84 protein-coding genes, 1 tRNA gene, 1 pseudogene and 1 riboswitch (1 of these 87 cut by a window edge) are annotated in these 98,585 nt (G+C 62.1%); of the genes and pseudogenes, 38 read left to right on the plus strand and 48 right to left on the minus strand.

Annotation, left to right across the window (positions count from 1 at the left end):
- The 6 genes from pseB to ACW5W7_RS14945 form a co-directional block, all read right to left on the minus strand.
- A protein-coding gene (gene pseB, locus ACW5W7_RS14920) for a UDP-N-acetylglucosamine 4,6-dehydratase (inverting) (RefSeq protein WP_434667182.1) crosses the window boundary here: on the minus strand, window positions 1-518 show its 5' portion. It extends 487 nt beyond the left edge of the window; 518 of the gene's 1,005 nt are visible here — the first part of the coding sequence; the start codon lies at window positions 516-518; its stop codon lies beyond the left edge, outside the window.
- A 162-nt stretch (window positions 519-680) separates the two neighbouring features.
- Window positions 681-1,499, minus strand: a complete 819-nt coding sequence (locus ACW5W7_RS14925; RefSeq protein ID WP_456502263.1) for a cobalamin-binding protein — start codon at window positions 1,497-1,499, stop codon at window positions 681-683.
- A gap of 19 nt (window positions 1,500-1,518) precedes the next feature.
- Window positions 1,519-2,496 carry a cobalamin biosynthesis protein CobD/CbiB gene (locus tag ACW5W7_RS14930; RefSeq protein ID WP_456502220.1) on the minus strand — a complete coding sequence of 326 codons (978 nt, stop codon included), beginning with the start codon at window positions 2,494-2,496 and terminating at the stop codon, window positions 1,519-1,521.
- Complete coding sequence (gene mtnN / locus ACW5W7_RS14935; RefSeq protein ID WP_349921796.1) at window positions 2,493-3,185, minus strand: 5'-methylthioadenosine/S-adenosylhomocysteine nucleosidase; 693 nt, start codon at window positions 3,183-3,185, stop codon at window positions 2,493-2,495. Before mtnN ends, ACW5W7_RS14930 begins: the two co-directional genes overlap by 4 nt.
- Before the next feature lie 133 nt (window positions 3,186-3,318).
- Window positions 3,319-4,074 (minus strand): substrate-binding periplasmic protein, encoded by a 756-nt coding sequence (locus ACW5W7_RS14940; RefSeq protein WP_349921797.1) that lies wholly within the window; start codon window positions 4,072-4,074, stop codon window positions 3,319-3,321.
- A 77-nt stretch (window positions 4,075-4,151) separates the two neighbouring features.
- Window positions 4,152-5,081 carry a ZIP family metal transporter gene (locus ACW5W7_RS14945; RefSeq protein ID WP_349921798.1) on the minus strand — a complete coding sequence of 310 codons (930 nt, stop codon included), beginning with the start codon at window positions 5,079-5,081 and terminating at the stop codon, window positions 4,152-4,154.
- Between the two features lie 343 nt (window positions 5,082-5,424).
- On the opposite strand from ACW5W7_RS14945, the gene ACW5W7_RS14950 reads away from it, so the two are divergent.
- Window positions 5,425-7,056, plus strand: coding sequence for a methyl-accepting chemotaxis protein (locus ACW5W7_RS14950; protein ID WP_456502221.1), 1,632 nt, complete (start codon window positions 5,425-5,427; stop codon window positions 7,054-7,056).
- 115 nt (window positions 7,057-7,171) lie between these two features.
- On the opposite strand, the gene gloA is transcribed toward ACW5W7_RS14950, so the two are convergent.
- The 8 genes from gloA to rsxA all read right to left on the minus strand — a co-directional run bounded on the left by gloA (window position 7,172) and on the right by rsxA (window position 14,523).
- Window positions 7,172-7,585 (minus strand): lactoylglutathione lyase, encoded by a 414-nt coding sequence (gene gloA / locus ACW5W7_RS14955; RefSeq protein ID WP_456502222.1) that lies wholly within the window; start codon window positions 7,583-7,585, stop codon window positions 7,172-7,174.
- A gap of 96 nt (window positions 7,586-7,681) precedes the next feature.
- Window positions 7,682-8,323 (minus strand): endonuclease III, encoded by a 642-nt coding sequence (gene nth, locus ACW5W7_RS14960; RefSeq protein ID WP_349921801.1) that lies wholly within the window; start codon window positions 8,321-8,323, stop codon window positions 7,682-7,684.
- Between the two features lie 17 nt (window positions 8,324-8,340).
- Window positions 8,341-9,096 (minus strand): electron transport complex subunit RsxE, encoded by a 756-nt coding sequence (locus ACW5W7_RS14965; RefSeq protein ID WP_434668409.1) that lies wholly within the window; start codon window positions 9,094-9,096, stop codon window positions 8,341-8,343.
- 38 nt (window positions 9,097-9,134) lie between these two features.
- Window positions 9,135-9,767, minus strand: coding sequence for an electron transport complex subunit RsxG (rsxG, locus tag ACW5W7_RS14970; RefSeq protein ID WP_456502223.1), 633 nt, complete (start codon window positions 9,765-9,767; stop codon window positions 9,135-9,137).
- Window positions 9,768-9,810: 43 nt separating this feature from the next.
- A complete protein-coding gene (rsxD, locus tag ACW5W7_RS14975) occupies window positions 9,811-10,863 on the minus strand; it encodes an electron transport complex subunit RsxD (protein ID WP_434667195.1) in 1,053 nt (350 codons plus the stop codon).
- 3 nt (window positions 10,864-10,866) lie between these two features.
- The gene (gene rsxC, locus ACW5W7_RS14980; protein WP_456502224.1) at window positions 10,867-13,368 is read right to left on the minus strand and encodes an electron transport complex subunit RsxC; all 2,502 of its coding nucleotides are present in this window, start codon (window positions 13,366-13,368) and stop codon (window positions 10,867-10,869) included.
- A gap of 2 nt (window positions 13,369-13,370) precedes the next feature.
- The gene (rsxB, locus tag ACW5W7_RS14985) at window positions 13,371-13,937 is read right to left on the minus strand and encodes an electron transport complex subunit RsxB (RefSeq protein ID WP_434667201.1); all 567 of its coding nucleotides are present in this window, start codon (window positions 13,935-13,937) and stop codon (window positions 13,371-13,373) included.
- Window positions 13,938-13,941: 4 nt separating this feature from the next.
- On the minus strand, window positions 13,942-14,523 hold the full coding sequence (rsxA, locus tag ACW5W7_RS14990) for an electron transport complex subunit RsxA (protein WP_349921806.1): 582 nt from the start codon (window positions 14,521-14,523) through the stop codon (window positions 13,942-13,944).
- A 112-nt stretch (window positions 14,524-14,635) separates the two neighbouring features.
- Between rsxA and ACW5W7_RS14995 the strand changes: the two genes are divergently transcribed.
- Both ACW5W7_RS14995 and ACW5W7_RS15000 read left to right on the plus strand, forming a co-directional pair.
- Window positions 14,636-15,532: a DMT family transporter gene (locus ACW5W7_RS14995; protein ID WP_456502225.1), complete on the plus strand. Its 897-nt coding sequence runs from the start codon at window positions 14,636-14,638 to the stop codon at window positions 15,530-15,532.
- A gap of 53 nt (window positions 15,533-15,585) precedes the next feature.
- The gene (locus tag ACW5W7_RS15000) at window positions 15,586-15,783 is read left to right on the plus strand and encodes a hypothetical protein (RefSeq protein WP_349921808.1); all 198 of its coding nucleotides are present in this window, start codon (window positions 15,586-15,588) and stop codon (window positions 15,781-15,783) included.
- A 68-nt stretch (window positions 15,784-15,851) separates the two neighbouring features.
- Here the strand turns inward: ACW5W7_RS15000 and ACW5W7_RS15005 are convergent, their stop codons facing one another.
- Entirely contained in the window at window positions 15,852-17,150 is a 1,299-nt protein-coding gene (locus ACW5W7_RS15005) for a methyl-accepting chemotaxis protein (protein WP_456502226.1), read from the minus strand.
- A gap of 265 nt (window positions 17,151-17,415) precedes the next feature.
- A complete protein-coding gene (locus tag ACW5W7_RS15010; RefSeq protein ID WP_456502227.1) occupies window positions 17,416-18,468 on the minus strand; it encodes a helix-turn-helix domain-containing protein in 1,053 nt (350 codons plus the stop codon).
- Window positions 18,469-18,777: 309 nt separating this feature from the next.
- Here ACW5W7_RS15010 and ACW5W7_RS15015 point away from each other — a divergent pair, with 309 nt between their 5' ends.
- Window positions 18,778-21,198 (plus strand): beta-glucosidase, encoded by a 2,421-nt coding sequence (locus ACW5W7_RS15015; protein ID WP_456502228.1) that lies wholly within the window; start codon window positions 18,778-18,780, stop codon window positions 21,196-21,198.
- Window positions 21,199-21,275: 77 nt separating this feature from the next.
- Here the strand turns inward: ACW5W7_RS15015 and ACW5W7_RS15020 are convergent, their stop codons facing one another.
- On the minus strand, window positions 21,276-21,728 hold the full coding sequence (locus tag ACW5W7_RS15020; RefSeq protein WP_456502229.1) for a DUF4124 domain-containing protein: 453 nt from the start codon (window positions 21,726-21,728) through the stop codon (window positions 21,276-21,278).
- Between the two features lie 353 nt (window positions 21,729-22,081).
- Here ACW5W7_RS15020 and fabV point away from each other — a divergent pair, with 353 nt between their 5' ends.
- Both fabV and ACW5W7_RS15030 read left to right on the plus strand, forming a co-directional pair.
- Window positions 22,082-23,275: an enoyl-ACP reductase FabV gene (gene fabV, locus ACW5W7_RS15025; RefSeq protein WP_456502230.1), complete on the plus strand. Its 1,194-nt coding sequence runs from the start codon at window positions 22,082-22,084 to the stop codon at window positions 23,273-23,275.
- A 158-nt stretch (window positions 23,276-23,433) separates the two neighbouring features.
- Entirely contained in the window at window positions 23,434-24,909 is a 1,476-nt protein-coding gene (locus ACW5W7_RS15030) for a YfcC family protein (RefSeq protein ID WP_456502231.1), read from the plus strand.
- Window positions 24,910-24,970: 61 nt separating this feature from the next.
- Here ACW5W7_RS15030 and ACW5W7_RS15035 read toward each other — a convergent pair whose 3' ends face one another.
- Complete coding sequence (locus tag ACW5W7_RS15035) at window positions 24,971-26,185, minus strand: pyridoxal phosphate-dependent aminotransferase (RefSeq protein ID WP_456502232.1); 1,215 nt, start codon at window positions 26,183-26,185, stop codon at window positions 24,971-24,973.
- 344 nt (window positions 26,186-26,529) lie between these two features.
- Between ACW5W7_RS15035 and ACW5W7_RS15040 the strand changes: the two genes are divergently transcribed.
- Window positions 26,530-26,739 (plus strand): DUF1653 domain-containing protein, encoded by a 210-nt coding sequence (locus tag ACW5W7_RS15040; RefSeq protein WP_349921816.1) that lies wholly within the window; start codon window positions 26,530-26,532, stop codon window positions 26,737-26,739.
- A 62-nt stretch (window positions 26,740-26,801) separates the two neighbouring features.
- Here the strand turns inward: ACW5W7_RS15040 and ACW5W7_RS15045 are convergent, their stop codons facing one another.
- The 5 genes from ACW5W7_RS15045 to ACW5W7_RS15065 all read right to left on the minus strand — a co-directional run bounded on the left by ACW5W7_RS15045 (window position 26,802) and on the right by ACW5W7_RS15065 (window position 32,006).
- Complete coding sequence (locus ACW5W7_RS15045) at window positions 26,802-27,059, minus strand: GrxA family glutaredoxin (RefSeq protein ID WP_349921817.1); 258 nt, start codon at window positions 27,057-27,059, stop codon at window positions 26,802-26,804.
- Window positions 27,060-27,203: 144 nt separating this feature from the next.
- Window positions 27,204-28,649 carry a D-alanyl-D-alanine carboxypeptidase/D-alanyl-D-alanine endopeptidase gene (gene dacB / locus ACW5W7_RS15050; protein ID WP_456502233.1) on the minus strand — a complete coding sequence of 482 codons (1,446 nt, stop codon included), beginning with the start codon at window positions 28,647-28,649 and terminating at the stop codon, window positions 27,204-27,206.
- Window positions 28,650-28,732: 83 nt separating this feature from the next.
- The gene (locus tag ACW5W7_RS15055) at window positions 28,733-30,493 is read right to left on the minus strand and encodes a DEAD/DEAH box helicase (RefSeq protein WP_456502234.1); all 1,761 of its coding nucleotides are present in this window, start codon (window positions 30,491-30,493) and stop codon (window positions 28,733-28,735) included.
- A 132-nt stretch (window positions 30,494-30,625) separates the two neighbouring features.
- The gene (locus ACW5W7_RS15060) at window positions 30,626-31,663 is read right to left on the minus strand and encodes an HlyD family secretion protein (RefSeq protein ID WP_349921820.1); all 1,038 of its coding nucleotides are present in this window, start codon (window positions 31,661-31,663) and stop codon (window positions 30,626-30,628) included.
- Between the two features lie 10 nt (window positions 31,664-31,673).
- Entirely contained in the window at window positions 31,674-32,006 is a 333-nt protein-coding gene (locus ACW5W7_RS15065) for a DUF3302 domain-containing protein (RefSeq protein ID WP_349921821.1), read from the minus strand.
- A 270-nt stretch (window positions 32,007-32,276) separates the two neighbouring features.
- Between ACW5W7_RS15065 and ACW5W7_RS15070 the strand changes: the two genes are divergently transcribed.
- Window positions 32,277-33,899: a mechanosensitive ion channel family protein gene (locus tag ACW5W7_RS15070; RefSeq protein WP_456502264.1), complete on the plus strand. Its 1,623-nt coding sequence runs from the start codon at window positions 32,277-32,279 to the stop codon at window positions 33,897-33,899.
- 62 nt (window positions 33,900-33,961) lie between these two features.
- Here ACW5W7_RS15070 and ACW5W7_RS15075 read toward each other — a convergent pair whose 3' ends face one another.
- The 5 genes from ACW5W7_RS15075 to adhE form a co-directional block, all read right to left on the minus strand.
- Window positions 33,962-35,386: a carbon starvation CstA family protein gene (locus tag ACW5W7_RS15075; RefSeq protein ID WP_349921823.1), complete on the minus strand. Its 1,425-nt coding sequence runs from the start codon at window positions 35,384-35,386 to the stop codon at window positions 33,962-33,964.
- A gap of 143 nt (window positions 35,387-35,529) precedes the next feature.
- A complete protein-coding gene (btsR, locus tag ACW5W7_RS15080) occupies window positions 35,530-36,234 on the minus strand; it encodes a two-component system response regulator BtsR (RefSeq protein ID WP_349921824.1) in 705 nt (234 codons plus the stop codon).
- Window positions 36,231-37,922 carry a LytS/YhcK type 5TM receptor domain-containing protein gene (locus ACW5W7_RS15085; RefSeq protein ID WP_456502235.1) on the minus strand — a complete coding sequence of 564 codons (1,692 nt, stop codon included), beginning with the start codon at window positions 37,920-37,922 and terminating at the stop codon, window positions 36,231-36,233. Before ACW5W7_RS15085 ends, btsR begins: the two co-directional genes overlap by 4 nt.
- Window positions 37,923-38,274: 352 nt before the next feature.
- A complete protein-coding gene (locus ACW5W7_RS15090; RefSeq protein WP_456502236.1) occupies window positions 38,275-39,507 on the minus strand; it encodes an HD-GYP domain-containing protein in 1,233 nt (410 codons plus the stop codon).
- A 110-nt stretch (window positions 39,508-39,617) separates the two neighbouring features.
- The gene (adhE, locus tag ACW5W7_RS15095) at window positions 39,618-42,293 is read right to left on the minus strand and encodes a bifunctional acetaldehyde-CoA/alcohol dehydrogenase (protein WP_456502237.1); all 2,676 of its coding nucleotides are present in this window, start codon (window positions 42,291-42,293) and stop codon (window positions 39,618-39,620) included.
- Window positions 42,294-43,302: 1,009 nt separating this feature from the next.
- Between adhE and ACW5W7_RS15100 the strand changes: the two genes are divergently transcribed.
- From ACW5W7_RS15100 to ACW5W7_RS15130, 7 genes are all read left to right on the plus strand, one after another.
- Complete coding sequence (locus ACW5W7_RS15100) at window positions 43,303-43,938, plus strand: YchE family NAAT transporter (protein ID WP_349921828.1); 636 nt, start codon at window positions 43,303-43,305, stop codon at window positions 43,936-43,938.
- Window positions 43,939-44,218: 280 nt separating this feature from the next.
- Complete coding sequence (locus tag ACW5W7_RS15105; protein ID WP_434667249.1) at window positions 44,219-45,838, plus strand: ABC transporter substrate-binding protein; 1,620 nt, start codon at window positions 44,219-44,221, stop codon at window positions 45,836-45,838.
- Between the two features lie 97 nt (window positions 45,839-45,935).
- A complete protein-coding gene (gene oppB, locus ACW5W7_RS15110; RefSeq protein WP_434667252.1) occupies window positions 45,936-46,856 on the plus strand; it encodes an oligopeptide ABC transporter permease OppB in 921 nt (306 codons plus the stop codon).
- A gap of 14 nt (window positions 46,857-46,870) precedes the next feature.
- The gene (gene oppC, locus ACW5W7_RS15115) at window positions 46,871-47,782 is read left to right on the plus strand and encodes an oligopeptide ABC transporter permease OppC (protein ID WP_434667255.1); all 912 of its coding nucleotides are present in this window, start codon (window positions 46,871-46,873) and stop codon (window positions 47,780-47,782) included.
- Between the two features lie 54 nt (window positions 47,783-47,836).
- Window positions 47,837-48,817: an oligopeptide ABC transporter ATP-binding protein OppD gene (gene oppD / locus ACW5W7_RS15120; RefSeq protein ID WP_456502238.1), complete on the plus strand. Its 981-nt coding sequence runs from the start codon at window positions 47,837-47,839 to the stop codon at window positions 48,815-48,817.
- On the plus strand, window positions 48,818-49,813 hold the full coding sequence (gene oppF, locus ACW5W7_RS15125; RefSeq protein ID WP_434667261.1) for a murein tripeptide/oligopeptide ABC transporter ATP binding protein OppF: 996 nt from the start codon (window positions 48,818-48,820) through the stop codon (window positions 49,811-49,813). It begins immediately after the preceding gene.
- Window positions 49,814-50,103: 290 nt separating this feature from the next.
- Window positions 50,104-51,060 carry a TerC family protein gene (locus tag ACW5W7_RS15130; protein ID WP_349921834.1) on the plus strand — a complete coding sequence of 319 codons (957 nt, stop codon included), beginning with the start codon at window positions 50,104-50,106 and terminating at the stop codon, window positions 51,058-51,060.
- A gap of 55 nt (window positions 51,061-51,115) precedes the next feature.
- On the opposite strand, the gene alr is transcribed toward ACW5W7_RS15130, so the two are convergent.
- On the minus strand, window positions 51,116-52,342 hold the full coding sequence (gene alr, locus ACW5W7_RS15135) for an alanine racemase (RefSeq protein WP_349921835.1): 1,227 nt from the start codon (window positions 52,340-52,342) through the stop codon (window positions 51,116-51,118).
- 173 nt (window positions 52,343-52,515) lie between these two features.
- On the opposite strand from alr, the gene ACW5W7_RS15140 reads away from it, so the two are divergent.
- On the plus strand, window positions 52,516-52,962 hold the full coding sequence (locus ACW5W7_RS15140) for a methyltransferase family protein (RefSeq protein ID WP_456502239.1): 447 nt from the start codon (window positions 52,516-52,518) through the stop codon (window positions 52,960-52,962).
- Between the two features lie 56 nt (window positions 52,963-53,018).
- On the opposite strand, the gene ACW5W7_RS15145 is transcribed toward ACW5W7_RS15140, so the two are convergent.
- The 4 genes from ACW5W7_RS15145 to ACW5W7_RS15160 all read right to left on the minus strand — a co-directional run bounded on the left by ACW5W7_RS15145 (window position 53,019) and on the right by ACW5W7_RS15160 (window position 56,861).
- Window positions 53,019-54,284, minus strand: coding sequence for a cation:dicarboxylate symporter family transporter (locus ACW5W7_RS15145; protein WP_434667268.1), 1,266 nt, complete (start codon window positions 54,282-54,284; stop codon window positions 53,019-53,021).
- A 203-nt stretch (window positions 54,285-54,487) separates the two neighbouring features.
- On the minus strand, window positions 54,488-54,964 hold the full coding sequence (locus ACW5W7_RS15150; protein WP_456502240.1) for a CC0125/CC1285 family lipoprotein: 477 nt from the start codon (window positions 54,962-54,964) through the stop codon (window positions 54,488-54,490).
- Window positions 54,965-55,089: 125 nt separating this feature from the next.
- Window positions 55,090-55,166 (minus strand) — tRNA-Pro (locus tag ACW5W7_RS15155).
- 351 nt (window positions 55,167-55,517) lie between these two features.
- Window positions 55,518-56,861, minus strand: a complete 1,344-nt coding sequence (locus ACW5W7_RS15160; protein ID WP_434667274.1) for a dihydroorotase — start codon at window positions 56,859-56,861, stop codon at window positions 55,518-55,520.
- Between the two features lie 79 nt (window positions 56,862-56,940).
- On the opposite strand from ACW5W7_RS15160, the gene ACW5W7_RS15165 reads away from it, so the two are divergent.
- Window positions 56,941-57,816, plus strand: coding sequence for a 6-carboxytetrahydropterin synthase (locus ACW5W7_RS15165; protein ID WP_349921840.1), 876 nt, complete (start codon window positions 56,941-56,943; stop codon window positions 57,814-57,816).
- A gap of 74 nt (window positions 57,817-57,890) precedes the next feature.
- Here ACW5W7_RS15165 and ACW5W7_RS15170 read toward each other — a convergent pair whose 3' ends face one another.
- The gene (locus ACW5W7_RS15170) at window positions 57,891-58,523 is read right to left on the minus strand and encodes a LysE family translocator (protein ID WP_456502241.1); all 633 of its coding nucleotides are present in this window, start codon (window positions 58,521-58,523) and stop codon (window positions 57,891-57,893) included.
- A 158-nt stretch (window positions 58,524-58,681) separates the two neighbouring features.
- Entirely contained in the window at window positions 58,682-60,694 is a 2,013-nt protein-coding gene (locus ACW5W7_RS15175) for a methyl-accepting chemotaxis protein (RefSeq protein WP_349921842.1), read from the minus strand.
- A 254-nt stretch (window positions 60,695-60,948) separates the two neighbouring features.
- Here ACW5W7_RS15175 and hinT point away from each other — a divergent pair, with 254 nt between their 5' ends.
- The 9 genes from hinT (at window position 60,949) to secF (ending at window position 69,119) form a co-directional block, all read left to right on the plus strand.
- Window positions 60,949-61,299 carry a purine nucleoside phosphoramidase gene (gene hinT / locus ACW5W7_RS15180; protein ID WP_042883127.1) on the plus strand — a complete coding sequence of 117 codons (351 nt, stop codon included), beginning with the start codon at window positions 60,949-60,951 and terminating at the stop codon, window positions 61,297-61,299.
- Between the two features lie 44 nt (window positions 61,300-61,343).
- Window positions 61,344-62,720, plus strand: a complete 1,377-nt coding sequence (locus ACW5W7_RS15185; RefSeq protein WP_456502265.1) for a COG3014 family protein — start codon at window positions 61,344-61,346, stop codon at window positions 62,718-62,720.
- A 70-nt stretch (window positions 62,721-62,790) separates the two neighbouring features.
- Window positions 62,791-63,192: a YcfL family protein gene (locus tag ACW5W7_RS15190; RefSeq protein ID WP_349921843.1), complete on the plus strand. Its 402-nt coding sequence runs from the start codon at window positions 62,791-62,793 to the stop codon at window positions 63,190-63,192.
- Window positions 63,192-63,788 carry a penicillin-binding protein activator LpoB gene (lpoB, locus tag ACW5W7_RS15195; RefSeq protein ID WP_349921844.1) on the plus strand — a complete coding sequence of 199 codons (597 nt, stop codon included), beginning with the start codon at window positions 63,192-63,194 and terminating at the stop codon, window positions 63,786-63,788. The genes ACW5W7_RS15190 and lpoB overlap by 1 nt, the downstream gene beginning before the upstream one ends.
- A 52-nt stretch (window positions 63,789-63,840) precedes the next feature.
- Window positions 63,841-64,677 carry a phosphotransferase gene (locus ACW5W7_RS15200; RefSeq protein WP_456502266.1) on the plus strand — a complete coding sequence of 279 codons (837 nt, stop codon included), beginning with the start codon at window positions 63,841-63,843 and terminating at the stop codon, window positions 64,675-64,677.
- A gap of 80 nt (window positions 64,678-64,757) precedes the next feature.
- On the plus strand, window positions 64,758-65,618 hold the full coding sequence (locus ACW5W7_RS15205) for a DUF6279 family lipoprotein (protein WP_456502242.1): 861 nt from the start codon (window positions 64,758-64,760) through the stop codon (window positions 65,616-65,618).
- A 69-nt stretch (window positions 65,619-65,687) separates the two neighbouring features.
- A complete protein-coding gene (locus tag ACW5W7_RS15210) occupies window positions 65,688-66,155 on the plus strand; it encodes a hypothetical protein (RefSeq protein ID WP_456502243.1) in 468 nt (155 codons plus the stop codon).
- Between the two features lie 146 nt (window positions 66,156-66,301).
- The gene (gene secD / locus ACW5W7_RS15215) at window positions 66,302-68,104 is read left to right on the plus strand and encodes a protein translocase subunit SecD (protein ID WP_434667295.1); all 1,803 of its coding nucleotides are present in this window, start codon (window positions 66,302-66,304) and stop codon (window positions 68,102-68,104) included.
- Window positions 68,105-68,201: 97 nt separating this feature from the next.
- A complete protein-coding gene (gene secF, locus ACW5W7_RS15220) occupies window positions 68,202-69,119 on the plus strand; it encodes a protein translocase subunit SecF (protein WP_456502244.1) in 918 nt (305 codons plus the stop codon).
- Window positions 69,120-69,177: 58 nt separating this feature from the next.
- On the opposite strand, the gene ACW5W7_RS15225 is transcribed toward secF, so the two are convergent.
- Complete coding sequence (locus tag ACW5W7_RS15225) at window positions 69,178-69,780, minus strand: DUF924 family protein (protein WP_456502245.1); 603 nt, start codon at window positions 69,778-69,780, stop codon at window positions 69,178-69,180.
- Between the two features lie 210 nt (window positions 69,781-69,990).
- Between ACW5W7_RS15225 and ACW5W7_RS15230 the strand changes: the two genes are divergently transcribed.
- From ACW5W7_RS15230 to ACW5W7_RS15255, 6 genes are all read left to right on the plus strand, one after another.
- Window positions 69,991-70,902, plus strand: a complete 912-nt coding sequence (locus ACW5W7_RS15230) for a DUF808 domain-containing protein (RefSeq protein ID WP_349921850.1) — start codon at window positions 69,991-69,993, stop codon at window positions 70,900-70,902.
- Window positions 70,903-71,038: 136 nt separating this feature from the next.
- Entirely contained in the window at window positions 71,039-72,817 is a 1,779-nt protein-coding gene (locus tag ACW5W7_RS15235) for a M3 family oligoendopeptidase (RefSeq protein ID WP_456502246.1), read from the plus strand.
- Between the two features lie 151 nt (window positions 72,818-72,968).
- Window positions 72,969-74,777 (plus strand): M3 family oligoendopeptidase, encoded by a 1,809-nt coding sequence (locus tag ACW5W7_RS15240; RefSeq protein ID WP_456502247.1) that lies wholly within the window; start codon window positions 72,969-72,971, stop codon window positions 74,775-74,777.
- 216 nt (window positions 74,778-74,993) lie between these two features.
- Window positions 74,994-75,533: an alpha/beta hydrolase YcfP gene (ycfP, locus tag ACW5W7_RS15245; protein ID WP_349921853.1), complete on the plus strand. Its 540-nt coding sequence runs from the start codon at window positions 74,994-74,996 to the stop codon at window positions 75,531-75,533.
- 81 nt (window positions 75,534-75,614) lie between these two features.
- Window positions 75,615-76,907, plus strand: a complete 1,293-nt coding sequence (locus ACW5W7_RS15250) for an NAD(P)/FAD-dependent oxidoreductase (protein WP_456502248.1) — start codon at window positions 75,615-75,617, stop codon at window positions 76,905-76,907.
- A 64-nt stretch (window positions 76,908-76,971) separates the two neighbouring features.
- The gene (locus ACW5W7_RS15255) at window positions 76,972-77,646 is read left to right on the plus strand and encodes a hypothetical protein (RefSeq protein ID WP_456502249.1); all 675 of its coding nucleotides are present in this window, start codon (window positions 76,972-76,974) and stop codon (window positions 77,644-77,646) included.
- 40 nt (window positions 77,647-77,686) lie between these two features.
- On the opposite strand, the gene ACW5W7_RS15260 is transcribed toward ACW5W7_RS15255, so the two are convergent.
- Window positions 77,687-78,895 carry an OmpP1/FadL family transporter gene (locus tag ACW5W7_RS15260; protein ID WP_456502250.1) on the minus strand — a complete coding sequence of 403 codons (1,209 nt, stop codon included), beginning with the start codon at window positions 78,893-78,895 and terminating at the stop codon, window positions 77,687-77,689.
- Between the two features lie 183 nt (window positions 78,896-79,078).
- On the opposite strand from ACW5W7_RS15260, the gene ACW5W7_RS15265 reads away from it, so the two are divergent.
- Window positions 79,079-79,396, plus strand: a complete 318-nt coding sequence (locus tag ACW5W7_RS15265; RefSeq protein WP_349921857.1) for a heavy metal-binding domain-containing protein — start codon at window positions 79,079-79,081, stop codon at window positions 79,394-79,396.
- 335 nt (window positions 79,397-79,731) lie between these two features.
- Window positions 79,732-80,742, plus strand: a complete 1,011-nt coding sequence (locus ACW5W7_RS15270) for a S66 family peptidase (protein ID WP_456502251.1) — start codon at window positions 79,732-79,734, stop codon at window positions 80,740-80,742.
- An 82-nt stretch (window positions 80,743-80,824) separates the two neighbouring features.
- Here ACW5W7_RS15270 and ACW5W7_RS15275 read toward each other — a convergent pair whose 3' ends face one another.
- Window positions 80,825-83,089 carry an LTA synthase family protein gene (locus ACW5W7_RS15275; protein WP_456502252.1) on the minus strand — a complete coding sequence of 755 codons (2,265 nt, stop codon included), beginning with the start codon at window positions 83,087-83,089 and terminating at the stop codon, window positions 80,825-80,827.
- A 251-nt stretch (window positions 83,090-83,340) separates the two neighbouring features.
- Here ACW5W7_RS15275 and ACW5W7_RS15280 point away from each other — a divergent pair.
- Window positions 83,341-84,408 (plus strand): annotated as a pseudogene (locus tag ACW5W7_RS15280) (hypothetical protein); the annotation flags it as partial.
- 118 nt (window positions 84,409-84,526) lie between these two features.
- Here ACW5W7_RS15280 and lysC read toward each other — a convergent pair.
- Together lysC and argA are read right to left on the minus strand one after the other, a co-directional pair.
- Entirely contained in the window at window positions 84,527-85,879 is a 1,353-nt protein-coding gene (lysC, locus tag ACW5W7_RS15285) for a lysine-sensitive aspartokinase 3 (RefSeq protein WP_434667327.1), read from the minus strand.
- A gap of 86 nt (window positions 85,880-85,965) precedes the next feature.
- Window positions 85,966-86,187, minus strand: a riboswitch (Lysine riboswitch).
- Window positions 86,188-86,318: 131 nt separating this feature from the next.
- Window positions 86,319-87,647 (minus strand): amino-acid N-acetyltransferase, encoded by a 1,329-nt coding sequence (argA, locus tag ACW5W7_RS15290; protein ID WP_349921861.1) that lies wholly within the window; start codon window positions 87,645-87,647, stop codon window positions 86,319-86,321.
- Window positions 87,648-87,895: 248 nt separating this feature from the next.
- Between argA and msrA the strand changes: the two genes are divergently transcribed.
- On the plus strand, window positions 87,896-88,528 hold the full coding sequence (gene msrA, locus ACW5W7_RS15295; RefSeq protein ID WP_456502253.1) for a peptide-methionine (S)-S-oxide reductase MsrA: 633 nt from the start codon (window positions 87,896-87,898) through the stop codon (window positions 88,526-88,528).
- Window positions 88,529-88,882: 354 nt separating this feature from the next.
- Here msrA and ACW5W7_RS15300 read toward each other — a convergent pair whose 3' ends face one another.
- The 3 genes from ACW5W7_RS15300 to ACW5W7_RS15310 are packed head-to-tail and all read right to left on the minus strand — an operon-like array spanning window position 88,883 to window position 90,195.
- Window positions 88,883-89,218: a DUF3802 family protein gene (locus ACW5W7_RS15300; RefSeq protein ID WP_456502254.1), complete on the minus strand. Its 336-nt coding sequence runs from the start codon at window positions 89,216-89,218 to the stop codon at window positions 88,883-88,885.
- A 48-nt stretch (window positions 89,219-89,266) separates the two neighbouring features.
- On the minus strand, window positions 89,267-89,830 hold the full coding sequence (locus tag ACW5W7_RS15305) for a GNAT family N-acetyltransferase (protein ID WP_456502255.1): 564 nt from the start codon (window positions 89,828-89,830) through the stop codon (window positions 89,267-89,269).
- Window positions 89,827-90,195, minus strand: a complete 369-nt coding sequence (locus tag ACW5W7_RS15310) for an MmcQ/YjbR family DNA-binding protein (RefSeq protein WP_456502256.1) — start codon at window positions 90,193-90,195, stop codon at window positions 89,827-89,829. Before ACW5W7_RS15310 ends, ACW5W7_RS15305 begins: the two co-directional genes overlap by 4 nt.
- A gap of 109 nt (window positions 90,196-90,304) precedes the next feature.
- On the opposite strand from ACW5W7_RS15310, the gene ACW5W7_RS15315 reads away from it, so the two are divergent.
- Window positions 90,305-91,093: an alpha/beta fold hydrolase gene (locus ACW5W7_RS15315; RefSeq protein ID WP_456502257.1), complete on the plus strand. Its 789-nt coding sequence runs from the start codon at window positions 90,305-90,307 to the stop codon at window positions 91,091-91,093.
- Between the two features lie 313 nt (window positions 91,094-91,406).
- On the opposite strand, the gene ACW5W7_RS15320 is transcribed toward ACW5W7_RS15315, so the two are convergent.
- The 4 genes from ACW5W7_RS15320 to ACW5W7_RS15335 form a co-directional block, all read right to left on the minus strand.
- Window positions 91,407-92,144, minus strand: a complete 738-nt coding sequence (locus ACW5W7_RS15320; protein ID WP_456502258.1) for a hypothetical protein — start codon at window positions 92,142-92,144, stop codon at window positions 91,407-91,409.
- 453 nt (window positions 92,145-92,597) lie between these two features.
- Window positions 92,598-93,710, minus strand: coding sequence for a lipocalin-like domain-containing protein (locus tag ACW5W7_RS15325; RefSeq protein WP_456502259.1), 1,113 nt, complete (start codon window positions 93,708-93,710; stop codon window positions 92,598-92,600).
- Window positions 93,707-96,106 (minus strand): ABC transporter permease, encoded by a 2,400-nt coding sequence (locus ACW5W7_RS15330; RefSeq protein WP_456502260.1) that lies wholly within the window; start codon window positions 96,104-96,106, stop codon window positions 93,707-93,709. Before ACW5W7_RS15330 ends, ACW5W7_RS15325 begins: the two co-directional genes overlap by 4 nt.
- A 45-nt stretch (window positions 96,107-96,151) precedes the next feature.
- Window positions 96,152-96,832 carry an ABC transporter ATP-binding protein gene (locus ACW5W7_RS15335; RefSeq protein WP_456502261.1) on the minus strand — a complete coding sequence of 227 codons (681 nt, stop codon included), beginning with the start codon at window positions 96,830-96,832 and terminating at the stop codon, window positions 96,152-96,154.
- A 152-nt stretch (window positions 96,833-96,984) separates the two neighbouring features.
- Here ACW5W7_RS15335 and ACW5W7_RS15340 point away from each other — a divergent pair, with 152 nt between their 5' ends.
- Complete coding sequence (locus ACW5W7_RS15340) at window positions 96,985-97,452, plus strand: DUF4357 domain-containing protein (RefSeq protein ID WP_349921869.1); 468 nt, start codon at window positions 96,985-96,987, stop codon at window positions 97,450-97,452.
- 204 nt (window positions 97,453-97,656) lie between these two features.
- On the opposite strand, the gene ACW5W7_RS15345 is transcribed toward ACW5W7_RS15340, so the two are convergent.
- The coding region (locus ACW5W7_RS15345; protein WP_456502262.1) for a Bcr/CflA family multidrug efflux MFS transporter at window positions 97,657-98,585 on the minus strand (929 nt) is incomplete at its 5' end.

Consider the following 98,585-nt stretch of genomic DNA (forward strand, 5'->3'; position numbering starts at 1 on the left):
CCACGAGAGCCTACCACATTGCCATAACGCACCACCGCGAAACGGGTGGGATCCTGGCCTGCGATGTTGTTGGCGGCTACAAACAGTTTGTCGGAAGCGAGTTTGGTCGCGCCGTAGAGGTTGATGGGGTTGGCGGCCTTGTCGGTGGAGAGGGCGATGACCTTCTTGACCTGATTGAGCAGCGCGGCCTGAATGACATTCTCGGCCCCGTGGATGTTGGTCTTGATGCATTCCATGGGGTTGTATTCGGCGGCGGGCACCTGCTTGAGGGCTGCCGCGTGGACCACATAATCGACCCCGCGCATTGCCATGGTCAACCGGTTGGCATCCCGCACATCCCCGATGAAGTAGCGCATGCAGGGGGCATTGTACTCCTGCTGCATTTCAAACTGTTTGAGCTCATCGCGTGAGTAAACGATCAGGCGACGGGGCTGATAGCGCTCCAGTATGGTCTGGATAAAGAGCTTGCCGAAAGAGCCTGTGCCACCGGTGATCAGGATCGTTTTCTCATTGAACATAGTGAGCATCTCATTAAAAACAGTGATGAATCATATACTAACAAATAAGGCGCGAGTTTCTTGCAAGAAGAATGTGATCGGCCGAGAAAATGCTGGATTTACAGTTATCGACGTTTGAAGCAAGAAACTTAACCGATATCTCAGGATTGACGGTTATCGGCTTCAGGAATGGGGAGCCGTCTCTTGGATCGCCTGTATTGCCTTGCACACCTGTTCCACCGCATTGAGGGCGCGGGGGGTGAAACGGTGCAGTTCGTCGGGATTGATGAGCTTCAGTTGCCCATGTTTGACGGCGTCCAGCATGGGCCACTGCTGCCAGTGGGTCAGCACGGCGGGATCTTGACTCCCGGCCAGGATGAGGCTCGGATTGGCCTTGATCACCTGTTCCAGCCCTATCTGGGGGTAGGGGGTCTTGGCCCCGGCCGCGACATTGGTGGCACCGCACAGCGCGATGGCCTGCGCCGGCCAGGCCGAGCCGCTGACGCTGGTAAGCGGCGGATACCAGAGCTGGTAGAACACGGAGACGGGTTTGGGCTGGCCGTATTGCCGTTTCAAGCCATCGAGTCTCGCCATATAGGCATCGGCCTGGGCATTGGCGCCTGGCTCCAATGCGAGCAACTTGCCAAGGCGGCGCATCTCGTCCGCCAGCGAGGCAAAGTCGGTGGGTTCCGAGTAGAAGATGGGGATGCCGAGCTGGGCCACCGGGGCCAGCATGCGGGACTGGGCGGAGCGCCAGGCCACCACCAGATCCGGCTTTTGCGCCAGCAGGGCTTCCAGATTGATGCTGCGGTAGTTGGCCACCTGGGGCCTGGTCTTCACCTCGGGGGGAAAATCGGAGGCGTCGTCGGTGGCGACGATGCGATCCCCGGCGCCGATGTCGAACAGCAGCTCGGTGAGGTGAGGGGTAAGGCTGATGATGCGCTGGGGGGGCTGGCTCCAGCCGCTCTGTGGCCAGCCGAGCAGGAGCGTCAGGGTGAACAGGGCTTTCACGGCGAATCGATTAACCACGGACAAGCTCCAGGGTAGTGAGCAAGAGTGCCAGTCCCATCCATCCCCAACCGATGAGCGCCAGGCGGTTGAGCAGCCGCAGCGGCAGCCCCGCATCCGGCTCGGCGCCGTCGCCGAGCACGGGGAGGCGCACCAGCTGGCCCTGATAGTAGCGGGGACCGCCCAGGCGAGTGTGTGTGGCGCTCGCCACCAGGCTGAGCAGGCAGCCCATGGCTGGATAGGGCCAGGGCAGGGCGGCGCGCAGGCGAGCCCCGAGTCCGGGCAACTGGCCGAGGCAGAGCTGGGTGAGCCACAGCGGCAGTGCCAGCAGCAGGATGACGGGGGCGCAGAGTCCCTGATAGAGGGCAGACGCCGCGCGGCCGAAGTGTTCAAACTCCCTCGATTTCGGGCTCCAGGCCTGGTTCATCAGCTGGGCAAGGCGCCAGAGCAGGGCTCCCTGCACGCCCGCCAGCGCAAACCCCAACAAGGGGCCGGCCCATTGGCCGACCAGACGCAGTGCGCAGGTTTCGCTCACCGCTTTGACGAGTCCCATCACCGACAGACTACCCGTCTCGCGTCTGAGCCAAGGGGCCACCTGCAGCCTGGCGACCACCAGGGTCTCCTGGTTTGCCAGAGCCCGGGTCGCCTTGGCGAGTTCGCGCAAGGGGCGGGATTCGAGCATCAACAGCAGGAACAGGAGGTCGAACAGGGGTTCACTCAGGGAGAGATTGCGCACCGCCCAGAGTCCGGCTGCGCAGGGGAGCCAGACTACCAGCAGGGCCAGCAGACCGGCCTGCCACTGCTGGCGCGGGGAACCGTCGGGGCGATAGACCCGGCGACCCAGTCGTACCAGCAGCGGGAGTACGGCGCCGAGTCGAAAGCGGGCAGGCCAGGGCAGCAGGGCTTCCAGCAGGGCGGCCCCGAGCGCAATGGCCGCGCTCGTCGAGAGCAGCGAGGCGGCCAGAGGCTCCCAGGCGGTGGCGTCGATCACAGCTTGCCGAGCAGTCTGATGATCATCTCGGCGGAGTGCTGGCCTGCCACTTCGATGAAGGCATCGAAGGATTCCACCTGCTCCTTGCCGGCGATGTCAGACATGGCGCGTACCACCAGATAGGGCACCTTGAACATCTGGCACACCTGGCCGATGGCGGCCCCTTCCATCTCCACCGCCAGCATCTGGGGGAAGTCGGCGCGAGCTTTCGCAATCGCTTCTGGCTTGCACATGAACTGATCACCGGTGCAGATGAGGCCAATCTTGGTCTGGTGCTTGCCCTGTTCGCCGATGCAGGATTCGGCCAGCGCGATCAGCTTCTCGTCGCAGGGGAAGGCGGCGGGTTGCTGGGCCATCTGCCCCATCTCGTAGCCGAAGGCGGTGACATCCACGTCGTGGAAGCGCATTTCGCTGGCGATCACCACGTCACCGATGTGCAGATCCTGGTCGAAGCCGCCGGCGGAGCCGGTGTTGATGACGCAATCCGGGGCAAACTTCTCCAGCAGCAGGCTGGTAGCGACGCTGGCGGCGACCTTGCCGATGCCGGAGCGGGTCAGGATCACCTCTTTACCGGCGAGCCGCCCCTGATAGAACTCGCAGCCGCCCAGTTGCAGGGTGCGGGGTTCGCTAAGCTGACTACGCAGCAGGGCGACTTCCTGCTCCATGGCGCCGATAATACCTACTTTCATCCTCTACCTCGTCTGTCTCGTGTCTGCACTATGGTGGACGGCACTCGAGGGCCGCCTTGCTTGGCGCGGATGATAACAAATGTTGTCGATGTCGCCGAGCATTGAGCGGCGCGAATGGCTGATTGCGGGAAAATCAATCGTAGCGGGCCGCCAGGGCTGCCAGCTCCCCCCGGCTGGCGAGCCGTTGCAGGGTGTCGCCAAACAGCTTGAGCCGCTCAGGGGAGCTCTGGCGGTGGAACAGGATGTAGAAGGGAGTCTCCTCCATCACCCTGGGCAACAGGCGTATCTGGGTATCCAGCCGATGTTCACGAAGGTCTGATTCGAACCCCGGGGAGCGGTAATAGAAAAAACGCCCCCGTTTCATCAGCAGCTTGTCGTAGTTGGCCTCGCTGCTGATCCCGCCGCTGTCGATGCGAAGGTCACCGATAGCTTGCAACCGTGCGATGGCGCCGCTGCCATGGTTGATGAGAATGACCCCGTCCCGGCCAAGAGCCCTGACATCTTCCCAACTCCGGATTTCGACATCATCGTCGCGGCGCACCGCCAGGTGGTAGCGCACCGTGAAAATGGCGGGGCTGAGGTAGCTGAAGTCGCGGCGCCGCTGCGGGTTGTCTCCCACGCCGCAGATGAAGTCCAGCTGGCCGTAGAGCACCTTTTTTTCCAGTCGCCGCAGGGGGAGAAAGGCCTGATCCCCGACAATGCGCAGGGCAGGCTCCTCTTGCTCCATCAGCCGAAACAGGTCGACGCAGATCCCGCCGACCCGGCCATCGGATTGGCGCAGATACTTGGGGGCCGAATCGGATTGGGCCGCGGTGCGGTAATACTCGATGGCACCGGCCTCGCCGCCCATCAGCAGCAGGCACAGCAGCCCGGCCATCCTGACCCTCATTCCGTCCACTCCCTGGCAAGTCACAGCCCTCAGGGGCTGCATGGTGGCTAGATATTAGGTGAGAGATCAGTGCCTTATCAACCCAGCGCGGTGTCGAGGGTCATCATCAGGGCAAAGCCCGCCATCAACCCCAGGGTGGCATAGGTCTGATGACCGTTGCGATGAGTCTCGGGGATCACCTCGTGGGAGACCACGAACAGCATGGCGCCGGCGGCGAGCCCCAGACCAATGGGGTAGGCGATGGCCATGCCGCTGGCGAGCCCGACCCCGAGCAGGGCCCCCAGGGGTTCGAGCAGGCCGCTGCCGATGGCGACCAGCACGGCGAGAGAGGGGCGAAAACCGGCGGCGCACATGGCCAGCGCCACCGCCAGACCTTCCGGAATGTCCTGCAGGGCGATGGCGGTGGTGAGCGGCAGGCCCACCGCCATGTCCCCCTGGGAGAAGCTGACCCCGATGGCCATGCCTTCCGGCAGGTTGTGCAGCGCAATGGCAAACACGAACAGCCAGACCCGGGAGCAGCTCTCGTGACCGGGGCCGCAGGGGCCCGTCTTGTCATGTTCATGAGGGGTGAACTGATCCAGCCCCAGCATCAGCAAGACGCCGAGGGTCATGCCGGTCACCACCACGGCGGCGGCGAGAAAGCCGTCCCCCGTGATCCCCTCGGCCGCCTCGAGCCCGGGCAACAGTAGTGAAAAGGCGCTGGCGGCCAGCATCATGCCGGCGGCAAAGCCCAGCATGCCATCCTCCACCCGCTGGGGGACGGATCGCAAAAACAGCGCAGGCAGGGCGCCCAGCGCCGTGGCGGCAAAACCGGCGACCCCGCCGATGAGGCCATAGCGGGCCCCCGGGCTGATGTCCCCCGCCAGCAGCATGACGAGGCTTTGCAGCAGGAGCAGCAACACGGCCAGCAGGGCGATGAGCAGGCCGAGGGCGGTGAGGGGGCGGGCCTGGATCTGCTCGCGAAGCTGGGTGGTCCAGGAGGGGGAGAGGGTCGATACGTTATCCATGGGCAGACCTTGAGACGAGGAAAAGAGCGGACTCCATTACATCCTCGGCGGGGCCCTTTGTCCACGGCATCGGGGCGATTGCCACAATCTGCTCAAGTTTGGTGACCGCCGGTCGATGTTGTGCCGGGCGCCCCGAACGGTGCAGACCTCTGAAAGGGTTCCGCCGCAACGAAAGGCGATGAGGGCCATGGGGGTCTTGTGGTAAGGTGCCGCCCCTGCGAGCGCCGCTTCCCTTGTCGCTCGCGCTTTTTTATCTCCCGTCAGGACGCTTCGGGCCATCGTTTACAGGGACGTGATCGCCATCGTGCACCTGCTTGTCAGCAGTCGAGGATCACCAACCAAGATGTCTTATAAAAATCTCTCCATCGGCAAGAAGATTGCCGTGGTCTTTTCGGTCATTGCCGTCATCAATGTGATATTCGGTCTCTTTCTCGCCAGCGAGCTGCGCGGCATCAGGGATCGGGTGCTGAACTTCACCGATTCCACCCTGCCCAGCGTCATCTCGGTGGAGAATCTGCTCTACGACGTCTCCTATGTTCGCCGCGCCCAGTTTGCCTTGCTGATGATCGACGATGTGGCCGATCTGCAGGCTCGCCGTGGCCGCATTCAGGACAGCATCGGCAAGGTCGAGCGCGCCCTGAGCGCCTACGAGGCGACGGTGGGGGCGGCTCACGAGCGTCAGGCGTTCAACCGTGCCAAGCAGCACTGGCAGCAGTATCTGCGCCAGGTCAACCAGATCGATGTGCTACTGTCTCAGGGCAGCCTGGTTCAGGCGAAGGAGGCGCTGTTCCAGTCCAATGCCGCTTACAGCGATCTGGAGCAGTCGGTCAATGCCCTGGTGGACGTGAACCTCGGCTTCGTGCAGGAGAACCGGGGCAGCCTGCTCGGCAGCGTCACCATGGTGACCACCTCCGCCACCCTGAGTATCGGGGCCTTGCTGTTGTTCATGGGGGTGATGACCTGGTTCCTGACCCGCCAGATCTGCCTGCCGCTCCATGCGGTGGTGGCACAGGCCAATGCCATTGCCGCCGGTGATCTCACCCATCAGCTGGATCGCCAGCAAATCGGCCAGGATGAGCTTGGCATGCTGGCCAAGGCCTCCCTCAAGATGCAGGACAACCTGCGTGGTCTCATCGAGGAGGTGGTGGCCGCCGTGACCCAGCTCGGCGCCGCCATCGAGGAGGTGAGCACCGTCTCCGAGCAGTCGGCGCAAGGGATCCAGAGCCAGCAACAGGAGATCGCCATGGTGGCGACCGCCATGGCCCAGATGAAGGCGACGGTGGCCGACGTGGCGGGCAATACCGAGGTGGCATCCGAGTCAGCCAGCTCCGCCAATGCCCTGGCCAGGCAGGGCAATCGTGAGGTGCAGGGGGCCCTGGTGGCCATCACCCGGGTGGCCGAGGAGATGGAGCAGGCCGGTACCCTGGTGGCCGAGCTGGAGCGGGAATCGGCCCAGATCAACGTGGTGGTGGACGTCATTCGCGGCATCGCCGATCAGACCAATCTGCTGGCGCTGAACGCCGCCATCGAGGCGGCCCGGGCGGGCGAACAGGGCCGTGGCTTTGCGGTGGTCGCCGATGAGGTACGCACCCTGGCGGGTCGTACCCAGGCCTCCACCGGCGAAATCGTCGCCATCATCGAGACCTTGCAGGCCCGCGCCAATCAGGCGAAAGCGGTGACCGGCCAGAGCTGCGAGATGATCCGTCAGTGCGTGAGCCAGAGCGAGCAGACCAGCGACGGCATCCAGCAGATCGAGGTGGCGGTGGGGCAGATAGCCGACATGGCCATTCAGATCGCCAGCGCCTGCGGTGAGCAGGATGCGGTCTCCGACGAGCTCGGCCGCAACGTGGAGCGGATCAATGACTCTTCCAATGAGGTGGCGAGCGGCGCCGATCACACCGCCCGTGCCTGCCTGGAGCTGAGCCAGCTGGCGGCCGGTCTTCGCCAGACCATCGGCCGCTTCCGTCTGGCGTGATGCCAGGCATCGATTGCCGAGACTCGGTGCGCCCCGATGTCGGGCGCACCGGGGAGCTGGCAGATAAAAAAACGGGGCCAATGGCCCCGTTTTTTTATCTCTGGCAAACGGTGGATCAGACGCTCTGGCCCAGACCCGCGCCCGCATCCTTCTTGGCGATCAGCTCAATCTTGTAGCCGTCCGGATCTTCCACAAAGGCGATGACGGTGGTGCCACCCTTGACCGGGCCCGGCTCGCGGGTGATCTTGGCGCCGGCGGCACGCAGGGCCTCGCAGGTGCCATAGATGTCGTCCGCTTCCAGGGCGATGTGGCCGTAGGCGGAGCCCAGCTCGTACTCGCTGACACCCCAGTTGTAGGTCAGCTCGATGACGGCTTCATCCTTCTCGTCGCCGTAACCGACGAAGGCCAGGGTGTACTTGTACTCGCTGTTCTCGCTCTTGCGCAGCAGCTTCATGCCGAGCACCCGGGTGTAGAAGTCGATGGAGCGTTGCAGATCGCCGACGCGTAACATCGTGTGCAGAATTCTCATTGCTTGCCTCTCCAGGTTGGTTATTTGTACTGATTGAGATTCATTCTATGAAATAAAATATCGTTAAAGGCGAGGTGGAAGCACATGCCTCGATACCTAGCTCTCCGGGTAGACTTTTTCTTTGTACTCACACAAGTCCTCGATGATGCAGGATCCGCAGCGAGGCTTGCGTGCCAGACAGGTGTAGCGGCCGTGCAGGATCAGCCAGTGATGCACATCCAGCTTGAACTCGGCGGGCACCACCTTGAGCAATTTCTCTTCGACCTGATCCACGTTCTTGCCCACCGCGAAACCGGTGCGGTTCGATACCCGGAAGATGTGGGTGTCGACGGCGATGGTGGGCCAGCCGAAGGCGGTGTTGAGCACCACGTTGGCGGTCTTGCGTCCCACTCCGGGCAGGGCTTCCAGGGCTTCGCGGTTTTCCGGCACCTCGCCGCCATGGCGCTCCAGCAGGATGGCGCAGGTCTTGATGACGTTCTCGGCCTTGGTGTTGAACAGGCCAATGGTCTTGATGTAGTGCTTCACCCCGTCCACCCCGAGGGCCAGCATGGCGGCCGGGGTATTGGCCACCGGATAGAGCAGGGCGGTGGCCTTGTTGACGCTCACGTCGGTGGCCTGGGCCGACAGCAGGACGGCGATCAGCAGCTCGAATGGCGAGTTGAAATGAAGCTCTGTGGTGGGGTGGGGATTGTCATCCCGCAGTCGCTCCAGAATTTCTCTGCGTTTTTGGTTGTTCATTGCTCTCGAATCTGTGTTTAAAGCTCTGTGGCTCGGGCGCCGGGAGCGGGCACGGCGCAGTGGGCCTTGTCGGCATTGTGCTTGCGGCCCAGCCGATCGTTGATGGCATTCTTGCCGGCGATGAGCAGCCCCAACCCGATGAAGCCACCCGGTGGCAAGATGGCCAGCAGCAGGCTGGCATCGGCGTGGAACAGCTCGATGCGCAGTGACTTGGCCCAGTCCCCCAGCAGCAGATCCGCCCCGTCGAACAGGGTGCCCATACCGATGATCTCCCGCAAGCCCCCCAGCACCAGCAGGACCAGGGTGAAGCCGAGCCCCATCATGAAGCCGTCGACCGCCGCCAGCAGGGGCGGGTTCTTGGAGGCGTAGGCCTCGGCCCGGCCGATGATGACGCAGTTGGTGACGATCAGCGCGATGAAGATGCCCAGCGACTGATAGAGGCCATAGGTGTAGGCGTTCATCAACAGTTGCACGCTGGTCACCAAGGCGGCGATGATCATCACATAGATGGGGATACGGATATCCTTGGGCACCAGGTTGCGCACCAGGGAGACGGCAAGGTTGGAGCCGACCAGCACCACCAGGGTCGCCAGGCCAAGCCCCAGGGCATTGGTGAAGGTGGAGGAGACCGCGAGGGTCGGGCAGAGCCCCAGCACCTGCACCAGAGAGGGGTTGTTCTTCCACAGCCCCTGCAGCATCAGCTCCTTGAGCTCTTCGCGGCGGGCATTGCCCTCGGCCGGGGAGGCCGTGTCAATCACGTCCACCTGTTCCATGGACTCTTGCATTGTCTGTTGCATGGTTGGCTCCGGCATCATGGGGCTGCGTCGCAGGCGGGGGCATCCCGCAGCAGCTCGGGGTGTTCCTGTTGCAGGCGCAGCAGGTTCTTCACCGCCTTGACCACGGCGCGAGGGGTGATGGTGGCGCCGGTGAAGGCGTCAAACTCGCCCCCATCCTTCTTCACCGCCCAGGCCGCGTCATTGTCTGCATTGAGGGTACGGCCGACGAAGCTGTCGATCCAGCGGGATTTTTTCAGCTCGATCTTGTCGCCAAGCCCCGGGGTCTCCTTGTGGGCCAGCACGCGCACCGCGCTGACCGTCCCCTTGGCATCGGTGCCGACCACCATGCGGATGGCGCCGCTGTAGCCGTCGGGGGCGATGGTCTCCAGCGCGTAGCCGGTGGGCTCCCCCTTGAGCGTCGCGCTGTAGAGGGGCATGGGCTGGTCGCTGCCGAGGTATTCACGGCTGGTGACCAACTTGCAACTGGCTACCAGATCGTTGTCATAGCTCCCCTCCGGCAGCAGGGCCGAGAGGATGCGCAGCTTGTCGAGCTGCTGTTGGTGAGCGATGCGATCCTTGGTGAGCTCGTTGGTGAGCACCACCATGGCGGTGCAGGCGAGGGCGAACAGGGCCAGCGTGACGCCGTTTTTGCGCATGCTCTTTAACATGGGGCGCTCCCCTTGGCGTGGATGGGAAAGATCAGGGCGTGAGTCATTTGCGGCGTGCTCCATAGACCTTGGGACGGGTCAGGCTGTCTATCAGCGGAACGCAGAGATTGGCCAGCAACACCGCGAAGGCGAAGGCATCCGGGTAGCCGCCGAAGCGGCGAATGAGGTAGACCAGTACCCCTATCATGATCCCGTAGACGATCCGGCCTCGCGGTGTCGTGCTGGCGCTCACCGGATCCGTGGCGATGAAGAAGGCCCCCAGCATGGTGGCGCCGCTGAACAGATGCAGCATGGGAGTGGCGGTGGCATCCGGTGTCGCCAGATATCCCAGGGTGGCCGAGAGCAGCAGGGCGCCCAGCACGGCCACCGGAATGCGCCAGTGGATCACCTTCTGCTGCAACAGGAACAGGCCCCCCAGCAGGTAGCCGAGGTTGACCCAGCTCCAGCCGATACCGCCCCAGCCCTCGAAGACCTTGTGGGTCATCACCTCGGTGGCGGTGAGGCCCTGGGTCAGACCTGTCTTGAGAGTGTCGAGCGGCGTCGCCATGGTCAGGCCATCCACCCCCTGCTTGAGCTGCAGCATGCTGTAGCCATCGAGGCTGAAGCCGGTGAAGATCACCGAGACCGCATCCCCGAAGCCGATGCCGTAGGCGGCGATGCTGGCGGGGGGGAGCCAGCTGGTCATCTGCACCGGGAAGGAGACCAGCAGCAGCACATAGGCCACCATGGCCGGGTTGAACAGGTTCTGACCGAGGCCGCCATAGAGGTGCTTGGCGATGATGATGGCAAAGGCCGTGGCCAGCACCAGCATCCACCAGGGCAGCAGGGGCGGCAGGGAGAGCCCGATGAGCACGGCGGTGAGGGCCGCGCTGCCGTCCAGCAAGGCCGGTTTCACGGGGCGGCCACGCAGTGTCAGCACCAGTGCCTCCGAGGCCAGCGCCGTCACCAGCGCCAGCACGATCTGAATCAGGGTACCCCAGCCGAAGAACCAGGTTTGCGCCAGGAAACCGGGCAGGCAGGCCAGGATCACCAGCAACATCAGAGTCTGGGTCTGCTTGCGGTTATGGGCAAAGGGCGCAGTCGCGATATTGAACATGGATCAATGGCTCTTGTCTGAAAGTGGGTCTGGCTCGGTCTGGCCTTTCGCGGCGGCCTCGGCTGCCAGTTTTTTGGCCTTGGCACGGGCGATGGCAGCGGCGATGGCCGCTTTCTTGGGGTCGACCTCGGCTACGGGTTCATCCGCTGCAGGAGTGGGTTCCACCACGACAGTATCGGCATCGGACTCCGAAGCCTGGGCCGCCTTCTTGGCCTTGGCCCGGGCGATGGCGGCTGCGATGGCCGCTTTCTTGGGATCGACCTCGGCTGCGGGTTCATCCGCTGCAGGGGCAGGCTCCACCACGGCAGTCTCGGCATCGGACTCCGAAGCCTGGGCTGCCTTCTTGGCCTTGGCGCGAGCGATGGCGGCGGCGATGGCCGCTTTCTTGGGATCGACCTCGGCTGCGGGTTCATCCGCTGCAGGGGCGGGTTCCATCACGGCAGTATCGGCATCGGACTGCGAAGCCTGAGCCGCCTTCTTGGCCTTGGCACGGGCCAGGGCGGCTGCGATGGCCGCTTTCTTGGGGTCGACCTCGGCCGCGGGTTCATCCGCTGCAGGGGCGGGTTCCACCACGGCAGTCTCGGCATCGGACTCCGCAGCCTGGGCCGCCTTCTTGGCCTTGGCACGGGCGATGGCGGCGGCGATGCCCGCTTTCTTGGGATCGACCTCGGCTGCGGGTTCATCCGCAGCAGGGGCGGTCTCAACCACGGCGGCATCGGCATCGGGCTCTGAAGCCTGGGCTGCCTTCTTGGCCTTGGCACGGGCCAGGGCGGCGGCGATGGCCGCTTTCTTGGGATCAACCTCGGCGACGGGAGCACTCTCCCGGGCCTCGGCGGCCAGGTTCTGCACTCCTTCTGCCGCTTCGGCCGCCTTGGCAGCGCGGCGGGCCAGCGCCTCCTGTTTGCGCGCCTCCCGGGCCGCCGCCATATCAGCATTGTCCGGTCTGAGATCCGATGGGGCTGCGCCGTCGGCCGCCTCCTGCTTGGCCTTGAGACGGGCCAGGGCGGCGGCAACGGGGTCGTCGCCCCCCGCCTTGGTCATGGCCTGACGGCGCTGGGCGGCGGCCTCGGCGTGACGAGCCTCGCGGGCGGCCTTCTCCCGTTCGAAACGCGCCTGCTTGGCCTCGAAGCGCAGCTTGGCGCGCTCGGCCTTCTCGGCCTCGGCACGGGTCTCGCGGATATCGTCCTTGGCAATCTTGTAGTACTGCACCAGGGGGATCTCGCTCGGGCAGACCCAGGCGCAGGCACCGCACTCGATGCAGTCGAACAGGTTGAGCCCCTCCGCCTTGTCATACTCCTTGACCCGGCTGTACCAGTAGAGCTCCTGGGGCAGCAGGTTGGCGGGGCAGGCATCAGCACAGGCGCTGCAACGGATGCAGGCCTGCTCGGGGCCGGGTGGCGGCAGCTCGGCCCGGGTGGGGGAGAGCAGGCAGTTGGTGGCCTTGACCACGGGTACCATGGCGTGGGGCAGGGTGAAGCCCATCATGGGGCCCCCCATGATGACCCGCTGATCCGCCTCCGGCTGCAGTTCGAAGCGCTGCAACAGCCAGCGTACCGGGGTGCCGAGGCGCACCCAGGCATTGCCCGGTTGCTTGAAGGCATCGCCGGTGAGGGTAACGATGCGCTCGATCAAGGGCTCACCGTCGATGATGGCGCGCTTGATGGCAAACACGGTGGCGACATTGAGCACCATGATGCCCATGTCCACGGCGCGCCCGCCCTTGGGCACCTGGCGACCGGTGAGCAGCTCTATGGTCTGCTTGGCGCCGCCGGAGGGGTATTTGGTGGGCACCGACTTGACCAGCACGTCCTCATCGGTGGCGTGCGATGTCAAGGCTGCGATGGCGGCGGGCTTGTTGTCCTCCACTCCGATCAGGGTGAGTTTGGGCTTGAGCAGGTGCTTGAGCACCCGGATACCGTCCAGGATCTCGTCCGCGTACTCCTGCATCAGCCGGTCATCGGTGGTGATGTAGGGCTCACACTCCAGGCCGTTGACGATGAGGATCTCGGTGAGCTGACCGCGGCCATCGAGCTTGCTGTGGGTCGGGAACACGGCGCCGCCGAGGCCCGCGATGCCGGCCTGCTGGATGCGCTCGAGCAACTCGCCACGCTCCAGGTTCCAGTAATCGGGACGCCCGTCCCGTGGCCCCCAGGCATCCTCGCCATCCGGGGTGAGCAGCACGCAAAGATCGTCGAGCCCCGAGGGGTGCGCCACCGTATGGGGTTCGATGGCGGTGACGGTCCCCGAGGTGGAGGCGTGCACCGGCACGATGCGGCCCTTGTCATAACGGGTCAGGGGCTGGCCCTTCTTGACCCTGTCACCCACCTTGACCAGCAGATCGCCGGCGGGGCCCGCGTGCTGGCGCACCGGTATGATGAGCTGGGGCGGCAGGCCCGCCTGGACCACAGGGGTCAGGCTGGACTGGTGTTTGTTCTCGGGAGGATGAATGCCGCCGTGAAAATCCCAGAGGGAACCGGCTTTGATACGTTCGAGCAAGGAATGCATGGTTACTCCACTATCTTGACCGGAATGGTGACCTTGGCCAGATCCCATTTCCAGTTATCGACCGTGGTCGGAACCGGGATCATTTCGATACAGTCGGTCGGGCAGGGGTCGACGCAGAGATCGCAACCCGTGCACTCGCTGGTGATGACGGTGTGCATCGCCTTGGTGGCGCCGAGGATGGCGTCGACCGGGCAGGCCTGGATGCACTTGGTGCAACCGATGCACATGTCCTCGTGAATGAAGGCAACCTTCTTGACGGGCACGGCGGCCTCGTCACCGCCGCCAAGGGGTAGGGGCTCGACCCCCATCAGATCCGCTATCTTGCGCATGGTGGCATCGCCACCAGGCACGCACTTGTTGATCTGATCGCCGTTCGCCAGTGCCTCGGCGTAGGGCTTGCAGCCCGGGTAGCCACACTGGCCGCACTGGGTCTGGGGCAGCAGGGCATCGAGCTGATCGACGATGGGATCGGCTTCCACATGAAACTTGACGGCGGCAAATCCCAGAATGATGCCGAAGGCCAGGGCCAGCAGGGCCAGCACCAGAATGGCAAAGAGTATATGAGTCATAGGGCTAGATCTTGATGAGGCCGGTAAAGCCCATGAAGGCAAGCGACATCAGGCCGGCGGTGACCATGGCGATGGAGACGCCGCGAAATGGGGCCGGCACGTCGGCGGCCACCAGGCGCTCACGCATGGCGGCAAACAGGATCAATACCAGGGAGAAGCCGCAGGCGGCGCCGAAGCCGTAGATGATGCTCTGCATGAAGTTGTGGTGTTCGTTGATGCTGAGCAGGGCCACGCCGAGGACGGCGCAGTTGGTGGTGATGAGGGGCAGGAAGATGCCGAGCAGGCGATAGAGGGTGGGGCTGCTCTTGCGGATAACCATCTCGGTGAACTGCACCACCACGGCGATCACCAGGATGAAACCCAGGGTACGCAGATAGGCGATATTCAGCGGGATCAGGATATAGTGCTCCATCAGATAGGAGCAGGCGCTGGCCAGCGTCATGACGAAGGTGGTGGCCAGACCCATGCCGATGGCGGTTTCCAGTTTGCCAGAGACCCCCATGAAGGGGCAGAGGCCGAGAAACTTCACCAGCACGAAGTTGTTGATCAGCACGGTGCCGACCAGTAAAAGCAGGTACTCAGTCATTGAAGATGGGTTATCCGGTGTGAAGGCGGCCGTATTATCTGATTTTAGGTGCCTTTAGACAACCGCAAGGCGGCATGGTTATTATTCAAAATGCCAGTTCATGGAGGAAGTGGTGCGTCCTTTACCTATTTTTGCCCTGACCCTGGCCATGTTGCTCTGGTCCAGTTCCTTCATCGCGCTCAAGCATGTGCTGGAGGTCTGGTCATTCGGCCAGGTGTTGTTCATGCGGATGCTGGTGGCCGCCTGCTGCTGGCTCCTGTGCTACCGCTGGCTCGGTGATTTTCATTATCAAAAAGGGGATTGGCGCTGGCTGGCGCTGATGGGGGCGCTCGAACCCTGCCTTTATTTCTTGCTGGAGGTCAATGCTTTGCGCTACACCAGCGCCGGTCAGGCGGGCATGGTGTGCGCCCTCCTGCCACTGATGGTGGCTCTGGTGGCGTTCGTGCTGCTCAAAGAGCGGGTGAGTCGGCGCCAGTTGCTCGGCTTTGGCATCGCCATCTTCGGCATCGCCCTGCTGGGGCTGGGCGGTGAAGCAGATGAATTTGCTGCCAATGCCTTGCTCGGCAACAGTCTTGAGATGGGAGCCATGCTCTGCGCCGCCACTTATTCTGTGGTGTTCAAGAAACTCTCCAGCCGTTACGGCGTCATGACGCTCACCGCCCTGCAGGCCTTCGTCGGTACCCTCTTCTTCGCGCCCTTCGCCTTTTCTGCCCCCTGGCCCGCCGACTGGGCCTGGCAGGGCATGGCGGTGATCCTCTTCCTCGGCGCCTTCGTGACGCTCGGCGCCTATCTGCTCTACAACTGGTCGGTGACCCAGGTGAAAGTGACCCTGGCGGCGGCTTACGTGAACCTCATCCCGGTCTTCACCCTGCTGCTCGCCTACCTGTTGCTGGGGGAGACCCTGAACGCCCTGCAATGGGTCGCCTGCGCCGCCGTGCTGGCCGGCATCGGGGTGGGCCAGCTACCGGTACGGCGTCCTCAAGGGGCTGTGGTCACCACAGATCCCTGAGCGCTGACATCGGCTACAGTCTGAGGCAGGCGCTGATCTGTGAGGAGTCGATGATGAGCGAGATGAGGTTACTGGCGAGGGCACAGGCGCTGCTCGGCCACCATCCCTTCACCTTGGCCGATGCCAGAGCGCTGGAGGCATTGGAAGAGGAGGCCGTGGGGGAGGAGGGGCTCTGCATCGCCGGGCTGTGGGACGCCGCCTTGCAACAGGCCGATGAGGAGGCCAGGCACTATCTGTCGGGGGAGGATTGAGCGTTCTTCGCCATCTGCATGAAAAAGAGACGGGGCCAGGCCCCGTCTCTTTTTTAAAAGGCCAGCCCCTAGATGGAGAGGCTCTTGACGGTGTCGGAGACCGAGTTGGCATCCTCGATGATCTCCTTGATGACCGAGGAGATGATGTTGGCCTGATCCTGCCCCGCGACCGCCTTGTCGGAGACGATGGAGACGGTCTGGGTGATGCGGGAGGTGATCTCGGAGTTGTGCTTGATGACGGAGACGATCTCGTTGGTGGAGCTGGAGGTGCGCGCCGCCAGTTGCCGCACTTCGTCCGCCACCACCGCAAAGCCGCGACCCTGCTCGCCAGCCCGGGCCGCCTCGATGGCGGCGTTCAGCGCCAGCAGGTTGGTCTGATCCGCGATGCCGCTGATGGTGGAGATGATGGACTCTATGCTGCGGGATTGCTGGTTGAGCTGTTCTATCTGCTGGCTGACTTCCCCCACCGAGGTGTTGATGTGGCGGGAGGTCTCCAGCACCTTGTCGATCACCTCCCGCCCCTTGGCGGCGCTCGACACGGTTTCACTGGCAATGGCACATGCCTTCTGGGCCGCGGCCCGGGTGGAGATGGACTTCTCGATCCGCTCGGTGATGTCGCTCGCCAGCTTGATGATTTTGACCACCTTGCCCTCGTGATTGAAGATGGGGTTGTAGGTCGCCTCCAGCCAGATCTTCTCGCCCCGATGGCCGAGGCGCATAAAGAGGCCGGACTTGATGTCCCCGGACCCGAGATCCCGCCAGAAGTTGGGGTTTTTCTGATAAAACTCGGGCTCGCAGAACAGGCGGTGATGCTGGCCGACCACCTCTTCCAGCCGGTAGCCGAAGCAGCGCAGGAAGTTCTGGTTGGCGGTGATGACGGTGCCGTCCGGCTGGAAATCGATGACGGCGAGGGACTTGTCGAGCGCCGCCAGCAGGGCCTGGGTCCGTTCGAGGGAGGATTGCTGCTGGGTCACATCGGAGGCCACCTTGGCGACCCGGATGACCCGTCCCTCGACGACGATGGGGAAGTAGGTCGCCTCCAGCCAGACGGCCTTGCCCGACTTGGATTGGCGGATGAAGCGGCCACTGCGAAACGCGCCACCGCGCAGATCCTGCCACAGCTTCTCATATTCGGGTGCCTTGACGTCCTCGGGGAAGCAGAGGGCGCTGTGATGCTTGCCGAGCACCTCCTCACGACTGAATCCCACTATCTGCAGGAAGAGGTCGTTGACGAAGGTGACGATGCCCGCCGGGGTAAACTGGATATAGGGTACCTGAGACTGGATGGCCTGCTCGAAGGCGCTCAACTCCGCCATCTTCGCCACCTGTTCACTCGCCTCTTTGCTCGTCTTGCGATTCCAGAACATATGGAGCTCCTCCATGAGATCCTTGAATGGGGTCATAACGGTTATTTGAGCTTGTTAACAATAGCGGCAATCTCCGGGAAAGCTGAATATGCCGTGAATGAAACTTTTGTGTATTGCCCTGATTAATCGTCGATTAATTGCTTGGTGTGCTGCATTCCCCCCTCGTTTGTATTCAAACGAGATTGTTGCTGTGGTCGTCGTGCCACCTGTCGCCGTCTCATGGATAACACGCCGGGAGGCGCTGCACCATTCCCCGGATAGCGGTTCAGACCTTGGCTTCACTCCCTCGCCCGGCGCTGCGCTGTCGATAGTGGCGGGGGGAGGCCCCCAGGTGGGTGGAGAAGAAACGGGAGAAGACAGACAGCGAGGAGAAGCGCAGCCGGTCGCTTATCTCCTGCACGCTCATGCGGCTGTCGGCCAGGAGGGCGCAGGCCTGCTCGATGCGCACCCGTTGCAATACCTTGCTGAAGGTTTGCTCCTCCTGCTGGAGGCGGGCGTTGAGGGTCCAGCGGCTCATGTTCATGACGGCGCAGAGGTGATCCAGACAGCTCGACGCATCCCCCATCGTCTCGTTGCAAAGCGCTTCCCTCAACAGACTCGCCACCATGGCGGCGAAGCCTTGCTCCTGCTGGAGTGTCTGCACCCGCTGGGCTATCTGCTGGCGTTGCTGCCTGTGCAGCAGGGGAAGATGCGTCTCGGCTGACAGGGCGAGATCGGCGTGCCGCAGGCCAAGGACATTGGCCGGCTGACCGAACTGGCAGTGGCAGCCGAAGAGATCGTCCAGGGCCTTGTGCTCGGGGCCGGCCTCCCCGCAAAGTCTCACCGTCAGCTGCGCCCGGGGCGCATAGAGGCGCACCAGCTCCCGCAGCATCATGAAGTTGCCGATGGCCGACTGGCTTTGACCGGGTGCATTGAGTTCGTCGAGGTAGGTGATGAAGAGGTGCTCCCCGTCCCCTTGCAGACGGTAGTCATCGCAGTTGCCGATGATGATCCGGTTGTGGATGTAGCTGTTCACGGCCTCCCCGGCGGTGGGTTGGTTGAGGCAAAACCCCACCAGCTCGGGAAACAGGGCATAGGCGCCGTCGATGATCCTGTCGGGGGCCTCTGTGTGCAGCATGCGCTCGCGCCACAGAAAGTCGAAGGAGGAGACCGCCTGGATGAAACGTTGATGTTGCCTGCCGGTGATGCGGCCATCGGGCTTGTCCAGCTCGTACTGGCTGAGCTGGCAGCGGGCCTGGATGGCGCGGGTATCCACGCCGCTCTCGCGCAGGAAGGCGAGCGTCGTGCGGGCGATGGTGTTTGACACATGCTTTCTCATGAACACTCCCTTTTCATGGCGGCAGCGGATGGCGAGGCGGGCAGCATCCTGCTGCACCGCGCTATTAAGACAGCCTGGCGGCCTGCCGTCTGCGCGCGGGATCAAGCGCCACGAAACCTAAGGTTGTGTCAGGTAACCAAATGTAACGCTGTGACGGCGGTAGGAATATGGTGTCTCGCCACCCCCATGCAAAGTCGTCGCTCCCCCATGCAAAGCAGACCCCCGTTTCCCTGCGATAAGCTGCCCTGGCTTGTCTGGTTACGTCTCTAAGAACAATTTCTCTAAAAACATGGAACGAAAGGGGATCCGATGAAACATCACACTCAGCATCCGGGCTGGAGCGGACTGGCCATCGCCATCGCGCTGGCCCTGGCCACCCAGGGGTGCAACGACAACAGCTCCGAGGCGCCCAAGGAAACCGTCAAGGACAACGCCTACTACCGCAGCCTCGCCGAGGGCATGGTGGCCAGGATGACCCACGACGAGCAGTTGGGCATGCTGGTGGGCCCGGGCTATGTGTTTGCCAACGGCGCCTTCGAGATCAACAGCGAGGCCCTCAATAACCTCAAGGGAGATGTACCGGGCAGCGTGGGTTACATCAACGGGGTATTCAATGCCGAGTCCGGTCTCGACATCGCCGCCAGCAAGATGGCGGACGGGGCCGCCGGGGTGCGCATCTCGCCGACCCGGGAGGGAGAGGGCGGTACCTTCCATGGCACCGCCTTCCCGGTCGGTACCTTGCTGGCCTCGACCTGGGACAGGGATCTGGTCAAGCAGGTGGGGGCCGCCATCGGCAACGAGGTAAAGGAGTATGGGCTGGACGTCTGGCTCGCACCGGGGATGAACATCCAGCGCGACCCCCTCAATGGTCGCGGCTTCGAGTATTTCTCCGAAGATCCCCTGGTCTCCGGGGTGATGGGGGCCGCCGAAGTGGCGGGAGCCCAGGCCCAGGGGGTGGGCACCACCATCAAGCACTTCATTGCCAACAACGCCGAGACCTCCCGCTCCATCGTCGACAACATTATCTCCCCCCGCGCCATCCGGGAGATCTACCTGCGGGGTTTCCAGTATGCCGAAGAGCACGCCAATCCCTGGGCGGTGATGACCGCCATGAACAAGGTCAATGGCACCTACACCGGCCAGTGGGCGGACCTCAATACAAAGGTGCTGCGGGACGAGTGGGGGTTCGAAGGCTTCGTGGTGAGCGACTGGTGGTCAGGGGATGGCCACTATGCGGACATGATCAAGTCCGGCAACGATCTCATCGAACCCGGTGGCCCGGCGCTGCCCTATGGCTACGGCGATGCCCTGACCGGGTTGCAGGAGGCCTATGCGGCCGGTGATCTGAGCGCGGAGGAGATCAAGCAGGGGGCGACGCGGATCCTGACCCAGGTGCTGAAGATGCCCTCCAATCAGGGGTATGTGGCCAGCAATGCGCCGGATCTGGCGGGCCATGCCAGGTTGTCGCGCCAGGCGGCCAGCGATGGCATGGTGCTGCTCAAAAACGAGCAGGGCAGCCTGCCCCTGGCGCAGGGCAGCAAGCTGGCCAGCTTCGGCATTACCCAGGTCAATACCCTGAAGGGCGGAGCCGGCAGCGGAGACGTGAACGCGGCCTATACCGTCAATCTGGTGGACGGGCTGGGCCAGCAGTTCAGCGTCGATGCCGGGCTGGCCGATTTCTATCGCACCTTCTTCGAGCAGAACAAGACGTCGAGCGATTTTGGCGGCATCTCCACCGTAGTGAGCTGCCCGGAACCCGCGCTGGATGCGAGCGAGATCGCGGCCTATGCCGCCAGCAACGAGGCGGCCGTCATCACCCTGGGGCGCAACTCGATGCAGGGGCAGGACAGGGCGAATGCCAAGGGGGATTACCTGCTCTCCGACACGGAGCTGGCGCTCATCGATGAGGTCAGTGCCGCCTTCCACGGCCTGGGCAAGAAGGTGGTGGTGGTACTCAATACCGGCGGCGTCATGGACACCAGCGCCTGGCAGGACAAGGTCGATGCCATCCTGCTGGCCTATATGCCGGGGCAGGAGGCGGGCCATGCCATCGCCGATCTGTTGTCGGGGGCGGTCAACCCGAGCGGCAAGCTGACCCAGACCTTCCCGGCCAGCTACCAGGATGTGCCCTCATCAGCTGGTTTCCCGGGCACGGACACCGACGGGGATGGCACCATCGATACCCATTACTACAACGAGGGGATCTATGTGGGGTATCGCTACTACGCGACCTTCGGCAAGGGGGTGAATTACCCCTTCGGCTATGGGCTCTCCTATACCCAGTTTGACTATAAAAACGCCGCCATACAGAGCAATACACTGCCAGATTCGAACGGGAAAGTGACCCTGACTGCCACCGTCTACAACAGCGGGGCCGTGGCGGGGCGTGAAGTGGCCCAGGTCTATGTGGCGGCGCCGGCCGGCGCTCTCAGCAAACCCGCCATCGAGCTCAAGGCGTTTGCCAAGACCCGGTTGCTGGCTGCGGGGGCGAGCGAGACCCTGAGCTTCGAGATCCCGGCGAGCTGGCTGGCGAGCTTTGACGGCGCCACCAACGAATGGGTGATGGAGCCCGGCGCCTACAAGGTGTATGTGGCCCCCTCATCGGATGTGACGGGCATTGCGCCGCTGACCTTCAATCTGGCCAGCCGGCTGGTGGTCGGCAAGACGACGCCGGGGGCGCTGGCACTGCCTGCCGGGGTGACGGAGGCCTCCTTCGAAACGCAATATTGATGGGTCAAGAGGCGCGGTGTTGGGGGAGCTTGGCTCCCCCTTTTTTCGTATCACAGCAACCTGGAACAGGGGGCCGATTATTTTTGCTGCTGCAGGGTGGTTATCTGCTTGTTCAGGGCTTCCATCTCGCTCTGATGGCGGCGGCTCATGTCCCGGATCTCGGCGGCGGAGCGCCGCGCACCGCCGTTATCGTCCTCGGAGGCAGCCGTCCCCGTCAGCTGTGCGTTGTAGCGGGTGATTTCGCCGTTCATTTTCTGGGTCTTGGCCTCCATCTCGGCGCGCAGGGTTGCCAGCTGGCGCTGCTTCTGGCTGGCGGCGAGATCTTTCTCGATCGCTTCGGTCTGCTTGCTGGCCTGGGCCACTGCCTCGGCTGGCGGGGTGTAGATGCGCAAGTCCATGGGTTTGGCATTGCCGGCGCAGGGAATGTCGCTGAAGGTGACCTGGCCGTTGACGGTACACTGGTAGACGGCGGCCTGCACCAGTGGCGACGCGAGCAGGCCGACGAGACAGATGACCAGAGTGCGTGACATGAACTTCTCCTTGCGTGTTGGCTCCGGCAGGGCCCGGGCGGGCCGTTTGCCTCTTCCTGAAACAGTAGTCGTTTAAGCGATTCGCTTCCTGATGGGCCAGCCTGTGTGGGGCGCTAATGGGGGGAGGGCGCCTGCGCTGGCAATCATGGGGCTGGCATCAGGCATCTGCCGGTGCGGGTCATGGTGGCCATCTGGCTCGCCATGCACCCGCTGAAAGGGCGACGTCGTGGCCAGGATGGTCAGGGCCCATGGACACAAAATGGCGGTGGTTCAACACATCAGAGCACCTAATCGCGGCAAGATGAGGTATCTTATGCCCCGATTTCATCCATCAAACGGATAAGAGACAACACATGATCATCAAACCCAAGGTTCGTGGCTTTATCTGCACCACCACCCACCCGGTTGGCTGTGAGGCCAATGTCCGTCGCCAGATCGCCTACACCCAGGCACAGGGCACCATCGAAAATGGTCCCAAGAAGGTACTGGTGATCGGCGCCTCTACCGGTTATGGCCTGGCTTCCCGCATCGCCACCGCCTTTGGCTCCGGCGCCGCCACCATTGGCGTCTTCTTCGAAAAAGCGGGCACCGAGACCAAGCCCGCCACCGCCGGCTGGTACAACTCCGCCGCCTTTGACAAGGCCGCCAAGGAAGCCGGTCTGTACGCGAAAAGCGTCAACGGCGATGCCTTCTCCAACGAGTGCCGCGACACCGTCATCAACCTCATCAAGCAGGATCTCGGTCAAATCGAGCTGGTGGTCTACTCCCTGGCCTCGCCGGTGCGCAAACTGCCGGATACCGGCGAAGTAGTCCGTTCCGCCTTGAAACCCATCGGCGAGACCTACACCACCACCGCCATCGATACCAACAAGGATCAGATCATCACCGCCACCGTCGAGCCGGCGAATGAGGAAGAGATCGCGAACACCATCACCGTCATGGGCGGTCAGGACTGGGAGCTGTGGATGTCGGCCCTGCGTGATGCAGGTGTGCTGGCTGACGGCGCCAAGTCCGTGGCTTACTCCTACATCGGTACCGATTTGACCTGGCCCATCTACTGGCATGGCACCCTGGGCCGCGCCAAGGAAGACCTGGATCGCGCCGCCAGCGCCATCCGCGGGGATCTGGCTGCCAAGGGCGGCACCGCCCACGTGGCCGTGCTCAAATCCGTGGTGACCCAGGCTTCCTCCGCCATTCCGGTGATGCCGCTCTACATCTCCATGGCCTTCAAGATCATGAAGGAGAAGGGCATTCACGAGGGCTGCATGGAGCAGGTCTATCGCATGATGCGCACCCGTTTGTACGGCGCCGATCTGGCCCTGGACGAGCAGGCCCGCATCCGCATGGATGACTGGGAATTGCGTGACGACGTACAGCAGACCTGCCGGGATCTCTGGCCCTCCATCACCACCGAGAACCTGTCCGAACTGACCGACTACACCGGTTACAAGCAGGAGTTCCTGCGCCTGTTCGGTTTCGGTCTGGACGAGGTGGACTACGAGGCGGACGTGAACCCGGACGTCAAGTTCGACGTGGTCGAGCTCTGAGCCTGACACCGATGAAGAGGGGCCCTGCGGGGCCCTTTTTTATGGGAAATCATCGTGCTTCACCGATTTTTATTATTCTCGATCACCTTTTGGGTTCATCAAACCCGCTAGTCTTGCGCTGATCGGATCACTGACGGCCCTGCCGAGGAAAGGAAACTATGACCAGCCCCCAAGCGGCGCGATCGAGGCGCCAGCTCCCCACCGTTTATACCCTGCTCTTCATCATCATCGCCCTGATGGCGGCCCTCACCTGGGTGTTGCCGGCGGGCAAATATGACTATGTCACCGCCGACAGCAATCAGCCGATCGCGGCCGCCGCCGTGGCGGATTACAGCGGCGGTGAGCGCCTGCTGCCGGTGCCTGGCAGTTACACCGAGCTGCCCGCCCACCCGCAGGGGGGGTTCGAGGTGCTCAAGGCCCCTATCCAGGGCTTTCACAAGGCCGCGGACGTGGCGCTGTTCGTGCTCATCATCGGCGGTTTTCTCGCGGTGACCATGCAAAGCGGCGCCCTGGATGCCGGGGTCGGCGCCATCGTGCGCGCCTTCGCCGGTCGTGAGCGGCTGCTCATCCCGGTACTTATCGCCCTGTTTGCCCTCGGCGGCTCCACCTTCGGCATGGCGGAGGAGACGGTGGCCTTCTGGGCACTGATCGTGCCGGTGATGATGGCGGCGGGCTTCGATCGCATGGTGGCGGCGGGGATCATCCTGCTGGGCTCCGGGGTCGGGGTACTGGCGTCCACCGTCAACCCCTTTGCCACCGGCATCGCGTCGGGCTTTGCCGGCATCCCCATCGGGGATGGCATCGGCCTTCGCGTCATCTTGTGGCTGCTGCTGGTGATCTTCGCCTCCTGGTTCGTGATGCGCTACGCCAAGCGGGTGCAGCAGGACAAGGGCAGCTCCGTGCTCGCCGACATTCACTACGACGACGAGTTCGCCCAGATGAAGAGCGGGGACGGGCTCTTCAGCGGCAAGCAGAAGCTCACCATGGCGGTGTTCTTCGCCACCTTCCTGCTGATGATCTATGCGGTGGTGCCCTGGTCGGATCTGGGCATTGTCTGGTTGCCGACCCTGGGCTGGTGGTTTGACGAACTCTCCACCCTGTTCTTCAGCGCCTCCATCCTGATCGCGCTCATCAACCGGATGCCGGAGTCCAGCTATGTGGCGACCTTCCTGAACGGGGCGCGGGATCTCATCGGGGTGGCGCTGGTGGTGGCGGTGGCCCGGGGCATCTATGTGGTGATGGAGCAGGGGGTCATCATCGACACCATATTGCACTGGGCTGAGGGGCTGGTGAGCGGCCTGTCATCGTCGGTGTTCATCCTGGTGGCCTATCTGGTGCACATCATCCTGAGCTTCTTCATCCCCTCCACCTCGGGGCTGGCCACCGTCTCCATGCCGCTGATGGGGCCGCTCGCGGACTTTTCCGGCATCTCCCGGGATCTGGTGATCACCGCCTATCAGTCCGCCTCCGGCTGGATCAACCTGTTCGCTCCCACCGCCGCCCACCTAGTGGCGGGGCTGGCGCTCGCCAAGATCCCCTACGATCGCTTCGTGCGCTGGGTGCTGCCCTTCATCGTCGGGGTGGCCCTCATCACCATGGGGGTGCTGGTGGCCGGTGCCCTGCTGCACGGCTGATGGCTTGGCCAGCGACAGATAGCAAAAAGGCTCCCGCGGGAGCCTTTTTCGTGAACCGAGCTTACTGTTTGTAGCCCTTGAGGAAGCGGGCGAAGCGGCCGATGGCCTCTTCCAGCTCCTCTTCCCGGGGCAGGAACACCAGCCGGAAGTGATCCGGTGCGGGCCAGTTGAAGCCAGTTCCCTGCACCAGCAGCAGTTTCTCCTGCTGCAGCAGGTCGAACACCATCTTCTGGTCATCGCGGATGTCGTACACCTTGGGATCCAGGCGCGGGAACATGTAGAGCGCCCCCTTGGGCTTGACGCAGGAGACCCCGGGGATCTCGTTCAAGAGTTCCCAGGCCTTGTCCCGCTGGCGGCGCAGACGTCCCCCCGGCAGGATCAGCTCGTTGATGCTCTGGTAGCCGCCAAGGGCCGCCTGGATGGCGTGCTGCATGGGTACGTTGGAGCACAGCCGCATGGAGGCCAGCATCTCCAGCCCCTCGATGTAGCCCTTGGCGCGCCCCTTGGGCCCGGTGATGACCATCCAGCCCTGGCGGAAGCCACAGGCGCGATAGGCCTTGGAGAGGCCGTTGAAGGTCACCACCATCACATCCTCACACAGGGTGCAGACGCTGGTGTGGGAGATGTCGTCGTAGAGGATCTTGTCGTAGATCTCGTCGGCGAAGATGATGAGATTGTGCTGGCGGGCGATCTCGATCAGCTCCAACAGGAACTCGCTGCCGTAGACGGCGCCGGTGGGGTTGTTCGGGTTGATCAGCACCAGGCCGCGGGTACGCGGGGTGATGCGGGCGCGGATGTCGTCCAGATCCGGATACCAGTCGGCCCCTTCGTCACAGCGATAGTGCACCGCATGGCCGCCGGAGAGGGTCACCGCCGCGGTCCAGAGCGGATAGTCGGGGGAGGGCACCAGCATCTCGTCGCCGTTGTTGAGCAGCGCCTGCATGGCCATGACGATGAGTTCGCTCGCACCGTTGCCGATGTAGATGTCATCGATGTCGACCTTGCGCATCCCCTTCTGCTGGTAGTACTGCATCACCGCCTTGCGGGCGGAGAAGAGCCCCTTGGAGTCGCAGTAACCCTGGCTCTGGGGCATGTTGAGGATCACATCCTTGATGAGCTCCTCCGGCGCCTCGAAACCGAAAGAGGCCAGGTTGCCGATGTTGAGCTTGAGAATGCGGTGGCCTTCGTCTTCGAGACGGCGAGCTTCTTTATGCACCGGGCCGCGGATGTCATAGCAGACATCGTCGAGCTTGTGCGACTTGTCGATCGTGAACATGGTGAGCGTGATTCCTTCCCCTGGGGGCGCGTTGGCAGAAAGCGTTTTTTAGTATCAAATATTTCTACCTCTATTCTTCACAGAATTGAATGCTAGAACAATCTAATTTATGGAATAAATCCCTGATATCGGGCCTCTAAACAGGGTTGCTGATCCGTTAAATTCAGCAGGATCTTTTGCCGGTTTCCCCACAAGGCAGTGAAAGATGGGGAATGACCCCATAAAGCCAAGGCGGTGTATTGAAATAAACGCGCTATCTGGCACGATTGGCTGGTCTGAAAAAGGGCCTTGGTGCCCTGTCGCCCCATAGACGGGGCTCTCTCATCCTTCATCGAGGCACTCTCATGCACGCACCTGCACCCGGCCGTTATCGTCACTTCAAGGGGGGGCTCTATCGGGTGCTCACCCTGGCCCGGCACACCGAGACCGGGGAGTCCCTAGTCATCTATCAGTCCGAGCAGGATGGGGAGGTCTATGCCAGGCCCGTTCCCATGTTCATGGAGTGGATTGAGCATCAGGGGCAGGTGGTGAGCCGCTTTACCCCCCTGGCGTGAATCCCCCCGGTTTTGACCATGAAAAAGGCGCCATCAGGCGCCTTTTTTGTGCAGTCTCGGGATCAGAGCCCCAGGTTGGCACGGGCGTAGGCTTCAAAATCGGTGCAGCCACCGATGTGCTGCTCGTCCAGGAAGATCTGCGGCACCGTGGTGACGGGCTTGCCCGCCTTGGCGGCCAGATCGTCCTTGGTGAGCCCTTCGGCGTTGATGTCCACGTAGCGGAACTCGAAGTCATCGCGATCCTCGGTCAGTTGCTCGGCGATCTGCTTGGCACGAACACAATAGGGGCAACCGGGGCGACCAAAAATTTCTACAAACATCGTTTCTCTCCGTTAAATTCGCCGCTAAGACGAGGTTTGCCACAGCATAGCCTCGCCCTTGGGCCAGTCAAAGTGGAAATTGCCGATACGGTCATTCGCCGTATTCGATAGAGGCCACCCCGCGCGCAAGGCGGCCGTTTGCATTTATTGCGCGGCAATCTGGATGGGTTGCTGCTGGTAGATGCTCTCCAGAATGCCCTTCTCGAACACGGTCCAGGGCCAGGGGGCCTTGCTGGCACGGTAACGTTCATGGGTGGCCGGATCCTGGGAAAGGCCGCGCTGGAACACCACGAAGGCCTTGCGCTGACCACCGGCGGTGTCGATGAAGCCCGCCAGGTTGGAGGTACCGGTGATGGTGCCGGTCTTGGCGTGGACCTTGTTCTTCATCATGGGGGCGGTGACGCTGCGTCTCCAGGCCAGGGTACCGTCCACCTGGGAACTCGGCAGCAGCTTGATGAAGTCGAGCTGGGCGTCGTTCTTCTGGATGAAGTTCAGCACCGAGAGCATCTGGCGGGCGCTGATGAGGTTGTGGGCGGAGAGGCCGGAGCCGTCGGCCAGGGTGGCGTTGCCCAGATCGATGCCGTTCTTGGTCAGGATGGCGCGTACCGCCATGGTGCCGCTGCGATAGCTGCCCGGCTTGTTGTAGTAGTGGCGGCCGACTGTTTTCAAGAAGGTATCGGCATAGAGGTTGTCGGATTTTTTCAGCATCTTGGCGAGCATGACCGGCAGGGAGACCGAGTAGTGGGTGGCCAGCGTCGCTGCGCCCACCGGCGCCTGATGGGTGACGCGCAGCAGGCCGTCGTGGCTGATGCCGGCCCGGTTCATGGCCCAGCGGATGTTGTCCCAGCCCCAGGCTTCCACGTCGTGGATGGCAAAGCGCAGTCCCTGGGGTTCCTTGTTCGGGGTGATGCAGCCCTTGAGCTCATAGAAGTTGCCCTTGGCCATGTCCACTTCCAGGGCGCAGAACTGACGCGCCATGTCGCCATAGCTCATCACCTCCACGTTGTCGGCGCCGATGCCGATGGGCACGCCGGTGGCGACGTTACCGACAGCGGGCTTGCCAATCTGGGTAGCAGTGACGGTGCCGTAGGCACAGTTCTTGTCGATGATGACCGAGGAGACGGGGGCTGCGAAGCAGAGGGTCTGATCCCCCCATGACCAGCCGTTGCCGCGCTCGTAGCCGTTGTAGGCCCCGGTGTTGACGTAGACATTGCCCTTGATGCGGGTCACGCCGAGCTGTTTGAACAGGGCGACCAGGTCCATGCGGGACAAGGTGGGATCACCGACGAAGTTGATCCAGATGTCACCGTTGATGGCATCCCCCTGCTTGGTGCCGGCCTGGGCCTGGATGTCGGTGGCGAAGCGGAAATCGGCGCCGAGTTCGAGGCGGGCGGCCAGGGCGGTGAGCACCTTCATGGTGGAGGCGGGGGCTATCATGTCATCGGCGTGGCTTGCGAACTCCACCCCGCTGTTGCCCTGCACGATGACGGCATACTGGCCCCCCTTGGGGGGCGTGAGCGGAGCGGCGGGTGCCACAGTGGAAAATAGCGTGGAAACGAGAGCACATAAACCAATCAACTGCCGCTGCATAAGATCCTCAAACTGAACGAAGGGGGCGGCATCTTGTACCATCCCCGATAATCAAAATCGGCATTTCATCTGCCAGGGTGCCATCATGCCAGGGTATCTGCGGTGCGATAGCGGCCCTGGTAGTCAAAAATCTTCTCTTTTATCTGCCAGAAACGACCGGACTTGCGGGCGATGACGAAATCCGGGTGGCGAAACCGGGTTTCGGCGGCCAGCACGCTCTCCAGAGTGGCAAATTCGGGTTCGAGTCCCGGAGCGGGCCAATGATGACGCACAAAGCGCTGTTGAAACAAGCGCCGTGCGCCGCTTGAGTGAAAGCCGAAGTACTCCATCAGGGTCAGACCGTCCTCATCGTGGTAGGTCACCTCCAGCCGCTCACCCTGCTTGCCCAGGCCGCTGGCGAGGCTCAGCCCGGCGCAGCGGATCACCATGCAGTCCTTGAGATTGAGGGCCTCCTTGAGTTTGTCATCCGGATCCACCAGCAGCTGATCGCAGCTTTGGCAGCGGCGGGCGGCGATGTCGTTCTCGGCGCCGCAAGCGGGACAACTCTTGGCGCGAAAGCGGTAGTCGCACTCCTCGCGGTGTCCTTCGTCGTCTTCGAACAACCCCTGGCAGCGACGGCCGTAGTGCTCTATCACCTTGCCGTCTTCATCAGTCTTGCCCCAGAAGGTGTTGGCAAAGCCGCAGGCGGGGCAGGGTACCTGCACCGGCTCCGTACCAGCATGGGGCCTGGGCTCTCCCACCTCGGGGGCAAACAGGTTGAAGTTGTTGCCCGCATAGTCGAGCACCAGACAATCTTCCTTGCCGGGTGACAGGCGCAGGCCCCGACCGACGATCTGCTGATACAGCGACACTGACTCGGTGGGGCGCAGCATCACGATGAGATCCACGTGGGGGGCGTCAAAGCCCGTGGTGAGCACCGCCACGTTGACCAGATACTTGAGTTGCCGCTCCTTGAAGGCCTGGATCAGGGCATCGCGCTCCGGCCCCGGGGTTTCCCCCGTGATAAGGGCGGCGTTTTCTCCTTTGCTGCCGAGCAGGCCGTGAATTTCCCGGGCGTGCTCCACGGTGGCGGCGAAGATCATCACGCCTTGCCGCTCCCGGGCATATTCCAGCACCTGGCTGATGATGTGGGGGGTGACCCGCTGCTGGCGCTTGAGCTCGCCGTTGAGCTGCGCCTCGCTGAACAGGCCGTTCTCCCGGGGAACCAGCCGGCTGAAGTCGTAGTGGACGATAGGGGCATCCACCAGCCTGGGCGGCGTCAGATAACCGTTCTTGACCATGAAGCGCAGGGGCAGCTCGAACACGCAATCCCCGAACAAGCGCTCCCCGTGGCTCTTGACCATGCCGTGATAGTGGCGCCGGTAGATCCAGCCCAGCCCCAGCCGATAGGGGGTGGCGGTGAGCCCCAGGATCTTGAGCGCCGGATTGGCGCTCTTCAGATGGTCGATCACCTGATGGTACTGGCTGTCATCATCGAGAGAGACCCGGTGGCACTCGTCGATGATGAGTAGGGAGAAGGCGCCGTCGAAGGCATCGAGATTGCGGGCCACCGACTGCACCGAGCCGAACACCACCTGGGCACTTGCCTCTTTTCGGGCAAGGCCGGCGGCGAAGATGTCTGCCTTAAGATCCCAGGCCTCGTACTTGGCGTGGTTCTGCTCCACCAGCTCCTTGACATGGGCCAGCACCAGCACCCGGCCACGGGCCTTGCGGGCCAGCTCGGCGATGACCAGACTCTTGCCTGCGCCGGTGGGCAGCACCACCACGGCGGGATCCGGGTGCTTTCGAAAGTGCTGGATGACGGCGTTGACGGCGTCGGTCTGATAGGGTCTGAGGACGAACATGGGGCAACGTGCTGATGCGAGGTGGCGCCATTATAGGGGGGTTGCGTTCAAAATGCAGGGGCTGGCAGAGAGGGGCTGCCAGATATGCAACGGGCCAGCAAAGGCTGGCCCGTTGTCGCTGTGTATCGCAGCTTAGTGGAAGGGGAACAGGTAGTTGAGCCAGCTACCCATGCGCATCAGGATCTTGCGCATGATGGCCACGTGGTGGACATGCTCGGTGTAGATGGCTGCCTGGCCGCTGGAGCCCGCGATCACCTGATACTTGGCCCACTCGGGGTCGGTAATCTCGAGGACGATGGGCAATCGACCCGGCACCTGGGCCGAAGTCTGGTCGATGAGACCGGCCTGGGCCTGGATGTTGCCCGGCGCCATGGCGGGGATCACCGACTGCACCCTGGCCTTGAAGATGCGACCCGGAATGCCGTCCAGCACCACTTCGGCCTCATCCCCCGCCTTCAGGCGCTGCATGCTGTTCTGCCAGAACCAGCCGACGTAGGAGTTGGCATCCTCGTTGATGAAGGTCATCACCGGGCGGTACATGAAGGGGGCGGCGATCATGCCAGGGCGCAGGGCCAGCTGCACCACGTGACCGTCGGTAGGGGCATAGACCACGGTCTGCTCGAGCTCGTATTTGGCGATGTTGAGCTGGGCGGTGAGATCATCCAGCGACGCCTTCTGCTGGTCGATCTGGGCGACGATGTCGTCCACGTTGGCCTGGGTCACGTCCAGATCACGCTGCTTGCCGATGCCGCGACGCACCAGCTCCAGGGCGCGATCCCGGTCGAGGCTGGCAGAGCGCAGCCGGGCGTCCAGGGACTTCAGGAAGTCCTTGTTGGAGGCAAGGCGTGCGGTCAGGCTGGCGACGCGCTCCTGGAAGGGAACCGCATCGAGACGAAACAGCACGTCCCCCTTCTTGACCGGCTGGTTGGCCTTGACCGGCACCTCGCTGACGCGACCCTTGACCAGCGGCACTATGGGGGTGGAGACGTAGTAGTTGCGTGCCAGCTCCGAATAGGGGTGGTTGTAGTTCATCAGGGTGATGAGGGCCCCGATGATGAAGACGCCGCCGAGCACGGCGGTCGGCACGGTCCACTTGTTGAGCGGGATCTTGAAGATCTTGAAAATGCCTATACAGATGGCGGTATAGGTGAGGATCAGTAGCAGGTCCATGGAGAGTTACCTATTTGTCAGTCTGTTCGAGCGTGTTCATGCGGGCTTGCAAGGCGGCAAGCTCTTGTTTGAGGGTTTTGATCTCGTCTTCATCCTTGTCCAGACGATGATTGAAGCCCCAGCCCCGATCCGGACGGTAGACCGTGGCCCAGATCCAGAGGAATGGCCAGAGCACGTGCAAGGTGAACAGGCTCACCCAGCCGGCCACATGAATGGCGTCCTGGTGGGGGTGGTTGCGGTGCTTGGCAATTTCGTACGGAATATCGTGAATGACGATGACCCCGTAAAACATGACCAAGACGACAAACACCAGAATGCCCAGGGCTATGTAGTCAAGTACCATCGATTTCTCCCATCTGAGTCGCAATTAATGCCTTGTTTTCTCTCGGCAAGACACCCGGCCATGATGACAGCATATTACGCCAGTGCAAGACTGCAATCAGAGAGTTGATGAACTCGTACAGTCGTGGTTCATTGGTTGCTCATTTATCGCACAAATTTGATTTGGTTAGATAAAATCAAACAGCAATGGATGCCCGAGGGGGCGAAGGGAGAGGTGAGCCGGATGGAAAGATGGGGCTGGAGTGAGGGATGGCGGCTTGGCCTGGTGCTGATGGTGTTGCTGCTATCCCGCGTTGGCTGGGCGGCCGAACCCAGGATGGAACCGAACGACCAGGAACGGGCCCAGACCCTGATCCTGCTCCATGAACCCATCGTCATGTTGCCGGCCAAATATGGCAGCCTGGATGGGGCGGCCAGGGTGCGGCTGGCCCATGAACGGATCCAGCGGATGGAGCCCGTGGATCTCGCCTTGCCGGTGACGGTGGCGCAGGGCACCCGGCATGGTCAGGACAGCCGGGAGTTTCTGGTCAACGGCAAGCGCATCCTGGTACTGCTGGCAGGGGATCTGGATGAATTCGATGAGCTGACCCTGGATCAGGCGGCCGAACGCGTCAAAGTCCGGCTCGACGGGGTGCGTACCAAGTATCTCGAGTTGCACTCGACCTCCTATCTGCTCAAATCCGTTGGCAAGACGCTGCTGGTCAGCCTGCTCTTCTTCGCCCTGGTCTGGCTGCTGCAAAGGGGGCTCCGACGCGTCAAGAAGTGGCTCGCCAACCGGTTGTTGCTGCAAAAGGGGCTGATCCCCCACCAGTGGCGACAGGTCGCGGGCAACGTGGAGGCCCGGCTGCTGAGTCTGCTGGCCCTGCTGGTGATCTTCATGCTCACCTACGGCTGGCTCACCTATGTGCTTGGGCTCTTCCCCCAGACCCGGGCCTGGAGCGAGCGACTCGGGGACTCCTTGTTCGCCCTCTGCGCGGACATGCTGGAAGGGATCATCGCCGCCATGCCGGGGCTGGTGACGGTGCTCCTCATCATCGTCATCACCCGCTTCTTCATCCGCATGCTGGCCATCTTGTTTGATCGCATCGAGCGGGGCCAGTTCAGGCTGCAGGGGCTACATGCGGAGACCATTGGCGCCACCCGGCGTCTGCTCTCCGTGGTGATCTGGCTGTTTGCCCTGGCGGTGGCCTACCCCTATCTGCCGGGGGCGGATTCCGATGCATTCAAGGGGATCAGCGTCTTCTTCGGGTTGATGGTGACACTCGGCTCCGCCGGGGTGATGAACCACGCCATGAGCGGCCTGGTGCTCATCTATTCCCGCGCCCTGCGGCCGGGGGATCTGGTGCAGATAGGGGACGTGGAGGGCATGGTGACCGAGCTCAACGCCCTCTCCACCAAGCTGGTCACCCGTCAGGAGCACGAGGTGACCCTGCCCAATGCGGTGGTGGTCGGCGGCCGGGTGACCAACCTCACGCGGTTGGCGGGCAGCAAGGGAGTGGCGCTCCTGACCAAGGTGACCATCGGCTATGACACGCCCTGGCGTCAGGTGCACGCCATGCTGGAGCTGGCGGCCAGGCGCTGCAAGCTCATCAATCAGGATGAACCGCCTCTGGTGCGGCAGCTCAACCTGCAGGACTGGTATGTGGAGTACGAACTGCAGGTTCGGATGAAGGGGGATCTGCTGCCGGCGCCGGTCAAGACCGAGTTGCACGGCCATATCCAGGATGTGTTCAACGAGTTCGGGGTGCAGATCATGTCCCCCAACTTCATCGCCCAGCCGGATCAGGCGGTACTGGTGGCAAAAGAGCACTGGTATCAGGCTCCGGCGCAGACCCCCACCGACGAGTCCGTCCAGGCGCCACCGTCCGGATCGGACGAGGGCAGGCAGGGATAGGGAAGGCAGAAACGAAGAGGCCCGGCAGTGATGCCGGGCCTCTTGTTTTTCAGGGGGAAGACTTATCCGCGCTCTTCGGCCTGGGTCAGACGGGAGGGTCTGAACTTGACCAGGAAGGCCAGGGTGATGAGGGCGGTCGCCACCAGACCGATGATGGTGGAGGTGTCCATCGCCAGCCCGAAACCGATGGGGGCATTGGCCAGGTAGGTGATCACCACCGCCGTCATGAAGATGGCGGGAATGGTGCAGACCCAGTGCAGCTTGCCTTCCTTGATGAGGTAGGCCGCCGCCGCCCACAGCATGATGACCGCCGTGGTCTGGTTGGCCCAGCCGAAGTAGCGCCAGATCACCCCGAATTCCGCCTTGGAGATGATGAAGCCAAGGATGAACATGGGGATGGCGATGAGCAGGCGCTTGGCCATGGGCTTCTGGGTCAGCTTCAGGAAGTCGGCGATGATGAGGCGGGCACTGCGAAACGCGGTGTCACCGGAGGTGATGGGCAGGATCACCACGCCAAGGATGGCCAGGATGCCGCCGACGGTGCCAAGCAGGCTGGTGGAGACCTCGTGCACCACGGCCGCCGGGCCGCCGCTCGCCAGGGTGGCGTTGAGGGCTTCGGTGCTGTCGTAGAAGGAGAGGCCCAGGGTGCACCAGATGAGGGCGATGATGCCTTCACCTATCATGGCGCCGTAGAAGATGAAGCGGCCGGACTTCTCGTTCTGCATGCAGCGAGCCATCAGCGGGGACTGGGTGGCGTGGAAGCCGGAGACGGCGCCACAGGCGATGGTGATGAACAAGAGCGGCCAGAGCGGCAGATCGGTCGGGTGCAGGTTGGAGAAGTCCATCCCGGTGTTGTAGAAGCCTTTGCCGGACACCATGAGGCCGATGATGAGGCCGACCGACATGAACACCAGCAGGGCGCCGAAGATGGGGTAGAAGCGGCCGATGATCTTATCGATGGGGACGATGGTTGCCAGAATATAGTAGGCAAAAATCGCCATGATCCAGTAGACCAGATCGGTGGCGGTGAGGTTGGCCAGCAGACCCGCCGGGCTCAGCACGAACACCACGCCCACCAGCATCAGCAGCACCACGGCGAACAGGTTCATGAAGTGCTTGGCGGCGGTGCCGAGGTGCTCACCGACTACGGTCGGCACGGAGGCACCCTTGGCGCGTACCGACAGCATGCCGGAGAAGTAGTCATGGACGGCGCCGGCGAAGATGCAGCCAAACACAATCCAGAGCATGGCGACCGGGCCGTAGAGGGCGCCCAGGATGGGGCCGAAGATGGGGCCGACCCCGGCGATGTTGAGCAGTTGCACCAGGTAGACCTTCTTGTCCGACATGGGCACATAGTCCACGCCGTCGGCCATGGTGATGGCGGGCGTTGCCAGCTCGGGTTTGGGGCCGAACAGCCGCTCGATGAATTTGCCATAGGTAAAATAGCCTGCCACCAGCAGGCCGACACAGAGGAAGAACCAGATCATTGTTACGCTCCAGCATTGTTATTTTATGGTGTGCGCCGGCAGTGTAAGTGGAGAGCTTCTGTTAACGGCAGGTAAAGGTCGTGAGCGGCGCCATGGCGAAGCGAGCGGCGAACCATTGTGATCCGGCGCACAGTCAGGGCGCGTTATTCGAGGCCCAGTTCTTCCCGCAATGTCTTGAGATAGCGACGGCTGACCGGCACACGCGCCCCGCTCGGGGTGACTATCTCGGCCAGCTGGTTGTCCAGCAGCTGGATCTCGAAGATGGCGGCGGGCGCCACCAGATACTGGCGGTGGCAGCGAAGCAGCGGTGTCTTCTCTTCCAGGGATTTCAAGGTGAGCTGGGTATGGAACAGCTCCCCCTGACAGGCCACATGGACGCCGCCGAGATCGGAGAAGGCATATTCCACCTGCGAGGTAGGCAGCAGTCTGACCCTGTTGTGCAGGTAGCCCGGGATGTGGCGTATGACAGGCGCCAGGGTCGTCATGGGCAGAGGGCTGAGATCCTGTCTGAGCCGCCCCAGGGTCTTGGTGAGGCGGGCGGGCTCCACCGGTTTGAGCAGGTAGTCGAAGGCGTTCTCCTCGAACGCCTGAATGGCGTACTCATCGAAGGCGGTGACGAAAACGATGCGGGGCAGGGGATCGAGCATGGCCACCAGATCCATGCCGCTCAGCTTGGGCATCTGGATATCGAGGAAGACCACATCCGGCTTGAGTGACTGGATGAGGGGCAGTGCCTCGATGGCATTGGCCGCCGTGCCCAGGATCTCGATGTCGGCCTCGGGGGCGAGCAGTTCCGCCAGCTCGGCGCGGGCATAGGGTTCGTCATCGACGAGGATCACGCGGATCATGTCATCTCCTTGGTGAGGGGGCCGGGGGGCTTGGGCAGGGTGAAGCTGACTCGGGTCCACTGCTCCGGCTCGCAGGTTACCTGAATGCTGAAGCGTTCACCGAAGGCGCTCTTGAGCCGCCTGTCGACGATGCTCATGCCGAGTCCATCTCCGCCGGTGCCGGTCTGCCAGGCGCCGGCGTTGTCTTCCACGCAGAGCATGACCTCGTGCGCCTGCTCCTGGGCGAAGAGGCGAATGCACCCTTGATCCAGGAGGGAGCAGATGCCGTGCTTGATGGCATTCTCGATGAGGGGTTGCAGGGTGAAGCTCGGCAGTATCAGCTCCCCCAGATGGGGCGGGATCTCGTTTTGCACGCGAAGCCGCTCCCCGAAGCGGGCCTGCTCTATCTCCAGATAGGATTGGCAGTGATCCAGCTCTTCTTGCAGGGTGACCAGCCCATCCTGGCGCTTGAGATTCTTGCGAAAGAAGCGGGAGAGGTGCAGCAGCAGCTGGCGGGCACGTTCGGGCTCGCGCCGCGTGATGGCACTGATGGTGTTGAGGGTGTTGAACAGGAAGTGGGGATTGATCTGGGCCTGGATGAGCTTGAGCTCGGATTGCACCAGCAGCCGCTGTTGCTGCTCCAGCCGCCCGCTCAGCAGTTGTTGTGACAACAGATTGGCGATCCCTTCCCCAAGGGTGTGGTTGATCTTGAGAAACAGCCGCTTCTTGGGTTCATAGAGCTTGATGGTACCGATCACTCCCTCGTCCCCCTGCAGCGGGATCACCAGCACGGAGCCGAGCTGGCAGTGGCTTGAGATACTGCAGCGATAGGGTTGGCGGTTGCCATCGGCAAACAGCACCCGGTTCTGGGCGATGGCCTGCTGGGTGATGGCCGAGGTGATGGGGGTGCCCGGTTTGTGGTGATCCTCGCCGGTGCCGATGAAGGCGAGGATCTTCTGGGTGTCGGTGATGGCGACGGCACCGACGCCGGTCTCCTCCTGCACGATGTGGGCGATTTTCTGGCTCGCCTCGACGGTGAAACCCTGGGTCATGATGCCGACGGTGCGGTTGGCGATGGTAAGCGCCTTGGCGGAGAAGACCCGGGAGAACTTCTCATACATTCGTTGCTGGTCGCGGATCATGCTGATGAACAGCGCGGCGCCGCAGGAGTTGGCGAGGATCATGGGGGTGGCGATGGTGCGCACCAGCAGCAGGGATTTGTCGAACGGGGTGGCGACCAGGAGGATGATGACCATCTGCAGCATCTCGGCATACAGGGTGGTGAAAAAGGCGATGCGCGGCTTGAACAAGTCCTCCACCCGGTTGGCTCGCATCAGTCGCCAGTGCACCAGGCCCCCCAGCAGACCTTCGCAGGTCGTGGAGATGGCGCAGGCGAGATCCGTGAAACCGCCAAGGGTATAGCGGTGCAGGCCACCGGTCAGCCCCACCAGAAAGCCCACCAGAGGTCCCCCCAGCAAACCTCCCAGCACGGCACCGACGGCGCGGGTATTGGCGATGGCGTCGTCGATGTCGAGCCCCACATAGGTGCCGAGGATGCAGAAGGAGGAGAAGATGACGTAGATCAGGACCTTGTGGGGCAGTCTGACGGAGTAGTTGGCGAGGGGACGCAGCAGTGGACTCTTGGAAAAGAGGTAGGCGATGACCAGGCTGACGCTCATCTGCTGGAGCAGGGAGAGGACTAACTGCATGAAAAACGTTCCTTAAAGCCGGATTGGACTGCCAGGCCCCGCTGGGGTTTTGTGATCCCGATCCCGCATTGTTTGGCGTCTCGGCAGCGCAGCGCGGCGCAGTGTGCCAGAAATGAAAAATAAAACCACATTAAATCAGCATGTTAAATTGATATTTGTGTAATCGGCACGGGATTGATATTGCTGGTGAGTGCATGAATGTATCCGAAGGATACGCCACACGGAGGTGGCATGCTCCGCCCGGCTTTTAGCTGGGCGTTTTTTATTCAGCCCCGATAGGGAACGATTTTAAGGGGCAGCTGGCAATTATTCAGGTTTGTCCAATGAGTTATCCCCAGCTTCTGGGGATAACTCAGAAGGCGAAATAGTAACAGAAGCGCCGGGTCAGGTTGAAGAAGGGGCGTTGCCCCTCGTCGAGGTCCTCCTGGCGCAGGGTGGCGACGATGCTGCGTTCATCTTCCCGCAGATCGAGCATGGCGACCGCCTCCGGACGCTGGGCCCTGACATAGGGCAACACCTTGGGCTTGAGGGGCATGGTGGGCTCGGTGGAGAGCACCAGGGCGACGGAGTCGTCGTCCAATCGCACCAGGGAGCCCGGGGGATACACGCCGAGCACCTTGATGAGCAGCCTGACCAAGTCCTGGTCGAATTTCTTCTGGGAGAGCTTGTAGAGCTGGGCGATGGCCTGGCTCGGCGCCGCCGGATTGGTGCTGCTGCGAGGATGCAACAGCTCGTCATAGTAATCCACCAGCCCGATGAGGCGGGCGAGGGGGGGGATCTCTCCTCCCTTGATGCCGAGGGGAAAGCCGCTGCCGTCGAGGCGCTCGTGATGCAGGTGGGCCACCTCGCGGATCCGGGGTTCAAAGGCCTGCAACTGGTTGAGCATCTCCAGGCCGTACTGGGGGTGCATGTTGAGAAAATTCTGCTCGGCGCGGCTGAGCTCCCCCCGTTTCTGGGTGATCTGCCCCGGGATCCTGAGCTCGCCTATGTCGTGAATTAGCCCGGCCAGCCCCGCCTCCTCGATCTCGATGGGGCTCATCTCCTGCTCCCGGGCCATCAGCATGGCGATGAAGGCCACGTTCAGGCTGTGTTGCAACAGGATATCGGTGTGCTGGCTGCGGATAAGGTGCAGGCCGAGGGGTCCCTGGTGCTCGGCGAGACGGGCGGCGGCGTTGCGCACGATCTGCATGGTGTTGGCCAGCCCCTCATCGGGCTTGAGATTGAGGGCGCCGAGGGCATCGCGCAGCTCGGAGAGGGACTGACCAAACGCCTTGTCGGCGGCACGAAGGGATTTACGAAATGCCTTCTCATCGAAGAGTGGGGTGTCAGGAAGAGACTGCTCCTGCTCGGGTTCGATTGGCGTCGTCTGGGTGTGTTCGGCGCGAAGCAGGGGCTCTATGGGCAGATCACTCTTGTCGGGATCCACCATCAACAGGGTGAGCTCGAGATGGAGCAGGATGTCGAGTTGTTGCTGATCGCGGATCTTGAAGGCATTGAACATGAAAGGGTGGCTGGTCCATCCCGTGGGGAGATGGATGTAGTGGCCGACTCTTAACTGTTCGATGGAGGCTTGGATCAGCGCCATATGCTCGCTCTGGTATCGTGTTTGCCTACCAATAAGCTAGCAAAATTAAACAGATAGACAAATAAAAAAGCCCGCGCAGGTGCGCGGGCTTCTGTCATCAGGCTGGATTATCAGGCCTTGGATTTCTTCTTGGTCTCAACCTTGGCTTCAACTTTGGCAGCGACCGGCGCGGCGGCGGGGGCTTCCTCGATGAAGGGACGACCGTAGTAGGTATCCATCAGGATGGCTTTGAGCTCGGTGATCAGCGGGTAGCGCGGGTTGGCGCCGGTGCACTGGTCATCGAAGGCTTCCAGGGCCAGCTGGTCAACCTTGGCCAGGAAGTCGGCCTCGTTGACGCCAGCTTCACGGATGGAGGCCGGGATACCCAGGGTCGCCTTGAGTTCATCCAGCCAGGTCAGCAGCTTCTCGATCTTGGCTGCGGTGCGGTCGCTGGCATTGGTCAGACCCAGGTGGTCAGCCACTTCGGCGTAACGACGACGGGCCTGCGGACGGTCGTACTGGGAGAACGCGGTCTGCTTGGTCGGGTTGTCGTTCGCGTTGTAGCGGATGACGTTGCTGATCAGCAGGGCGTTGGCCAGACCGTGCGGGATGTGGAACTCGGCACCCAGTTTGTGCGCCATGGAGTGGCAGACACCCAGGAAGGCGTTGGCAAAGGCGACACCGGCGATGGTGGCGGCATTGTGTACCTTCTCGCGGGCAACCGGGTCGTTGGCACCGTTGATGTAGCTGGACGGCAGGTACTCTTTGAGCAGTTTCAGGGCTTGCAGCGCCTGACCGTCGGAGTACTCGTTGGCCAGTACGGAGACATAGGCTTCCATGGCGTGGGTGACCGCATCGATACCGCCGAAGGCGCACAGGGACTTGGGCATGCCCATGACCAGGTTGGCGTCGACGATGGCCATGTTCGGGGTCAGCTCGTAGTCGGCCAGCGGGTACTTCATGCCGGTGGCGTCGTCGGTCACGACCGCAAACGGAGTCACTTCAGAACCGGTGCCCGAGGTGGTGGTGATACAGACCAGTTCGGCCTTCACGCCCATTTTCGGGAACTTGTAGATACGCTTGCGGATGTCCATGAAGCGCATGGCCAGGTCTTCGAACGCGGTGTTCGGGTGCTCGTACATGACCCACATGATCTTGGCCGCATCCATGGGTGAACCACCGCCCAGGGCGACGATCACGTCCGGCTTGAAGGAGTTCGCCATCTCGGCGCCCTTGCGTACCACGGACAGAGTGGGGTCAGCTTCCACTTCGTAGAACACTTCCACTTCCATGTTCAGCTTCTTGAGCAGGCGTACCACTTCATCGGCATAGCCGTTGTTGAACAGGAAACGGTCGGTCACAACCAGGGCGCGCTTCTTGCCTTCCAGGTCGCCCAGGGCGATTGGCAGGGAACCACGACGGAAGTAGATGGATTTCGGAAGTTTGTGCCACAGCATATTTTCTGCCCGTTTTGCGACTGTCTTCTTGTTGATCAAGTGCTTGGGACCGACGTTCTCGGAGATGGAGTTACCACTCCAGGAGCCGCAACCCAGAGTCAGGGACGGGGCGAGCGCGAAGTTGTACAGGTCACCGATACCACCCTGGGTAGACGGGGTGTTGATCAGGATACGCGCGGTCTTCATCTTGTCGCCGAAGTACTTGATGCGGTCGGCGTTGCGATCCTGGTCGGTGTACAGACCGGAGGTGTGGCCGATACCACCGATGTTGACCATGTCACAGGCCATCTCGACGGCTTCTTCAAAGTTCTTGGCGCGGAACATACCCAGGGTCGGGGAGAGCTTCTCGTGGGCGAATTCGTCTTCGGCACACAGCTCCAGACCTTCACCGATGAGGATCTTGGTGGTGGGCGGTACGGTCACGCCCGCCATGGCGGCGATCTTGGTGGCCGGCTGGCCCACGATGTCGGCATTCAGGGCGCCGTTGATCAGCAGCACTTTGCGCACCTTGTCGGCTTCGTCCTTGGAGAGGATGTAACCGGCGTGGGTGGAGAAACGCTCCTTGACCTGGTTGTAGATGGAATCCACCACGATGACGGCTTGCTCGGACGCACAGACCACACCGTTGTCGAAGGTCTTGGACATCAGGATGGAGGCGACGGCGCGCTTCACATCGGCAGTTTCGTCGATGACGATGGGCACGTTGCCTGCACCCACGCCGATGGCGGGCTTGCCGGAGGAGTAGGCGGCTTTCACCATGCCTGGGCCACCGGTGGCCAGGATCAGGTTGATGTCGTCGTGACGCATCAGGGCGTTGGAGAGCTCAACGGACGGTTGATCGATCCAGCCGATGATGTCTTTCGGTGCACCGGCGGCAATGGCGGCATCCAGTACCAGCTTGGCAGCGGTATTGGTGGAGTTCTTGGCGCGGGGGTGCGGGGAGAAGATGATGGCGTTGCGGGTCTTCAGGGAGATGAGGGCCTTGAAGATGGCGGTCGAGGTCGGGTTGGTGGTCGGAACGATACCGCAGATGATGCCTACCGGCTCGGCGATGGTGATGGTGCCCATCTCGTCATCCTGGCTCAGGATGCCGCAGGTCTTCTCGTCTTTATAGGCGTTGTAGATGTATTCAGAGGCGAAGTGGTTCTTGATAACCTTGTCTTCGATGATACCCATACCGGACTCGGCCACGGCCATCTGGGCCAGGGGAATACGGGCGTTGCTGGCGGCCAGGGCGGCGGCACGGAAAACCTTGTCTACCTGCTCTTGCGAGAAGCTGGCGAATTCACGCTGTGCTTCTTTGACGCGGGCAACCAGTGCATCCAGTTCAGCCAAATTGGTTACTGCCATGTTTATCTCCTGATGATTTTGAAAACTGTTTAGTAAGACCTTGGCAATGCCCGGCAATTATAGATGCCTTGTCAAGGAAGGAATCACCATAACGGGGTATTTACATGTCTTAGTAAACTGTTCTCTGGCTCGATTATGAGCGGGGTCTCGCCAGAAAAACTTGATCTGGATCATATGTAACAAAAGAACAAAAGAAATTTTGTTTCACAGATGTAGGGGCAGGGCGGCAGGGGGTGAGCGAGGCGTCGCATCGAGGAACATGGTTGAAGAGCATGCAGGATAATTAATTATATTTCATGTGGTTATCGATTGATTGCCCACCGTATTCGAGGCGGTGGCAGCGGCTGTCATGACGCCATGAGGTGGCCTCGGGAGGGGGCTGAACAAGGCCAAACGTCAGACTGAGGGGCGGATCCCGTTGCTTTCAATCAGAAAATGTCGGACAGACTGATCGCTGACCACCCTGGATGCCGGGACTGGCTATCAATGACGAGGTGGAGCCTGCTTGCGTGCAGGCCGCAGTTTCATGATGCAAGGGGGAGAGGGCCATTGCCGCTCGCTGCGACCCGGTTTGACCGAGCTCGGAGCCTCTCGCCAGGCGCCGGGAGGCGGAAGGGGATGCAAGAGGCATACGGGTACGGTGGTTTTGCCAGAATGGGGAGTGTGGCCATAGTGTTGACGCCGGGCCGGTCGGGCAGTGAGTGATCGTGAATGCTTTGTTATCGACTCCGGTTTCCGTCCGGAAATGGTGGTTTCAGTGAAGGGAAATGTCGCAGGAGTGGATGCTGGCAGTATAATGCGCCAATAGGCATCGTTGGAATGTTAATTTTACTTTCGCGGCGTTAACAACTTGATATGTTGATTTTTGTCGATACATTAGAGGAACTAACTGAAAAGCCACGGAAAGGGTGAGATTATTTGATTGGTGAAGGGAAAAACCATGGTGTAAATTTACGTCCAGTTTTGTTGGGATGGCCCCTGTGGCCCGATTTGGTTCTGGATGACGCCTATGGCAGCAATTGACTTCTCTTTATACCTGAAATTTTTCGTTGGTCTGTTCGCCATCATCAACCCGCTGGGCCTGTTGCCGGTGTTCGTCAGCCTGACTGGCCACATGCAGCCGGATGAGCGCCGCAAGACCAATACCACGGCCCATATCGCCGTGATGGTCATCCTGATGGTCTCCATGTGCATGGGGCAGTTGATCCTCGATGGTTTTGGCATCTCGCTGGCGTCGTTTCGCATCGCCGGCGGCTCGCTCATTACCCTGATCGCCTGGTCCATGCTGCAGGGCAAGCTCGGGGAGGTGAAACACAACAAGCAGGAGAAAGGAGAGCTGGCGGCGCGTGAATCCATCGCCGTGGTACCCCTGGCCCTGCCGCTGATGGCCGGTCCCGGCGCCATCTCCTCTTCGATTGTCTACGCCAGCCAGAAGACGCTGCCGCAGATGGCGGGCATGTTCCTGGTGGTGGTGGCGTTTGCCTATTGCTCCTGGCTCATCTTCCGCGCCGCCCCCTTGCTGTTCAAGCTGATGGGCAATACCGGCATCAACGTGGTCACCCGGATCATGGGTCTCATCATGATGTCTCTTGGCATCGAGATCATGGTGGCTGGTATCAAGGGAGTCTTCCCTGGCTTGATGTGATTCAGCTCCGCTTTGTTAAAGCCGGTCCTTGCGACCGGCTTTTTTTGTTTCTTTTTTGTGAGTCATTTTCTAGAATCGAGCGGCTTTGTACGAAAAACGCCCATTGAATAGTATTTAAATGCTGATAAATGGGGGCAAAGCTGTTTTTTTAACCATTATGAAGCGGTTCCCCTGATGATATCTATTGCATTATCAGAAATCACAGGGAATTATGCTGGCTGCGAGGTTTTTTAGCTCGCGGATGGACAAATGCATGGAATGTTCTTGTTGGAGTATGGAAATGACTCATAAAAAAACAATTATTAATACCCTCTTGGTGGCAGCATTGTTTGGTGGCATCAATGCGGCACAAGCCGCCGATGTACCCGCAGGTACCAAGCTGGCAGACGTTCAGCAACTGGTGAAGGGCAATGGATCCGAGCCCGCAACCCTGGATCCGCACAAGACCGAAGGAACGGTAGAATCCAATATTCTGCGCGACCTGTTCGAAGGTCTCGTTACCTCCGGCCCCAAGGGTGAAACCCTGCCTGGTGTCGCCGAGTCCTGGGAAACCAAGGACAACAAACACTACGTGTTCCACCTGCGCAAAGATGCCAAGTGGTCCAACGGGGATCCGGTCACCGCCCACGATTTCGAATTCGCCTTCAAGCGCGCGGTGGATCCCAAGACTGCCTCTCCCTACTCCTGGTACATGGAGATCCCGACCATCGTCAACGCCACCGACATCATCGCTGGCAAGAAGCCATCTGACACCCTGGGTGTGAAGGCGGTGGATGACTATACCTTCGAGGTACAGCTGGAGAAGGCGGTTCCCTATTTCGTCAGCATGCTCTCCCACACCACCACCTACCCGGTTCCGAAGAAGGTGATCGAGAAGTTTGGTGACAAGTGGACCCAGCCGGCCAACATGGTTTCCAACGGCGCCTATGTGCTGAAGGACTGGGTAGTCAACGAGCGGGTCGACGTCGAGCGCAACCCCAACTACTGGAACAACGCCAAGACCGTCATCAACAAGGTGACCTATCTGCCGATCCAGTCCACCAACGCCGAGCTGAACCGCTACCTGGCCGGGGAAGTGGATCTCACCTACAACATGCCCATCGAGCGCTTCAAGCAGATGAAGAAAGAGCTGCCCAAAGAGGTGCAGGTCAGCGGCTACGTAGGGACTTACTACTACCAGTACAACTTCAAGCACAAGCCGTTTGACGACGTGCGGGTGCGTACCGCGCTCTCCTACGCCATCGATCGCAACGTGATCGCCGACAAGGTGATGGGCAAGGGCGAGACCCCGGGTTACGCCCTGGTGCCTGATTTTGTCGACGGCTTCAAACCGGTAGCACCGGCCTGGTCCAAGCTGACCCAGGCCGAGCGTGACGCCAAGGCGAAAGAGCTGTTGACCGAAGCCGGTTACGGCCCGGGCAAGCCGCTCAAGTTCGAGCTGCTCTACAACACCGACGACAACCACAAGAAGGTGGCCGTGGCCGTTGCCTCCATGTGGAAGAAGCTCGGCGTGCAGGTTAGCCTGGTGAACCAGGAGTGGAAGACTTATCTGGAAACCAAGAAGCAGGGTAACTTCGATGTGGGTCGTGCCGGCTGGATCGCGGATTACAACGAAGCCTCTTCCATGCTGGATCTGATGCAGACCACCCACGGCAACAACGACGGCAAGTACTCCAACCCCGCGTTCGACAAGCTGATGGCCGAGTCTCGCAACCAGGTGGATGCCGAGGCGCGCAACAAGCTGTATGTCCAGGCCGAAGACATTCTGGCCAAAGACATGCCCATTGCCCCCATCTACCAGTACGTGACCTCCCGCATGGTCAAACCCTATGTAGGCGGCTACCCGGCCAACCCGCTGGACAACCTCTACAGCAAAGACATGTACATCATTGCTCACTGAGTAAAGAAACAAGTCGCATAACAAGCAGGCCCGCCGGATGGCGGGCCTTATATTACAACCGCGACCCTTTGGAAGCAGTACAGGACAGGAAATGTCTATGTTGAAATTTATCCTTAAACGTCTACTGGAAGCGATCCCGACTCTACTGGTCTTGATCACCGTCTCCTTCTTCATGATGCGTTTCGCCCCGGGCAACCCCTTCACCAGCGAACGCGCCCTGCCACCGGAAGTCTTGGCCAACATCGAGGCCAAATATGGTCTGGACAAGCCCATCGGTGTGCAATATCTGACCTATCTGGGCAACCTGGTACAAGGTGACCTGGGCCCCTCCTTCAAATACAAGGATTTCACCGTCAACGATCTGGTGAGCCAGGCACTGCCGGTCTCCGCCAAGATTGGCGCCGTCGCCTTCCTGCTGGCGGTGACCCTGGGGGTGACTTTTGGCACCATAGCCGCCCTCAAGCAGAACACCCTCATCGACTATCTATTGATGTCGTCGGCCATGGCCGGGGTGGTGATCCCGGGCTTCGTGCTGGCACCCTTGCTGGTGCTCTTCTTCAGTATCTATCTCGGCTGGTTCCCGGCCGGTGGATGGCAGGGGGGCGGGGCCCAGTTCATGGTGCTGCCGGTGTTTGGCATGATGATGTACTACATCTCGGCCATCTCGCGCATCATGCGTGGCAGCATGATCGAGACCATGAACTCCAACTTCATCCGCACCGCCCGCGCCAAGGGGCTGCCCCTGCGTCACATCATTCTCAAACACGCCCTGCGCCCGGCCATGCTGCCGGTGGTCTCCTACCTGGGGCCGGCGTTTGTGGGGATCATCACCGGCTCCGTGGTCATCGAGACCATCTTCGGCCTGCCGGGCATTGGTCAGCTGTTCGTCAACGGTGCCCTCAACCGTGATTACTCCATGGTGCTCGGTCTGACCATTCTGGTCGGTGCCCTCACCATCACCTTTAACGCCGTGGTCGATATTCTCTATGCCGTCATCGATCCCAAGATCCGTTACTAAGTCGGGAGTACATCATGGTAGTCACAACTGAAAAACGCGAAGCCGTCGAGGCGTTCGCCCAGAAAGTGGAAGTGGTGGAAGGACGCTCCCTGTGGAAGGATGCCCGTCGCCGTTTCCTGCGCAACAAGGCGGCCCTCACCAGTCTCATCATCCTCTCCATCATCGGATTGGCGGTGATCTTGGGGCCCCATCTGTCCCAATACACCTTCGATGATCCGGACTGGGGCGCCATGCAAAGCGCACCGGACATGGAAACCGGCCACTGGTTCGGCACCGACAGCCTGGGGCGTGATCTGTTCGTGCGCACCCTGCTCGGCGGTCGCATTTCGCTCATGGTCGGCATCATGGGAGCCCTGGTGGCCGTCGTCATCGGCACCCTCTACGGCGCGGCCTCCGGCTTTATCGGCGGTCGGGTCGATAGCCTGATGATGCGGGTCCTCGAGATCCTCAACGCCTTCCCCTTCATGTTCTTCGTGATCATGCTGGTGACCTTCTTTGGCAGAAACCTGGCGCTCATCTTCCTCGCCATCGGCGCGGTGAGCTGGCTCGACATGGCGCGGATCGTGCGCGGCCAGACCCTGAGCCTCAAGAGCAAGGAGTTCATCGAGGCGGCCCACGTCTGTGGCGTCTCCAAGTGGAAGATCATTACCCGTCACATCGTGCCGAACGTGCTCGGGATCGTGGCCGTCTACGCCACCTTGCTGGTGCCGGGCATGATCATGTTCGAATCCTTCCTGAGTTTCCTCGGACTCGGCGTACAGGAACCCATGACCAGCTGGGGTGCCCTGCTGGATGAAGGCTCCAAAGCGATGGAAGTGGCCATCTGGCAACTCTTGTTCCCCGCCGGTTTCATGGTGGTGACCCTGTTTTGCTTCAACTTCCTCGGGGATGGTCTGCGCGACGCTCTCGATCCGAAAGATCGATAAAACAGTCCCACAGGATCGTTTTAAAGAGCCGCGAAAGACGGATAAGGAGTCTTTATGAAATTACTGGATGTGAAAGATCTGCGGGTCGAGTTCAAGACCCCGGATGGCAATGTGGTGGCCGTCAACGACCTCAACTTTTCTCTGTCCGCGGGCGAGACCCTCGGCATCGTCGGCGAATCCGGCTCCGGCAAGTCCCAGACCGCGTTCGCCATCATGGGTCTGCTCGCCAAGAACGGCGTTATCACCGGTTCCGCCAAGTTTCAGGGTGACGAGATCCTGAACCTGCCGGAGTCCAAGCTCAACCGTATTCGCTCCGAGAAGATCGCCATGATCTTCCAGGACCCCATGACCTCGCTGAACCCCTACATGAAAGTGAAAGATCAGCTGATGGAAGTGCTGATGCTGCACAAGGGGATGAGCAAGGCGGCAGCCTTCGAGGAGTCGGTGCGCATGCTGGACGCGGTGAAGATCCCCGAGTCGCGCAAGCGGATGAACATGTACCCCCACGAGTTCTCCGGCGGCATGCGCCAGCGGGTGATGATCGCCATGGCGCTCTTGTGCCGCCCGCAACTGCTCATCGCCGACGAACCGACCACGGCGCTCGACGTGACGGTGCAGGCCCAGATCATGACCCTGATGAACGAGCTCAAGCGCGAGTTCAATACCGCCATCATCATGATCACCCACGATCTGGGCGTCGTGGCCGGTATCTGTGACAAGGTGCTGGTGATGTATGCCGGGCGGACCATGGAGTATGGCCGGGTCAACGACATCTTCTACCGCCCGAGCCATCCCTACACCGAGGGCTTGCTGCGCGCCATTCCCCGCCTCGACACCGAAGGGGAAGTGCTGCCCACCATCCCGGGCAATCCGCCCAACCTGCTGCGTCTGCCCACCGGCTGCCCCTTCCAGGAGCGCTGCCACCGGGTGAGCGAGATCTGCGGCCAGCAGTCCCCGATCCTGACGCCCTTCGGCGATGGACGTGAGCGGGCCTGTCACTGGGTATCGGATGCCATGATCAAGGGAGTGAACTAAATGGGGACTGACAAGAAATTGCTGCTGGAAGTGTCGGATCTGAAAGTCCACTTCAGCATCAAGAGTGACAAGGCCTGGCCCTGGGCCAAGCCCTCCGCCCTGAAGGCGGTGGACGGGGTCACCCTGCGCCTGTACGAGGGGGAGACCCTGGGCGTCGTGGGGGAGTCCGGCTGCGGCAAATCCACCTTCGCCCGGGCCCTCATCGGTCTGGTGCCCGCCACCGATGGCAAGGTGGTGTGGCTTGGGCAGGATCTGACCAAGCTCGAGCAAGGGGCGCTGCGCGAAAAGCGCAAGGAGATCCAGATGATCTTCCAGGATCCGCTGGCCTCCCTCAATCCGCGCATGACCATCGGCGACATCATCGCCGAGCCCCTCATCACCTTCTATCCCAAGCTCTCAAAGGATGAGGTGAAGGAGAAGGTACGGGCCATGATGACCAAGGTCGGTCTGCTGCCAAACCTGGTGAACCGCTACCCGCACGAGTTCTCCGGCGGCCAGTGCCAGCGGATCGGCATCGCCCGGGCGCTCATCCTGGAACCCAAGATGATCATCTGCGACGAGCCGGTCTCGGCGCTGGATGTCTCCATCCAGGCGCAGGTGGTGAACCTGCTCAAATCCCTGCAAAAGGAGATGGGGCTGTCGCTCATCTTCATCGCCCACGACCTGTCCGTGGTCAAACACATCTCGGATCGGGTGCTGGTGATGTATCTGGGCAACGCGGTGGAGCTGGGTACCCGCCAGGAGATCTTCGCCAATCCCCTGCACCCCTATACCAAGGCGTTGATGTCGGCGGTGCCCATTCCGGATCCGGATCTCGAGCGCAGCAAGGTCATCCAGATCCTGGAAGGGGACTTGCCGTCCCCCATGAATCCGCCGTCCGGTTGCGTGTTTCGTACCCGCTGCCCGGTGGCGGGGCCGGAGTGTGCCAAGACCCGGCCCATGCTGGAGGGGAACTTCGATCACGCTGTCTCCTGCCTCAAAGTGGATCCGCTCTGATGCGAGCATGAGAAAGAGGGCGCCCGGGTGGCGCCCTCTTTATTTTTGTGCGGTCGAGAAGATGCCTCTTGGCGTTATCTTTCGGGGCTGCTACTATCCGCGCAACAAGGGGAGTAACTTCTCGCCGGTTTGTCGTCATTACGGTGCACGCGATAGCAGTGGACCCGGCAGCCGGGCAGCGGATTGAGTCTGCTGTAAGTGAGACCTTGCCGAGAGGCAAGGTGTATCTGCTCCAAACGCAAACCCACGCCTCTCGGTCGTGGGTTTTGTCGTTTTTGGAGGAGTGAAAAATGGGTGAATGGTGGATGTGGACCGGTTTCTTCAGCATAGTGCTGGTCCTGTTATGGATTGACATACGCTTCGTCGGCGGTGGCAAGGCGCACAAGGTCTCCCTGAAAGAGGCGGGGATCTGGTCTCTCATCTGGGTGAGCGTGGCCCTGCTGTTCAACCTGGCCATCTGGCTCTGGCTGGATCACAGTGCAGGCCGTGAAATCGCCAACCAGAAGGGGTTGGAGTTCCTCACCGGCTACCTCATCGAGAAGGCGCTGGCGGTGGACAACGTCTTCGTCTGGCTGATGTTGTTCGGCTATTTCGCCATTCCGGCCGAGCTGCAGCGCCGGGTGCTGCTGTACGGGGTACTGGGTGCCATCGTGATGCGGGCCGGCATGGTGTTCGCCGGCAGCTGGCTCATCGAGCAGTTCCACTGGATCCTCTACCTGTTCGGCGCCTTCTTGCTGCTGACCGGGGTCAAGATGCTGTGGGCCGCCGACAAGGAGCCGGACTTGGCCAACAACCCGCTGCTGGGCTGGATGCGCCGTCGCTTCAAGGTGACCGAGAACCTGGAAGGGGAGAACTTCTTCGTCTGGCGTGATGGTGTGCGCTACGCCACGCCGCTCCTGCTCATCCTGGTGCTGGTGGAGGTGAGCGATCTCATCTTCGCGGTGGACAGTATCCCGGCCATCTTCGCGGTGACCACGGATCCCTTCATCGTGCTGACCTCCAACATCTTCGCCATCATGGGCCTGCGCGCCATGTACTTCCTGCTGGCGGGTGTGGCGGAGCGCTTTGCCCTGCTCAAATACGGCCTGGCGCTGATCCTGATGTTCATCGGGGTCAAGATGCTGCTGCTGGATGTGTTCAAGATCCCCACCGGCATCGCTTTGGGTGTGGTAGCCCTGATCCTGCTGGCCTCCATGGGGCTGAGTCTCTGGGTGACCCGCAAGAAAGACGGCGTGAAAACGGTCTGATTTCCAAATAAGTAAAAGGGCTCCCGCGGGAGCCCTTTTTTATGTCTGATGGTTATCAGCGCTTGATCTTCTTGGGGTTGGTATAGCCCCAGATGGTGTACATGTCCGCCAGCAGGGCGCCGTTGTACTCTTCCAGATCCGCCTGTTTCACCTCGGCCTCACCCTGGCGGCCGAACAGCACCACCTCATCACCGGGTTTCACTCCCTTCAAGTCGGTCACGTCCACCATGATGGTGTTCATGGAGGTCTTGCCGACCACCGGTACCTTCTGGCCCTGGATCAGCACATAAGCCTTGTTGCTGAGCGCCCGGCGATAGCCGTCGGAGTAGCCGAGCGGCAGGTTCGCCAGCAGGGAGTCGCGCTTGAGGGTGAAGGTGCGGTCATAGCCGACGGTGTTGCCCGCCGGGTAGTGGTTGACCGAGGCGACCTGGGTCTTGAACGCCATGACGCGCTTGTACTCGGTGTAGGAGGGGATGGAGTCACCGTACAGCAGGCCGCCCGGGCGAACCATGTCGAAGTAGGCGTCAGGCACTTCCAGGGTGGCGAAGGAGTTGGCGGCGTGGATGGTGATCTTGCTGCGATCCAGCTTGCCGGCTTCCAGCAGCCACTGGCTGTCCAGCTTGAACTGGGCCAGACCGAGCTTGACGTCCTCTTTCTCCTCCACCGGGAAGTGGGTCATGATGCCGACCGGGGTGATGCCCTGGAGCTTGAGCATGGCCAGGGCCTCATCCTTGGCACCGGACTGGCGCAGGTCGATGCCGTTGCGGCTCATGCCGGCGGAGTTCAGGCCGATGTGCACCGGGATCTTGGTGTTGTGGCGCAGGGCGATGTCGGAGATGCCCTTGGCACTCTCCAGGCTGCCGATGAGCTCTTCAAGCTTGTAGGGCAGGGCCTGCTCCACCTCGTTCGGGGTGGCAGCCCGCACCCGCATCAGTCGGCCTTCGAAGCCCTTCTCGCGAGCGACGCGCGCCTCTTCGTTGCTGGCGATGCCGATGCAGGGGATGCCTGCCTTGACCACGGAAGGCACCAGCAGATCGATGCCGTGACCGTAGGCGTCCGCTTTCATGATGGCGCAGATCTGCGGCCCCTTGTCACCGAGGCGATCCTTGAGGGTCTGGATGTTGTGTTCGAATGCGCCCAGATCCACTTCCAGCCAGGCATTGGTGGCAGTCTGCTCCTGGCCGTTGCGGGTATCGCTGGCCAGCGGCAGGTAGGGGGCGGCGACCGCCTGACCGGCGAGCAAGCCGAACACCAGGGTGGCGAGCAGGGTTTTCTTGTGCATGGGATGTAACCTTCTTATTGTTGAGGTTGAAAGCGTCCGGGTATGGACGCGGACGTCAGTCGCTTGGGAAATTATTCGTATGTGGATGATATTTATCCATTTTTTTTCAATGCGACGACTGCGGGAGTGTATCTCATTGGCGCCATTCGTGGCACAGGTTGCAGGAAGAAAAAATGCGTTTCGAGCCGCGGATCCCACCCTTGTTGCTGTTTGTCATCATCGTGCTCGCCATGGGGTTTGGCGCGGGGGAGGGCGGCGGTCTGGGGGGCTGGTCGATCATCGCGATGATCCTGGCCTTGGTGGGAGCCGCGCTCGGTCTGGGGGCGCTCACGCAGTTCGCCCGCCAGCGCACTACGGTCAATCCCATCCGCCTGCAGCAGAGTCGGGCGCTGGTGACGCTGGGGGTCTATCGCATCAGCCGCAACCCCATGTATCTGGGGCTGTTGTGCTGGTTGATGGCGCTGGCCTGCCATCTTGGCGGTTTGTATGTCTGGCTCGGCCCGCTGGTGTTTTTCGGCTGGATGACCCGTGTCCAGATCCCGGCGGAGGAGCGGGCCCTGCGCGCCCGCTTCGGGGTCGCTTATCTGCACTACTGCCGACGAGTGCGGCGCTGGTGCTGAGGCGCATATAAACAGAAAGACCCGCCGTGGCGGGTCTTTTTTCATGGGGCATCGTCTCACGCCTTGGCGAGTTCGGCCTTTGCCTCTTGCAGGGGCTGGCCTTCCCCCAGGCTGTCTTCGGTCTTGGCCACCACGCTGGCGGCGATGGCGTTGCCCAGCACGTTGGTGGCGGAGCGGCCCATGTCCAGGAAGTGGTCGATGCCGAGCAGCAGCAGTATGCCCGCTTCCGGGATGTGGAACTGGTTGAGGGTGGCGGCGATCACCACCAGGGAGGCGCGCGGAACCCCGGCCATCCCCTTGGAGGTGACCATCAACAGCAGCAGCATGGTGATCTGCTGGGCCATGGAGAGCTCGATGCCATAGGCCTGGGCGATGAACATGACCGCGAAGGTGCAGTACATCATGGAGCCGTCCAGGTTGAAGGAGTAACCCATGGGCAGCACGAAGCTGGCGATGCGCTTGTCGCAGCCAAACTTTTCCAGCCTGTCCAGGGTCTTGGGGTAGGCGGCCTCGGAGCTGGCGGTGGAGAAGGCGAGCAGTATGGGCTCGCGGATCATGGCGAGCAGAGTCAGTATGCGGCGGCGAATGAACAGGCTGCCCATCAGGATCAGCAGCAGCCAGAGGCAGGCCAGGGCCAGGTAGAACTGGGCCATGAAGCTGCCGTAGGTCACCAGGATGCCGAGCCCTTCCTTGGCCACCATGGCGGAGATGGCGCCGAACACGGCGAAGGGGGCGAAGTTCATCACGTAGCCGGTCACTTTGAGCATGATCTCGGCAGTGCTGGCCATCAGGGTGACCACGGGGCGAGCCAGATCGCCGAGGGCGGCGGCGGCCAGGCCGAAGAAGAGGGAGAACACCACGATCTGCAGGATCTCGTTGGTGGCCATGGCCTCGATGACGCTTTTCGGGATGGCGTGGGTGACGAAGTCCTTGAGGCTGAGTGCGCTGGCGGCCACCCCCGAGGTGGCGGTGTCATCGGGCAGGGAGAGGGAGAGGCCCACACCCGGTTGCATCAGGGTCACCATCACCAGCCCCAGGGTCAGTGACATCAGCGAGGCCAGCATGAACCAGCCCAGGGTCTTGGCACCGATGCGACCCACGGTGCGGGTATCCCCCATCTTGGCGATCCCGACCACCAGGGTGGTGAACACCAGGGGGGCGATGATCATCTTGATGAGGCGCAGGAAGATGTCGGTCAAGATGGTGATGTTGCCGGCAAAATCGGCAGCCTCTGCCGGTGCCAGCAGGCGATAACCCTGGCCGGTGGCAATGCCGAGCAGCATCGCGATCAGAATGGCGACGGTCAATTTGTTCATTTTCATGGGGGGATCCCAGTCTCTGTGTGCTGTCGTGTGTAGGGGGCGAAGGGCGCCACCTTAGTCCTTTTTTGTGATCCGGACCATGGAATCCTGGTCGCCGGTGTGCTGGCAGAATGCCTAATCGCACCAAGGAAATCCAGCGGCTTATAGTGGGTTTTTTAGATGATGTTAGATGTATGTGATATGGATCTTGCGATTAACCAATATTAATCACTGTTTGTTTTCATTTTTGCGAGATAAGACGCTTCCAGGCTCCGATCGTTCAAGGGGTGGTCCCCGAGGGAGAAGGTCAGCAGGGCCGAGGTGCGGTGCTCGACGTGCATCTCGTCCATGAAGGTATCGGGTTCGTACTCATCGAAACCGAACTGGGGGCGAGTGGGGCTGACCCTGACCGGATCCCGCGCCAGGGTCAGCTCTTGCACGTTGACCCAGGCATGGCCCCGTGCCAGCGCCATCTCTCCCGCCCGCTTGAGCACATACTTGCGGGCCAGTTCCCTGTCCACCAGATCGTTGCCGACGAACTCCAGCTGCCATTTGTTGGGCCCAAGCTGGGTCTGGGAGAAACCCGTCTGACCGTTCCAGAAGGACTTCTCGCTGTCATAGGGGGTGGCGCAGCCAGCGAGCTGAACAAGCAACAGGGCGCACAGGGCGAGGCGTGAAAGAGGAGAGCGGGGGAGCGACATCTGGGCAATCCGGGCAGAAGAGAGTGCCTCACTACAGCACAACGGGCTGAGGGAGACAATGAGGGCGGCCCGGCGCCATAAAAAGAAAAGGCCTTGTCGTCTGACAAGGCCTTTCTCGGGGAATTTGGTCGGTGTGAGAGGATTCGAACCTCCGACCCTCTACACCCCATGCAGATGCGCTACCTGGCTGCGCTACACACCGACGAGGTCAGCTCGGCTGACGGGGGCTGAGTTTATGGAGATGGGCAGGTCCTGTCAACAGGGTAAATGGCACGCCGAGACTGTTCGCCTGCTTTGCGAGCAACTTCGGATCAAAGTGCGACCAGTCGCTCAATCTGACGCCATCATTCCGTCTCGCCGGCCAAAAAAACGGCCACCCCGTGGGTGGCCGTCCGGCGCAGTGAGCGCGTACCTTGCGTGAAGGTGGCTCAGCGGTTGAAGGTCAGTCGCTTGCCCAGCACCTTGTCGGTGACCTGACCGTTCTGCCAGGCGATCTGGCCATTGACCAGGGTCATTTCAACGATGGCGCTCTGGAAGCGGTTAACCTCTCATATCAACGGTTGAAGGTCAGTCGCTTGCCCAGCACCTTGTCGGTGACCTGACCGTTCTGCCAGGCGATCTGGCCGTTGACCAGGGTCATTTCGATGGTGCTCTGGAAGCGATAACCGTTGAACGGGGACCAGCCGCAGAGATAGAGCAGGTTGCTGTCGTTGACCACGTAGGGCTTGCCGAGATCCAGTAGCACCAGATCGGCGAAGTAGCCCTCGCGGATGTAGCCGCGATCCTGCACCTGGAAGCGCTCGGCCACCGCGTGGGAGGTCTTCTTGACGATGGTCTCCAGGGAGAACACTCCGTTGTGGTAGAGCTCCAGCAGGGCCTGCAGGGAGTGCTGTACCAGGGGCACGCCGGACGGCGCCTTGAAGTAGCTGTTCTGCTTCTCTTCCCAGGTGTGGGGCGCGTGGTCGGTGGCGATGATGTCCAGCACGTCGTTGCGCACCGCATCCAGCAGGGCGTGTTGATCCGCCGCGCTCTTCACCGCCGGGTTGCACTTGATCTGGCTGCCCAGGGTGTCGTAATCCGCTTCGTTGAAGAAGAGGTGGTGCACGCACACCTCGGCGGTGATGTTCTTGTCCTTGAGATCCTTCAGATCCGGGGTAGCGGTGAAGAGCGACAGCTCCTTCGCCGTGGTCAGGTGTAGCACGTGCAGCTTGGCGCCGTATTGCTTCGCCAGTCCCACCGCCATGCTGGAGGACTTGTAGCAGGCGTCGGCGCTGCGGATGCGGCCGTGTTCGCGCATCGGCACATCCTCGCCCCACTTGGCGCGGGCCTCGTCTTCCAGCACCTTGATGGAGGGGGTGTCCTCGCAGTGGGTGACGATCATCACCGGGCTCTCGCGGAAGATGGCCGCCAGGGTCTCCTGATTGTCCACCAGCATGTTGCCGGTGGAGGCCCCCATGAAGATCTTGATGCCACAGGACTGCTTGGGATCGAGCTTCTTGATCTCTTCCAGGTTGTCGTTGGTGGCACCCAGGTAGAAGCTGTAGTTGGCGGCGGCGGAGTTGGCGGCTATCTGGTATTTGGCTTCGAGGACATCGATGGTGGTGGTCTGGGGATTGACGTTGGGCATTTCCATGAAGCTGGTGGTACCACCGGCCACGGCGGCCCGGGATTCACTGGCGATGGTGCCCTTGTGGGTCAGGCCGGGCTCGCGGAAGTGGACCTGGTCGTCGATCATCCCGGGGATGAGGTGACGACCCGCGGCATCGATCACCACCGCATCCGGGGCGCTGATATCGGGGGCGATGCGGGCTATCCTTTCCCCCTCGATCAACACGTCGGAAGCATAGATGCGGCCTTCGTTGACCAGGGTGGCGTTCTTGATAAGCAATTTGTTCATGGGGGGTTCCAGTTCCTTTGCCGATAATCCGGGGTCATAATATCCCAAACTGCACTTTCTCTGTAGCAAGGTCTGAGTGATGAAGTTATTTGTAAGAGATTTGACCGTTATCGACTCCAGCTATCTGTGTGAACGCCGTGGCATGGTGGGGGAGAGCTGGCTGGTCGATATCGAAATGAGCGGTGAGCTCAACGAGATGAGCATGCTGCTGGACTTTGGCCGGGTGAAGAAGCTCATCAAGTCCATCATCGACGACGAGGTGGATCACAAGCTGCTGGTTCCCACCGGCAGCGCCCTGGTGCAGATGGCCGAGCTGGACAATGGCGAGTGCACCGTGGATCTGCTGCGTCCCCACCGCTCCATCCATCTGCGCTGCCCGGCCCAGGCGTTCGCCTTCATCCCCGCTCCCCAGGTGGACAAGGAGTCGGTAACCCACTACCTGCTGGGCGTGCTGGCGACCCGTTTGCCGGGCAACATCAAGGATTTGTCGCTGACCTTGCGCTCGGAGCGCATCGATGGCGCCTTCTACCACTACAGCCATGGCCTGAAGAAGCACGACGGCAACTGTCAGCGCATCGCCCACGGTCATCGCTCGCCTGTCGAAATCCTGGTGGATGGGGAACGGGACGAGGAGCTGGAGCTGAACTGGGCCGAGCGCTGGAGTGACATCTACCTCGGTACCGAAGAGGACAAGGTGTCCCTGTCCGAACTCGATTTGAGTGAACAGGCCAAGGCCCAGCTGGGTGCGCATCACCTGGGCTTCAAGTACGTGGCTCCCCAGGGGCTGTTCCAGCTCGCCATGCCGGCGGCGGAGGTGGAGATGATCGACACCGACACCACCATAGAGCTGCTGGCCCACTACATCGCCCGCGAAGTGAAGAAGCAGGTGGGTGACAAGTTCGTGAAGATCGTCGCCTATGAAGGGGTGGGCAAGGGCGCCATCGCCTACGCCTGATCGGGCACCCAGCACGTATCAAGCAAGGCTCCCGATGGGGGCCTTTTTGTTGCCTGTGTGCCGGTGGCCAGGAGTTAACTGCGACCCTGTGCCAGCAGACGCACCGCGAGCAGGCCCAGTACGGTGGCCATCAGATAACGCTGCACCGCGAGCCAGAGCCGGTTACGGGCAAACCAGCCAGCGATATGGGCGGCAGAAAGCGCGACTCCCAGGTTGACGGCGGCGCTGATGAGCAGCTGCACCGCGCCGAGCTGCAGGCTCTGGCCGAGCACGGATCCTGCCTCGGGGCGGATGAACTGGGGCAGTACGGAGAGATAGAAGATGGCCACCTTGGGGTTGAGCACGCTGGTGAGCAGCCCCATCAGAAACAGCCGGCCGGGGGAGTGGGCCGGCAGGGCCGAGGGCTCGAACGGCGAGCGGGAGCCGGGCCGAATGCCCTGCCAGGCCATCCACAGCAGGTAGAGGGCACCGGCGACCTTGAGCAGCTCATAGCCCATGGGGATCGCCATGAAGAGCGCGGTCAGGCCGACGGCGGCGCACAGCATGTGGACGCTGAAACCGAGCACCACGCCGCCCCAGGACATGATGCCCGCCACGCGCCCCTGACAGAGGGAGCGGGAGAGCAGGTAAATCATGTTGGGGCCCGGGGTCAGGGCCATCAGCAGGGAGGCACCGGCAAACAGCAGCAGCTGGCTGAGGGAGATCATGAGGGCATCCTGAGAACAAACGGGCCAGAAGGCAGGGTCATCTGGCTATGCTGACGCAGGGGCGGGCCGCTGTCCGTGACCGGGCGCAGGCTTTCAATGTTTACTGGCGGGGGAGAATGAAACAGGGGCCCGCAGGCCCCTGATGTCGCATGCGCTATTCAGGCACTGAGCCGGAAGCGCTGCACCAGCCCCTCCTGCTGCTCGGCCAGGGAGTCGAGCTGCTGGCTGGTCTCGGCCACCTTCTCGATGCCCTGATAGTTGAGATCCGAGATGTCCGAGATGCGGTTGAGGTTGGTGGCGATGTCGGCGCTGGTGGCCTGCTGCTGCTCGGCGGCGGAGGCTATCTGGCTCGACATGTCGCTGATGAGCACGACGATGCCCTGCACCTCTTCCATGGCGTTGTTGGCCTGGGAGCTCTGATCCATGCAGCTGTCCATCTCGCGGGAGCACTCCTGCATGACGTTGACCGCCCGGGCGACCCCCTGTTGCAGGTTCTCGATCATCTGCTGGATCTCGCTGGTGGACTGGGCGGTACGGCCCGCCAGGTTGCGCACTTCATCCGCCACCACCGCAAAGCCGCGACCCTGCTCGCCGGCACGGGCCGCCTCGATGGCCGCGTTGAGGGCCAGCAGATTGGTCTGTTCGGCAATGCCGCGAATGACGTCCAGAATATTGCCGATCTGGCCGCTCATGGCGCTCACGTCGCCGATCACGGCGCCGGTTTGCTGCAACTTGCCCGCCAGCTGGTGGGTGGTGGTGATGTTGCCAGCCATCACCTTGCGGCCCATTTCGGAGGCCTTTTCCACGTCCTGAACCCGTTCCAGGGTCTGGTTGGCGGCCTGGGCCACTTCCCGCACCGAGGCTTCCATCTGGGTCATGGCGGCGGCGACCGAGGCGGTCTCCTGGCGCTGCTTCTCGAGATCGGCGCGCACGGATTCCGTGGTGTGGCGGTTGTCGTGGGCGGCGCTGTTGAGCTGGTTGGAGGCTTGGGAGAGCTGCTTGAGCACATCCCCCATCTGCTGGATCAGCAGGTTGACCTGGCTGCCGAGCTGACCAAACTCGTTCTGACTCTTGAAGCCGACCCGCTGGGTCATGTCGCCCTGGGTCACCTCGGTCAGCACCCGCAGCAGCTCCTTGAGAGGGCGGCGGATGGCCTTGCCGAGGGTGTAGGCCACCAGAATGGCCACCAGGATGGCGATGACGATGCTGATGGTCTGGGTAAGGGTGCTCTGGGTCTGCACCCGATCCGAGGCCTGGATGCTGGCGTTCATGAGCTGCTGGCTCTGGGTGGTGATCCCCTCCAGCTTGTTCTGGATGGCGACGATGAGCTGGCTCGCCTGCTTGCTCTGCTCGCGCATGGCCTGCTGCTGCTTCATCAGCGCCAGGTATTGGGCGAGTACCCCTTCGTTGCCCGTGGTGTCGCGCACGAACCCATGGACGTAGTGGCCCATGTTGTTGTCGAAGTCCTGGAGCTCACCCTGCAGATCCTTGATGGTGCTGTTGAAGCTCTCGATCTGCATCTTGTTGCGCTTGAGTGCACTCTCGATGGGGGCCGGGATGCTCTGGTTCAGGGCATCCATGGTGGAGAGTTCGATGGCGGAGAGCTTGGTGGTCAGGGTCTCGGAGAGCATCTTGATGAAGCTGTCGTCGATGGAGACCATCATGTCACCCAGGTTTTTCTTGAACTGGGGCAGGCTGACTTGAAATTGTCCCTTGGCCTGGTTCACCTTGTGCAGCCGGGTGAGCAGGGCCTCGTGTTCGGTGGGCAGGGTCTGGGTCAGTTGCAGGTAGTCGGCCACCAGCTTGGTCAGGGCCGTCATCTCTCCTTGCAGCTCAGGATGGGCTGCCACCTGGGCCTTGAGGGTCGCCAGCATCTGGTCGACCTGGGCCTGAGCCTGCTGCAGCTCGGCCACTTCCCCGGGCAACAGCTTGGGATCCTGCTCGGTCAGCACGTCGGTGAGCCACTTGTTGGCGCTGAGGAGGCTGATCTGGGTCTGGCTGCTGGCGATCACCAGCGGCATGGATTGCTGGGTGACCTGACTCAGGGCCCCATTGAGCTCGCTCTGGCTGCGAAAGGTCAGTGCTGCGCTGGCGACCATGACGGCGACCAAGATGGCAAAGCCCAAATAGACTCTCTGTAAAATGGAGAGGTCTGACATTGTTTGTTTCATTATTGTCCCGCTGTCGATGCAAAAGTCCCTTGCCTGAGTACCCCGTCCTTTTGGTACCCTGCATGCCCTGTGGTCATGCCTCTGGTACGGAAGACGTCTCCTTGGCTATCGGTATTTTTAACAATAACTGAAGGGATTTGGACAACGGCTGTGTCAAATATCGGCTTGTGTCACACTTGGCGAGCCTCGGCGGCATTTTTGGGATTCGCTTGGGGTTCGTGTAGAATTTTCTTTTTCATATAAAGGAGTTACCCATGGCGCAAGAAACCATTTTCAGCAAAATCATCCGCAAGGAAATCCCCGCCGACATCCTTTATCAAGACGATCTGGTGACCGCGTTTCGCGACATCCAGCCCAAGGCCAAGACCCACATCCTGATCATCCCGAATGTGCTGATCCCCACGGTCAACGACGTGGAACCCGATCATGAGCTGGCCCTTGGCCGGATGTTTACCGTGGCCCGCAAGCTGGCGAGCGACGCCGGGATCGCCGAGGACGGCTATCGCCTCATCATGAACTGCAACCGTCATGGCGGGCAGGAGGTGTACCACATCCACCTGCACCTGGTCGGTGGTCAGCCCCTGGGACCCCTGCTCAGCCTGTGATCCGTGCCGTCTCCACTGCCGGCCTGTTGTTGGCCGGCCTGTTGATGGGGGGCTGCGCCTCCCACTGGCAGGATCTTTTCGTCTCCTATTCCGATCAGATGGTGCCCCAGCGCAACCTGCTGCTGCAGGGCAAGGCCGCTGATGCCTTGTCCGAGGTGCGTGACTCCACCCTGGGGGATGACACCTATGTGCTGGATCGGCTGGAGCAGGGGCGTATCGCCTGGCTCGCCAGCCAGGATGCGGCCAGCAAGCAGGCCTTCGCCGCCGCCGACAGCCGTCTCGCCTGGGAAGATAACCAGGCCCGCTATCGGCTGAGCCGTGGCCTGGCCCAGGCGGGCAGCCTGCTCACCAATGATCAGACCCTGGGATATCTGGCGCCGGATTACGAGCGCACCATGCTGCATCACTATCTGGCCCTCAACTACCTGCAGCGGGGGGAGCTGGAAGGTGCCCAGGTGGAGGTGCGCCGGGCCAATCAGGTGCAGGAGCAGGCCCTCAAGAGTCGGGCCGACGAGGTGCGTGCGGTCAAGAAGGAGGCGACGGCGGCGGGGGACGAGGCGCAGATGCGCCAGCTCATGTCGCGGGGGGCACCGAGTCTCGACCGCCTCATCGGCCAGGTGAAGAACGGTTTCCAGAATGCCTATACCTTCTATCTCTCCGGGGTGCTCTACGAGGCGAGCGGGGATCTCAACGACGCCTGGGTGGATTACCAGCGGGGTTATCAGATAGCGCCGGACAACCGGAGTCTGCAGGATGCCCTGCTGCGTCTGGCTCGGCTGCGGGGCTCCCCGGACGAGATCCGTGACACCGAGAAGAGAGTGGGCCGCAAGGCCCCGCCGCTCGTCAAGGATCAGGGCCAGCTGGTGGTGTTGTTTGAAGATGGCCTGATCCCGGCGCGGCGGGAGCTGTTCCTGCCGCTGCCCATCGCCACCTCGGGCGGGGATTTTCGTACCTTTACCGTGGCGGTCCCCTATTACGACAATAGGAGCGCTAGTACCGGTCCCCTGACGGTGAGCCTTGGCAACCGTCACCAGCAGACCAGCTCCCTGGTGCGGCTCGAGGCCTTGGCCGCCAAGGATCTGCAGGAGCGGTTGCCCGGCATGTTGAGCCGCCAGGCCCTGCGACTGCTGGCCAAGGAGCAGCTCAGACGCTCCGCCGCCAAAGAGGGGGGGGATGTGGGCAACATTCTGGTCGGCATCTTCAATACCCTGTCCGAGCGGGCCGATACCCGCAGCTGGCTGACCCTGCCGGCGGAGGCGAGCAGCTGGCAGGCCATGGTGCCGGCGGGGGAGGTGAGTCTCACCCTGGGGGCGGGCAGCGCCCTGCGCACACTGCCACTCAGGGTGCACAGCGGGCGCACCACCCTGGTGTGGGTGCAGCGCCTCGGCGCCGGTTTGACGACCCGGGTGATGCCCATCTAGCGGGGGCTGCCCCGCCACGGGATAACGAATGCTCCCCCTGGGGAGCGATACACAGCGTGAGGTGATGATGATGAAAGCCCCGATGGCTGCCCTGGCCTTGACACTGCTGCTGTCGGCCTGCAGCACCAATACCTCCGGCGTGGCGCTCTATGCGCCGGCAGGGGGCGCGGCGACCCTGGAGACCCACAACGGCTCTCTGGATGCGACCCTGACCGAACAGAGCCGGCGTCAGCAGAACGGCCTGTTGCAGGTCAACGTGATCCTGACCAACACCCAGTCCGGGGACAACCATCTGCAATACCTGTTCTACTGGTACGATGGCAGCGGCCAGGAGGTGGCCAGTGATGGTCGCGGCTGGACCCCCATCAAGCTCCACGGCCACCAGAGCCGAACCCTGTCTGCCCTGGCGCCCAATGGGAGCGCCCAGGGTTACAGGGTCTATGTACGCGAAGTGATTGAGGAATCGAACTGATGAAAATGAATCATGCCCTGCTGATCCTGAGTGGCGCCCTGCTGCTCGGCGGTTGTTCCAGCACCACCGTCAGCTATGGCGATCCGACCGAAACCGAGACGGTGACCGTGGATTACGGCTCAAGCGACCTGCAGGCCATCGCCGACAAGATGGCGGACTCCATGCTGAGCTCGCCGGCCACCAGCGAGATCACCGCAGGGGGACGCCCCGTGATGTTCATGGACTCCATTCGCAACAAAACGTCGGAGCACATCGACACCGAGGCCATCACCGATACCCTGCGCACCAAGCTGCTGCGCTCCGGCAAGTTCCGCTTCGTCGACATGAGCAAGGTGGCGGCGGTCAAGCAGCAGCTGGAATACCAGCAGGGCAGCGGCATGGTGGATCCCGCGACCATGGTGCGCATTGGCAAGCAGACCGGTGCCCGTTACATGGTCTATGGCAACCTCGCCAGCATCGTCAAGGACAACGGCAAGGTGAAGGACGTCTACTACCAGATGACCATGAACCTGATGGATCTGGAAAACGGCGAGCTGCTCTGGGCCGATCAGAAAGAGATCCGCAAGCAGGCGAAGACCTCCACCTTTGGCTGGTAAGCCAGCTGGGGGAAACGGGGCCGCGCAGGCCCAGCGCGGCGATCTCGCCGAGCTGAGCCTGCTCGCCAGCCTGCCCGCTCCCTGGCGTGAGGGGCGCCTCGCGCCCCTGGGGGAGGGGCTGACCAACTGCAACTACCGGCTGACGCTCCCCTCGGGGCAGTGCGGTTTCTTGCGCTGCGGTCACCCGGATCCGGTGCGCCTTGGCATCGACCGTGCCACCGAGTGGCAGCTCTATCAGGGGGCCATGGGGCAGGGGATCGCCTTGCCCTGTCATCACAGCGATCCGGCCACGGGCCTGATGCTGCTGGCCTGGTGCGAGGAGCCGAACTGGCTGCTGGCCCCGCCGCCACCGGACGAGCAACCCCGGCTGCTGGCCGAAGTGCTCGGCCGCATGCACCGTTTGCCGGTGCCCAGGGTGGTGATGGCGGTACGGGCCCACGCCAGGGGGTATCGTGATCGGCTGGCCCAGGTGCCGGAGTGGCTGCCTGCCCTTGAGCGAGCCCTGCTCGCGAGTCGGGAGCCGGACGATTGCTGGCTCCCTTGTCATCACGATCTCAATCCGGCTAACTTGTTGGGGCGAAAGCCCTGGGTCATCGACTGGGAGTATGGTGCCGCCGGTCACCCGGGTTTCGAGCTTGCCAGCATAGTGCGCACTCACCACTGGAACGAAGAACAGCAGCGCCAGTTGGAGAGCTGCTATCTTGAAGGCATAGGGCTTGAGGGCGCGGGAGAAGGGCATAAGCTGCTCAATGGCAAGGGATTTCAGGCCGAGGCCTTCCTGCCATGGGTCGATTACATCGGGCTGCTGTGGGGGCTCTTGATGGCCGAGCAGCAGCCAGGGCCCGATTATCAGGCGCTGATCGACAAGAACCGCCGCCGCCTGGAATAGGGGGAGCGGACTTGCCGATCAAGGGGCTCACCGCTGATTCACTCGACACGACGCTAGTATCTCAACGATTGGAGGCATGCATGCGAACCACCTTCTCATGGCGTCACCCCCGCAGCTGGAGCCTGCTGCTGCTCTGCCTGCTGCTGACGGGTTGCGCCACCCGGGTCATCTACTACTGGCTCGACTCCGCCATCGTCTGGCAGCTCGATGACTACTTCTCTTTGGATCGCAGCCAGAAGAAGCTGCTGGATACCGAGGTGAAGGGGCTGATGGCCTGGCACCGCCAGCATGAGCTGCCCATCTACGCCAGGGATCTCGACGCCCTGGCCAAGGCGGTGGCGAGCCCCATGACCCCGGAGCAGGTCTCCCTGCATCTGGACAAGACCCAGGCCAGCCTGACCCGCACCCTGGAGAACGCCATTCCCCGCACCGTGCGCCTCGCCCGTACCCTGACCGATGCCCAGGTGGCCCACTTCATGGGGGACAGGGTGAAGCGCCAGCAGGAGCGCCAGCACGATTTTGCCACCGAGTCGAAGGCCGAGATGCTCAAGGGCTTTCGGGAGAAGATGAGCGAGCGGCTGGTGTTCTGGATTGGCAAGGTCAAGCCGGCCCAGGAGCCGCTGATCGCCCAGTGGGCCGAGTGGCAATACGAGATGATGGGCCCCTGGCTCGAGTTTCAGGGAGCCTGGACCCAGGAGCTGGACAGGCTGATGAAGCAGCGCCAGAGCCCGGACTTTGGCAAGGAGCTGACCCGCTTGCTGCAACAGGGGGACGGCCTGATGGACGGCCGCTTCACCGGCTATACCGATCAGTCCCGCCAGCGCACCGTCCAGTGGCTGAGCGACCTCAGTCAGTCGATGGATCTCTCCCAGCGGGCGCACCTCTACACCCTGCTCAAGGACTACGCCGAAGACTTCGAGGAGATGACGCGGGGGCGCTGAGGATCCCGTGTCCGCATCGCGAGGGCGGCAGGCTGCAAGGCCTGCCACCCTTGTCCTTGTCAGGCCCCTGTGATAGCTTGCCCCCTCTGTTACTCGGGAATTAACTGTTTGAGCCGCCTGGATAAAGTGAAACTGGCCGCGATGACGCTGCTCATTGCGCTGACCCTGCTGTTCTCTGCCTTGCCGGCGGGGGGCATCGCCGTATCCGCGGCGCAGCAGGGGGCTGAGCAGACCCAGGCCTTGCACCTTGTCAGCCAGAGCGACGACGGCGTGGTCAAGTTTGTCGGGTCCAACCAGACACATCTGCTGCGCCTCGAGCACTCCCTGCGCAGTGACAATGGCCCCGGCAAGGTGGTCTACGAGCTGGTGCAGAGCTGGTCCCAGCAGGCGATCCTCTTGCTGCTGTGCGGCCTGCTGTTCCATCTCGCCCTTCATTACCCCAGGCAGAGTTTCCGGCATCACTTCGCGACGCTGCACAGCCGGCGTCTGCAGCGCCGACACCTGCAATACCGCTTCACCCAGAGTTTCCTCGCCTGACTCCGATGGGGTCAGCCTGCCATCTGTTGCCTCATCGTCTCTCCGTAGCTGTTTAGTTTTACTAAACGGTTTGGCTGTCTTGTTTCGTTTTTTTACGCGATGTGCGCCGTCACATCCGTCGCTTTCGCCTGACAGAGGCCGATTTCATGAGAAAAAAGAGTCATCTCATCCTGAACCGCATGAGTCTGTGGCAGTACGCCCTGCTGCTGCTCATGCTGCTCACCTTCACGTTTTATTCCCTGCCCACCTTCTTCGGTGAGCAGCCTTCCCTCGGCCTGCATGGCCAGTCTAGCCTGACCGAGGCCCAGCGCACCCTGTTCGCCGAGCACCAGATCTCCCTGCAAAAAGAGGTACAACAGGGGGAGCGGGTGGAACTGGTGTTCGACAGCCAGGCCAGCCAGCAGCGGGCCAAGCAGCTGCTGGAGCAGCAGGGCTTCGAGAGCGCGGCCCTGACCCTGGAGTTCCACTCCAACGCCCCGACCTGGATAAGCCAGCTCGGCGCCGCCCCCATCAAGCTCGGGTTGGACTTGCGCGGCGGCTCCCAACTGCTCATCGGGGTGGATCTCGATTTTGTCATCGACAACCAGACCCGCAACCTGGTGGACATGTTGCGCACCCAGTTTCGCGAGGCGCACCTGAGGGGGGCCAACGTGGCGCGGGTGTCGGCCGGGGAGGTGAGGGTCATTCTGCCTGAGGGGGTGGAGCAGGGGCCCTGGCTCACCATCATCCGGGACAGCGCCGGCACCCGCCTGGATCAGTGGCGCCAGCAGCGCAGCGGCAATGAGCTGCGGCTGGTGATGACCGAGGCCGAGCGCACCCTGCTGGCCAACAACGCCGTGACCCAGAACCTGTCGATCCTCAAAAAGCGGATCAACGAGCTCGGCATCGTCGAAGCCTCGGTCCAGCGCCAGGGGCAAGACGGTATCCGCATCGAACTGCCGGGGGTACACAATCCCAAGCAGGCCAAGGAAGTGATCGGGGCGACCGCCTCCCTGGCCTTCTACGAGGCGCAGGCCGACAGCCATTTCTTCATGGCGGATCGCAGCGGCCAGGCGGTGGGGCTGGCCCGCAAGCCGGTGCTGACCGGTGAGCACATCGTCGACGCCCGCGCCGGCATGGGGGAGATGGGGCAACCCCAGGTGAGCATAGTGCTCGACAGCCTGGGGGGCAGCAAGATGAACCAGTTCAGCCGCCAGCACGTGGGCAAGCCCATGGCCACCGTCTTCACCGAGTACAAGACCAATGCCCAGGGCAAGCTGCGGGCCCAGAGCGAGGTCATCAACGTCGCTACCATCCAGACGGCCCTTGGCAACCAGTTCCGCATCACCGGACTCGCCAGCGTGCCCGAGGCGCAAGAGCTCGCCATGCTGCTGCGGGCCGGCGCCCTGACCGCGCCGCTGAAGATCCTGGAGGAACGCAGCATAGGCCCGACCCTGGGCTTGCAGAACATCGAGGCGGGTTTCACCGCCCTGGCGTTCGGCATGGCCGGCATGATGCTGTTCATGATGGCCTGGTATCGCAAGTTCGGCTGGGTCGCCATCACCGCGCTCATCGGCAACTTGCTGATGCAGGTGGGCATGCTGGCGGTGCTGCCGGGGGCCGTGCTGACCCTGCCGGGGATCGCCGGCCTGGTGCTCACCGTCGGCATGGCGGTGGACACCCATGTGCTCATCTTCGAGCGGATCAAGGACCGCCTGCGGGAGGGGGGGAGCCTGGCCAATGCCATCGACTTTGGCTATCGCTCGGCGTTTCGGACCATCTTCGACGCCAACCTCACCACCTTGATCTGCGCCGTGGTGCTCTACTCCATCGGCTCTGGGCCGCTGCAGGGCTTCTCCATCACCCTGATCCTCGGCCTCATCTCCAGCATGGTGACCGGGATCTGGGGCACCCGCGCCATCATCAACCCCCTGTGGGGCGCGAGCCGCGCCAAGTTGTTGAGGGTCTGATCATGAGCAGACATCGCGAGCTGTACTCTGGCGCCGCAGGTTGCGCCCATCGCCTTCCGCAGGAGATCCTGCCTTATCCGCTTTCGAGGGTAGAACAATGCTGAGAATGATCATCGCCATGGGGCTGACCCGCTGGCGTTATATCGGATTGTGGTTGTCCGTGCTGCTGACCATCGCCAGCATCGCCGTGCTGGCCGTCAAGGGGCTCTCCCTCGGTCTCGATTTTACCGGCGGGATCCTGCTGGAGTTCCGGATCCAGACCCTGAAGGAGGCTCATGAACTCAACGCCCTGCTCGTCGCCCCCCTGGCCGGTGTGGTGGAGCTGAGTTCGGCCGGTGTGCCCGGCGAGTGGCTCATCAAGCTGCCCCCCCACGAGTTGCCCTGGCCGGCGGAGGAGCTGGCGGCTCTGCTGGGCCAGCAGCTCTCCCTGCCGGTGGAGCTGCTGCGCACCACCATCGTCGGGCCCCAGGTGGGCGCCGAGCTGTTCCAGCAGGGGATGCTGGCGGTGCTGGTGGCCTCCCTGGCCATCTCCGCCTACCTGGCGGTGCGCTTCGAGTGGCGCCAGGCCATCGGCATCCTGGTGTCGGTATTGCACGACGGCCTGGTGGCTATCGGGTTGTTGGCGTTGTTTGACATCGAGTTCGATCTCAACGTGATCGCCGGCCTGATGGCGGTCATCGGTTACTCCTTGAACGACAGCATCGTGATTTCTGACCGGTTGCGGGACTTGCTCGGTTCGCGTACCCAGATGGGGATCCACGAGTGCTCGGACGTGGCCATCAAGGCGACTTTCAGTCGCACCATGATCACCTCGGGCACCACATTGTTCACCGTAGGGGCCCTGCTGCTGTTCGGTGGCGATGCCCTCTACGGCTTCTCCTTCACCCTGTTCGCCGGCATTCTGGTGGGGACCCTCTCCTCCATCACGGTGGCGTCCACGGTGCAGGAGCTGCTGGGTCTCTCTCCCGAGGCCTATCAAAAGAAAGAGGAGAACCCGCTGGCGGAGGCGGCCTGACGCCCTCGTGACAGCCATAAAAAAACGGGCCAGCTGGCCCGTTTTTTTATTGGGTGGCTCAGAACCCCGAGCCGGGCTGGGTCAGGAACACTGCCTCTTCTCCCTCATCGGCGCGCCCCAGGATGGCGTTGCGATGGGGGAAGCGACCGAAGCGATCGACGATCACCCGGTGGCGGCGGGCAAAATCGGCGAAGCCTTCGAAGGTGTCTCTGGCCTCGCCGCCCGCCTGCTCCGCCGCCAACGCCTCGAACAGGGCCACGCTTCTGGCCTGCTGCTCGGCGGATTCCGCATGCTCAAGGGGCAGGTAGAAGAAGACCCGGCCAAGGGGCGAGAGCGACTTGTCCGCCCCCAGCACCAGCCCCTTGAGGCAGAGCTCCCGCGCCTTGGCGTCCTGGGCGAAGGCCGCCGGCGTGCCTCTGTGGATGTTGCGCGGCACTTGATCGAGCAGCAGGATCAGCGCGAGGCGTCCGGCGGGCACCTCGGCCCAGCCAGTCAGGGTGCCGCTGGCGGCAGACTCGGCCAGAGCGCCGAAGCGATGCAGGATGAGGGCATCGGTCTCGCTGCTTTTGCCCCACCAGAGGGGGGCTTGGCGCCGGGCGCGGGTGACATCGTCGGCGTCATCGCCAAACCAGAAATCGAGCAGAGATTGCCAGGGCTGCATGGAAACTCCTTGGGCCAGAAGGGCTTGCGGGTGAAACAAGGCCAACTGGCCCTGTCATGGGGGCTGCCGAAACGGCGGCTTCTCGCTACACTGTGCCATCTTTTGCCCGAAATGAGGAAGCCCTCATCGGCGCGTCCGGTCGAGCCCCCCTTGGTCAGACTGGCTTTCGCGATGACCGCTTGTTCGTTACCCAGATGAGGAATAGACGATATGGCCGGAGCCAGTTTGCTGACCCTGCTCGATGACATTGCCAGCGTGCTCGATGACGTGGCGCTGATGACCAAGGTGGCGGCGAAGAAGACCGCCGGGGTACTCGGGGACGATCTCGCCCTCAACGCCGAACAGGTCTCCGGGGTGCGGGCGGAGCGGGAGCTGCCCGTGGTGTGGGCCGTGGCCAAGGGATCGTTTCGCAACAAGCTCATCCTGGTGCCCGCCGCCATTGCCATCAGTGCCCTGGTGCCCTGGCTCATCACCCCGCTGCTGATGCTGGGGGGCGCCTATCTCTGTTTCGAGGGGGCGGAGAAGCTGGTCCACAAGTTTCTGCCCCATGACGATGTCGCCGAGCCCAGCGGCCCGGTCCCGGACGATCTGGTGGCCTACGAGCAGCAGAAGGTGAAGGGGGCCATCCGCACCGATTTCATCCTCTCCGCCGAGATCATCGTCATTGCCCTTGGCACCGTGCAAGGGTCTAGCCTCGGCCTGCAAATTGCCGTGGTGGCGGGCATCGCCCTGCTGATGACGGTGGGGGTCTACGGCCTGGTGGGGCTCATCGTCAAGCTCGATGACATCGGCCTGCACCTGTTGCAAAAGCCGGATGGCGGCACCCTGCGCCGCGCCGTCGGTCGGGGCCTGCTGGTGTCGGCTCCCAAGCTGATGCATCTGCTGGCCCTGGTCGGTACCATCGCCATGTTCATGGTGGGTGGCGGCATCCTGGTCCACGGCTGGCCCTTCGCCCATCACCTCATCGAGGGGGCGGCCGCGAGCCTGGCTCCCCTCGCCGGCGTGGGGGCCGTGCTGGCCGCCGTGACGCCGACCCTGCTCAACGCCCTGGTGGGGGTGCTGGCGGGCCTGGTGCTGGTCGTGGCCATGACGCTGGTGAGCCGACTCAAGCCCGCCAAATAGGCACTGATCCTACTGACCTTGCCGGTGTGACCCGGGTGGGGGCTAGGCAATCGCCAGCCCCCTTCGTACTATCGGGTGGCGACTGCCCACCAGAGGCGGCGCCACCCGATTTGGACGCAAACCAACAAGGACAGTTATGACTCCACTCGTCTGGCAGGATGATCACATCTTCGCCGCCCCCGACTGCCCGGCCGTTGACGCCGGTTTCATGAACGCCGCCAAGACCCTTGCCTCCCTCGATGAGCAGCTTGCCAGACTGCCGGATACCCGGGATCCCAACGCCCTGCGCCACCTGTTGCGGGACATTCGGGAACAAGGCAACGCGATCAAGCGCTTTGCCCTCAACGCCTGGATCTACGGCTATAACCGGCTCAGCCAGAATGGCCGGGACGAGGCCGCCAAGGCACTCTACTCCCGGGCCCAGCAGTTGCAGGCGACCCTGGCCCAGTGTCTCAAGCCGATGGCCCTGTTCTGGGTGACGGTGCCCGAGGCGCAGTTGCGGCAGTTGCTGCAAGATCCCGAGCTGTTCGAGCTGGCCTATGACATTCGCCATGTCCGCCGGTTGCAGGATCAGTGCCTCTCGCTCGAGTCAGAGCAATTGATTGAGGGGCTGGCGGTGGACGGTCTGCTGGCCTGGGGAGATCTCTACGACAACCTGGTGGGCAGGCTCAGCCCCCGGGTGGAAGGAGAGGCCATGGGGTTGGCTCAGGCGGACAATTTGCTCTCGCACCCGGACAGGGCGCGCCGTGCCCACGCCTGGCACGGCATCCAGGCCGCCTGGGGGGCAGAGCAGGAGACGGTGGCGGCCATCCTCAACGCCATCAATGGCTGGCGCAACGAACTTGCCACCCAGCGCGGCAGACAGCGCTTGCTCGATGCGCTGGATCTCTCCTGCCATCAGGGACACCTTGAGCGCCGCACCCTGGCGACCCTGATGGGAGAGGCGGAGACCCACAAGGAACTCGGCAGGCGGGCCCTGCGCGCCATGGGCAGTGCCCTTGGCATCGTGGATTTCGCCCCTTGGGATCTCTATGCCCCGCCCCCCGCGACGAGTCCGGTCGCCATCAGCCTGGCAGAAGCCCTGCGCCTGGTGGCGGATGCCTTCGAAAGCTTCGACCCCGAAATGGGGCGTTTCGTGCACCTGATGGCCGAGCGAGGCTGGATTGATGCCAACCCGAGTGAGAGCCGCCGCAGCGGTGCCTACTGCACCGAGTATGCCGAGCCCGCCGAGCCCCGGGTGTTCATGACCTTTGAGGGCACCCTGGACAATGTCATCACGCTCGCCCACGAACTCGGTCACGCCTGGCACAGCTGGCTGCTGCGGGATCTGCCGCTGGAGCAGCGGGAGTATCCCAAGACGCTGGCCGAGACGGCGTCCCTGTTTGCCGAGGCCCTGGTGCGAGAAGCGCTCTATGCGCGGATGGAGACCCGGGAGCAGCGGCTGGACATCGCCTGGATGGATGGCGAGCGGGCTGCCAGCATGCTGCTGGATGTTCCGTCCCGTTTTGATTTCGAACGGGCCCTGGTGGCGGCACGGGGACAGGGCTATGTGGGCGCGAGCCAGCTCAGGGCCATGATGAAATCCGCCAAGGAGCAGTGGTATGGTGACAGCCTTAGCCAGTACGACGAGCTGTTCTGGGCCAGCAAGGGTCACTTCTCCATCGCCGATCTCGGCTTTTACAACTACCCCTATCTGTTTGGCTACCTGTTCAGCCTGGGGCTCTATGCCCAGAAGGAGCGGGCCGGTAGCGACTTTGTCGACGCCTACCGGGCGCTGCTCACCGACACCGGGCGGATGAGTGCCGAGGCGCTGGTGGAGAAGCACCTCGGCGTCGACATTCGCGAGCCCGCCTTCTGGCAGGAGAGTCTGCGTTATGTCGAGGAGGCGGTGAACCGCCTCGAGCGGCTGGTGTGATCCAGCCGCTCCGGCAGGCCAGGGGCCAGCACCGCGCTGAAAGGGGAGAGTGCTGCGCGCCATGTGCGTGAGCCGCCCCAAGCATCTTTTATCCGTGGTCCGCAGCGTCGGGCCACGTCATTTTTTGATAACGAATCAACACGAGTCAACGATGCAACCCATTCAATATCCCCAGCAGTGGCAAAACCAGCATATCTATCCCTCCCTCGACAGCAGCGTGCTGGAGGCGGACATGAGCCTGGCCCGTGCCAGCCTGGCGGAACTCGATGCCTTCATCGGCCAGCTGGCCGGCGTGCGGGACAACGGGGAGGCACTGCAGGATTTCCTGCGCGAGGTTCGCCTGCGGGCGCAGCGCATTCGCAACATCGGCTGGAACGTGGCGGTGCTGGCGGCCTCGAAGGGCAGTCAGGATGCCCTGGATCCCCTGGCCAAGCAGCTGGCCTCCCGGGCACGCGCCCTCAACGCCGATCTCTTCAAGGCCCTGGCGCCGGTGGAGGATCTGATGCTGGGGCTGCCTGAGACCGAATTTGGGCAACTGATGCAAGACCCCTTGCTCGGGGAGGAGGATTACCGCCTGCGCCACGAGCGGCGACTGCAGGATCAGCGCCTGCCGGTGGAGGCGGAGCAGCTGGTGATAGGGCTTGGCACCGATGGCCTGCACGGCTGGGGCAACCTCTACAACGATCTGGTGGGTAAAATTCGCCTCTCCATCGGTGGCCGCGAGATGGGGTTGGCAGAGGCGAGCAATCTGCTGTCGAGCCCGGACAGGGCACTGCGCAAGGCGGCGTTCGATGCCATCAGCGATGGCTGGGCGGGGGAGCAGGAGACGGTGGCCGCCATCTTGAATGCCCTCAACGGCTGGCGCCTCGAGCTGGCTCGCCAGCGTGGCAAGACGCGTCTGCTCGATGCCCTGGACCTCTCCTGTCACCAGAGCCATATCGATCGTGCCACCCTGGATACCCTGATGGCCGAGACCTATCAGGCACGGGGGCTGGGCCAGCGGGCGCTGACCCTGATGGCCGGCAAGCTCGGCATTGCGGTGCCGGGGCCGGAGGATTTGTTTGCGCCGCCCCCTGCGGTCAGCAACCGGGCCATCCCCTTCGAGGAGGCCATCGCGCTTATCGCCCAGGCCTTCACCGCCTTCGATCCCGAGATGGGGGCGTTCGCCAGCATGATGGCCGAGCGGGGCTGGATTGACGCCGCCCCTACCCCGAACCGGCGCACCGGCGCCTACTGCACCAAGTTCGCCGATCCGGTGGAGCCGCGGGTCTTCATCACTTACGCGGGTACCATGGACAACGTCATCACCCTCGCCCACGAACTCGGCCATGCCTGGCACAACTGGCTCATCCGGGACTTGCCCATGAGCCAGCGCAGCTACCCCATGACGCTGGCCGAGACCGCCTCCATCTTCGCCGAGACCCTGGTGCGCCGCGCCCTGTTCGAGCAGGCGCAGACGTCAGAGGAGCGCTTGGCCATCGCCTGGGCCGAGGCCGACGGCGCCGCCACCTTCCTGGTCAACATCCCGGCCCGCTTCGACTTCGAGCAGGCCCTGGTGGCGGAGCGAAAGGGGGGCTATGTGTCGGCCGCAAGACTCAGCGCCCTGACCGACGAGGCCTGGGGACGCTGGTACGAAGAGAGTCTGGCGCGTTATCACCCGCTGTTCTGGGCCGCCAAAGCGCACTTCTCCATCGCGGGCTTCGGGTTCTACAACTACCCCTATCTGTTCGGCTACCTGTTCAGTCTCGGGGTCTATCACCAGTTGATGGCCCGCAAGGGCGCAGGTGAAACTAACGTGGCCCAGGCCTATCGCGCCCTGCTGCAAGACACTGGTCGCATGAGCGCCGAGGCGCTGGTGGAAAAACACCTGGGGCAGGATATCCGCGAGGCGGCGTTCTGGCAGGGAAGTCTGGCCCTGGTGGCGGAGGCGGTCGCTCGCTTCGAGCAGGCGCTGGACTGAGTGAGCTCCCGTCGCCGCTCGCGGCGGGATCTTCGACTGGGCTGAGGGGGCTGGGCGGCGCTTTGTTGCACGTTCTCTGCTCAATTCGGGAGGAAAAAGGTTTTTCCGGCGGCAACCGGCGTGATCCAAAGCAAGAAAGTTGGATGTTTTGGTGGCGCGCGGCCCCGCCGCTGGAGTAGTTTCGATAGAACCGACACAGTTTCCGAGGTCTTACCCATGATCATCTACCTGCATGGCTTCGATGCCACCAGCCCGGGCAATCATGAGAAAGTGCTGCAATTGCAGTTTATCGATGATGATGTGCGCTTCGTGCACTACAGCACGGTTCATCCCCGTCACGACATGAGCCACCTGCTCAAGGAAGTGAAGAAGCAGCTCGACATGAGCACGGACCCCAAGCCCCTCATCTGTGGCGTCGGTCTCGGCGGCTACTGGAGCGAGCGGATCGGTTTTCTGTGCGGCATCAAGCAGGTGATCTTCAACCCCAATCTCGACCCGGCGCACAGCATGCAGGGCAAGATAGACAGGCCGGAAGAGTACGAAGATATCGGCACCAAGTGTGTAACCGAATTTCGTAATAAAAATTCAGGAAACTGCCTGTGCATCCTTTCCGTTCAGGATGAAATCCGCGATAATCGGGCCACTGAGCGTGAACTGAAGAACTATTACGACATCGTATGGGATGAGCGCGAGACCCATAAATTCAAGAACATCTCGCACCATCTGCAACGGATGAAGGCCTTCAAAGAAGCCTGAGCCTGCGCTATCACGTCGACCAATTTCGTTTCAGGGAGCCAATGGCTCCCTTTCGTTTTGAGGAACTAAGGGAAAATCATCATGATGAATATTGTCGTTGTTGGCGGCGGCGCCGGCGGTCTCGAGCTCGCGACCAGTCTGGGCCGCAAGCTGGGCAAGAAGAACAAGGCCAAGGTGACCCTGGTGGATCGCAACCGCACCCACCTGTGGAAACCTTTGCTGCACGAAGTGGCCACCGGCTCCATGGACGCGGGCATCGATGCCCTGAGCTACCAGTCCCACGCCAAGAACCACGGCTTCGAGTTCCAGCTCGGCAGCCTGACCGACATCAAGCGCGACGACAAACGCATCGTGCTGGCCCCCATTCACGACGAGAACGGTGAGCTGGTGGTGCACGAGCGCGAGCTGCCCTATGACTACCTGGTGATGGCCATCGGTTCGGTCTCCAACGACTTCAACACCAAGGGCATCAAGGATCACTGCATCTTCCTGGACAGCCCCTCCCAGGCTCATCGCTTCTACAACAGCATGATGAACCGCTTCCTGCAGTTCGCCACCGAATACCAGCCCGGCGACAAGGTGAAGATCGCCATCGTTGGCGGCGGCGCCACCGGGGTGGAGCTCTCCGCCGAGCTCTACAACGCGGTGGAACAGCTCTACGCCTACGGCTTCAAGAACCTCACTACCGAAAGCCTCAAGGTGACGCTGGTGGAGGCGGGTCCCCGCATCCTGCCGGCGCTGCCGGAGCGCATCAGCGGCGCCGCTCATCAGGAGCTGGTGAAACTCGGGGTGGATGTGCGCACCGCCACCATGATCACCGAAGCCACCAGCGATGGGCTGCACACCAAGGATGGCGAGCTGATTGAAGCAGACCTCATGGTGTGGGCTGCCGGCATCAAGGCACCGGATTTCATGAAGGAGATCGCGGGTCTTGAGACCAACCGCATCAACCAGCTGGTGGTGAAAGAGACCCTGCAGACCACCCGTGACGATCACATCTTCGTCATCGGTGACTGCGCCGCCTGCCCGCAACCGGATGGCAAGTTCGTGCCGCCGCGTGCCCAGTCTGCCCACCAGATGGCGACCCAGGCGTTCAAGAACATCCTGGCGATGATGAACGGCGGCGAGCTCAAGCCCTACCTCTACCACGACCACGGCTCGCTGGTATCGCTGAGCCGCTTCTCCACCGTGGGCAGCCTGATGGGCAACCTGATGCGCGGCTCCATGATGGTGGAGGGTTATATCGCCCGCATGGTCTATATCAGCCTGTATCGCATGCACCAGGTGGCCCTGCACGGCTACATCAAGACCGGCCTCATCATGCTGGTGGGGCGCATCAACCGGGTGCTGCGCCCGAGCATGAAGCTGCACTGATACCGCTCAGGGCCCGCCTCTCCCGGCGGGCCTTTCACTTTCCCGATATCGACGAGATCCCATCGTGAATCCAACGTCTTGCGAGGAGCATTGCCCGGCCGGAGTCGCCGAACCCCTGAGAACCCTCCTGCTGGCGGCCTGCGACATCCTGTCCCTGCTGCTGCTCACCCTGATCCCGACCCTCACCGTGGCCCTCGATCTGCGCTGGCTCCACAACGGGGTGGGGGAGACCTCCATCACCGAACTGCTGCAAGAAGGCGTCCTGCTGGCCATCGTCATCGGCCTCTACTGGAAGGGCAGGGCGTTGCCGGAAGTGCGCGCCTTCCTCTGGTTGCTTGCCGGTTTCTTCGGCTGCCTGCTGATCCGCGAACTGGACATCTTCTTTGACATGATCCGGCACGGCTTCTGGATCTATCCTGCCCTGCTGCTGGCCATGATGACTTTGAGGCACAGCTGGCGCCAGGGTTGGCAGACGCTGCTGCACGGGGCCGCCCGGTTCGTACGCCACCGCAGCGCCCTCTTCACCCTCTTTGGCCTGCTGCTGGTGACGGTGTTCAGCCGGATGTTTGGCAGTGGCTCCCTGCTGTGGAACGAGATCCTGGGGGTGGAGATGGCCTTCGAGTTCAAGACGCCATTGCAGGAAGGGATCGAGCTGCTGGGCTACATCTATGTGGCCTACGGCATCCTGACCCAGGGCGGTTATCTGCGCCAGGAGTCGGCGGCGTCAGTTCACCGATAAAAAAACCGCTCTCGTGAGCGGTTTTTTTTTGCGCAGAGGGTCAGAAACGCCTGTGGTAGTTGACGGCGAAGAAGTAGAAGTTCGGGTCAGGATAGTGGCCGGAGAGGCCACCGAGATCGACGCTTGAGCCGTCCATGTGCAGGTATTCGAATGCCACGCCGAGGCTGTCTTGCGGGTTGAAGGCGTAGCGGGCGCCGGTGCCAAGGCGCACGGCCGCGCCGCTTGGCACCGTCAGTGAGGTGTTCTGCTGATCCTCGTAGGCGCTGCTGTCATAGGCGATGCCGCCGTTGAGGGTCCACTGGGGGGTCAGCGTGTGCTGAACCCCCAGCGCCAGGTGGTAGGTGTCCTTGTACATCCCCTTGTCGGTGATGACGCGCCCGGGCAGGGCGACCTCGTTACTGTTGTACTTGCTCCAGTCCTGCCAGCCGAGGTTGCCCATGATGGCCCAGTCGTGGGTGAGCTGATGGTAGGCGCTCAGCATCAATTGCTGGGGGCTGTTGACCAGGCCGGTGACCGAGAGGCGGGCGCTTTCGCCGGGCAGGCTGGGCAGGGGAATGTCGCGGTCGATGTTGAAGTGATACTTCACCTCGCTGGTGTAACCCAGGCCAATGCGGGTCCCTTGATTGAATTCATAGAGCACCCCCAGCTTGCCGTTGAGGGCCCAGTCGCTGTCATCCTCCTTGTTCTCCCCGTTATTCGTGTCGCGGGTGAGGGCGAACAGGCCGTAGTTGACGCCAAGGGCCGCGCCGAGGGACCAGTGCTCATCGATGCGATAGGCCAGAGACGGCTGCATGGTGAGGGCGAGCAGGGTGGCCTCCTTGATCTGCTGCTTGCCCGCCCAGTCGCCGTAGTCCAGCCCCAGCCCGAAGTTGCCATAGGTGGCAAAGCCGACGGACCAGCGCTCGTCGAGCTGCTGGCTGTAGTAGAAGGAGGCGGCGGGGAACCAGCCGATGACGGTATCGACGTCCGACTGGGCGGGATCGTCCAGATCGTAGGGGGCGTCCCCGTAGAGCAGCTGGCCGCCGACGGTGAGCTGGCGTCCCTCCAGATGGCTCAAGCCAGCCGGGTTCATCAGCTGGACGCTGGGATCCTGGGCCCGGGCGGCCATGCCCGCGGTGGCAAGCCCCAGATCGTCGGTGCCGGTTTCGTACAGATAGAGGCCGCCTGCCTGGCTTGGGGCTGCGGTGAAGAGGGCGAGGGGCAGCATTAGCCGGGGGATGAGGGGGCTTCTGGCATCAAGGCTGGTCATCTTGGTCACGCTCCTGTGATAAAGGGGTTGTTCGCACGTGGGGAGTATAGATGGCATTTGACTGTCAAATCATGTGCTTGCCATCTCCTCACATGGTAGGAGCCGGCTTATGCTATCGCGGCAGACCTGCTAACCTGACGCTGACGGCGCATCGGCGCACACAATGACCCCACAGGAGACCCCATGATCCTCTCAACGACCCCCACTCTGGAAGGCAAACCCATTCGTGAATATCGCGGCATCGTCGTGGGCGAGGCCATCCTCGGCGCCAACGTGTTCAAGGACCTGTTCGCCGGCATTCGCGACATCATCGGCGGCCGCTCCGGCGCCTATGAAAAGGAACTGGCCCGCGCCCGGGAGATCGCCTTCGGGGAGCTCAAAGAGCGGGCTGCGGCCCTCGGCGCCAATGCCGTGGTCGGTATCGACATGGATTACGAAGTGGTGGGCCAGAACGGCAGCATGCTGATGGTCAGCATCAGCGGCACCGCCGTGGTGATCTAGTCACTCCCCTGGCTACAGACCGCCCAGTTGTGAGAGCCGATCCCTGGATCGGCTTTTTTGTGCCTCGGCGCTCGTCATTGTCGGGGCGGGATCGGCGCTGCGGGGCAGCACGCTGGTCTGATGAGCACCGGCAGGATGAGGTCGCGCGTCACGGATCGACAGAGATGTTCAATTTTTCTTCACCAATTGATGAGCTTGTTTGATTTATCTAAACAAAAAGCGCCTGCTGGCAGGGGCTTTCACCCTTGTCGGCGGGGAAAACAGTGGATTAGGATGAGGCCCACTCAGAATTGCGCCGATCCCGGCGCAGAGGCCAACAGGACGGAGGCTTTCCCATGCCATTGCTCAAGCCCGCCGGGCTAAAACCCGGCGATACCATCGGTTTCTTCTCCCCCTCCAGCGCGGCCACCGCCTGGGCGCCGCACCGGTTCGAGCGTGCCAAGGCCTATCTGACGGCGCAGGGCTTCAAGCTGAGGGCTGGCAGCCTGACCGGCGTGCAGGACCACTGGCGCTCCGGCGCTATCGCCGCCCGGGCCGATGAGCTCAATGCCCTCATCCGCGATCCTAAGGTGCGCGCCATCATGTCGGTCATCGGCGGCAGCAATGCCAACTCCCTGCTGCCCTATCTCGATTACGAGGCACTGAAACGGGATCCCAAGATCCTCATCGGTTATTCGGATGTGACGGCCCTGCTGCTCGGCATCCACGCCAAGACGGGCCTGGTTACCTTCTACGGTCCGGCGCTGGTGGCGTCGTTTGGCGAGTTGCCGCCCCTGGTGGACGAGACGCTGGCCGGTTTTAAGCACGTCTGCATGGCCGATGGGGCCGCCGTCCCCCATGTCTTGCCGACGCCAGCGCATTGGAGTGACGAGCGGCTCGATTGGGAGCACCAGAGTCGGGCCAAGGCGTGCCAGCCCAATCGGCTGATCTCGGTGGGGTCGGGCAAGGTGCGGGGGCGGCTTATCGGCGGCAACCTCAATACCCTGGCAGGCGTCTGGGGCTCTCCTTACATGCCGCAAATTGAGTCTGGCGATATTCTGCTGCTGGAGGACAGCCTCAAGACGGCGGAGACGGTGGAGCGCGCCTTCGCCCACCTCAAGCTGTGCGGAGTATTCGATCGCATCGGAGCCCTCATTCTCGGCAAGCACGAGCTGTTCAATGATCAAGGCAGTGGCAAGCGGCCGCTCGACATCCTGCTGGAGGTGGTGGGGGAGCCGCGCTTCCCTATACTGGCGGAGTTCGACTGCGCCCACACTCACCCCATGCTGACCCTGCCACTCGGTATCCAAGTCGAGCTGGACGTCGATGAGCAGCGGCTGACCCTGCTGGAATCCTGGTTGTGCTAGTGGAAGGCAGGTCAGGGGAGCGACTGACAGGGGAATAAAAAGAGGCCGCAGTGGCGGCCTCTTTTACATTCTGGTCGGGGGATCAAGGCAGGGCATCGGCTTTGAAGCTCGCCCGGATCTGGGGCACCAGGGGGGAGGGATCGAACCCCTTCTCTTCCCCGAGCACGGGGTGGAGCAGGGGCAGATCCGGGATGGGGGCGAGATCGCCGGCCAGCAGGGCGCGGGTAGCCTGTCCCATCTGATAGAGCTGGCGCACCGGGGCGAACTGGCGCTCGAGTGCTATTCCGCTATCGCTGCGGGTGAAGGCCATCATGGGGATCTGGTAGGCGGCATCCCGGGGCGGCTTGGCGCCGTGAATGCCCTTGCCCGCCGACATCAAGAACGGCTGGTGATCCCCGAAGGCCACCACCAGATAGCGTTTGCCTGAGTTGTCCAGGCTCTTGAGCAGCCGCTCCAGGGAGGCCATGGCATCCACCACCCCGGTGTAGTAGGTGTTGAGCAGCTGCTGGTCTGCCGCGCTCTGATCCGGGCAGGCTCCGCCTCGCTGCTGGGCCTGGTAGCGATCCCCGTCGAAGGGGCCATGGCCCTGCATGGTGACCGCATAGGCGAACAGCGGCTTGTCATCCTGCTCGCTGCGCTTGAGCAGGTGATCGATGAGGGCATCGTCGGAGATGTAGAGCCCCTTGTGCTCCAGGCTGCTGAAGCGGGTATCGAACCAGCGCTCCTGATAGCCGAGCGCCGGAATGGCCTTGGCGCGGCCCCAGAACTTCTCCACATAGGGGTGAACGAACAGGGTCTGATAGCCGCTCTGCCTGGCGCTCTGGGCCAGCCCCGGCACCTGCTCCGAGAGGTAGTAGTAGGGCACCACCCCCTGTTTGAGCAGCCCCACCGGCAAGCCGGTATTCATCTCGAACTCCGCCAGCACCGTCATGCCCCCCGTGGTGGGGGAGTGGATGGTCTTGTGCCATTGCTGCACGCCGGCAGGCAGGCTCAGGGTGGGGGCCGGGGCACAGATCCTGCCCTGCCAGTCGAGCCAGAGCGATTCGTATTGCAGCACGATCACCAGATCGAAGCGCGGGGGCTGGGAGGCCTGGAGAGTACCGGGCCGGGCGAGCTCGGGGGTGCGATCGTTGATCTGCAAGGGGTAGCGAAAGACGTTGCCGCTTTGCAGCATCTCGTCCACCAGGTTGAAGACGTAGAGGCCGGGGCCGGCACGGATGATGTCCCTGTGGTAGTTCACCGCCCTGTCCACGTAGCGCACGTTGGCCCCGAGCAGCTTGTTGCTGGTCTGGGTCGCGAACACGCAGAGGGCGAAGAAGGCGACGGTGGCGGCGCTGGCGCGCAGGATCCAGCGGGAGAGGGCGAAACGCCAGCACAGGTAGAGCAGCCCCAGGGCGCCGAGCACCGGCAACACGGGGTGCTGATCGAGCAGGATATGAACGAGCGCCAGCAGGTTGCCGAGATCGTCCCCGCCAAGGGGCACCCCGTAGATGGCTATCTTCATGAAGTTGGCGAGCAGACCGATGCCGGAAAGCGCCGTGAACACCAGCCCCATGTAGAGGTTGAAGCCCGCCAGGGCACACAGGCTCCAGCCCAGCACCATGCTGCCCCAGGCGAGGTAGTAGTGCTCCGGCCGAAAGCCTGACCAGAGCAGAAACTCCCCGAGCTTGAACACCACGAAGCCGTGCAGCAGCACGAAGGTGAGGTTGCCGAGCAGCAGGCTGCCCAGCACCCGTGACGCCGGACTCTGGCGCAGGCGTGGCAGCAGCGCCCGCAGCACGGTGGCGCTCACCAGCAGCACCAGCAGCAGGCTGGTCATCAGGTAGACGAGGTTGAAGCCACGCTCCGGCAGGGTCTGCAGGATCTGGCTGTACTCACCGCTCTCGGGCCTCTCCTTGAGCAGCAGGCCGATGCGCAGCTGATAGCGGCTGTCCAGGGCATCATCCGGCGCCCGCAGGGTGCTGTTGAGATCCAGGGTGCAGCGCTCCTTGCGACACTTCTGACGCTTGTCCACCGCCTGACTCAACTGATCGATGCGCACCCCCTTGTCGTTGAGCAGCTCCACCCGCACCTTGTCCCCCGGCTGCAGGGGCTTGAGCAACTGCCACTGACTGCTCACCACCAGATAGAGGCCGCGGCTGTCGCTCTTGTAGAGCAGGGAGTGGCGGTTGAGGGTGGCGATGGGTTGATCGGCGGGCCCCAGGATGAGCGGCTCGGCTCGCCCGAGCCAGCCGATGGGATTGAGCAGGGGCAGGGCCAGGGTCAGCAGCAAGAGTGCACTGAGCAGGCCAAACAGCAGCCTGGAGAGACGGGAGGGAGGGCTGTGACCGAACTGGGGGGCATTCATAAAAAGCTCATCCTTGGAGCGGGGTTCGCAGCCATGGCTGCATCTATTTTGACCCGATGGTGCTGGGTGGGTTCCTTGATGTCAATTTAATGACCGAAAGATGAATATTGTGTGACTGTATTGACTTGCAAATTGTGATCCCGATCCAGAGGCCGGATTGATTCTGTGATGAAAACGGCATCATGAGCGTTTGCCGCTGGTTTGCCTCTGTCTTGCTGCTTAGTCTCTCAATAACGGTCGGAGGTACATGTATGAATCCTAAGGTTGCGGCACGTCAGGCAAGGCTGCTCCAGATGCTGGAGCGCAAAGAGGAGATCCGGATCGGGCGTGAACGCGACTGTCCCCAGCCATTGGCCCAATTGCTCAAGCTGACCGAGGATCACCCTGATGTGCTCAGGGTCTATCGCCACGGCCTCACCGCCGAAGTGTTTCATCTGAAAGTCGAGGGTCATCACTGGTGCCTCAAGCGGCGCAGGGCCGACTCCCTGGTGGCCAATGTGGACGGTCAGACCGCCTTCTTGACCGAGCTGGAGCGGCGCCGGGAGATTGAAACCCTGCGAGAGTTGCACCCCACCATCCTCTCCCACGTGGTCTGCACCTGCTTCGGTTCGGCCCGGGCCGGGGTGCTGGTCTCCCCCTGGCTCAGGGGGGATCCCGTCAAGACCCTGAACCGGCGCAATCTGGCGCAGATGCTGGCGGTGCAGGCGGAGCTGGCCCGCTGGGGCTGGTTTGACTGGGATCCGAGCCCGGGCAACCTGCTCGATGACGGCCAGCAGATCTCGGTGTTCGACTTTGGTTACATGTGGCCCTTCGATCCCCGCCACGAATTCAACTCCAACGGCCTGTCCGATCCCGAGTTTCATGTACCCGAGCGGCTGGAGACCCGTACCCTCTCCGGTCTCTGGCTGGACGAGGCGGATCCCCTGCCGCTGTTTCACCACTGGCGCACCCTCTGCCTCGCCTGGGCCACGGACGAGTTGCAATACCTGCACCGGGAAGGGGCCAATCCCGCCGTGCTGGCCCGGATGCAGGCGCTGCTGGCGCGCTGGCGCACCGCCCTCGAGAGTGACGAAGCGCTGGCGGCCAACTGGTGGCAGGATATGTATCGCAGCCATCGGCTCGATATCGACGACGATCTCGGCGGCAAGAGCTGCGGCCCCCTCACGTTGCGTCGTCTCGACTGGCTGGAGAGGGCGGTGCGGGATCACTATCCATCCCTCGCAGCCAGCCTGAGCGACGAAGAGGCCGGGCTCGGTCAGCAGGGCTTGCTCGCGCGGCTCGCGGCTTTGCGCGACCCCATCAGGGAGCATCTGCTGCCACAGGCCGTCCAGGCTTTCGCCCTACTCGGGGCGCCCCCCCGGGGTTTCCCCTTCACAAAACCCTCACGGGGGCCCGGGGCCCCCTCTTCTTGTTGATGGAGGATTGTCGTCATTGGGCTCAGTCGAGCAGCTCCTGATGGAGACGGTTGACGATGTGGCCCGCCTCGCTCTCTTTGACCAGGAAGCAGAGGTTATGGGCGCTGGCGCCGTAGCAGATCATGCGGATATTGTGCTCGCGGATGGCATCAAATACCCGGCTGCCGACCCCGGCTGCCTCACTCATGCGGTTGCCGATGAGGGCCACCAGTGCAAGATCCGTTTCCACTTCGACCTTGCACAACTGCCCCAGCTCCGCCAGCACCTTGTCGCCGAGGATGGGTTCGCCGTTGCTCTGGCTGCCGGTGTGATCCAGGGTGAGCGACACGCTCACTTCGGAGGTGGTGATGAGATCCACCGAGATGCGATGGCGCGCCAGGATGCCGAACACTTCGGCCAAAAAGCCGTAGGCGTGGAACATGTTGAGGCTGTGCAGGGTGACCAGCACCTGGGAGCGGCGCAGGGCCACGGCCCGGAACAGCGGGTTGGTGGTGGTGCTGGCGCGGATCCAGGTGCCGCCTGCAGCCGGATCCTTGGCGGAGCCGACGAAGACCGGAATGTCCTGGCGCAGGGCCGGCTGCAGGGTGGCCGGATGCAGTACCTTGGCGCCGAAGGTGGCCATCTCGGCCGCCTCCACGAAGCTGATTTCGGGAATGGGGCGGGCCCGGGTGACGAGGCGCGGATCCGTGGTGTAGATGCCGGGCACGTCGGTCCAGATCTCAATGCTGCTGGCATCCAGCGCCTCGGCCAGCAGGGCCGCGCTGTAGTCGGAGCCCCCGCGTCCCAGGGTGGTGGTACGGCCGTCGCCGTCGGCGCCGATGAAGCCCTGGGTGATGACCAGGCTGTCGCCAAGCAGGGGCCCCAGGCTGGCCTGGCAGAGAGTGCGGGTGGCGGCGAGATCCACGCTCGCCTTGCCAAAGCGGCTGTCGGTGCGCATCAGCTGGCGCGCATCCTGCCACTGGGCCTTGACGCCGCGCTGGTGCAGCAGCTCGGTAAAGAGGCGAGTCGACATCAGTTCACCGCAGGCGATGAGCCTGTCGGCGAGTTCAGCGTCCGTGTGCAACTGGGCCTGACGGGCCATGGTCCGGATCTCGGCGAGCTGAGCGTGGATGATGGCGCTCACATCGCCGGGTTCCCCCAGCGCCGTCAGTATGGCTTGCTGAATGTCGGCGAGCCGGGCGAGCTGGGCATCCTGACCCGCCTCGTCCAGTTCCCCTTGCGCCAGACTCACCAGCAGGTTGGTGACGCCGGCGCTGGCACTCAGCACCACCACCCGGGTCGCCGGATTGGCCAGTACCACGTCGGCACAATGGTTCATGGCCGCGGCATCGGCGACACTGGTTCCGCCGAACTTGGCGACGTTGATCTGGCTCATAACATACTCCTGTCTCAAGGTGAAAATCCGGTTTCAGCAGGCAAAAGAGAGGAGGAGGCGATAAATGGCAGGAAAACACGAGGGTCCCGGCCAGAAGCACTCCATCCGCGGTGCCCATCCCACAGACATCCTGATGGATGCCTGTGGGATGCACACGACCGATGACAACCCGGGGGATTCAGCCCCCGCAGCCGACGTGGTGGTCTCCAGCGACCCGCCTCGTCTCGGCGCTGCTCCCCCTGACCCAAGTTCACCGGACGCTGGCGTCCTCCCTTGGGCTGCCTGGGCAGCGCTCCTCTTCTGGTGCCACCCTGAGGTGGCGTGCATGTAGAAATACCCTGCACTGGAATGCACTGTCAATCGAGTTTGCAAAAAAATCAACAATCGACAGGAACCAGGCACAAGATCAATCAGTTAGCTAAATGCTTCGTACAAAGAGTTACGCGATTGTCTTGGACAATACCTTGGATCTGCGCTGCCAGTTGTAGAAGCGCTGGCGTGCCACCGGCAAGTCTTCCACCTCCAGCGGCTCGAAGCCCCGTTCCCGGAACCAGTGAATGGAGCGGGTGGTGAGCACGAACAGACGCTCGATGCCGAGCCGTTTGGCCCGCTCGGCCACCTTGGCGATCAGCTGATCTCCACGGTTGGAGTTGCGGTAATCCGGGTGGATGGCGACGCAGGCCATCTCGGCCATGGCCTCCTCCATGAAGCAGTAGAGGGCGGCGCAGCCGATGATGAGACCGTCCCGCTCGATGATGGTGAACTTGTCGATCTCCATCTCCAGTTGCTCGCGGGAGCGGCGCACCAGTATGCCTTCCTCTTCCAGCGGGCGAATGAGATCCAGGATGCCGCCGATGTCCTCGATGGCGGCGGCCCGCGCCCGCTCGGCACTTTCGCGCACTATCTGGGTGCCGAGGCCGTCACGGCTGAACAGCTCCTGCAGCATGGCGCCGTCATCCTGATAGCTCACCAGGTGGGAGCGGGGAACGCCGCCGCGACACGAAGCGATGGCCGCGCGCAGGTAACGGGCGGTGCCGGACATCTCTTCTCCCGCCTGCTCCAGCTCCACCAGGAGCTCTTCGGCCTGCTCGGGGAAGAGCTCGGAGATGGCCTCGCCGTGGCGGTCCATGACCCCCTGGGTGCTGCTGAAACAGATGAGCTTGTCGGCCTTGAGATCCACCGCGACCCGCCGCGCCACCTCTTCCGAGCTCAGGTTGAAGCTCTCGCCGGTGACCGAGCAGCCGATGGGGGAGATGAGCACCATGGCCTGCTGATCCAGCTGGCGACGGATCCCCTCCACATCGATGCGGCGCACCCGGCCGCTGTGGCAGTAGTCGACGCCATCCTCCACCCCGAGCGGCTGGGCGGTGACGAAGTTGCCACTCACCACGCTCAGGCGTGCCCCCTGCATGGGGGTGTTGGCGATCCCCATGGAGAGCTGGGCCGTGATGTCGTACTGCAGCCCGCCACACACCTGTTTGATGAGGTCGAAGCTCTGATCGTCGGTGACCCGGATGCGCTTGTGGTACTGCGCCTCGATGCCGGCCCGGGCCAGCGCCTCGTCGTTCTGCGGGCGGGAGCCGAACACCAGTACCAGCCGGATGCCGAGGGTCTGCAACAGGGCGATGTCGGTGACGATGTTGGCAAAGTTGGGGTGGCAGATGGCTTCGCCCCCCATCATCAGCACGAAGGTGGCGCCTCTGTGCACGTTGACATAGGGGGTGGATTGCCGAAAGGCATAGACCAGGCTGGGTTCGCGTTCACGCACTTGAGACTTCTTCCATAAAAAAACAGCAATTTGCTCAATATATGAAAATAAATTCACAAATCAAGACTAAATATTGATTTGGTGGCTGTTGCTGCCATTTATCTCCTCCAGGGGGAGGGGAGAGGACGGGAAACTGGCGTGGGTCAGGCGGCGTCCGGCCAAGTTGATCCCATGCCATAACCTGTTATCTTCGATACTCCTTTTCGTCAGTCGCGGCATTTCGCGAGTTTTATACAAGGACAGGGCATATGGAGCAGATTATTTCACCGGCAGAGGCGCTGCCGGGTCGACGTGAGGCGCTGGTGATTGGCCAGCAGCACGCGGTCAATGGCCATCCGACTCAGGGACCCTGGCCCGAGGGGCTGGAGTCCGCCTGGTTTGGTATGGGTTGCTTCTGGGGCGTGGAGCGCCTGTTCTGGCAGCAGCCTGGCGTCTATTCCACCGCCGCCGGTTATCAGGGGGGGCTGACCCCGAACCCCACCTACAAGGAGGTGTGCAGCGGTCTGACCGGTCATGCGGAGACGGTGCAGGTGATCTTCGATCCCAAGGTCATCAGCTACGGCGCCCTGCTCAAGCTGTTCTGGGAGCAGCACGATCCGGCCCAGGGCATGCGCCAGGGCGGGGATGTGGGCACCCAGTATCGCTCGGTGATCTTCGTCGGGGACGAGAGCCAGGAAGCCATCGCCCAGCAGAGCCTGGCTGCCTTCCAGCAGGCCATGGCGGCGAGCGGTGACGGGCGCACCATCACCACCCGCATCCTGCCGCTGGCTCCCTTCTACTATGCCGAGGATTACCACCAGCAATATCTGGAGAAGAACCCGGAAGGCTACTGTGGCCTCGGGGGGATCGGGGTCTGTCTGCCCCCCAGCCTGAATCACTGAGTGCAAAAAGCATGCTAAAAAGGGGCCGTTCAGGCCCCTTTTTAATGGCTAGACGAGAGAAACACAAAGAAACGAGTGAAACGGAAAGAAAATTGAAAAAAATCTGTCACGACGGGGAACTTAACTGAACTGGCGCTGACTAAACAGGTAGCTACCAAGGACGGCAGCCAAGACCAGACACATTTTTCTTGCCTCGAGATTCATTCAACTTAGACAAGCGCGATGAATTGAAAATGATAGCAAGCAGGGCTGCCCCAGAGGCGGCCCTTTTCATGTCTGCTGCATGTCTGCTGCGTAGTATCGCGGAGCAATCAGCGGGTTGACGAGGCACCGTGCGGGACGAGCCAATCAGCGTTAGCGGATGGCGCTGTCGAACAGGTTCTTGATGAGATCGATGAATTCATCGAGGAAGGCTTGCTGGGCCGGCGTGGGGGCGCGCAGCCAGACCGCGGAGAGCACCTCTTCCAGATCGGCGACCACGGCGTCGGCCTCCTGCATGATGAGAAAACGCACCTTGGCGTCGAGCTGGGGGTTTTGCTCGCAGATGGTCATCAGGTTGTCGGCTACCCGGCCGCTCACCAGATCATCGATGGTCTGGCTGCCCGTGCCCGCCTGCTGGCTTTCGAACAGGGCCAGACTCTCGACCAGATACTCGATCAGCGCAATGTACCCTTCGCTCTCTACCACCATGATGGCTGCCTTCATTCAATCTGTGGAAAGTGGGCCGTATTTTAGTGGCTACCCCTGGCTTGGCAAGCGGCAGTGCAGGCGATGACGGATAAAACTGACTCCGCCCCGTTCAACGGTTTCCAATCCGGTCTGCTCAAAGCCGTGGCGCAAGAAGAGCCCCAGGCTGAAGGCACTCGCCTCCGTGGTGAGCAGAGGCAGGCTGCGGCGCCGGGCAAATTGCATGGCGGTCTCCAGCAGACGGCCCCCCAGCCCCTGTCGCTGATGATGCTGGCTCACATAGAGCAGGCTCAGGTGGCCGTCATCGCTCAGGGTCACAAAGCCAAGGGGCGCGGATTTTGTCGTCTCTTCTCCTGCCATGTGCCCCTCACCTTGCGGCTTTACACATGTGATGACCCAGCCGTGGTGCTCGCGCAACTGGGCCGCAAGACCGGGATGGCTGGCCCCTTGAGCCCACTGCTCCACTTGTTCGGGACTGTAGTGCTCAGGGCCTGTTTGGCGCACCGACTGCTCGAACAGGGCGAGCAGGGCCGGGATATGACCCTCGTCCAGGGGAACGACTTGGTATGTGGCTGGGTTTTGGAATTGAGAGGCGTCAGACATGGGAGGGCTCATGGTTTGGGATGGATGGTCGGGGCCTGGGGGCGTTTGGCCTTGGGCAGACCCGCCACCACCCGCTCATAGGAGTGCACTATCCAACCCTGCCACAGCTCGGCGTCGAGACCGCCCTCCAGGGTGACCGTGTTCCAGTGCTGCTTGTTCATGTGCCAGCCCGGTTTCACCTCGGGGTGGATCTCTCGCAGCAAGAGCGCCAGTTCCGGCTCGCATTTGAGATTGATGGTAAGGGGCTCGGCCTGCCAGTCCACCAGGGCGAACATCTTGCCGGCGATGCGATAGACCAGGATTTCGGGGCCGAACGGCGTATCTTCGGTGGCGCCGGGTTGGCTGAGCAGAAATTCACGCAAGGATATGAGCGTCATACGATACTCCATGCTGGTCCAATGATGAGCAGCAGCATATTCATCGGGCGCGCCCCATCTGTTAATATGTCGACCGAGTATATCCCCCAACCACCCGGGAGCCCATAAGATGTTGTACCACAAGACTTTCGAGCTGGGTCCCGAGCGGGATTGGGTGGTGTTCGTGCACGGTGCAGGCGGCAGCTCCTCCATCTGGTTCAAGCAACTGCGCGCCTATCGGGAGCACTTCAACGTGTTGCTGCTGGACTTGCGCGGCCACGGCCAGTCCAACCAGTTGCAGCAGGTGGTGCAGGGCCACTACAGCTTTCGCGCTGTGACCGAGGACATACTGCGCCTGCTCGATCACCTGCGCATCCCCCGTGCCCATTTTGTCGGCATCTCCTTGGGCACCATCCTCATTCGCCACCTGGCGGAGCTCTGCCCGGAGCGGGTCAAGAGCATGGTGCTCGGCGGCGCCATCCTGCGCCTCGACATCCGCTCCCGGGTGCTGGTGCAGCTCGGCCGCCTCGGCCAGCATTTTTTGCCCTACATGTGGCTCTACCGGTTGTTTGCCTTCATCATCATGCCGCGCCAGCGCCATCAGGAGTCCCGCAACCTGTTCGTGCGCGAGGCCCGCAAGCTCTGCCAGAATGAGTTCAAACGCTGGTTCCGCCTCGCCACCGAGGTCAATCCATTGATGCGCTACTTCCGTGAGCGCGCCCTGCCGATCCCGACCCTCTACCTGATGGGGGAGGAGGATCATATGTTTATCGCCCCGGTGCGCGAGCAGGTCGCCCGCGATCCCTACAGCCAGCTCGCCGTCATCGAAAACTGCGGCCACGTCTGCAACGTGGAGCAGCCGGAGCACTTTAACCGGCAGTCGTTGGCGTTTATATCCAGTCAGACGGTTGTGGCGTAAGTGGTTAAGTTGAGTGAGGCACAGCAAAACAGCGGATTGCCTCGTTGCTACAGAGTTTTATGCGACCATCCAGAGAAATAGAAAACTTATCCGATAATTGTCTCGGGGCAGGTGTGGTTCGAACGTTCCATCCACAATCGTCTGAATACGCTCGCTATTCGAAATTACGGCCATTAACCGCAATATATTGTTCCGTTCTAATGAGCTAGCAAAGCATGATTACTGGACTAAAGCACAACAGTCATAACCACCGAAATTAATTGGTTCTGGAAATACCATGAATTAATAGTTTATTTTAAGTTGCTTGTTCATATTATTGGCTCTCGACAAGTTTTTGATGAGGGTATTTACGCTTAAACTCAGAATGTAATTGGTTACTAACATCAACAATATGCTTTTTTACCTTTGGTAATTGCAGGTAAATTTCATTGGTAAATTCAACGAGAGAAGGCAGCAGGGCACTCCCTACAATTTTTTCTAGTTCCTCTTGACTAAAATTAATTCCGGGAGAGAAATGGTGCTGAACTTTTCTCTGGTAGTCATTTATATACAAACTATTTCTTCGCGTAATCGTGTGAGAAAGTGACTTAAAGTCTCTCTGGCAGCGATCTAGTTCTGATAATAATGCAGTATTTGGTGATGATAGCAAACATAAGCTCTTTTCAATGCTAATTGCATCACAGAGAGTATCGTCAAATTTTAGTGACTCGAGCTGTAAAGCTCTGCTTTTCTCCTCGATGTTCTGAAACCGAGAGATCCTATCTTCAAACATAGATATGAATATAGCTTGTCGTTCGAGGATGAAAATTGTGTATTTGAAATAGTTAACTTCGTGTTCTTCTTTATCTTCTTCTCTGGAGTAGACAACATGAAACAAAGTAAGCAATGCAGCAACTGCACCAGCTGAGGCAAAGAAAACGCCAAGTGAGTTTAGCACCGATAAAAAGTCATGTGATTCACTATCTGCATAAGCTAAAATAACAGCAGATGCGTAAAACCCTAAAAATAAAAAACAAATATGTAAAGAATAGCGGCTTACGAAGTTTTTCACAATTACCCTCGATGTTAAAGTAAACTACAAAAATAAATATTTATATGTGGTGGTGATATCGGCTTTTATATTTTCAATGGTGTTTTTGATACATGTTAAAACATCATTGATATTTTAATGTCCTACACTTTCCTGAGTGGTGAAGCACACTGTGGATATATGAATGTTGTTCTTATTATCCAGCAGCGGGCTTTGGGGTGCCAATTCCTTTCAGCAAACCACATGGCTACCGCACGCCCAATGTGTAACCGGGTTGAGGAGTGGGCAAACTATAGCGGTGAGGGCCGGATGAGTAGCCTATCAAACGCCGATCAGCCTTGTTGAGTGAAAACGGAGCTTACCCATGGGATTTGAATGAAATTTTGATCGTTGTCAGATTTTTACGGGGAATAGAAAGCAGAGTAAGTGAATAAGAATACGGCAGATGGAGGCAACCGACCATAAGCTGGGTGTTCAATAGCCTGTCATTTCCAAATATCCCAAGCCATGAGCATCCCCTGAAACTGTCACAGCCCCCTCCCAATAATCGAAACGGCCTGTCATGGCCTGATCAGGTTGGCGGGCACGAATTTTGAGATTCATATCGGCAGCTCTGAGTTGCCATTCGATGGGATAGGGCTGGCCCTTGGGGCCGCGCCAGGTCTTGCCGGGGGTGAGGGTGATGGAGTCAGGGGACAGCACTCGGCTGCTGCCATCGCGCTCAATCAGGATGCCGTAGCGGTTTTCGGGCTGGTTTTCGGGATTGGCATGGCCGGGTTTGGTGCGAAGACGAAACAGCATCAGCTCGCGGCCATCAACGAGTTGCAGCGAGAACCAGTCCCAGCCAGCCTGCCAATCCGCCAGCACAGAGCTGCTCCACTCGTGATCGAACCAGCCCAGGCCGCTGACCTTGCGGGTCTCACCATCAAGCGTCAGGGTACCGCTAAGCGCCAGGCGCGGGAAGGAGTAGTAAAACGAGGCGTTGCCCGGGCTCTTCTCGCTGTAACCCGATTCGCCTTGCAGCACGGCGGGTTTGCGATTGCTCACCTCGAGTGCCAGCTGACCGATGGCGCTATCGACGTTGAGCCACGCCGGAAAGAGCGCCGTCCCTTGGGATTTAAGTGTCCACTCCCTTAGCCAATATTCGCCCTGGCTGGCGCCCGCCAAGCCCGGCCCCTGGCGGCTGGTGCGCTCGTCCTGCAGATGCTGGCCGGTGGCGAGATCCGTGATGGCAAATTGCGCCAGCCAGAGCTGGGGGGTGAGCCAGGGATTGGTCAGTGGTTGCTCTCGAACCGAGCCTTTCTTGTCAGCAATTTGCCACTCCACTCCCTGGCGAAACAGGGTCCACTGCAGGCCGTATTCGCGCCCCTGCTCGTCTTTAAGGTTCCCCGTGAGATACCACCACTCGGATCTGTAGTCTGGGTGGGCTGCGTGATCCGTGGGCAAATTCACTGTCTGCCCAGGCTGCGCTTTTTTGAAGTGATCGCCGCCGCTGCCGAGCACGGTGCCCAGATCCTGGGCCTGAGCGTTGGTGCCCAGCACACTCAGCAGGGCGGCCAGCAGCTTGGCCCGTAGTGAATGCGTCATACCACCCTCCTTGCGGCAAACCAGGAGGCAAGGGCCCCGCAGACGGGCGCCAGCAACAGCGCCGTGATGGCGTGAGCAGGGGCGGCCTCGAAGGCCAGTCGCCAGCCGAAGGCGCGGGGGTTGACCACTTCAATGAGCACCCAGGCCAGGCCATAACCCACCGGCAGGGCGAGCAGGGCGGTGAGCAGCCCGAGGCCCGCCCCCTGCCACACCAACAACTGACGACAGCGGCGGGGGCTTAATCCCAGACTCTGCAAGGTCTGTAGTTCACTTCGCCGGGCGAGCCCCAGCACCAGAAAGGCGGAGCCGATACCGACAAAGGCAATCCCCAGGATCAGCAGTTTCAATAGCTCGGTCACCACGAAGGTCTGATCGAACACCCTGAGGGCCGCGGCGTGGATGGCGGGGGCGGGGAGGAGGTTTATCTTCTCGCCAAAGCGGGCCCGCAGCCCATCGGCAAGCCGCTCCGGCGCTGGACTGAAGAGCGCGAGGGACTGCACCGGCCCCGATTCAAAATCGTGCAACACCTGCCCCTTGTCGCTGCCGTAATCCTGATAGACGCCGGTGACTTGCACCTGTCGCGGGCCCGACTCACTCGTGATCACAAGGGTCTGGCCGACCTTGACCCCGAGGCGCACCGTCAGCGGCTCGCTCGCCAGCACTTCGTCAGGGGCCACTGGCCAGCGGCCGCTCAGCAGGGGATAGGCGGCTTTGAGCTCGGGGATGGCGTCCATCTGGGCCCATTCGATGGGCTGCCCCTGCCAGCGGGCGGGCTGCACCGAGCGGCGCGAGGCGGCGCCAACGTCGGGGCTGGCGAAGATGGCGTCCAGAGTTGACTGGTCGAGCGTGCCGCGACTACCCGCCGCGCCTTTGGGGGCGCTCACATAGAGATCGGCGGCGAGGCGCTGGCCCAGCCAGATCTCCACGCTGGTGCGAAAGCTCGACACCATGACGCCGATGCCGATGGCGGCGGCGATGGCGAGCTGCAGCGCCATCACGGCGATGGCGGTGCGATCCAGATGGTATTGGGTCTCGGCGACGGCAAGCCGGGTGGTGAGGCCGCCGGGCCGGCGCCGCAACCGGCCCAGCACCCAGCGCAGAGCATCCGGCAGCGCGAGCGCCATGGCCAGCAGCCAACCGCCAGCGACGAGCAGGGCACCGGGCAGTCCCGTTTGGGGTAGCGCGAGGCAAAGCGCGCAGACAAGCAGAATGGCGAGTGCCAGCAGGCGCCTGCGCCAGGGATGGGGGCTTAGACGCACCTGGCCTTCACGCAGTTGCAGCGGTGATTGGCGCAGCAGTGCCCACCAGCCGGGCAGGTTGGCGGCGAGGGTCCCCAGCAGGCCCAGGGTTGCGGCCTTGATAAGGCCCCCGGGGGCGAGGCGCAGGAGATCGATGGGGTTGGGGCCATAAAGGTCGGCCAGTGCCTGGGTCAGCTGACCCATCAGCCCCTTGGCGAGCAGCACCCCGAGCACCAGGCCGAGCAGGGTGCCGAGGCTGGCGAGCAGGCCAAGTTCCAGCCCCAGCCAGAGCAGCACCCGGCGCGGCGGCATGCCTAAGATGATCAGCTGGGCGAGCTGGGGGCGGCGCACGCTCTGCACGAAACGCTGGGCGTTGAACACCAGAAACAGCCCCACCGCCATGGCGAGCAATGAGAGGGCGCTGAGGTTGAGCCCCAGCGCATCGCCGAGCAGGCTGGCATCGAGCGCCGGGCTGATGGGCTCTAGCCAGAGCGGCTTGGGCAGTCTGGCTTGCAGTGCGGTGGCTTCTGCCTCGCTTAGCGTGAACAGGATGCGATCCAGCTGCCCGTTCTTGCCAAACAGGGGCTGGGCGATGCCGAGATCGGTGAGCAGCAGTCGCTCCATGGGCACGGCGCCGGGTTCGAAGGTGCCCGCGAGGGTCAGCTGGAGTGACCGCTCACCCAGCATAAAAGCGCGGGTCTCGCCGACGGCCCAGTCGAGGCGCTCGGCTTCCGGCTCGGCGAGCCAGACGGCGTCGGCCCGCGCTAGGGAAAATGATTCCTTGTCGCCGCTCTGTTTGCCTGAGCCAAGCAAGGGGCTCAGTGGGCCGGGGTTCAACAGATCGATGCCGAGCAGCTGGAAGCTGCGCCCCTCGGCGTCCTTGAGCCAGGCGTGCACCTGGGGCAGGGCGGCGAGGGCGCGCTCGCTTCGCACCAGCTTGACGTAAAGCTGCTCGTCCAGGCCGCCACTTGGGGCCAGCCGGTAGTTGGCCTCCCCGGCGAGCTGGCTGCGGGCCGCGACAAAATTGGTCTTGGCGCTCTGGTTGAGCAGCTCGATGGCGACCACCAGCGAGACCCCCAGCATCAGGCCGGTGAGGCTCATCAGCAGCAGCCAGGGGTGGGCGCGGTAGAGGCGCAGCAGCGCCTTTAGGGGCAGCACGGCGCGGCTCCCTGGGTGGGATAAGAGGTTTGATTCACCACCCGATCAGCCATGGGCCGCGCCCTTGATCTCCAGCAGCCGCCCGCCTTCGAGGCGCAGCACCCTGTCCACCTGATTGGCGTAGGCGGGGTTGTGGCTCACCAGCAGCAGACCGGCCCCGCTCGCTTGCACCGCCCCCATCATCAGGTCCATTACCTGCCGGGCGTTGTGCTCATCCAGGCTCCCGGTAGGCTCGTCGGCGAGCAGCCACCTGGGCTGGTGGATGAGGGCCCGGGCCAGGGCGACCCGCTGGCGCTGGCCGCCGGAGAGCTGCTCCGGCCAGGCGTGGCGCTTGTCTGCCATGCCAAGGCGCGTGAGCAGGGCATCGAGTCGCTCAGGCTCACGGGGCAGGCCGTTGATATCGAGCGGCAGGCAGCAGTTTTCTTCCACCGTCAGGGTCGGCAGCAGGTTGAAGTCCTGATAGACGATGCCGAAGTGGCGACCGCGCAGGCGGGCCCGCTCGCCGCTCGGCTGGTGGTCGAGACGGGTGTCATCGAGCCAGACCTCCCCCTCATCGGGGGCAATCAACCCGGCGATCAGGTTGAGCAGGGTGGACTTGCCCGAGCCGCTCTGCCCCAGCAGCAGACAGCTTTCACCGGCGTGCAGACGCAGATCCAGCCCCCTGAACAGGGGAGGGGAAGCGGCGTCAGCGCCAAAGGACTTGCTCAGGTTTTTCAGGCTCAGCATGGGATAACCGGTTGATGGTCAATGGCTTTCACTGTGACAACCACTATGCCAGTTAGTGATCCCGGCTGCAAAAGGGATGAGGATCCTCGCTGGATCCCGCTCGCCAGAGGTGGTTAGAATAGGGGCCTCCATGGGTCACAGGATGAGCAAGGATGTTACACAAGCAAGTCAGTTTTATCGTCGACAGCAAGGGCACCAAACAGGCTGCCGTGGTTCCCATCGACATCTACAACGAGCTGATGACCCTGCAAAAGGCGCTCTCCGACAACAAGCCCGGGGAGCGCGAGCTCTACCACTTCAACGGCAAGGGGGCCGAGGCTCATGGCTACCCGGTGGGCAAGCGGCAGAACCCCGGTTTCATGGTGCAGGCGGGATCCACCGCCAACGGCGAGGATGCGGCATCCCTGCGTGAGGCGGTGATCGAGCTGCGTCTGGAATTGCTGGACAAGGGGGTGCTGAGCCCGCGGGCCGAAGGGGGCTTCGTGTTCGTGGCCGATCAGCTGTTCAACAGCCCGAGCCTGGCCGCCAGCCTGGTGGCGGGCAACAATCGAAGCGGTCTGGACGCCTGGCAGAACAGTGCCGGTTATACCCTCAAGCAGTCCGGTTTTGGCAAGAAATAGGCGCAAAGCCATTAGCTGTGCTAATGAAAATGCGATATTGATAAGAATTTTTCAGAACTTGTGACCCAGAGAGCCCGCTGAGAGGCCGGTTTGTCCCTCCTGTTGGCTCAATGCACGCGGCCCCGGCGCCCCTCATATCGACATCGGGTCGATGAGAGGGCGCCGGGGCCGCGTTTTTTTATGGCGAATTGCGAGCGCCCGGGCTCAGCGTGACTGCTTCTTGCCGGTCAGTGACCAGTAGCAGATCGCCGAGCCGAAGCCGCAGCTGGCGATGGCGATGGCCATGGGCAGGGGGGATTCGGGTGGATTGAGGTTGACCAGGATCCCCACCAGGGCGCCGATGCCAAAGCGCAGGGTGCCGGCGAGCGCGGAGGCGGTGCCCGCCGATTGGGGGAAGTGGCCCATCAGGCCGGTCATGGCGTTGGCCCCCACCAGGCTGATGTGACCGACGAACAAGACCACCGGGATGACGATGCCCCACAGGCCCCCGGTCTGGCTCCAGGCGTTGTAGATGAGCAGGGCCCCCGCGAGCGGCAACATGATGAGGCCGTACTGCAGCATGCGCTCGGCCCCCACCCCTTTCACCAGGCGGCTGTTGGCGAAGGTAACCACCATCATCAGCAGGATGTTGAGGCCAAACAGCCAGCCGTAGTGCTCGGTCGGCACGTGGAAATACTCGATGTAGACGTAGGGCGAGGCGCTCAGGAAGGCGAACATGCCCGAACTCGACAGGGCGCCGCACAGCACATAGCCCATGGCGCCGCGATGGGAGAGCACCCCCCAGTAGTTGCACAGCACCTGGCCGAGCTTGAGGGGCTGCTTGTGCTCGGGTTTGAGGGTCTCGGGGATCTTCCACTGCAGCACCAGGCAGATGAAGAGGCTGATCCCCACCAGCAGCCAGAAGATCACCCGCCAGTCGCTGTGGGCGCTGATGTAGCCCCCCACCACGGGCGCCACCAGGGGCGCCAGCGTCATCACCAGGATCACGAACGACATGGCCCGCGAAAACGCATCTTTTTCAAACAAGTCCCGCAGCAGGGCATTGACCACCACGGAGCCGGCGGCGCCCCCCGCGGCCGGCCCCAAGCGCCCCGCCAGCCCCCCCGGCCGGGCGTCCGCCCAGGCGCAGCCCC

The organism is Aeromonas intestinalis (genome assembly GCF_054052485.1).

Bases quoted from the DNA above. Each gene is read 5' to 3' on its own strand.
- ACW5W7_RS15160 (WP_434667274.1), bottom strand. From the start codon at position 56,861: ATGAACAAATTGCTTATCAAGAACGCCACCCTGGTCAACGAAGGCCGC.
- gloA (WP_456502222.1), bottom strand. From the start codon at position 7,585: ATGAGAATTCTGCACACGATGTTACGCGTCGGCGATCTGCAACGCTCC.
- ACW5W7_RS15150 (WP_456502240.1), bottom strand. From the start codon at position 54,964: ATGTCGCTCCCCCGCTCTCCTCTTTCACGCCTCGCCCTGTGCGCCCTG.
- ACW5W7_RS15000 (WP_349921808.1), top strand. From the start codon at position 15,586: ATGAGCGAGATGAGGTTACTGGCGAGGGCACAGGCGCTGCTCGGCCAC.
- ACW5W7_RS15065 (WP_349921821.1), bottom strand. From the start codon at position 32,006: ATGGTACTTGACTACATAGCCCTGGGCATTCTGGTGTTTGTCGTCTTG.
- ACW5W7_RS15085 (WP_456502235.1), bottom strand. From the start codon at position 37,922: ATGCAGTTAGTCCTCTCCCTGCTCCAGCAGATGAGCGTCAGCCTGGTC.
- btsR (WP_349921824.1), bottom strand. From the start codon at position 36,234: ATGATCCGCGTGATCCTCGTCGATGACGAACCCTATGCCCGCGCCGAG.
- ACW5W7_RS15315 (WP_456502257.1), top strand. From the start codon at position 90,305: ATGTTGTACCACAAGACTTTCGAGCTGGGTCCCGAGCGGGATTGGGTG.
- ACW5W7_RS15230 (WP_349921850.1), top strand. From the start codon at position 69,991: ATGGCCGGAGCCAGTTTGCTGACCCTGCTCGATGACATTGCCAGCGTG.
- ACW5W7_RS15335 (WP_456502261.1), bottom strand. From the start codon at position 96,832: ATGCTGAGCCTGAAAAACCTGAGCAAGTCCTTTGGCGCTGACGCCGCT.
- alr (WP_349921835.1), bottom strand. From the start codon at position 52,342: ATGCACAAGAAAACCCTGCTCGCCACCCTGGTGTTCGGCTTGCTCGCC.
- oppF (WP_434667261.1), top strand. From the start codon at position 48,818: ATGGGGACTGACAAGAAATTGCTGCTGGAAGTGTCGGATCTGAAAGTC.
- ACW5W7_RS15090 (WP_456502236.1), bottom strand. From the start codon at position 39,507: ATGGCGCTGATCCAAGCCTCCATCGAACAGTTAAGAGTCGGCCACTAC.
- ACW5W7_RS15145 (WP_434667268.1), bottom strand. From the start codon at position 54,284: ATGAAAATGAACAAATTGACCGTCGCCATTCTGATCGCGATGCTGCTC.
- ACW5W7_RS15190 (WP_349921843.1), top strand. From the start codon at position 62,791: ATGAAAGCCCCGATGGCTGCCCTGGCCTTGACACTGCTGCTGTCGGCC.
- dacB (WP_456502233.1), bottom strand. From the start codon at position 28,649: ATGCAGCGGCAGTTGATTGGTTTATGTGCTCTCGTTTCCACGCTATTT.
- ACW5W7_RS14950 (WP_456502221.1), top strand. From the start codon at position 5,425: ATGTCTTATAAAAATCTCTCCATCGGCAAGAAGATTGCCGTGGTCTTT.
- ACW5W7_RS15015 (WP_456502228.1), top strand. From the start codon at position 18,778: ATGAAACATCACACTCAGCATCCGGGCTGGAGCGGACTGGCCATCGCC.
- nth (WP_349921801.1), bottom strand. From the start codon at position 8,323: ATGAACAACCAAAAACGCAGAGAAATTCTGGAGCGACTGCGGGATGAC.
- ACW5W7_RS15130 (WP_349921834.1), top strand. From the start codon at position 50,104: ATGGGTGAATGGTGGATGTGGACCGGTTTCTTCAGCATAGTGCTGGTC.
- ycfP (WP_349921853.1), top strand. From the start codon at position 74,994: ATGATCATCTACCTGCATGGCTTCGATGCCACCAGCCCGGGCAATCAT.
- lysC (WP_434667327.1), bottom strand. From the start codon at position 85,879: ATGAGCCAGATCAACGTCGCCAAGTTCGGCGGAACCAGTGTCGCCGAT.
- ACW5W7_RS15005 (WP_456502226.1), bottom strand. From the start codon at position 17,150: ATGTTCTGGAATCGCAAGACGAGCAAAGAGGCGAGTGAACAGGTGGCG.
- ACW5W7_RS14945 (WP_349921798.1), bottom strand. From the start codon at position 5,081: ATGGATAACGTATCGACCCTCTCCCCCTCCTGGACCACCCAGCTTCGC.
- oppD (WP_456502238.1), top strand. From the start codon at position 47,837: ATGAAATTACTGGATGTGAAAGATCTGCGGGTCGAGTTCAAGACCCCG.
- rsxB (WP_434667201.1), bottom strand. From the start codon at position 13,937: ATGACTCATATACTCTTTGCCATTCTGGTGCTGGCCCTGCTGGCCCTG.
- ACW5W7_RS15300 (WP_456502254.1), bottom strand. From the start codon at position 89,218: ATGGTGGTAGAGAGCGAAGGGTACATTGCGCTGATCGAGTATCTGGTC.
- ACW5W7_RS15340 (WP_349921869.1), top strand. From the start codon at position 96,985: ATGTTACACAAGCAAGTCAGTTTTATCGTCGACAGCAAGGGCACCAAA.
- ACW5W7_RS15140 (WP_456502239.1), top strand. From the start codon at position 52,516: ATGCGTTTCGAGCCGCGGATCCCACCCTTGTTGCTGTTTGTCATCATC.
- ACW5W7_RS15035 (WP_456502232.1), bottom strand. From the start codon at position 26,185: ATGTTCACGATCGACAAGTCGCACAAGCTCGACGATGTCTGCTATGAC.
- ACW5W7_RS15040 (WP_349921816.1), top strand. From the start codon at position 26,530: ATGCACGCACCTGCACCCGGCCGTTATCGTCACTTCAAGGGGGGGCTC.
- hinT (WP_042883127.1), top strand. From the start codon at position 60,949: ATGGCGCAAGAAACCATTTTCAGCAAAATCATCCGCAAGGAAATCCCC.
- secD (WP_434667295.1), top strand. From the start codon at position 66,302: ATGAGAAAAAAGAGTCATCTCATCCTGAACCGCATGAGTCTGTGGCAG.
- ACW5W7_RS15235 (WP_456502246.1), top strand. From the start codon at position 71,039: ATGACTCCACTCGTCTGGCAGGATGATCACATCTTCGCCGCCCCCGAC.
- fabV (WP_456502230.1), top strand. From the start codon at position 22,082: ATGATCATCAAACCCAAGGTTCGTGGCTTTATCTGCACCACCACCCAC.
- ACW5W7_RS15265 (WP_349921857.1), top strand. From the start codon at position 79,079: ATGATCCTCTCAACGACCCCCACTCTGGAAGGCAAACCCATTCGTGAA.
- ACW5W7_RS15060 (WP_349921820.1), bottom strand. From the start codon at position 31,663: ATGGACCTGCTACTGATCCTCACCTATACCGCCATCTGTATAGGCATT.
- ACW5W7_RS15010 (WP_456502227.1), bottom strand. From the start codon at position 18,468: ATGAGAAAGCATGTGTCAAACACCATCGCCCGCACGACGCTCGCCTTC.
- ACW5W7_RS15270 (WP_456502251.1), top strand. From the start codon at position 79,732: ATGCCATTGCTCAAGCCCGCCGGGCTAAAACCCGGCGATACCATCGGT.
- ACW5W7_RS14940 (WP_349921797.1), bottom strand. From the start codon at position 4,074: ATGAGGGTCAGGATGGCCGGGCTGCTGTGCCTGCTGCTGATGGGCGGC.
- msrA (WP_456502253.1), top strand. From the start codon at position 87,896: ATGGAGCAGATTATTTCACCGGCAGAGGCGCTGCCGGGTCGACGTGAG.
- rsxA (WP_349921806.1), bottom strand. From the start codon at position 14,523: ATGACTGAGTACCTGCTTTTACTGGTCGGCACCGTGCTGATCAACAAC.
- oppB (WP_434667252.1), top strand. From the start codon at position 45,936: ATGTTGAAATTTATCCTTAAACGTCTACTGGAAGCGATCCCGACTCTA.
- rsxC (WP_456502224.1), bottom strand. From the start codon at position 13,368: ATGCATTCCTTGCTCGAACGTATCAAAGCCGGTTCCCTCTGGGATTTT.
- ACW5W7_RS15170 (WP_456502241.1), bottom strand. From the start codon at position 58,523: ATGATCTCCCTCAGCCAGCTGCTGCTGTTTGCCGGTGCCTCCCTGCTG.
- ACW5W7_RS15100 (WP_349921828.1), top strand. From the start codon at position 43,303: ATGGCAGCAATTGACTTCTCTTTATACCTGAAATTTTTCGTTGGTCTG.
- ACW5W7_RS15250 (WP_456502248.1), top strand. From the start codon at position 75,615: ATGATGAATATTGTCGTTGTTGGCGGCGGCGCCGGCGGTCTCGAGCTC.
- adhE (WP_456502237.1), bottom strand. From the start codon at position 42,293: ATGGCAGTAACCAATTTGGCTGAACTGGATGCACTGGTTGCCCGCGTC.
- ACW5W7_RS15055 (WP_456502234.1), bottom strand. From the start codon at position 30,493: ATGTTCGTCCTCAGACCCTATCAGACCGACGCCGTCAACGCCGTCATC.
- rsxG (WP_456502223.1), bottom strand. From the start codon at position 9,767: ATGTTAAAGAGCATGCGCAAAAACGGCGTCACGCTGGCCCTGTTCGCC.
- secF (WP_456502244.1), top strand. From the start codon at position 68,202: ATGCTGAGAATGATCATCGCCATGGGGCTGACCCGCTGGCGTTATATC.
- ACW5W7_RS15175 (WP_349921842.1), bottom strand. From the start codon at position 60,694: ATGAAACAAACAATGTCAGACCTCTCCATTTTACAGAGAGTCTATTTG.
- ACW5W7_RS15165 (WP_349921840.1), top strand. From the start codon at position 56,941: ATGAAGTTATTTGTAAGAGATTTGACCGTTATCGACTCCAGCTATCTG.
- ACW5W7_RS14965 (WP_434668409.1), bottom strand. From the start codon at position 9,096: ATGGAACAGGTGGACGTGATTGACACGGCCTCCCCGGCCGAGGGCAAT.
- ACW5W7_RS15240 (WP_456502247.1), top strand. From the start codon at position 72,969: ATGCAACCCATTCAATATCCCCAGCAGTGGCAAAACCAGCATATCTAT.
- ACW5W7_RS15105 (WP_434667249.1), top strand. From the start codon at position 44,219: ATGACTCATAAAAAAACAATTATTAATACCCTCTTGGTGGCAGCATTG.
- oppC (WP_434667255.1), top strand. From the start codon at position 46,871: ATGGTAGTCACAACTGAAAAACGCGAAGCCGTCGAGGCGTTCGCCCAG.
- ACW5W7_RS15275 (WP_456502252.1), bottom strand. From the start codon at position 83,089: ATGAATGCCCCCCAGTTCGGTCACAGCCCTCCCTCCCGTCTCTCCAGG.
- ACW5W7_RS15185 (WP_456502265.1), top strand. From the start codon at position 61,344: ATGGGGGGCTGCGCCTCCCACTGGCAGGATCTTTTCGTCTCCTATTCC.
- ACW5W7_RS15030 (WP_456502231.1), top strand. From the start codon at position 23,434: ATGACCAGCCCCCAAGCGGCGCGATCGAGGCGCCAGCTCCCCACCGTT.
- mtnN (WP_349921796.1), bottom strand. From the start codon at position 3,185: ATGAAAGTAGGTATTATCGGCGCCATGGAGCAGGAAGTCGCCCTGCTG.
- ACW5W7_RS15020 (WP_456502229.1), bottom strand. From the start codon at position 21,728: ATGTCACGCACTCTGGTCATCTGTCTCGTCGGCCTGCTCGCGTCGCCA.
- ACW5W7_RS15305 (WP_456502255.1), bottom strand. From the start codon at position 89,830: ATGAGCCCTCCCATGTCTGACGCCTCTCAATTCCAAAACCCAGCCACA.
- ACW5W7_RS15070 (WP_456502264.1), top strand. From the start codon at position 32,277: ATGGTGTTGCTGCTATCCCGCGTTGGCTGGGCGGCCGAACCCAGGATG.
- ACW5W7_RS15260 (WP_456502250.1), bottom strand. From the start codon at position 78,895: ATGACCAGCCTTGATGCCAGAAGCCCCCTCATCCCCCGGCTAATGCTG.
- ACW5W7_RS15205 (WP_456502242.1), top strand. From the start codon at position 64,758: ATGCGAACCACCTTCTCATGGCGTCACCCCCGCAGCTGGAGCCTGCTG.
- rsxD (WP_434667195.1), bottom strand. From the start codon at position 10,863: ATGTTCAATATCGCGACTGCGCCCTTTGCCCATAACCGCAAGCAGACC.
- lpoB (WP_349921844.1), top strand. From the start codon at position 63,192: ATGAAAATGAATCATGCCCTGCTGATCCTGAGTGGCGCCCTGCTGCTC.
- ACW5W7_RS15225 (WP_456502245.1), bottom strand. From the start codon at position 69,780: ATGCAGCCCTGGCAATCTCTGCTCGATTTCTGGTTTGGCGATGACGCC.
- ACW5W7_RS15310 (WP_456502256.1), bottom strand. From the start codon at position 90,195: ATGACGCTCATATCCTTGCGTGAATTTCTGCTCAGCCAACCCGGCGCC.
- ACW5W7_RS15075 (WP_349921823.1), bottom strand. From the start codon at position 35,386: ATGATCTGGTTCTTCCTCTGTGTCGGCCTGCTGGTGGCAGGCTATTTT.
- ACW5W7_RS15045 (WP_349921817.1), bottom strand. From the start codon at position 27,059: ATGTTTGTAGAAATTTTTGGTCGCCCCGGTTGCCCCTATTGTGTTCGT.
- ACW5W7_RS15325 (WP_456502259.1), bottom strand. From the start codon at position 93,710: ATGACGCATTCACTACGGGCCAAGCTGCTGGCCGCCCTGCTGAGTGTG.